At 52.1% G+C, this 114,185-nt stretch carries 118 protein-coding genes and 2 pseudogenes (2 of these 120 cut by a window edge); 41 read left to right on the top strand and 79 right to left on the bottom strand.

The genetic code is table 11. The features are described 5' to 3' along the window. The 10 genes from BUA44_RS01145 to BUA44_RS01090 all read right to left on the bottom strand — a co-directional run. Window positions 1-804 carry the beginning of a hypothetical protein gene (locus tag BUA44_RS01145; RefSeq protein WP_072807731.1) on the bottom strand. Its footprint begins 1,866 nt before the window's first position, so only the first 804 of its 2,670 coding nucleotides appear in the window; it begins with the start codon at window positions 802-804; the stop codon falls past the left edge of the window. Window positions 805-956: 152 nt separating this feature from the next. Continuing rightward, complete coding sequence (locus tag BUA44_RS01135) at window positions 957-3,866, bottom strand: rhamnogalacturonan lyase family protein (RefSeq protein WP_083579412.1); 2,910 nt, start codon at window positions 3,864-3,866, stop codon at window positions 957-959. A gap of 161 nt (window positions 3,867-4,027) precedes the next feature. Continuing rightward, window positions 4,028-6,274, bottom strand: coding sequence for a family 43 glycosylhydrolase (locus BUA44_RS01125; RefSeq protein WP_178348718.1), 2,247 nt, complete (start codon window positions 6,272-6,274; stop codon window positions 4,028-4,030). Window positions 6,275-6,285: 11 nt separating this feature from the next. After that, a complete protein-coding gene (locus BUA44_RS01120) occupies window positions 6,286-7,944 on the bottom strand; it encodes a right-handed parallel beta-helix repeat-containing protein (RefSeq protein WP_083579411.1) in 1,659 nt (552 codons plus the stop codon). A gap of 15 nt (window positions 7,945-7,959) precedes the next feature. Beyond that, complete coding sequence (locus tag BUA44_RS01115) at window positions 7,960-9,780, bottom strand: glycosyl hydrolase 53 family protein (protein ID WP_255370413.1); 1,821 nt, start codon at window positions 9,778-9,780, stop codon at window positions 7,960-7,962. Between the two features lie 268 nt (window positions 9,781-10,048). Continuing rightward, a complete protein-coding gene (locus tag BUA44_RS01110) occupies window positions 10,049-11,707 on the bottom strand; it encodes a family 43 glycosylhydrolase (RefSeq protein ID WP_072807729.1) in 1,659 nt (552 codons plus the stop codon). 35 nt (window positions 11,708-11,742) lie between these two features. Beyond that, window positions 11,743-13,326: a glycoside hydrolase family 43 protein gene (locus tag BUA44_RS01105; RefSeq protein ID WP_072807728.1), complete on the bottom strand. Its 1,584-nt coding sequence runs from the start codon at window positions 13,324-13,326 to the stop codon at window positions 11,743-11,745. A gap of 21 nt (window positions 13,327-13,347) precedes the next feature. Beyond that, window positions 13,348-15,453, bottom strand: coding sequence for a family 43 glycosylhydrolase (locus BUA44_RS01100; protein ID WP_255370412.1), 2,106 nt, complete (start codon window positions 15,451-15,453; stop codon window positions 13,348-13,350). A 186-nt stretch (window positions 15,454-15,639) separates the two neighbouring features. Next, window positions 15,640-17,655, bottom strand: a complete 2,016-nt coding sequence (locus tag BUA44_RS01095) for a LamG domain-containing protein (RefSeq protein ID WP_072807726.1) — start codon at window positions 17,653-17,655, stop codon at window positions 15,640-15,642. Window positions 17,656-17,686: 31 nt separating this feature from the next. Then, complete coding sequence (locus BUA44_RS01090) at window positions 17,687-18,544, bottom strand: TIGR02147 family protein (protein ID WP_072807725.1); 858 nt, start codon at window positions 18,542-18,544, stop codon at window positions 17,687-17,689. A 175-nt stretch (window positions 18,545-18,719) separates the two neighbouring features. On the opposite strand from BUA44_RS01090, the gene BUA44_RS01085 reads away from it, so the two are divergent. Then, window positions 18,720-20,363, top strand: a complete 1,644-nt coding sequence (locus tag BUA44_RS01085; protein ID WP_255370411.1) for an SGNH/GDSL hydrolase family protein — start codon at window positions 18,720-18,722, stop codon at window positions 20,361-20,363. 185 nt (window positions 20,364-20,548) lie between these two features. Here the strand turns inward: BUA44_RS01085 and BUA44_RS15190 are convergent. Then, window positions 20,549-20,668 (bottom strand): annotated as a pseudogene (locus BUA44_RS15190) (ATPase); the annotation flags it as partial. 491 nt (window positions 20,669-21,159) lie between these two features. Here BUA44_RS15190 and BUA44_RS01080 point away from each other — a divergent pair. The 3 genes from BUA44_RS01080 to BUA44_RS01070 are packed head-to-tail and all read left to right on the top strand — an operon-like array spanning window position 21,160 to window position 23,148. Further along, window positions 21,160-21,975: a PDDEXK family nuclease gene (locus BUA44_RS01080; protein WP_072807724.1), complete on the top strand. Its 816-nt coding sequence runs from the start codon at window positions 21,160-21,162 to the stop codon at window positions 21,973-21,975. Window positions 21,976-21,993: 18 nt separating this feature from the next. Then, the gene (locus BUA44_RS01075; protein WP_072807723.1) at window positions 21,994-22,455 is read left to right on the top strand and encodes a hypothetical protein; all 462 of its coding nucleotides are present in this window, start codon (window positions 21,994-21,996) and stop codon (window positions 22,453-22,455) included. Between the two features lie 18 nt (window positions 22,456-22,473). Beyond that, window positions 22,474-23,148 carry a hypothetical protein gene (locus tag BUA44_RS01070; protein WP_143151809.1) on the top strand — a complete coding sequence of 225 codons (675 nt, stop codon included), beginning with the start codon at window positions 22,474-22,476 and terminating at the stop codon, window positions 23,146-23,148. Window positions 23,149-23,160: 12 nt separating this feature from the next. Here BUA44_RS01070 and BUA44_RS15185 read toward each other — a convergent pair whose 3' ends face one another. From BUA44_RS15185 to BUA44_RS00980, 19 genes and pseudogenes are all read right to left on the bottom strand, one after another. After that, on the bottom strand, window positions 23,161-24,195 hold the full coding sequence (locus BUA44_RS15185) for a hypothetical protein (protein ID WP_143151808.1): 1,035 nt from the start codon (window positions 24,193-24,195) through the stop codon (window positions 23,161-23,163). A 9-nt stretch (window positions 24,196-24,204) separates the two neighbouring features. Then, window positions 24,205-25,587: a hypothetical protein gene (locus tag BUA44_RS01060; RefSeq protein ID WP_072807720.1), complete on the bottom strand. Its 1,383-nt coding sequence runs from the start codon at window positions 25,585-25,587 to the stop codon at window positions 24,205-24,207. Then, window positions 25,584-26,171, bottom strand: a complete 588-nt coding sequence (locus BUA44_RS01055) for a putative phage tail protein (RefSeq protein WP_072807719.1) — start codon at window positions 26,169-26,171, stop codon at window positions 25,584-25,586. Before BUA44_RS01055 ends, BUA44_RS01060 begins: the two co-directional genes overlap by 4 nt. Continuing rightward, a complete protein-coding gene (locus BUA44_RS01050; RefSeq protein ID WP_143151807.1) occupies window positions 26,171-27,379 on the bottom strand; it encodes a discoidin domain-containing protein in 1,209 nt (402 codons plus the stop codon). Before BUA44_RS01050 ends, BUA44_RS01055 begins: the two co-directional genes overlap by 1 nt. Continuing rightward, window positions 27,363-27,686 (bottom strand): phage GP46 family protein, encoded by a 324-nt coding sequence (locus tag BUA44_RS01045; RefSeq protein WP_072807717.1) that lies wholly within the window; start codon window positions 27,684-27,686, stop codon window positions 27,363-27,365. The genes BUA44_RS01050 and BUA44_RS01045 overlap by 17 nt, the downstream gene beginning before the upstream one ends. Next, window positions 27,683-28,177: a hypothetical protein gene (locus BUA44_RS01040; protein ID WP_072807716.1), complete on the bottom strand. Its 495-nt coding sequence runs from the start codon at window positions 28,175-28,177 to the stop codon at window positions 27,683-27,685. The genes BUA44_RS01045 and BUA44_RS01040 overlap by 4 nt, the downstream gene beginning before the upstream one ends. Beyond that, window positions 28,178-28,642: a phage baseplate assembly protein gene (locus BUA44_RS01035; RefSeq protein WP_072807715.1), complete on the bottom strand. Its 465-nt coding sequence runs from the start codon at window positions 28,640-28,642 to the stop codon at window positions 28,178-28,180. It abuts the gene before it with no gap. Continuing rightward, window positions 28,639-29,646 carry a phage baseplate assembly protein gene (locus BUA44_RS01030; RefSeq protein WP_072807714.1) on the bottom strand — a complete coding sequence of 336 codons (1,008 nt, stop codon included), beginning with the start codon at window positions 29,644-29,646 and terminating at the stop codon, window positions 28,639-28,641. Before BUA44_RS01030 ends, BUA44_RS01035 begins: the two co-directional genes overlap by 4 nt. Further along, on the bottom strand, window positions 29,636-30,571 hold the full coding sequence (locus BUA44_RS01025; RefSeq protein WP_255370410.1) for a hypothetical protein: 936 nt from the start codon (window positions 30,569-30,571) through the stop codon (window positions 29,636-29,638). Before BUA44_RS01025 ends, BUA44_RS01030 begins: the two co-directional genes overlap by 11 nt. A gap of 81 nt (window positions 30,572-30,652) precedes the next feature. Next, window positions 30,653-30,892: pseudogene (locus BUA44_RS16105) on the bottom strand (DNA circularization N-terminal domain-containing protein); the annotation flags it as partial. A gap of 20 nt (window positions 30,893-30,912) precedes the next feature. Beyond that, a complete protein-coding gene (locus BUA44_RS01020) occupies window positions 30,913-32,904 on the bottom strand; it encodes a phage tail tape measure protein (RefSeq protein ID WP_072807712.1) in 1,992 nt (663 codons plus the stop codon). A gap of 78 nt (window positions 32,905-32,982) precedes the next feature. Beyond that, on the bottom strand, window positions 32,983-33,516 hold the full coding sequence (locus BUA44_RS01015) for a hypothetical protein (protein ID WP_072807711.1): 534 nt from the start codon (window positions 33,514-33,516) through the stop codon (window positions 32,983-32,985). After that, entirely contained in the window at window positions 33,516-33,866 is a 351-nt protein-coding gene (locus BUA44_RS01010; protein ID WP_072807710.1) for a hypothetical protein, read from the bottom strand. The genes BUA44_RS01015 and BUA44_RS01010 overlap by 1 nt, the downstream gene beginning before the upstream one ends. Window positions 33,867-33,876: 10 nt before the next feature. Continuing rightward, window positions 33,877-35,310, bottom strand: a complete 1,434-nt coding sequence (locus tag BUA44_RS01005; protein ID WP_072807709.1) for a phage tail sheath subtilisin-like domain-containing protein — start codon at window positions 35,308-35,310, stop codon at window positions 33,877-33,879. After that, window positions 35,307-35,870: a phage protein Gp37 gene (locus BUA44_RS01000; RefSeq protein ID WP_072807708.1), complete on the bottom strand. Its 564-nt coding sequence runs from the start codon at window positions 35,868-35,870 to the stop codon at window positions 35,307-35,309. Before BUA44_RS01000 ends, BUA44_RS01005 begins: the two co-directional genes overlap by 4 nt. Next, complete coding sequence (locus tag BUA44_RS00995) at window positions 35,867-36,313, bottom strand: gp436 family protein (protein ID WP_072807707.1); 447 nt, start codon at window positions 36,311-36,313, stop codon at window positions 35,867-35,869. Before BUA44_RS00995 ends, BUA44_RS01000 begins: the two co-directional genes overlap by 4 nt. Before the next feature lie 9 nt (window positions 36,314-36,322). Continuing rightward, window positions 36,323-37,402, bottom strand: a complete 1,080-nt coding sequence (locus BUA44_RS00990; protein WP_072807706.1) for a hypothetical protein — start codon at window positions 37,400-37,402, stop codon at window positions 36,323-36,325. Between the two features lie 3 nt (window positions 37,403-37,405). After that, a complete protein-coding gene (locus BUA44_RS00985) occupies window positions 37,406-37,933 on the bottom strand; it encodes a DUF2190 family protein (protein WP_072807705.1) in 528 nt (175 codons plus the stop codon). A 10-nt stretch (window positions 37,934-37,943) separates the two neighbouring features. Then, window positions 37,944-39,233, bottom strand: coding sequence for a hypothetical protein (locus tag BUA44_RS00980; RefSeq protein WP_143151805.1), 1,290 nt, complete (start codon window positions 39,231-39,233; stop codon window positions 37,944-37,946). 96 nt (window positions 39,234-39,329) lie between these two features. Between BUA44_RS00980 and BUA44_RS00975 the strand changes: the two genes are divergently transcribed. The 5 genes from BUA44_RS00975 to BUA44_RS00955 all read left to right on the top strand — a co-directional run bounded on the left by BUA44_RS00975 (window position 39,330) and on the right by BUA44_RS00955 (window position 44,472). Next, the gene (locus BUA44_RS00975) at window positions 39,330-39,563 is read left to right on the top strand and encodes a hypothetical protein (RefSeq protein ID WP_072807703.1); all 234 of its coding nucleotides are present in this window, start codon (window positions 39,330-39,332) and stop codon (window positions 39,561-39,563) included. Then, complete coding sequence (locus BUA44_RS00970) at window positions 39,560-39,967, top strand: terminase gpP N-terminus-related DNA-binding protein (RefSeq protein WP_072807702.1); 408 nt, start codon at window positions 39,560-39,562, stop codon at window positions 39,965-39,967. Before BUA44_RS00975 ends, BUA44_RS00970 begins: the two co-directional genes overlap by 4 nt. Then, complete coding sequence (locus tag BUA44_RS00965) at window positions 39,967-41,373, top strand: terminase large subunit domain-containing protein (RefSeq protein WP_072807701.1); 1,407 nt, start codon at window positions 39,967-39,969, stop codon at window positions 41,371-41,373. Before BUA44_RS00970 ends, BUA44_RS00965 begins: the two co-directional genes overlap by 1 nt. A 131-nt stretch (window positions 41,374-41,504) precedes the next feature. After that, complete coding sequence (locus BUA44_RS00960; protein ID WP_072807700.1) at window positions 41,505-43,010, top strand: DUF935 domain-containing protein; 1,506 nt, start codon at window positions 41,505-41,507, stop codon at window positions 43,008-43,010. Beyond that, entirely contained in the window at window positions 43,003-44,472 is a 1,470-nt protein-coding gene (locus BUA44_RS00955) for a phage head morphogenesis protein (protein ID WP_072807699.1), read from the top strand. Before BUA44_RS00960 ends, BUA44_RS00955 begins: the two co-directional genes overlap by 8 nt. Before the next feature lie 14 nt (window positions 44,473-44,486). Here BUA44_RS00955 and BUA44_RS00950 read toward each other — a convergent pair whose 3' ends face one another. Next, window positions 44,487-44,714 carry a DUF7675 family protein gene (locus BUA44_RS00950; RefSeq protein ID WP_072807698.1) on the bottom strand — a complete coding sequence of 76 codons (228 nt, stop codon included), beginning with the start codon at window positions 44,712-44,714 and terminating at the stop codon, window positions 44,487-44,489. A 50-nt stretch (window positions 44,715-44,764) separates the two neighbouring features. On the opposite strand from BUA44_RS00950, the gene BUA44_RS00945 reads away from it, so the two are divergent. Together BUA44_RS00945 and BUA44_RS00940 are read left to right on the top strand one after the other, a co-directional pair. Next, window positions 44,765-45,295: a phage virion morphogenesis family protein gene (locus BUA44_RS00945; protein WP_072807697.1), complete on the top strand. Its 531-nt coding sequence runs from the start codon at window positions 44,765-44,767 to the stop codon at window positions 45,293-45,295. Next, window positions 45,292-45,546 (top strand): DUF3310 domain-containing protein, encoded by a 255-nt coding sequence (locus BUA44_RS00940; RefSeq protein WP_072807696.1) that lies wholly within the window; start codon window positions 45,292-45,294, stop codon window positions 45,544-45,546. Before BUA44_RS00945 ends, BUA44_RS00940 begins: the two co-directional genes overlap by 4 nt. Before the next feature lie 8 nt (window positions 45,547-45,554). Here the strand turns inward: BUA44_RS00940 and BUA44_RS00935 are convergent, their stop codons facing one another. The 4 genes from BUA44_RS00935 to BUA44_RS00920 form a co-directional block, all read right to left on the bottom strand. After that, complete coding sequence (locus BUA44_RS00935; protein WP_139258813.1) at window positions 45,555-45,863, bottom strand: Mor transcription activator family protein; 309 nt, start codon at window positions 45,861-45,863, stop codon at window positions 45,555-45,557. Between the two features lie 211 nt (window positions 45,864-46,074). Further along, window positions 46,075-46,914 carry a hypothetical protein gene (locus BUA44_RS00930; RefSeq protein WP_072807694.1) on the bottom strand — a complete coding sequence of 280 codons (840 nt, stop codon included), beginning with the start codon at window positions 46,912-46,914 and terminating at the stop codon, window positions 46,075-46,077. 60 nt (window positions 46,915-46,974) lie between these two features. Beyond that, entirely contained in the window at window positions 46,975-47,319 is a 345-nt protein-coding gene (locus BUA44_RS00925; RefSeq protein WP_072807693.1) for a hypothetical protein, read from the bottom strand. Window positions 47,320-47,441: 122 nt separating this feature from the next. Next, window positions 47,442-47,927, bottom strand: coding sequence for a helix-turn-helix transcriptional regulator (locus BUA44_RS00920; RefSeq protein ID WP_072807692.1), 486 nt, complete (start codon window positions 47,925-47,927; stop codon window positions 47,442-47,444). Between the two features lie 125 nt (window positions 47,928-48,052). On the opposite strand from BUA44_RS00920, the gene BUA44_RS15505 reads away from it, so the two are divergent. The 16 genes from BUA44_RS15505 (at window position 48,053) to BUA44_RS00850 (ending at window position 57,766) form a co-directional block, all read left to right on the top strand. Further along, window positions 48,053-48,235: a hypothetical protein gene (locus BUA44_RS15505; protein ID WP_072807691.1), complete on the top strand. Its 183-nt coding sequence runs from the start codon at window positions 48,053-48,055 to the stop codon at window positions 48,233-48,235. Continuing rightward, window positions 48,235-49,038, top strand: a complete 804-nt coding sequence (locus tag BUA44_RS00910; RefSeq protein ID WP_072807690.1) for a BRO-N domain-containing protein — start codon at window positions 48,235-48,237, stop codon at window positions 49,036-49,038. The genes BUA44_RS15505 and BUA44_RS00910 overlap by 1 nt, the downstream gene beginning before the upstream one ends. 45 nt (window positions 49,039-49,083) lie before the next feature. Continuing rightward, window positions 49,084-49,251 (top strand): hypothetical protein, encoded by a 168-nt coding sequence (locus BUA44_RS15500; protein ID WP_158213106.1) that lies wholly within the window; start codon window positions 49,084-49,086, stop codon window positions 49,249-49,251. Then, window positions 49,251-51,200 (top strand): Mu transposase C-terminal domain-containing protein, encoded by a 1,950-nt coding sequence (locus tag BUA44_RS00905; protein ID WP_072807689.1) that lies wholly within the window; start codon window positions 49,251-49,253, stop codon window positions 51,198-51,200. The genes BUA44_RS15500 and BUA44_RS00905 overlap by 1 nt, the downstream gene beginning before the upstream one ends. After that, window positions 51,200-51,382 carry a hypothetical protein gene (locus BUA44_RS00900; RefSeq protein ID WP_072807688.1) on the top strand — a complete coding sequence of 61 codons (183 nt, stop codon included), beginning with the start codon at window positions 51,200-51,202 and terminating at the stop codon, window positions 51,380-51,382. The genes BUA44_RS00905 and BUA44_RS00900 overlap by 1 nt, the downstream gene beginning before the upstream one ends. A 108-nt stretch (window positions 51,383-51,490) precedes the next feature. After that, complete coding sequence (locus tag BUA44_RS00895; protein WP_083579409.1) at window positions 51,491-52,387, top strand: AAA family ATPase; 897 nt, start codon at window positions 51,491-51,493, stop codon at window positions 52,385-52,387. A gap of 6 nt (window positions 52,388-52,393) precedes the next feature. Next, entirely contained in the window at window positions 52,394-52,861 is a 468-nt protein-coding gene (locus BUA44_RS00890; RefSeq protein ID WP_072807687.1) for a regulatory protein GemA, read from the top strand. A gap of 4 nt (window positions 52,862-52,865) precedes the next feature. Beyond that, window positions 52,866-53,519: a DUF3164 family protein gene (locus tag BUA44_RS00885; RefSeq protein ID WP_072807686.1), complete on the top strand. Its 654-nt coding sequence runs from the start codon at window positions 52,866-52,868 to the stop codon at window positions 53,517-53,519. After that, window positions 53,509-53,694 carry a hypothetical protein gene (locus BUA44_RS00880; protein ID WP_072807685.1) on the top strand — a complete coding sequence of 62 codons (186 nt, stop codon included), beginning with the start codon at window positions 53,509-53,511 and terminating at the stop codon, window positions 53,692-53,694. The genes BUA44_RS00885 and BUA44_RS00880 overlap by 11 nt, the downstream gene beginning before the upstream one ends. Then, window positions 53,694-53,837 (top strand): hypothetical protein, encoded by a 144-nt coding sequence (locus tag BUA44_RS15495; RefSeq protein ID WP_173371879.1) that lies wholly within the window; start codon window positions 53,694-53,696, stop codon window positions 53,835-53,837. The genes BUA44_RS00880 and BUA44_RS15495 overlap by 1 nt, the downstream gene beginning before the upstream one ends. Before the next feature lie 192 nt (window positions 53,838-54,029). Next, on the top strand, window positions 54,030-54,176 hold the full coding sequence (locus tag BUA44_RS15490) for a hypothetical protein (protein ID WP_178348717.1): 147 nt from the start codon (window positions 54,030-54,032) through the stop codon (window positions 54,174-54,176). Next, window positions 54,160-54,669, top strand: coding sequence for a DUF1353 domain-containing protein (locus BUA44_RS00875; protein WP_143151804.1), 510 nt, complete (start codon window positions 54,160-54,162; stop codon window positions 54,667-54,669). The genes BUA44_RS15490 and BUA44_RS00875 overlap by 17 nt, the downstream gene beginning before the upstream one ends. Before the next feature lie 121 nt (window positions 54,670-54,790). Further along, a complete protein-coding gene (locus tag BUA44_RS00870) occupies window positions 54,791-55,324 on the top strand; it encodes a peptidoglycan recognition protein family protein (RefSeq protein WP_072807683.1) in 534 nt (177 codons plus the stop codon). An 11-nt stretch (window positions 55,325-55,335) separates the two neighbouring features. Then, window positions 55,336-55,713: an ASCH domain-containing protein gene (locus BUA44_RS00865; RefSeq protein WP_072807682.1), complete on the top strand. Its 378-nt coding sequence runs from the start codon at window positions 55,336-55,338 to the stop codon at window positions 55,711-55,713. Between the two features lie 17 nt (window positions 55,714-55,730). After that, window positions 55,731-56,510 (top strand): DUF3850 domain-containing protein, encoded by a 780-nt coding sequence (locus tag BUA44_RS00860; protein ID WP_178348716.1) that lies wholly within the window; start codon window positions 55,731-55,733, stop codon window positions 56,508-56,510. Window positions 56,511-57,106: 596 nt separating this feature from the next. Further along, a complete protein-coding gene (locus tag BUA44_RS00850; RefSeq protein WP_072807679.1) occupies window positions 57,107-57,766 on the top strand; it encodes a hypothetical protein in 660 nt (219 codons plus the stop codon). A gap of 116 nt (window positions 57,767-57,882) precedes the next feature. On the opposite strand, the gene BUA44_RS00845 is transcribed toward BUA44_RS00850, so the two are convergent. From BUA44_RS00845 to BUA44_RS00835, 3 genes are all read right to left on the bottom strand, one after another. Beyond that, entirely contained in the window at window positions 57,883-60,636 is a 2,754-nt protein-coding gene (locus BUA44_RS00845; protein ID WP_083579408.1) for a TIGR02171 family lipoprotein, read from the bottom strand. A gap of 92 nt (window positions 60,637-60,728) precedes the next feature. Continuing rightward, complete coding sequence (locus BUA44_RS00840; protein WP_072807678.1) at window positions 60,729-61,712, bottom strand: AAA family ATPase; 984 nt, start codon at window positions 61,710-61,712, stop codon at window positions 60,729-60,731. A 134-nt stretch (window positions 61,713-61,846) separates the two neighbouring features. Further along, window positions 61,847-62,488: a hypothetical protein gene (locus BUA44_RS00835; RefSeq protein ID WP_143151803.1), complete on the bottom strand. Its 642-nt coding sequence runs from the start codon at window positions 62,486-62,488 to the stop codon at window positions 61,847-61,849. Window positions 62,489-62,670: 182 nt separating this feature from the next. Between BUA44_RS00835 and BUA44_RS00830 the strand changes: the two genes are divergently transcribed. Continuing rightward, a complete protein-coding gene (locus BUA44_RS00830) occupies window positions 62,671-62,952 on the top strand; it encodes a type II toxin-antitoxin system RelB/DinJ family antitoxin (protein ID WP_072807676.1) in 282 nt (93 codons plus the stop codon). After that, a complete protein-coding gene (locus BUA44_RS00825) occupies window positions 62,946-63,242 on the top strand; it encodes a type II toxin-antitoxin system YafQ family toxin (protein ID WP_072807675.1) in 297 nt (98 codons plus the stop codon). The genes BUA44_RS00830 and BUA44_RS00825 overlap by 7 nt, the downstream gene beginning before the upstream one ends. A gap of 51 nt (window positions 63,243-63,293) precedes the next feature. On the opposite strand, the gene BUA44_RS15485 is transcribed toward BUA44_RS00825, so the two are convergent. From BUA44_RS15485 to BUA44_RS00805, 5 genes are all read right to left on the bottom strand, one after another. Then, window positions 63,294-63,431, bottom strand: a complete 138-nt coding sequence (locus BUA44_RS15485) for a hypothetical protein (protein ID WP_178348715.1) — start codon at window positions 63,429-63,431, stop codon at window positions 63,294-63,296. A gap of 30 nt (window positions 63,432-63,461) precedes the next feature. Next, window positions 63,462-64,136: a hypothetical protein gene (locus tag BUA44_RS00820; RefSeq protein WP_143151802.1), complete on the bottom strand. Its 675-nt coding sequence runs from the start codon at window positions 64,134-64,136 to the stop codon at window positions 63,462-63,464. A gap of 80 nt (window positions 64,137-64,216) precedes the next feature. Then, on the bottom strand, window positions 64,217-64,954 hold the full coding sequence (locus tag BUA44_RS00815; protein ID WP_143151801.1) for a hypothetical protein: 738 nt from the start codon (window positions 64,952-64,954) through the stop codon (window positions 64,217-64,219). A gap of 191 nt (window positions 64,955-65,145) precedes the next feature. Continuing rightward, window positions 65,146-65,487, bottom strand: coding sequence for a TfoX/Sxy family protein (locus tag BUA44_RS00810; protein WP_072807672.1), 342 nt, complete (start codon window positions 65,485-65,487; stop codon window positions 65,146-65,148). Between the two features lie 25 nt (window positions 65,488-65,512). Continuing rightward, window positions 65,513-67,228, bottom strand: a complete 1,716-nt coding sequence (locus BUA44_RS00805; RefSeq protein WP_083579407.1) for an MATE family efflux transporter — start codon at window positions 67,226-67,228, stop codon at window positions 65,513-65,515. Between the two features lie 189 nt (window positions 67,229-67,417). On the opposite strand from BUA44_RS00805, the gene BUA44_RS00800 reads away from it, so the two are divergent. Next, on the top strand, window positions 67,418-68,302 hold the full coding sequence (locus BUA44_RS00800; RefSeq protein WP_072807670.1) for a patatin-like phospholipase family protein: 885 nt from the start codon (window positions 67,418-67,420) through the stop codon (window positions 68,300-68,302). A gap of 69 nt (window positions 68,303-68,371) precedes the next feature. On the opposite strand, the gene BUA44_RS00795 is transcribed toward BUA44_RS00800, so the two are convergent. Both BUA44_RS00795 and BUA44_RS00790 read right to left on the bottom strand, forming a co-directional pair. Then, window positions 68,372-69,133, bottom strand: coding sequence for a DNA alkylation repair protein (locus BUA44_RS00795; protein WP_072807669.1), 762 nt, complete (start codon window positions 69,131-69,133; stop codon window positions 68,372-68,374). A gap of 13 nt (window positions 69,134-69,146) precedes the next feature. Next, entirely contained in the window at window positions 69,147-70,058 is a 912-nt protein-coding gene (locus BUA44_RS00790) for a hypothetical protein (RefSeq protein WP_072807668.1), read from the bottom strand. 38 nt (window positions 70,059-70,096) lie between these two features. On the opposite strand from BUA44_RS00790, the gene BUA44_RS00785 reads away from it, so the two are divergent. From BUA44_RS00785 to BUA44_RS00775, 3 genes are all read left to right on the top strand, one after another. Next, window positions 70,097-71,500 (top strand): TrkH family potassium uptake protein, encoded by a 1,404-nt coding sequence (locus tag BUA44_RS00785; RefSeq protein ID WP_083535391.1) that lies wholly within the window; start codon window positions 70,097-70,099, stop codon window positions 71,498-71,500. A gap of 140 nt (window positions 71,501-71,640) precedes the next feature. Then, window positions 71,641-72,297, top strand: a complete 657-nt coding sequence (locus tag BUA44_RS00780) for a potassium channel family protein (RefSeq protein ID WP_072807667.1) — start codon at window positions 71,641-71,643, stop codon at window positions 72,295-72,297. A 21-nt stretch (window positions 72,298-72,318) separates the two neighbouring features. Beyond that, window positions 72,319-72,720, top strand: coding sequence for a Fur family transcriptional regulator (locus tag BUA44_RS00775; protein ID WP_072807666.1), 402 nt, complete (start codon window positions 72,319-72,321; stop codon window positions 72,718-72,720). A 107-nt stretch (window positions 72,721-72,827) separates the two neighbouring features. Here the strand turns inward: BUA44_RS00775 and BUA44_RS00770 are convergent, their stop codons facing one another. Beyond that, the gene (locus tag BUA44_RS00770) at window positions 72,828-73,409 is read right to left on the bottom strand and encodes a hypothetical protein (RefSeq protein WP_072807665.1); all 582 of its coding nucleotides are present in this window, start codon (window positions 73,407-73,409) and stop codon (window positions 72,828-72,830) included. A gap of 106 nt (window positions 73,410-73,515) precedes the next feature. Here BUA44_RS00770 and aroC point away from each other — a divergent pair, with 106 nt between their 5' ends. The 3 genes from aroC to BUA44_RS00755 all read left to right on the top strand — a co-directional run bounded on the left by aroC (window position 73,516) and on the right by BUA44_RS00755 (window position 77,101). Next, window positions 73,516-74,598, top strand: a complete 1,083-nt coding sequence (gene aroC, locus BUA44_RS00765) for a chorismate synthase (RefSeq protein WP_072807664.1) — start codon at window positions 73,516-73,518, stop codon at window positions 74,596-74,598. A gap of 24 nt (window positions 74,599-74,622) precedes the next feature. Further along, the gene (locus tag BUA44_RS00760; protein WP_072807663.1) at window positions 74,623-75,531 is read left to right on the top strand and encodes a tetraacyldisaccharide 4'-kinase; all 909 of its coding nucleotides are present in this window, start codon (window positions 74,623-74,625) and stop codon (window positions 75,529-75,531) included. A gap of 97 nt (window positions 75,532-75,628) precedes the next feature. Then, window positions 75,629-77,101 (top strand): hypothetical protein, encoded by a 1,473-nt coding sequence (locus BUA44_RS00755; protein ID WP_072807662.1) that lies wholly within the window; start codon window positions 75,629-75,631, stop codon window positions 77,099-77,101. A 27-nt stretch (window positions 77,102-77,128) separates the two neighbouring features. Here the strand turns inward: BUA44_RS00755 and BUA44_RS00750 are convergent, their stop codons facing one another. Then, a complete protein-coding gene (locus BUA44_RS00750) occupies window positions 77,129-77,512 on the bottom strand; it encodes a co-chaperone GroES (RefSeq protein WP_072807661.1) in 384 nt (127 codons plus the stop codon). Between the two features lie 30 nt (window positions 77,513-77,542). Between BUA44_RS00750 and BUA44_RS00745 the strand changes: the two genes are divergently transcribed. Then, a complete protein-coding gene (locus BUA44_RS00745) occupies window positions 77,543-78,478 on the top strand; it encodes a hypothetical protein (protein WP_083579405.1) in 936 nt (311 codons plus the stop codon). Between the two features lie 76 nt (window positions 78,479-78,554). After that, a complete protein-coding gene (locus BUA44_RS00740) occupies window positions 78,555-80,426 on the top strand; it encodes an LTA synthase family protein (RefSeq protein ID WP_143151800.1) in 1,872 nt (623 codons plus the stop codon). A 20-nt stretch (window positions 80,427-80,446) separates the two neighbouring features. Here BUA44_RS00740 and BUA44_RS00735 read toward each other — a convergent pair whose 3' ends face one another. Next, window positions 80,447-81,724: an O-acetylhomoserine aminocarboxypropyltransferase/cysteine synthase family protein gene (locus BUA44_RS00735; protein WP_072807659.1), complete on the bottom strand. Its 1,278-nt coding sequence runs from the start codon at window positions 81,722-81,724 to the stop codon at window positions 80,447-80,449. 183 nt (window positions 81,725-81,907) lie between these two features. Here BUA44_RS00735 and BUA44_RS00730 point away from each other — a divergent pair, with 183 nt between their 5' ends. After that, window positions 81,908-82,822, top strand: coding sequence for a DMT family transporter (locus BUA44_RS00730; RefSeq protein WP_083579432.1), 915 nt, complete (start codon window positions 81,908-81,910; stop codon window positions 82,820-82,822). A gap of 18 nt (window positions 82,823-82,840) precedes the next feature. On the opposite strand, the gene BUA44_RS00725 is transcribed toward BUA44_RS00730, so the two are convergent. From BUA44_RS00725 to BUA44_RS00700, 6 genes are all read right to left on the bottom strand, one after another. Further along, window positions 82,841-83,845, bottom strand: a complete 1,005-nt coding sequence (locus BUA44_RS00725) for an FISUMP domain-containing protein (protein ID WP_072807658.1) — start codon at window positions 83,843-83,845, stop codon at window positions 82,841-82,843. 13 nt (window positions 83,846-83,858) lie between these two features. Continuing rightward, complete coding sequence (locus BUA44_RS00720; protein WP_143151799.1) at window positions 83,859-84,326, bottom strand: hypothetical protein; 468 nt, start codon at window positions 84,324-84,326, stop codon at window positions 83,859-83,861. Window positions 84,327-84,353: 27 nt separating this feature from the next. Continuing rightward, on the bottom strand, window positions 84,354-84,593 hold the full coding sequence (locus tag BUA44_RS00715) for a DUF1653 domain-containing protein (RefSeq protein ID WP_072807656.1): 240 nt from the start codon (window positions 84,591-84,593) through the stop codon (window positions 84,354-84,356). 106 nt (window positions 84,594-84,699) lie between these two features. Beyond that, window positions 84,700-85,572, bottom strand: coding sequence for a patatin-like phospholipase family protein (locus tag BUA44_RS00710; RefSeq protein WP_255370409.1), 873 nt, complete (start codon window positions 85,570-85,572; stop codon window positions 84,700-84,702). Continuing rightward, on the bottom strand, window positions 85,569-86,108 hold the full coding sequence (locus BUA44_RS00705) for an NUDIX hydrolase (RefSeq protein ID WP_072807967.1): 540 nt from the start codon (window positions 86,106-86,108) through the stop codon (window positions 85,569-85,571). The genes BUA44_RS00710 and BUA44_RS00705 overlap by 4 nt, the downstream gene beginning before the upstream one ends. A 20-nt stretch (window positions 86,109-86,128) precedes the next feature. After that, window positions 86,129-86,515 (bottom strand): hypothetical protein, encoded by a 387-nt coding sequence (locus tag BUA44_RS00700; protein WP_178348714.1) that lies wholly within the window; start codon window positions 86,513-86,515, stop codon window positions 86,129-86,131. Window positions 86,516-86,690: 175 nt separating this feature from the next. On the opposite strand from BUA44_RS00700, the gene BUA44_RS00695 reads away from it, so the two are divergent. Next, window positions 86,691-87,818 (top strand): serine hydrolase domain-containing protein, encoded by a 1,128-nt coding sequence (locus tag BUA44_RS00695; protein WP_072807653.1) that lies wholly within the window; start codon window positions 86,691-86,693, stop codon window positions 87,816-87,818. Between the two features lie 323 nt (window positions 87,819-88,141). Here BUA44_RS00695 and BUA44_RS00690 read toward each other — a convergent pair whose 3' ends face one another. The 19 genes from BUA44_RS00690 to BUA44_RS00600 form a co-directional block, all read right to left on the bottom strand. Further along, complete coding sequence (locus BUA44_RS00690) at window positions 88,142-88,615, bottom strand: TraR/DksA family transcriptional regulator (RefSeq protein WP_072807652.1); 474 nt, start codon at window positions 88,613-88,615, stop codon at window positions 88,142-88,144. 79 nt (window positions 88,616-88,694) lie between these two features. Continuing rightward, window positions 88,695-89,612, bottom strand: a complete 918-nt coding sequence (locus BUA44_RS00685; RefSeq protein ID WP_072807651.1) for an MlaD family protein — start codon at window positions 89,610-89,612, stop codon at window positions 88,695-88,697. Between the two features lie 26 nt (window positions 89,613-89,638). Beyond that, window positions 89,639-90,670 carry an HPr(Ser) kinase/phosphatase gene (gene hprK, locus BUA44_RS00680; protein ID WP_072807650.1) on the bottom strand — a complete coding sequence of 344 codons (1,032 nt, stop codon included), beginning with the start codon at window positions 90,668-90,670 and terminating at the stop codon, window positions 89,639-89,641. Between the two features lie 3 nt (window positions 90,671-90,673). Then, window positions 90,674-90,991, bottom strand: a complete 318-nt coding sequence (gene hpf, locus BUA44_RS00675; protein WP_072807649.1) for a ribosome hibernation-promoting factor, HPF/YfiA family — start codon at window positions 90,989-90,991, stop codon at window positions 90,674-90,676. A gap of 176 nt (window positions 90,992-91,167) precedes the next feature. Next, complete coding sequence (rpoN, locus tag BUA44_RS00670; protein WP_072807648.1) at window positions 91,168-92,853, bottom strand: RNA polymerase factor sigma-54; 1,686 nt, start codon at window positions 92,851-92,853, stop codon at window positions 91,168-91,170. A gap of 8 nt (window positions 92,854-92,861) precedes the next feature. After that, window positions 92,862-93,599: an LPS export ABC transporter ATP-binding protein gene (lptB, locus tag BUA44_RS00665; protein ID WP_072807647.1), complete on the bottom strand. Its 738-nt coding sequence runs from the start codon at window positions 93,597-93,599 to the stop codon at window positions 92,862-92,864. After that, window positions 93,596-94,987: an LPS-assembly protein LptD gene (locus tag BUA44_RS00660; RefSeq protein WP_143151797.1), complete on the bottom strand. Its 1,392-nt coding sequence runs from the start codon at window positions 94,985-94,987 to the stop codon at window positions 93,596-93,598. Before BUA44_RS00660 ends, lptB begins: the two co-directional genes overlap by 4 nt. Then, a complete protein-coding gene (gene lptC / locus BUA44_RS14975; RefSeq protein ID WP_255370408.1) occupies window positions 94,984-95,907 on the bottom strand; it encodes an LPS export ABC transporter periplasmic protein LptC in 924 nt (307 codons plus the stop codon). The genes BUA44_RS00660 and lptC overlap by 4 nt, the downstream gene beginning before the upstream one ends. A 183-nt stretch (window positions 95,908-96,090) precedes the next feature. After that, window positions 96,091-96,564 (bottom strand): 2-oxoacid:acceptor oxidoreductase family protein, encoded by a 474-nt coding sequence (locus BUA44_RS00650; protein ID WP_072807646.1) that lies wholly within the window; start codon window positions 96,562-96,564, stop codon window positions 96,091-96,093. Window positions 96,565-96,579: 15 nt separating this feature from the next. Then, window positions 96,580-98,247, bottom strand: a complete 1,668-nt coding sequence (locus BUA44_RS00645; RefSeq protein WP_072807645.1) for a thiamine pyrophosphate-dependent enzyme — start codon at window positions 98,245-98,247, stop codon at window positions 96,580-96,582. A 76-nt stretch (window positions 98,248-98,323) separates the two neighbouring features. Further along, window positions 98,324-98,563, bottom strand: a complete 240-nt coding sequence (locus BUA44_RS16100) for a winged helix-turn-helix domain-containing protein (protein WP_072807644.1) — start codon at window positions 98,561-98,563, stop codon at window positions 98,324-98,326. An 18-nt stretch (window positions 98,564-98,581) separates the two neighbouring features. Further along, window positions 98,582-99,622, bottom strand: a complete 1,041-nt coding sequence (locus tag BUA44_RS00635; protein WP_072807965.1) for a PDDEXK nuclease domain-containing protein — start codon at window positions 99,620-99,622, stop codon at window positions 98,582-98,584. A gap of 373 nt (window positions 99,623-99,995) precedes the next feature. Next, window positions 99,996-100,181, bottom strand: a complete 186-nt coding sequence (locus BUA44_RS15480) for a hypothetical protein (protein ID WP_072807643.1) — start codon at window positions 100,179-100,181, stop codon at window positions 99,996-99,998. 46 nt (window positions 100,182-100,227) lie between these two features. Further along, window positions 100,228-101,289, bottom strand: a complete 1,062-nt coding sequence (locus tag BUA44_RS00625) for a PDDEXK nuclease domain-containing protein (protein ID WP_072807642.1) — start codon at window positions 101,287-101,289, stop codon at window positions 100,228-100,230. Between the two features lie 492 nt (window positions 101,290-101,781). Beyond that, complete coding sequence (locus BUA44_RS16095; protein ID WP_083579402.1) at window positions 101,782-101,997, bottom strand: helix-turn-helix domain-containing protein; 216 nt, start codon at window positions 101,995-101,997, stop codon at window positions 101,782-101,784. Next, entirely contained in the window at window positions 101,966-102,586 is a 621-nt protein-coding gene (locus tag BUA44_RS00615) for an ATP-binding protein (protein WP_072807641.1), read from the bottom strand. Before BUA44_RS00615 ends, BUA44_RS16095 begins: the two co-directional genes overlap by 32 nt. Beyond that, on the bottom strand, window positions 102,567-102,824 hold the full coding sequence (locus BUA44_RS00610) for an AlbA family DNA-binding domain-containing protein (protein ID WP_072807640.1): 258 nt from the start codon (window positions 102,822-102,824) through the stop codon (window positions 102,567-102,569). Before BUA44_RS00610 ends, BUA44_RS00615 begins: the two co-directional genes overlap by 20 nt. A gap of 179 nt (window positions 102,825-103,003) precedes the next feature. Continuing rightward, window positions 103,004-103,588 (bottom strand): hypothetical protein, encoded by a 585-nt coding sequence (locus tag BUA44_RS00605; RefSeq protein ID WP_072807639.1) that lies wholly within the window; start codon window positions 103,586-103,588, stop codon window positions 103,004-103,006. A 134-nt stretch (window positions 103,589-103,722) separates the two neighbouring features. Continuing rightward, window positions 103,723-103,959 (bottom strand): hypothetical protein, encoded by a 237-nt coding sequence (locus BUA44_RS00600; protein ID WP_072807638.1) that lies wholly within the window; start codon window positions 103,957-103,959, stop codon window positions 103,723-103,725. 245 nt (window positions 103,960-104,204) lie between these two features. On the opposite strand from BUA44_RS00600, the gene BUA44_RS00595 reads away from it, so the two are divergent. After that, window positions 104,205-105,119 carry a hypothetical protein gene (locus tag BUA44_RS00595; protein ID WP_072807637.1) on the top strand — a complete coding sequence of 305 codons (915 nt, stop codon included), beginning with the start codon at window positions 104,205-104,207 and terminating at the stop codon, window positions 105,117-105,119. Window positions 105,120-105,264: 145 nt separating this feature from the next. Here BUA44_RS00595 and BUA44_RS00590 read toward each other — a convergent pair whose 3' ends face one another. The 6 genes in view from BUA44_RS00590 to BUA44_RS00565 are tightly spaced (at most 54 nt apart) and all read right to left on the bottom strand, a layout consistent with a single transcriptional unit that may run on beyond the window. After that, on the bottom strand, window positions 105,265-107,196 hold the full coding sequence (locus BUA44_RS00590; protein ID WP_072807636.1) for an LlaJI family restriction endonuclease: 1,932 nt from the start codon (window positions 107,194-107,196) through the stop codon (window positions 105,265-105,267). Next, a complete protein-coding gene (locus BUA44_RS00585) occupies window positions 107,193-109,064 on the bottom strand; it encodes an AAA family ATPase (RefSeq protein ID WP_072807635.1) in 1,872 nt (623 codons plus the stop codon). The genes BUA44_RS00590 and BUA44_RS00585 overlap by 4 nt, the downstream gene beginning before the upstream one ends. A gap of 10 nt (window positions 109,065-109,074) precedes the next feature. Further along, a complete protein-coding gene (locus BUA44_RS00580) occupies window positions 109,075-110,277 on the bottom strand; it encodes a DNA cytosine methyltransferase (RefSeq protein WP_178348712.1) in 1,203 nt (400 codons plus the stop codon). A 54-nt stretch (window positions 110,278-110,331) separates the two neighbouring features. Then, a complete protein-coding gene (locus BUA44_RS00575) occupies window positions 110,332-111,249 on the bottom strand; it encodes a restriction endonuclease (RefSeq protein ID WP_072807633.1) in 918 nt (305 codons plus the stop codon). Window positions 111,250-111,280: 31 nt separating this feature from the next. Further along, window positions 111,281-112,195 carry a response regulator gene (locus tag BUA44_RS00570; protein WP_072807632.1) on the bottom strand — a complete coding sequence of 305 codons (915 nt, stop codon included), beginning with the start codon at window positions 112,193-112,195 and terminating at the stop codon, window positions 111,281-111,283. Further along, window positions 112,188-114,185: the 3' portion of an ATP-binding protein gene (locus tag BUA44_RS00565; RefSeq protein ID WP_072807631.1), read on the bottom strand. 273 nt of this gene lie beyond the right edge of the window; the window shows 1,998 of its 2,271 coding nt (coding positions 274-2,271); its start codon lies off the right edge, out of view — the gene reads right to left on this strand; its stop codon occupies window positions 112,188-112,190. Before BUA44_RS00565 ends, BUA44_RS00570 begins: the two co-directional genes overlap by 8 nt.

Genomic DNA, 114,185 nt, shown 5'->3' with positions numbered 1-114,185 from the left:
CTGGAGCGGAGTCGTACCGCTCACCTTATACGAACTGCCGGATTGTTCACCCATGTAAACCGCAGTGTTCGAGGGCGTTGCCGCAAGCACAGCCGCCGAATCCGTCCCGAAATAGACGCGATGCTTTACGGCCGACTTCGCCGCCGTCCACGAAAGCGTCAGCGTGCCGTTTTCGTGCGGAGCGTGATAATCCAGATCCGCAGGCGAAGGCCCTGTCGCCTGTGCCGCCGCATTGGGCACGTTCAGCTCAAAGCCGTTCAGGGTAACCGTTCCCGTATTCAGCTTTATCGCGGTCGAGGCGCCCGTCCCGCCCACATTAAAAGTCACATAGGCAATCGCCGCCTCGCCTGTCGAGAGCGCACGATTCGTGGGCTTGACCGACGCCTGCTTCGAATTGTTCACGTAGACATCGATGCTGTTGCTTGCTGCCGTCCCATCGACATTGTTCAGGTACAAAAGGAGGCTGTGCGTCCCTGCCGCAAGATTCGAGAAGGTGAGCGTAATCGCCCCGCCACCTTCGACCATCACGCCGTCGCACACAAGGCGCGCATAGCTCGGGGACTGCACCCCGGCCTTGTACCAGTTGGCCTTGAGGTTCGCGCTTCCAGCGACATTCACCTTTACGCCCGAAAGCGTCGTATCTTTCGAAGCGACACCCGAAACCACCCAGGGCACGTAATTCGGTTCCGTAACCTCGCTCGAATTGCGGCCGCTCATGTCAAAATCGACCTTGATGACGGGCGATGCGGCAAAGGCAAGCGCCGCCGAGAGGCCCAATACGCGAATAGAATTCAAACATCCCATACAAAACTCCTTTCTGCCCTCAAAAATACCCTCGGATTTGCTCCGGGGGTAGGGTAAAAGAAATTTCCAGTTGTCCGCGGACTACGGCAGGCACCTGCGGTGCAAAAAAAAACGCCCCGGCTTCCGCCGGGACGTATCGTTTAGTTAGGAAACTACCGTTCGACTCTTACCTGCACCGCATTCTGCATCGTGCGACCATTGAACTTGACACGGACCATGTAAACGCCCTCGGGGAGAGCCCTGATTTCGCGGGACAAGTCAGACGCTCCTGCCGGAACATTTCTTGCAAGGCGCGCCACCTGGTGGCCAGTCATGTCAAAGAAATCCACCTGGGCATACCCCGATTCGCGGGCAATCAGCGTACCATCTGCAAGATTCAGGTGTATTCCGGCAGCAACGCGAATGTTACCAGCAAAGTCGTCTTCTGCGGTGTAATCGCCACGGGTAAGTCCCGTCGTTCCCGAAGAGTCTCCCGCGACTTCAGCGCTCAAGGTGTCTATCGCCGAGAGTTGCGTTGAATCCTCAAAAAGCACCACGCCTTCGACATCAAAACCGATCTGATCGATGTTCGGTGCACCCGCCTCTTCCAGCGATTTCAGATAAAGCACATTCAACCCCTTCTGGAGCGAAACACCCACCGAGACGCTATCCCAGGTATCCCAATCGGCAGTGGGCTTGAACGTCAGCGAACCGACCAGGTCTTCATTCATCTTCACCATAATGCGACGCGTATCCGTTTTGCCGTGGGCGTAGCGCAGCACCATCGTTGCATTCTTGTATTCCTTCGGCGAAACCAGGTGGTAAATGCCGTAGCTATCGAGACTGTTTTCGAAATCGTAGAATCCCGTGCCGCGGAAATTCTCGTGGTTGTCGGCAAAGGCTCCCTTTGCATCGGTCGGTACCGCCGCCTCGATATCGCTCCGAACCATAAGAGGAGCAGGTCCCGATTCCACGACACTCAGGATGGTGAATTTTCCGTTGCGAGTCGCTTCGCCAAAGTCAGCATTCCCGCCTTTCGTCGTAATCGTATAGGTAAACTCGCCCTCGACAACGGGAGTCCCGCTAAAATAGAGCGATGATGTCGTCGCATTCCACACGGCCGTCACGCCTGCCGGGAGCCCGTCAACATTCGCCCCGTCCGCATGCTGGATTGCGAAGGTGAACGGGACAATCGAATCACCCTTCACAATCACCTGGCTCGAACTACCTGCGCCCTGCTTGACAATCGCGGCCGCCTTCGGCGTGTTGTCGCCTATCAGCACGATGTCCGGCTTCGGGAACTTGCCCTTGTTGCCATGCAGCCAAAAACCCAGATGCGGCGGCTGGTTGTAGGCGGTATTCTGCCAGCTCATGCCATTGCGATAAACCGGGTCGTGCGCAAGCGTGTACATGCGATGTTCGGTAGGCGTGGTCGTCGTGTAAATGTAAAGCTTGGAGGCTCCATCGTGCAAGATGACTTCCTCGCGCCAGTCGCCCAGAATGTCACCGCTGAAATTCGGTGTCGCCTTGGTGGTGTTGCAACTGTTGCCCTGCATCTGGAAAAGCGTATTGCTCTGTTGCTTTGCGTGGTCCCACTTGCTGATGGTCGTATTGTCCAACAATTCGTCAAGCAGGTCACCATCCCAGTAGATACGGAAGTTGTAGGCGGGACGCTTGTCGGCCTTCCAGATTTTTCCCTTAGCCGTATAGGTGTTCCAGTTTGCAGCAGACCAGAGCTCATGTCCGCGGCTGTTGGAATCAACGTCGCCCGCGACGCCGCGCCCGTTGTCCCCGGAGCTCGTTTCGCTAAAAAGCAACTTGCCGGTGCGGGCATCGTGCAAATCGTATCCGTAGGGCTTTTCTTCGTGGACCTGCCAAACCTCGAGGCCGTCGTTGTCGGGCTCCAAATCGCCAAAGTGGATTGCATCGCCGTGACCCTTGCCTGTGCGGTACATGAATTTCCCATCGTGGTCAATGGCGCAACTTCCTTCAATGATTTCATCGAAACCGTCGCCATCCACGTCGCCTGCGGAAATGTTGTGATTGCCTTGCCCGTAACATTCCTTGCCGCTCGTCGCCGAATTGTGGTACCAGCGCTGCGTCAGCGATTTTCCGTCCCAGTCGTAGGCCGTGAGCGCCATGCGCGTGTAATAGCCGCGTTGGAAAACCATGCTCGGTTTCTTGCCATCGAGATAGGCATTTGTCGCAAGGAAGCGGTCGACGCGGTTCCCGTAACTGTCGCCCCAGTTCTTTACCGTACCGCGCCCTGGATTATAGGCGACGGTCGCCATTTCAAGTCCCGTTTCGCCGTTGAAAACCGTGAGGTATTCGTCACCGGTCAGAATGTATCCACTCGAATTGCGATAATCGCTGGTATGCGCCGCATTGGCCGCTGCGCCCTTGCTCAAGTACTTTCCGCTGGCATCCTTTGTTCCCGGCGCAGTCTTTACGGCAAGTTCCGCCTTGCCGTCGCCATCGTAGTCACCCACGAGCATCTGCGTGTAGTGCGCCCCCGCACGGATGTTTACGCCCAAATCGATGCGCCAAAGTTTTTTGCCGCTCATCTTGTAACAGTCAATGATGACGTTGCCCGTCTTCCCCTTCTGGGAATTGTCCTTGGAATTGCTCGGATCCCACTTGAGAACCAACTCGAACTCGCCATCTCCATCCACATCGCCCACGGCAATATCGTTGGGACTGTAGGTGTAGTCGCTACCGCCTGCAGGCCTGTCCAGGTTCACTGTCAAGAACTGCTCGCCCCACACGGGTACGGCATCGTCAGATGCAAGTTCCTTGCCGTTTATGACAGCCTTTACGGAATATCTGCTCGAGGTTGTCCCTTTCGCGTCGGTATAGTTGCTCGCCTGTGTCCCGCTGAGGTTCGCGATTTTCTCGCCATCGCGGTACAGGTTAAAGCCCGTCTCGGAGCCCTCGGTCCCAAGGACGCGCCAGCTGAGGAACACGCCCCCGCCGGTCTTAACCGCCACAAGCCCGCGGTTCAGCCATTCCATCTGGCGAGCCGCCTGCGACATGCCCACTCCAAGTGCGAGCGAAAGCCCAAACATCCACAACTTTTTCATCATCCAATCCTTTTTGAATTACAAGCCCCCGCACCACCGGGAACCTGCACCTATAATATATCTCCGGCACTCCAAATAGTACCTTCACCACCACACTTCCGGTTGTCCATAGACAACGGAGACAAAGGAGACAAGTTTCTTCGTGGGCACCTGCGGTACTTTTGTTACTTCGCAAAAACAGGCTGTCGGGCCTTGCGGTTGCCAGCACGCAGGGTATTTACCGTGCGGCCGTTCACGTAGAACCGCTTGCCTGTGCGGGCCTTGGATACTTCTGCAGGGGCAACCTTGCGCAGCACGGTCGTACCGGAGTCTGCACGCACGAACTCTATCTTGTCGATATTCGGGGCACCGTCTTCCGTGAGCGACGCAATTTCCAGGGTGTTTACGCCGGCGGGAATCTTGAGCGACAATTCCGCATCGTTCCATGTGGTCCATCCGCCCGTCGGTTCCAGGTCCAGCTTTTCTACCAGAACCTTGCCGTTTACCGAAATGCTTACGGGGCGGTTCGCGCTCCCGCCGTTCGCGAAAGTCAGCTTGACATTGCGTTCATCGCCTTCGGGCAGGCAAAGCGCAAACGTAATCGAGGAACCCACCGCATTGTCCAGGTTCGCGTAACCCTTGCCCGAAAAACCTTCGTGCTTATCCTCGAAAAGCGTCTGATTGAATACGGTATTTTCCGCCTCATATTTGAGCGAATCCTTGCCCACGAACTTGAACGTGGCACCAAGATTCACGTCCTTGCCGAGACTTGCCACAACGTATTCCTTGTCGAGCCCGCTCGCATCTCCGCTCCAGCCCGCAAATTCCCAGCCGTCCAGAGGGGTCGCGGTAAACGTGACGTTCGAACCCTCGGGAATTTCTGCACCGGCGATATTCTGGGCTATCGTCCCGCCAATTCCGGCATCGAGCGACACCTTGTAGCTCTTGCCCGACTTGATGAGTTCAATATCGTCGACGGCAATCCACTGGCTAGAGGAGCCCGCGGTGCTAAACCCGATGGTTATCTTCCCGTTCGTCACGGTGATGTTTTCCACCGCCTTCTTTGTCCAGTTGCCTGCAGCCGCGGCAATAGACACGTTCTGCTCGCTGCCACCAAAATCCTTCGCGAACATCTTCGCGGAACTCTGCCCGCCACTGCTCTGCACGTAGGCGCTCAGGGTGTACTTCCCGTTGGGTACCGTCAATGTCTGCGTGAGCGTCTTGCTGTCCGTCAGGTAGAGCCCCCAGCGGCCCGTGCGTTTCTTGGATGTGGAATTGATGTTGTTGGCATCGGCCTTGTCCAGTTTCCAGCCCGTCAAGGTCGTCTGGCTCACGCGATCCGCCTCGAATGTCGGATTCAGGCAATAGTTGTTACCCGCGCCCACGCTCCACGAGCCTTCCTTCACGTTGATGTTCCACTCGCTCAGGGAATGGAACACGGGTTTGCCCGTCTCGAAAGAAATAGGCAGCCACTGGTTGTAACCGAGGCCATTCCCGGCAAAATCGCTCCAGCGGTCACCCGCGTTCACCACGAACGAACCCTTCGAACCCTTCACCATGACAAAGAACCCGGTCTGAGTCACGTGACTAAAGTCGTGTTGCGTTCCTTCAAGCACGAACTCTTCGCTGTAGGGGCCCAGGATGTTTGTCGCCGACATGCAATATGTCTGCGAGGTATTCCAGCCATGCAAATCAGAAGAGCAGAAGTAGTAAACGCCATTCTGCTTGAACATGGCATTCCCTTCGCGGCCACCCACACGGCTCTTGTGGATATTCACCGTCCTGGAACCGTCAATAGCCAAGAAATCCGATTCACGGAGCGGTGCTACGTACAAGTTAGTACGGCCTTTCACGTTAGAAGCAATTACGTACGCCTTGCCGTCGTCATCCTGGAAAAGCGTCTGATCGCCGGTATTATTGTTCACAAAAAACGTCATCTCGCTTTCGGGCTGCACGCGCGCAAACTTGAACGGCCCCGTAGGGGAATCGCTGGTGGCAAAATACTCGCCGTATTCCCAGCTCGGGCTTGCCCCCTGGCCCGCGAGCACATACTTCTTGCTCTTCGCATTGTACACGACGCCAATGCGCCCGAACCATCCACCGCCCGCTTCGCTCGGCTTAAGCACGATTCCCTCGAATTTCCAGTTGACCAGGTCCTTCGAGGAATAGCAGGTGACGCCCGCAAATCCGGTATCGTCATTTTTCTTGGTGGGGTTCGCCGCGTATGTAACGGCACCGTTGTACTTGACTCCGTACCAGTAGAACGTATCGCCCACCTGGAGCACGCCTCCACCCTGCGAATAGATAAAGTTGCCGTCCGTATCTTTCCAGAAACGGTCATTTACGATAGTCTGCGCCGTAGCCGTACCGGCAAGGGATGCAACAAGCAATCCCCCGGCAAGCACCGTCTTGAATAAACTCATCTTTTTCATAAACCACCCCGTTATTTTGAATAAGTCCTGATTCTCGATGCCTTGCGGTCACCAGCACGCAGCGCATTCACCGAGCGACCGTTCACGTAGAACAGGTGTCCCGGCTGCTGCATATTCTGCCTGCGTTGCGGAAGCGGGCGCACTAAGGTCGTCGAGTCGCCCGCAGATACTTCCGTTGAATCCTCCGTCGAATCGACCGGCGCAACAGACGTATCGACCGGAACGACAATCGGCGTTACAGCAGTATCCTTCGGCGTGGTATCGACCGGCACTATAACAGGCGACACATAGCCGTATTCGTACGCACCCAAATCCGGAGCCTTGCCCTCGTACTTGAGACCCACATTCACGCCCTTGTCAATCATCTGGCTGTTCTTTGCGAGCTTCAGGAAGTCGATATCCGGAAGGCTACCGTCGGCCTGACGCGGGCCGAAAGCACCGCCGAGAGGCCCGAGTTCCTTGCCCGTCACGGTCATGCTCGGGTCAGACACGCTCACGAAATCCGATTCCTTCGGGGTAATATTCAGGTTCCAGGTATTGTATTCGCCCGCCGCATATTCACCGCCGATGTAGGCCGTCTTGTTCGGGAAGGCAATGTTGTTCTTCATCACGTGAGCCTTGCTGCCCTTGAGCACGACGCCGTCGGTGCGGTTGTCGTTTGCATCCCAGGTACTCGCCCACATGTTGAACGCCGTGCCGTTCATATAGGCCGTATTGTTGAACCAGTCGTTACCACCGCTGCTGTGATTTGCATAGAAACCAGACGCCTTGTTTTTCCAGGCCACGCAGTTGCGGATGGTGTGGCGCACCCCCGTCTTGCTGCTCCCCGCCTTGAAACCGTTGCCGTTGCCATCCTTCGGCTTGCCGGTGCCGTAGTTGCTGTAGCCGTGGCCCATCGCCCAGCTGTTCTCGATAACCACCGGGAATTCCTGGCTAATAAAATCCCAGCCGTCATCGCTGTTCCACCAGGCACGACAACCGATGAACTTCGTAGTATCGCCACCCTGCTGGTAGTGCACGCCAAAGCCGTCGGCATTCTGACCATCTCCCTGGCGCCCGTTCGGGTCGTAGTTGTCGTGACTGTCGCAGTTCAAGAACAAATGTCCGCCGCCGCTTCCCGAGCCCTTCTCGTTCACGAAGAATCCCGAACCGCCGTTGTGGTGGCTATCGATAAGTTCCAAGAAGATATGCTTACTGCGGGACACGTACACGCCCACATTTGATTCGCCCTTCATGGGAACATTCTTGACTTCGAGCCCCTTCAAGTGCAAGTACTGCGCCTGGATAAGGATACCAGAAGTGTACCTTACGTTGTTCGAACCGTTGGCAATCGGCATCTTGCTGAAGTCGATGACCGGCTTTTCGCCCGGGTATGCGAGGTAATGAATGCGCTTGTTGTCGCTTGAACCGCTCTTGGTCAGGTGAATGCCCGCGAACATGTTGTCGTTTTTCACATAGTTCGTGTCCGTATGCAGGTAGATTCCGCCGCGAATCCACACGGTATCGCCCGCGTTCACCACGGAATTCGCCTTGTTGAGGGTCGCAAACGGGCTATCCTTCGTTCCCTTGTTCGTATTCTTGCCAGCGGGGGCCACATAGTAGGTCGCCCCGAAAGTTTCCGCAGCAGCCAAGGCAATCACGGCCGCACACAACACGCGCTTCATTTTCATAAACACCTCATCCCGTTACTTTGAATATATCTTGATTTTCGATGCACGGTTCTTCAATGCACCCGCAGAACGCCCGTTCACCAGGAAGTTCCGGCCACCGTTACGGAGCGTATTGCTACGCACAGGGATCCGCTGGAGCACCGTCGTGCCGCTGTCGCCCACCACCGAGTCGCCGGGATTGACGGGGATTACCGCATTCTTATTCACGAACTCGATACGGTCGATATTCGGGCCGCCATCCTTCGTGAGCGAGGCGATAGTGATGGTGCTTGCACCCGCAGGCAACTTGAGCGTCACCACGCTAGAATCCCACGATTCCCAGGCACCCGTCGATTCGAAGTCCACCGATTCCACCTGCACCTTGCCGTTCACCGCAACACTTACCGGGCGATTTGCCGTAGAGCCGTTCGCAAAGACAATCTTCACGTCCTTATCGCCCTCGTCGGCAGCAACCACGGAAAGCGTCACCGAAGAACCCACCTCGTTATCGAGATTCGCGTAGCCCTTGCCCGAAAAGCCCTCGTGCGTCGACTCGAGAACCGCCTTGTTGAACACGCCGTTTTCCGCCTCGTACTTGAGCGAATCCTTGCCCACGAACTTGAAGGTCGCGCCCAGGTTCACATCCTTGCCGAGACTTGCCACCGTGTATTCCTTGCCGTTACCCGTGTTGTCGCCAGTCCACGCCACGAATTCCCAGCCCTCCTGCGGAACGGCCGTAAAGGTCACCTTGCTCCCTTCGGCAATTTCACCACCCTCGATGCTCTGCGCAATCGAGCCGCCGTAAGCGACCGTCGTCTTCACGTTGTACTTCTTTACGGCCTTGCCGTTCTGCACCCAGTCCGGGAGCGTCGCGTTATATTTTTTCGCGATATCGCGCAGTTCCCTAAGGCGCGCATTCGCCGTGTATTTCTGGCCATCGCGATCAAACATCGGTTTTTTGCTGTAACGGGTCGGCTCCCACACGAAGGTTCCCCAGCCCAGGTCGCCAAATTCATAGAACACCGAGTTCACGAGGGCCGTGCGTTCGCCCGTATATTCGCAGCTCAGCACCGCCTTCTTGTTCTTGACCACGAGCCCGAACATATCGCGCCAATCCTGCCCGTTGTTCGTGGTGCCGTAGGTGGAACCGCAAATGGCATCGTAGTCGATATTCGCGTGAATCTTGCTGTACCAATCCGCGAAGCCCTTCTCGGGGCGCGGCTGTCCATGCTGCATCACAATCTTGATGGAAGGATCCGTCTCGCGCACCGCACGCACGCCCGAATTGATGATATTCGCGAAGTCCGCCGTCTTGCTCAGCGAAACGCCCGCCACCTTCGAGTTGATTTCGTTACCCACCTGCACCATGTCGGGGCGCAGCCCCGCCTTCATGAGCGCATCCATGGTCGTCTTCACGTGGTTATAGGCGAGCTTGCCCATCTCGGCATTGCTCTTGCCCGCCCACGAGGCCGGAACATTCTGGTGGCCGATGGATGCCCACGTGTCGCTCATGTGGAAATCCAGGAAGAATCCCATGTTGTGCGCCTTGATGCGCTTGGCGAGCGCAATGGTATGTTCCAGGTCGCACCAGCACACGTTGGAATTTGCACCGGAGTAACTCTCCTTAGCGTAGCCGATGCACGAATTCACGAAGGTGCGCACGCGGATAAAGTTGATTCCATGATTCTGCAGGATATCAAAGAGGTCCTGCTGCTTGCCGTTATCGTAGTACTTTGCCCCCAAGGACTCGTCTTCGAGCACCCACGAGACATCGACACCCACGATATACGGGCGCGCAAGCGCCGCAACCGCCACGGCACCCAGGACCAGCGCCGTTTTCCTGATGATTTTACCCATTCCAAACATCCTTCACTCCTTTGTTTTTAGTTAATATTTTGTTGTACTATAAGTTGTACTACAATTTTCCATAAATATAACTCTTTTTACTATAAAACGTACTATATTTTTTGAAAAAATTTAAAATCGCCGTTTTCGAGCGAAAAACGGCGATATTTAATGTAGAACAAGCGTTTTCTCACCCGTAAACAAGCCCTAGCGCGATGGCGAGCAGGCTGAGCACCGCAATCTGCTTGACGATGGCGAAATTTTCACGGTCGAACACGCTTCACCTCAGCTCGATTTTCTGGATGCGGCCGCCAAGCCTTACCACGTATGCGCCGGGGGCAAGGTTATTCACCGCGACTTGCGCAGCGTGCCCACGGGCAACGACCATGCCGTGCAGGTTCATCAGGGCGTAATCCGCAGCCTGCGAGAACCGCAACCCATCCACGCGAGAAACCCCGACAATCCGTGCACCGAGATTCCCAGGCGCCGCGACTAACGACATAATTTCTGCGGAACTGCTCGACACGTCCTCGAAGCTGGAACTTTCGGGCGCGACCTCTACGCTGGAAGAACTATATGCAGATTCGTCGCCCATATATTCAAACTTGAACGACTGATTCTGCGTTCCGGTCTGTTTCCACACGACAAGCGGCATTCCCGCCTCCGTAGAGATGTTCAGGACATCGCCCAGGTATTCACTTGCGGTATCCGCGTACAGGCGGTAACCGTCATCCACATTAAAGTTCTCGATGATAATCCTGTTTTCGGCATCGACGGTCTTTGCGGTATCAAGCAGGTTTCCCTTTCCGAACGAAAGATACTTTCCCGTTTCGATATTTCTGAGCGTGTAGGTGTAACCATCGATTCTCTTGAGCGCCCACAGCTGCGATTCACTTTCTTCGGAATCCATCTGGATTACCGCAGAAGCCGCATCTTCGAGACTCAGGCCGCTGTGCCGCGCCTTGATGCGGTAAACGCCATCCCTGATCGGCGCGTGGTCAACCTTCTTTACGCCTGCGTCGGTCATGGTGATGTTCGCGATGGTCGAATCGTTTTCGTAGTAGGCGTAGTCCACACACAGCGCACGACGGAAACTGCCGCCAATCGCACCCGTATGGTAGATATAGTACCACTGGTTACGGAATTCAACAAACGCCTGGTGACTCGTATTGGAATTCTTGTTGTAACCGACAATGACCTTGGAATTGGATACGGGTCCCGTCGGGCTTTTCATGGTCGCCTGGCCAATGCGTTCTTCCCAGCCGTAGGCATACGTCAAAAAGTAGTAGCCGTTCCTTTTATGAACGTACGGAGCCTCGGTAAAACTGGGCGGCGTCACGTTGAACATGTTGCCTTGCAGTTCGACCATGTTTTCCTTGAGCCTGTAGCCCATCACGGCGCCGTTGCCCCAATAAATATAAGCCTGTCCGTCGTCATCGATAAAGACGGTCGGGTCGATATCGTAATTCACGCCGCTATTCGCCGGAGTCATGTCGCTTGTAATGAGTGCCTTGCCGATGGCATCCTTGTACGGGCCTGCCGGATGGTCCGCGACGGCGACGCCAACCGCAAAGTCCCTGCCGTCGTGCACGGTCACATACCAGTAGAACTTGCCGTTACGTTCGATAGTCTGGCTCGCCCAGGCGCTGCCACGCGCCCACTTGAACGACTTGATAGAAAGCACGGCCCCGCGATCCACCCAGGTATCCATATCTCCCGAAGAGAATATGTGCCAGTCGTTCATTATGTAACCTTCGTGACCGGCGGGCGCCTCATCATGCCCCGTGAAGATATACATGGTATCGTTGTAAACGAGCCCTGCGGGGTCTGCCGTGAACATGTTCGTGACAATGGGATTACTTGCAGCAAATGCACCAACGGCAAGCGACAAGCCGACTCCCATAAAGCCGCCCCGAAGGGCGTTTCCCAATCCGTACATCCAAACACTCCTGCTTTTAAGACAAATTACTTCCGCTAGAACATCACCCGATACGGAATCCGCCTGTCAAAACTGCGGCCCTTGAGGTCACGGTAACCCTTGCGAGCTGGCACCTGCATTCCCTGGCGAGTTGCACGCGGAGCAATCGCGGTAGTTCCGCTGCTAGAACTTTCGGGCGCGACTTCGGAACTCGAAGAATTTTCGGCGACAACAGAGCTGGAAGATTCCTCGATGCTAGAAGACGACTCCGGTGCAACTGCCGGCGGGGTCGCCTTCGCGAGTTTCACCTTCTGGTTGTCAGCACCGGTACGCACCCAGATAATCACGGGCATGCCCGAATCCTTCGAGACATTCAGCACGTCGCCCACAAAGTCGCTGTCATAGTCGCCGTACAGGTAGTAGCCCTTTGCGACAGAGGCATTTTCGATGCGGATTTCGCAGGCGGTCGCCGACGTCTTGACGGTATCGAGCAGCGTCTTGGGCGGGCAATAGTAGCGGCCGGTACCGTAATTTCTGAGCGTGTAATGGCGGGCATTTTTCGCGCTGCGTTCCACGGTCCAGAACTGGTTCGCATCCTTTTCGCTTTCGGGGCGCTGCACCACGATTCCGTTTTCTTCGACCAGCGACAAGGCGCTGTGCGAAACGGTCAAGCGATACGTTCCATTCTCCACAAGCGCGTTGTTTACCTTGTCTACACCCGTGGTGGTACGCTTGATTTTCTGGATATTCGCATTCTCGTCATAGTACAGGTAGTCGATATTCACGGAACGACGGTAAGTCCAGCCGCCCGGAGCGTTCGCGCCGTGATACATAAAATACCAGTGACCGAGATACTTGAAAATCGCCTGGTGATTCGTCTCGGAATTGTCGAGCTTGTCATTCAGCACGCCCTTCTGCGTCCACGGGCCATTCAGGCTCGTGGCCATGGAGTAGTTTGTCGTAGAAGGGTAACCCGAGGCGTAACTGAAGTAGTAGTTGCCACGATACTTGTGCATCCAGGGAGCCTCGAAAAAGTCCTTGATCTTGATGTCTTCGGGCGTACTTGCCAGCTCAATCATATTTTCCTTGAGCTTCACGCGGCGGCCCGCGTTCCACGAGCCCCAATACATCCATATATCGTTCCCGTCGTAGAAAATTGCGGGGTCGATATTCAGCGCGACATCGTTCGGGGTGTCGTCGGTCACGAGCGCCTTGCCGATAGCATCCTTCCATGGGCCCGAGGGGTGATCGGCCACCGCGACGCCAATCGCGAAACCTTCGTCACGCACGACAGTCGCATGATGCACTGCCACGTACCAATAGAACTTACCGTTACGGTATTCGCAGTGGCCCGCGAAGGCGTTGCCGCTTGCCCACTTGAAGGTCCGCCACGAAAGTACCGCACCGTAGTCATGGTAGTTTTCCATGTCGTCGGTCACCAGCACGTGCCAGTCGTTCATCAAGAAGAACTTGTTGTTATTCCCCTGAGCGCCCTGCTCGTCGTGGCCCGCAAAAATGAACAGGCTGTCGTTGTGCACGAGCGCCGCGGCATCGGCAGAGTAGAATTTTGTAGTGAGGGGGTTTGCAGCCATCGCAACAGCCGCTACCCCCATCAGCATAGATAAAGCACGTTTAAACATACCCAAACATCCCTTTTTCTGTTAGCGATTCATCACCTTGAAGATGTACTTTCCTTTTGGCAGTCCCTGCAGCGACACTTCAGATTCCATGCGCACCGTCTTTCGAGCCATCAGCTGACCCAGCGGGTTCATCACGATGATTTCGTAATTACCGGGACGATCAAAATGGAAGGTATAGCCAGAAGCATTCGTCGTCATTTTGTAATTGGCTTTCAAAGATTTCGCCTGCGCAATCGCAGTCGTTCCGCTGCTGGAACTTTCCGGCGGAGTCACGCTGGAGCTGGATTCCACCGGAGATTCGCTGGAGCTAGATTCCATCGGAGCCGCGCTAGAACTAGATGACGGCGGTTCGATAGAGGCGGCCTTTCCGAAGCGGATGTTGCCGACCAGCACTTCGCCGCTCATGCCGCTTCCCGTGAGGTAGAAGTCCTTGACGCCCGAAAGCTTCTTGGTGGCAGAGCAGTTCACTTCGGTCCAGGCGCCATTCGCGCAGCTCGAAGGAACAGTGCACTTAGAAAGTTCCGTACCCGAAGCAGAACCTTCGCGAATGCTGAGCGTCCCGCCGCTGCACTGCTGCAGTTCAACCTTGACTTCGGTGCTCCTGATGGAATCCGTCACCACGTTTTCGAAGATGGCGTAACCGCCGTTCTTGACGGCAAGCTTGTCATCGTTCGTGAGGCGCACCTTGATGCCGTTATCGAAGCCGTTGCCCGGAATGGTATCGCGAATCACGCGCAAGAAGTCGATACGGTCAAGTTCCGCAAAATTCTGGTCGGGTTCCACCTCGATAAAGTTGCCACCGCGCTTGAGCGTCGCCGGAATCATCGCCACGGACTTTTCGGGGAAACTGCCCCAGGCGCCCGTCTTCGGGAGCTTCACCGTCTGCGCCTTTCCATTCACCGTTACTTTATGCGTAGCATCATTATCGCCGCCGTTCGCGTAGCGGTAACGCATAATGTAGTCGCCCGCCTGCATAATGTTCATCGGCAAGCGAATCTTGGAACCCTTCGTATTGATGTAGCCCACGTATTCGCCGTTCGAGGCTTCCTTCGTGTAATTGAAGGTCAGGTCATCCGTCGCACCGCGTGTCATAATGCCGTGTTCCGCCTCGGCACTCAGGTAGCGCCCGAGGAAGGGCTGCCCCATTTCGGGCCAGTTGTCGTCGGTAAACACCAGGTCGCGAATGTGGATGTGGTTGTACTTGTCGCCGGTCAGGTCGTAGTAATGATGCACAAAACGGATGCGGTTCAGGTCCTTGAAGGCTTCGCCGCCGCCCGGGCCCACATAACGGCTGTAACGCTGCATCAGGATGGTTCCGCCACCCTTGTTGAGTTCCTTGCCGCTGCGGTCCTTGTAGGTTCCGTTCACCTTGTCGGCGCGGCCCATGGCCGTCTTGTAGGTGGTCTGTTCGATTTCGTTACCTTGTTTACAACATACGTCCCAGGCCGTGAACAAGAAATACTGGCCGCCGTGCTCGATGAGGCTCGGGCCTTCAATACCCGTACCGCCGCGCGTCGCAATCTGGTAGTTCGTCTTGTCATCGCTCGCCTGCTTGCCCGTCTTGGGGTCAAGCTTGATCAAGCGGATACCGCCCGCATTCCACGAACCGTACGTCATCCAGTACTGGCCATCGGGAGTCACCACCACGTCGGCATCAATCGCGTTGTAGTTGTTGCTGTTCGTGGTGCGCGTCACTTCGCCCTGGTCAGTCCAGCCACTTGCCGGATTAGAAAAGTCCAGGTTCGCGTTCGTCGCGACACCGATGGCAGATGTGCGCTGGCCAAAAACGGAGCCGCAGTAGAACACGCCGTACTGGTTATTGAAATGGAACAGGTCCGGAGCCCAGATGCCGTCGGTCTTGCCGCCCACGGCGTTCTTGAGCCACTGCGGGCTATCCCTGAAAATCTGGCCCTTCGAGTTCCACTTGACCATGTCCGTAGAAGTCCACATGGCGAGGTTGTTATTCGTGGACATAAGGATGTAGCCATTCTCGTCCCTGTACACGGAAGGGTCATGGCCCCCTTGGCGCACGTCAGTCGCATACCACGACTGGGCGAACACCCCCTGGCCCGCAAAAGCGAGCGTGAAAATTGCCGCGGACACCACTCCGCGAGAACTCAATCCCATCACACCAAACATATTTATCTCCCTTTTTACTATAAGGTTTACTACTTTAAATATACGCTAGTTTTTATTAAAAGTCAATATTTTTTACGCAATTTCAAACTAAATGATGTAATTTTTACAACACTTTACTTAAAAAAAGTCCACATTTCGCAAAAATACATCCCGAAAGGCGCCTTAAACACCCGTTTATTCCTTTATAACCGCATATTGCAGGGCGTAGAAGAGCCGCATCCAGTTGTTGGACTGCGTACCATCGAAGAAGAATACCTCGTCAACACCGCCGCGAAGCCCGCCGTAGCCGATCGAAGGGTTGAATGCAGCTGCAAAGCCTTCGCCCGAATCGAACTGCCTAGATTCCAGCAGCGTTCCGTCGATGAATGTGGTCACGCTATCGCCGTGAATCTTGAACGAGTAGTTGTGCCACGTGCCGTCGAGCACCCCGTTCGCGCGACCCACGACCGTATTGTAAACGCCCGTGCGCGTATCAAGCCTGAGGTTCACCGCACCCGATGCTCCGCGCTTCTGCAGGGTGAAGCCCACGCTGTCCTTCTTGGCCGAGATAATCTGCGCGTACTCGCTCACCTGCATGGAATCGATATTGAACCAGATGGAGAGCCCCATGTAGTAGCCGTCTTCGGAGAAGGGCTTGAAATCGGGAATGTAAAACCATTTGTCGGTAGAATCCACCCAGCGGGAACGGCCCAGAAGATCCTTCTTATCTTTGAACCTAGCGTAAGCGGAATCGGAAATTTCTGCATCGGAGAAATGGTTTCTGTAGGTACCCAACTGTAATTGCAGATTGTTATCTTCAACACACTTATCTATAATTCTGAATTTGAGTTTCCCCGTTCTAGATAATTTCATCGCAGGAGCCTTGCCCCAATACAACACGCTATCGGCATAATAATCACGTTCGCTCGCTTCCAGCTTGATAAGGTTATCTTCCGCATCAAGCAAGCAAGGATTGTCAAGCGATGCCGGCAAGAATATCGGGAACGGGATATCAACAAAAATTTCGTCCGTCTTGGCCAAGTCTTCAAATCCTTCGGGCAAGGCTACGTCCACACTGTCAAGGCTGCCTACATAAGAACTCGATATGAATATTGGCGTTTCAGATAAATTCCACTGTCTAGAATCTTCCGCAAAACCGTTGGATAACCCGCGTTCATTCGACACCCTTCTAATACTCAACTGGTTGTAGAATCCTCCCGGCACGTTTTTTACTTTCACTACGCCCTTTAAAACATCCTCAGCCGATACGACCTTCGTTGCAAAATAATTGGTTTCGTGAAGCGTATCGCCATTCAGTTCCCTTTCGGAACGCATCATCGAAAGGGTATCACCTTCGGCCATTTCGAAAGATTCTATAAAGAAGTAAAATTGGGCATCGCCTTCACGCACAGGAGTAATGTCAATGGCAATGGGCCTCGCACCGTCAGAATCGATATAGTAGGATTTTCCCTCTTCGATATAGAACGAAAGTTTATGTTTCTTGGTTTCGCCGTTCGGCGACGTCACCAGCAAGGAATCATAGTGGCCGTAAGGTATAAACGCAAGCAAGGCGCTCCCGGAAGCCACAGTTACCGAATCCATCACCAAGTTGGTCCAGTCATAATACTCAAAATGCGACACCACCAGCGTATCTTCAAACACGCCCCAATTTTCCGTCCCATACAGTTTCAGGGAATCACCCGTCTTTATATTGAAATCAGAAATAGACATATATACAAAGTCGGACAAGCCCGTCCAAGCCGACATTTCAACTACCGAAATTTCCTTCACGCCATCCACGTTGACCATATAGGTTTCGCCGTCCTCGACATCAACGTCCACAACATACGAGCGCTCACCATACAGTCCGTAAATAGTCACGGAATCGTATTTCCCTACGGGAACGCTATCCATGTCAAACATTCCCGAAAGTACCGCAGAAGAATCCACCACCTTACGGTAGTCACTTTCGTACACAAAGACCGTATCGCCCACGGTATCGCGATTAGCAAAGGCAAGCGAAACGGTATCTCCAGCAGAGAGATCCCACAGTTCCGGAGCAACACATATGCGAGCGACGCCCTTGTTGCCCGTATTCGTTTCAATCAAAATCCCCGCGGAATCCGTAGAAGACGTATTGCTGCAGCCCGCAAAGAAGGCGAGCACGCACACCGCGACAAAAGCGAACGCGAGTCGCCTCGAACCAATCATATTCCTAAAGCATCCCATAATTCCTCCCTCCCTACGCCTCGCCCGCACCGGACGGTTTATTGTTTTCGCGGATATTGCTGAACACGTGCAGGTTCACATGTTCCACGACGGTCGGCGTCTCGTTATCGGCCATCACGATCTGGCGCACCTGCGCCTTGAACTTTTCGGCAGCCTTCTCGACCTTCGCCTGCGCGGATTTCGACACCGCGAACGTAAACGTGGTCATGTCGCGGGATTCGCTCCCTTCGGATTCCAGCGCCTGCTTCGAGAGTTCCAGGCACTGCTTCTGGAACTGGAGCACCATCTGACTCTTGCTCTGCTGCACCGTGGCAAGGCTATCCTTCGTCGGCTTCCAAAACCCGCGTTCGTCCTTGCGTACGAGCGACATCTTTTTCATGAGTTCGAGGCTCGCCTTCAGGCGTTTCTCGGATACAGGCGGGAAAATCTTCGCCGCGAGTTCCGACACGTCGTCGCCAACATCCATCACCTCGAGAATCGCGTAGACAGTACTATTATACCAGTTGCCAAAGAACTCGTAGCTGTCCGGGTCCACAATCGCCTGCGGGTTCTTGTTCAGGCGCATCATGGCATCGAACGCCGCCTCGCGCACCTGGGCCGTCTTCCCCTGGTCGAAATCGACCATCGCCTCGAAATACCTCGCCTCGTTCCCCTTGAGCCCGATAACGTTTATAAAGCGCTCGCGCATGTTGTCGGTCACGCGCTTGCCCTGCACCACGTCGTTGAAATAGCTGCGGGTATTGGGGAGCCCCAGCAAGTTGCAGAACTCGGTACGCGAAAACGAAGGCTCCGCCGCCTGACGGCGCTCCTGGTATTCTGCCAGGAACTTGCGGAACTTGGTAAACTCGAAAATGTTTACGAAGGTATTCATGATATTAAATATACATAAAAATGTAGTACATGGTATAGTAAAAAACAAAAATATATGCTATTTACCCAATTTTTTTTCTAAAATTTGAGAATTATTCAATTTTTTCTTGCTTTTTTAAAAATATTATAGTACATTTTGTAGTACAGGCACAAACGCGTGTAAAAGGGATGTTATTATGGATTACAAAACTGAAATCAAGGGCTACGACACCCTTGTCAAAACAGCCACGATGGTGACTGTCGCAGCGCTTCTGGCCGCATTCTCCATGGCAGAAGCCGCCGAAAACTACAAGTTCGACTTTGTCGAGGGCCCGGTTGCCGCGGGCTACACGCAGGTCAAGGCAAGCACCAAGTACAGCGACTCGCAGGGCTACGGCTTCGAAAGCGGGACGGTTTCTTCGGTAGACCGCCTGTGGGACGACGACCTCACCACGGATTTCCTGACGGCGAAAGGCGACATGGTTTTCTCGGTGGCGCTCCCGCAAGGCAATTACGAGGTGACGTTCATTCTCGGTGACGGTGAGAACGAAAGCGAAACCACCGTATGGGCAGAAAACCGCAAGCTCATGCTCGACCGCATCACCCTCGCCGGCGGCGTGTTCAGCAGGCAGACCGTTTCGCTCAGGCGCATGGAAACAAGAAGCATGGACGGCTCGGTGACCATGAGCATCAAGGACCGCGAAAAGGATTACCGCACCTGGGACAAAAAACTCACCTTCGTCATCAGCGGCAAGGCGCCCGCCGTCGCAGGAATCGAAATCAAGCGTAACGACAACGTGACCACACTCTGGCTCTGCGGGAATTCCACCGTGGTTGACCAGATAACGGCTCCGTGGGCGGGCTGGGGCCAGATGGCCCCGGGATTTTTCAAATCCAGCCTTGCCATCGCGAACTACGCCGAATCGGGCCTTACCGCAAGCGGGTTCTACAGTATGAAGCGTCTCGCAAAGATTCTCTCCGAGGTCAAGAAGGGCGACTTCGTGACCGTGCAGTTCGCGCATAACGACCAGAAGAATCAAAACGACGTGAACAACTACGAAGCGACACTCACCAAGTACGCAAACGAAATCAAGGCGAAGGGCGCTACCCCGCTGTTCGTGACATCCACCGCAAGGCAGAACGAGACCGACCCGAAAACAGCCGTGGGCGGGCTTCCCGAACGCATGCGCGCCCTCGGGAAAAAGCTCGGCGTCATCGTACTCGACCTGAACCAGCATAGCATCACGCTCGGCAAGGCGCTCGGAGGCAACAAGGAAAAAATGTACATGTACACCGCAAGCGACAAGACGCACTTCTGCGAATACGGCGCCTACGAACTCGCCCGCGCGAACATCGAAGAAATCAAGGCGAAGGTACCCGAACTCGCCAAGCACCTGCGCGACGATCATGAAGCGTTCGATTCCAGCAAGCCCGACCCTCTTGACATCCTCACACAGGCAAAAGCGCCTATCACAGAGGGCGGGCTTGTCCAGGTGGAACCGGAGTCCAGCAGTTCCGAAGAAACGGATTCTTCTTCAAGCGCAGAAATCGCCGGTCCGGAATCGTCCAGCGCAGAAGGAACCGAGGGCATCACCGCCGCCGAATCCATGATGCAAAGCAACGCCATCAGCGGGCGAATCGAAGGTAGCACGCTCCTTCTTGAGGGCATCGACGGCGGCGCGCACGACATCAGCATCTTCGACATGCAAGGCCACCGCATCGCGGAATTCCTCGCCATGCAGGGGAACGAACTCCACATCACCCTGCGTCAAGGCGCCTACCTCGTCAAAGTCTCACAAGGCAACAGGATCCTCGGGATATTCAAGGCCGTAAGGCGATAACTCTCTCGCAACAGTACACCTCCAAAAAATCCCCGGCCACCTCGGCTGGGGATTTTAGACTTTAAGGGAGATGGCCGCGACTACGGCACTTCACACGACCGCAACGCTCTACCGCAATTGACATGCCTCCGGTCTGAGCGTTGCTCTCGCTTCCACGACTCGTTAATACGAGTCGTTCCAGCTCACTACGGAACCTCAACAGAATCCAGAATCTTCTGCACGACGGTCTCGGCGGAGACTTCTTCCGCTTCGGCCTCGTAGCTCAGGATAATGCGGTGGCGGAGCACTTCCATGGCGACGGCCTGCGGAAAACCGCCTATAGGCTGCAAAATAACGCCCGCAAGCCTCGGAGAAGCCGTCTAGGAGCGGGAAAAACGCATCTATTTACATACTAAAACACCAAAAAAGTTCAATTAGTATGCAATCCGTAATCAGCATTCACAGACCTTACATACCAATTTTCCCGAAGCAATGTTTTAGTATGTAAAAAACAGCCAAAACACAGACAAACTAAGCAAAAATTACCCTAATTTCGTCATCCGCGACCGCATTTGGGACACTTTTCGCTCTTTCGCAACCTTTTTTACATACCAACCACCACTATTTACGTCTTTGGTATGTAAGCCCCCACAAAACAGACGTTCAAAAGTCAAAAAAAATGCTATCCAACTGCCGCCTAAAGCATCAACTTGTTTTTTTGCCACACACTTTGTATATTATGAACACATAAGCGTTGATATTGTCCGTTAAAACGGCGTATCAGCGCTTTTTTGTTTCACAGAAAAAAGGAACGGAAATGGCAGACCAACTCATTCAAATCGCCAACGAGCGGATTCAGCAACTGATCGCACTGAAGGCTAAACTCCCCAAGGGAAAGCAACCCACAGGAAGATTGCGAGTCATAACCAACCATGACCGGTCGCAATACTATCTCGTAGACAAAGGCAGCAACTCTAACGGAAAATACCTCCCCCGCAAGGAACGACGCAGGGCGGCGGCAATCGCGCAACGCGATTACAACGCGGCTGTTGCAAGCATCATCGGCAGGCAAATCATCGCGCTCAACAACCTGACGGAGAATTACCATCCCGAAGAAATCGACACCGCGTTCACGGGGCTACACCCCGGCCGCCGCCCCCTTGTGACGCCCGTGCGCGAGCCCGACGAGGATTTCATCGCTGCATGGCAGCACCTCCCCTACACCGGCAAGCCCTTCGAAATCAACGCCCCCGAATTCTTCACATGCACGGGCGTGCGCGTCCGCTCAAAATCCGAAGTCATCATCGCGGACGCGCTCAATCGCGCAGGCATCCCCTTCCGCTACGAATTCCCCGCAAGCATTAAGGGCTGGGGCACGCTCTACCCCGATTTCACCTGCCTGCGCCCCAGCTCCCGCGAAGAAATCATCTGGGAGCACTTCGGCCTGATGGGCGACCCGGACTACACCGAAAACGCCGTGCAGAAAATCTCCCGATACGCCGCAAGCGGATACATCCTCGGCAAGAACCTCATCGCAACATTCGAAAGCGGCAACACCCCTCTCTCCGTCAAGCAGGTGCAGGCATACATCAAGACGATTTTCGAACAGGACGCCCACCGCCAACAGAATTAAACTATTATTCTTTTTGAGATGAAATCGGTGCTGAAAACAATCCTCTTTCTGGCATGCTTCATAAATGCCGAGCCTGCACTGCATTTTGGCGGATTCAAATGCGACATATCGTCGGACCCTTCCCTGCAGAAGAAAATACAGGCGATAGACGATTCCCTGTATGCCCGTTGGAGCAAAGGCGAATTTATCATCCCGGAAATAGCAGACCTTTGCGGCTGCACTTGTGCAGGCAATATCGAGCATTGCTGCTACGACGACGCCATCTCCATTACGTCCGCTCACGATATCGGCGAAAAATTCTGGCTCTTTGACTATTGCGGAATCGAGGATTCCACTGCAACGTTATCCAACAAACTAAGTACCGGACCAGCATATACCATTCTCGTCCCCAAAACGGCCCTTTGGAAAAAGATAAAGGATTTCAAGAAACACGCCCATAAAATCCAAAAAGATTGCTTGAAACTCCGCAAAAAGAAGTAATCCGAAAAGCGAGGTAACATGAAAAAGTTGCTTATCCTAGCCACAACTTGCGCCATGGCATCTGCCGTATTCGCGCAGAACGCAAAATCCGCAGGCATCACCGATACCGACGTAAAGAGTTGGGCCAAGAACTACAAGCAAATTCAGAACGAGTTCAGCGATGCAGGCATCTCCCTCGACGAAGCGGGCTTCTCGCGCGACAACATCGCAACCACAAGCAAGCAGGACAAGGCGAAGGCCGAAACTATCCTGCAGAAGTACGGTATCGCGGCACCGAACCGCCTGAACAAACTTGCAATGATAAACCAGTGCGCATCGCTTGTCATAGCCGAAGCGAACATCGATGCGAACACGATGGCGACACTCAAGCAGATGGGAGTTGACCCATTCGCCGAACTAAAGCAGAACACCAACCAGAAAGACTGCAAGGTCGTGAAGGCGAACGAAAAGGCAGTCATCGCCGCGACGAACGGGATAGACGATTCCGCGGACAATGCAACTGCAGCTAGCACAACTGCGGGCGCCGCACAAGCAGGTGGCTCGCCCTCCACAAATGCTTCCGCAATCAACGCCGGAAATTCCAACGGCATACCTAAAGACTACGCAGAAAGCATTGTCGCGCAGATGCGCGCAAGCGACTATAACGGCGCGGTTGTTGTGAGACAAAAAATCGCCTTTCATGAGACAAAATGAAAGGCGATTTTTTTAACTATTTGGAACAACGCTGTTCAATTGTTCCCATCCATCTTGATTGCTGTTGATTTTATAGAATTTAATACCATAAGGACTTATAGTCACTTTGCGAGTTTCAGAACCAGTAAGAGTGGCTGATGAACTATACATGGATAATCCACCAGAACTATCCTGAATTTCGCCATCTATATTAAAATCTGCTTGGATAGCAACTTTTTCAATCCACGAAGAACCCGTAGTGCTTCCTCTTCTTTCAGACAAAACCCGACCGTTTTCAAGTTCAACCCATTCTGCATTATCTACATATGAATGACCAACACGCAAACATCCTGTATTGGTATCATATCGAATGGTTTGGTAATTATAGGTCGAATTCCCCTTTATTTGGAATGTAACAACGCCATCAGTGCCCACATGCACATCAAAAAAAGCGCTATTTTCGTTGTTTTGAGCAGTTACGGATTTGCCTATGACTTCATCGCCACTTACTTCGTCTTCGAAAGTACCACTTCGGCTAGTTAAAGAACCGTCGCATTCAATGTCTCCTCCAACTGAGATATTATTGGCTGTTTTAATAGCATTGAAGAAGGCTTCAGCGCCCTGTAAAGGGATTTCAAAGGCTTTGCACCACCAAGTATGAGCCAGACTGATGTATTGCGTTATAAGCAACAACGCGGCCCCTTTATGACAAGTATAAGAGTTCCCGCAATAGGACAAAGTTACATCATTGCTGTTTCCTATAGGCATATAGAGTAAAAAACCGCTTGCAGCATGCCCGCTTACAGAACAATTTGTTGGGTAAGAAGATTCTGTAGGCGAGACACTTGTTTTGTGTAAAATTACAGAGTTCTTGTCCCAATCACCTAAATCAATAGTAATGGATGCGCCAAAACCCGAAAATGTTCTTACTTGGTTCATTTCAGAGTGTTCCGGGGGAAGCGGCAATCCACCTACTTCATCTGTACTTCTGTCAAAAGATGGATTTTGCAGAGCATTCAGGAACTCTGGAGTGATGATATCACCAGTTTTAAAGACCTTTTTGTTCATTTTTGACCTCTATATTTGATAAGTGTTTCCCTGGTTATCCCAAAGTTTTAAGTAGCAACCGTTCTCGGCAACCACTGTTTCGTTGTTCGAGTTCCCCAAGTTGGAGCAATCCTCAACAAGCAATAAGTCTCTTGTAGGAATACTGGGCGTTGCCGAACTGTATTGAATAAGCCATTCCTGGTTCCGGTTGCTACCATTGCCTATGGCCGGGAACCAATATGTTTCACCCGCAGTAAGGTGAATGGACCCCGAATTCTTTTCGTATTTGTGCACATAGAAGTTACCTTCTTTAGTGCTGTCATTGTCGCCAACAGTACAAGAGGTGTCAGAAGAATCGCTTACCGGCGTCAGTTGGCTATCAAGAACAAGAGCGCCATAGTGATTGGGCTGAGAACCATGATAATCCAAAAATTGCCAGGCAACGATGTCAACATCGGCTGCTGGAACAACTTTCTGGAAAACCATGCCTGAAGAAGACAGGGTTAGCGCTTGGGCTACAGATTGGATCCGTTTAGAATTGGATACGGCATAGTTAGAGAGTTCGGTAAATGGGCCTGTAGCAACGGGTGTGGAAGCCGATTCTATGGCAATATTCGATATTGCGGCAAATAAACGAGAGCGATTTTCTCCATTAGGATTGATGACAGAATAGGTGTTTTTTATTGATTCTGCCGTTACATCCTGCAAATTGTCTGCATACCAACCAAGAAGCGGTATGGTATTCATGTTTTCGGAATAAGTGTTCCCTGCGATTTTGACGCTGTTTGCATCCGTAAAAACCACCAAATAGTATAATTTATTGGATTTAAGCTGTAGCGTACTTCCTTCAGGCACGGAAGCAACATACTTGATTGGTGCGACATGCAAGCCTGTAGTAGAAACGAGCGACGCCACATTGTCAGTGTTGGCTACCCAATGAATTGTATTGTCTGCCAAGTCGTAGCGGTACAAGGCAAATATCAATTTCGAAACAGAGCCGGTCTGATTCGTCGCAAACATGATTTTTGAATCAGTATCGTTGATTTCCTGATCCATGCCAGGGCTAAAAAGGGTTGCTTTGGCAAACAAGGTACCATTTCCTTGAATAGCGATACCCGTTTGGACTGCGCCAAGGTCAAGTGTATAGACGATTTTACTCTTGATGGTATCCACGGCTTCTTCGACTTCTTCGGTTACGGTATGTTCGATTTCCTCGATATTAACTTTCAGTGGATTTTCGGGAGTTCCGTCACCTTCTAACGATTCATCATGACTAGGAAGCAATTCACCAATGGGCAAGGTGAAATTCTCCTGTCCGGCAAATCCGGCCAAAGATGCATTTGCGGCCAAGGCCTGAGCCAAGGTTTTTGTTCCCATTTGAGACATTTTTTTGTCTAAGGTTTCTTCGTTCATGTTTCGTTCTCCAGGAGAAGTTGATGTCCGTTTTCAAGAAGCAGGGCTCCGCCATCTTCGAGCAACAAGCGACCTGCAGGTGGCTGTTGGAATTTCCATTTAATTTGAGTAAACGGGATTTTCTGAGCTTCCAATGTCTGTATCAATTTGGTACAAGAAGATTTCAGTCTATCACATTTAACCGTCCAGGTGTATTGTTCATCCTGGTCGTATACTTCAAAGCCTGCTCGGCCAAGGCCCGCACGGAGCATCCTGGGCGGTTTTACAATATCGATATCGAAACCGATTGCCGCTGCAAGCGCCTTGTAATGACGTTCCGCAATGCCTGAATCCCTGTTGATAGCCTCTAAAAGGGCTTGGCGGCGAACTTCCAAGGAGCCGGAATGGCCTAATTCATAAAGGTTTTCCCACCGTTCGAGAGTCGTTATTGCTGAACCAGGAAAGATTTCACGGTAGACGGCATCGGCGCTTTCCAGGGCTCGGTCAAGTTCCTTGGCGACGGCATATTCCTCCGCGTCCATCTGGAGCGGATAGAGCTGCGTGAGAGCTCTATAGTGCGGGCTTTCGAAGGGATTCTCAACCATTACTGCACCACCAGGTCACCAAGGACGAATTTTTCAGTGGAATACGAGTCAATAGCATCTGTTTCAACCTGATATTCCCCACCATTTTTCGATACTTCGATAGTAGTCGCATTCTCGCCACCATTTTTGATTGCGTATACAACAATTTGTGAAGGAATAAAGAGATCTCCTGGTTCTAAATCGGCGAAATATTTATTGACATCTTCCCGGAAACCGTCTTCGTCCAATTGTTGCAGTTTTCGCACCGTAACACGTAGAGAAAGAGTTATTTCTACAGGAACATTGACCCAAATTTCACGCGGGGCAACGGGGCCTTCGTATTCGCACTTTGCCCGGACCGCCTCGCAACAGCGCATCGAAAGTGAACTCGGACCCATCAGCATGAGAACCGTTCCCACGCCATAGTAGTTCTTGAGGCATCGGGATGATGTCGGGGCCTCATTTGAGTCACTAGGCACATAAATTTCGACGCCGAAACACTTGACGGTATTCAAAGCTTCGGTTTGCCAGCTTTCGAGCGCTTCGATTTCTTCGAGTTCAACCTTGACATAGCGGGTAGAAACAGAATCGAAGGTGGCCATAGCCCACCAGTAAGCGGCATCGACCTTGCCCTGCTTGGTCCAGGTCTGGGCGTCGTCGGACGTATAAATTCCAAAAGTAGCCGGTCGTTTGGTAATGAAACCAAGACCAATTCCAAAGATTTCCTTCGAATCGCCCAAATCAATCACGACATTCTTTTCAGTGTCGCTGGATCCGCAAGTAAAGGCGATGTTTTCGCGGTCATGCGGTTTGACAGCGTTGGCCGCGTTCAGGTCGGGCATGTTGCCGTAAATCATCGAGGATTCGAGCCCGATAGCCTTGCCGGTAGAAGACGCTTCCAAGGCCCAGCGTTCGTAATCACTAGGCTTGCCGCCGCTCTTCGGGTTGCGAAGATACGACAGGATGAACGTCAAAAGCTCGCTTGCGGTCAGGTTGCTGTAGTCCAGCCCACGATCGTTCGCCCACTGTTCCAGGCTTTCCTGGTTCATCGTGGTCGGAAAAATCTGGTCAAGGGTCCAGTCCATCTGCTTGTAGAGGCCCCAGATGGCAGACGCAGCAGTCGCGAATCGGATATAGGTTTCCGTGCCCTGGCTAATTTTGATAGTCGGGTTGTAGTTTTTCGCATCGACAATCATACGCTGTAAGATTTGATCAACTGTTACGGACATCGCCGACCTCCACAAAACGCTTAAATTCAATCACATCGCCATTGTATGCGACACATACCACATGCACCAGGAGCTTGTCGGAATCGGCATAGGTTGCCGTCGATTCCACGCTTCTAAGGTGCTTATAGTCCAGCATCCACTTTAGTGCCTCGGTGGCATAAGTTTCGGCTTTGCTCCTGGTGTTTTCGGATGCCACTTCACGGGCAAGTTCTTTGAAACGGTGGCCAAATTCAGGTTTCTTGTAAAATGAACCTTTTGCCACGGTAAGCGAAAGCTGAACTTCTTCTTTAATCTGATCTGTAGTCATTGTAAGGTCTCCGGGAATGGTGACGGGCTGGGTGGTGTCGTGGGCATGGTTTCAGTGACCGTGCAGACGGCGGTCTTCAAGACGGTTTCAATGTCGCCGAAAAGCTTCTTGTATGGCTTTTCAACTTCTTTAGTTGTAACGCAGGCCATTATGACCGCTAGAACAGCCGCCTGGACTGCTGTAAAAGTCGGAATGACTGACACGACGGCTACGCCACCGTGGGACGGGATTCCAGGCTTAGGCAGCCCCTGCCAATAGGCACAGAGCCTGGCGGCCATATTGGCGGGTGTCCCGCTGGACGGGTCGAGCACCGAGAAGGCGCTTTCAAGTAGTGATTTGTCGCCACCAGCTGACAGGTCTGCACCGAGGATAACGCCGCCCTTGGCGTAGTCGTCGTAGGCCTTGGCAAGCTGCGGGGCCACGCTTGTCTTGCCGTCGGCAGACTTGACAATCCGGGAAAATTCGGAATCGAGAGTGTCCAGGTCAAGCATTTAGGCCCCCGTATCCTGCGGCACAGGCGTTGCTGTTGGTGCACCAAGGTTGCCCACGTGAGTATGCTGGTTGAAGGTATCGCGAAGTTTTGAGAGATTTCCGATCTTATCCTTAACTTCGCCATTGACTCGCACGTCGCCATCGATATCAAGACCGCCATCCGCCTTGATGGCTATGGTGCCGTTATTCTTGAGGATGATGTAGTGGGCCTTGTCGCTGTAAAGCGCCGTTTCGCCTTCCTTTACGGCGGGGCGGTCCTTGCCGTCGCTTGCAACAGCAATGACCACATTGCCAAACTGCAAGAAAAGGCAACGCTCTCCGGCCTTGGGAATGCTGATAAAGCCAAAATGCTGCATCATCTGACGGCCTTCAAATTCGATACCGTTAGCCTTGCCGCTGATACTGCGGAGCTTGCCTGCCACATCCTTGCAGCTGGTAACCAAACTGGTGAAAAATTTCATCATAACGAGCCTCCGGGCTGTAATTCAAGGCGGGTGCGTTTGCCCTCACTCCTGGAGAGCGTGAACGTGCGGCGTTTAATCAGATACGAGTCAACAGCGCCGTTGTAATGGTCCTCTACGTCGCAAAAGGCGTTGATTGTCCAGGGAATACCGTTTTGCGAGTGCCCGGACATCGTGTATTCGAGCTGGATTGCGGATGCCTTTTCCGTTGCCAGCTGAAGTTCTGCGGTTTTCTTGGCAGGGCCCTCATTCTCGTTCCAGTTTACCACAAGAGGGCGATAGAACGGGAAATCGTCATTTTTGACCGAGGCGGCTACATACTTGATGTCGCTATCGTCCTGGCTTTCGCCGATAACCTTGATAAGCGAGTGCTGACCGTTCAATGTTTCGGTGACAGACCCCTCGATATAGTCCATTTCCTCGCCATTTTCAAAGGCATGGATTCTGAAATCGGCCTTGCCACGTTCAACAGGCTTGTCAAAGACCAGTGAGCCGTCAGGAGATGCCCAGAATAGAAAACCGAGCGAATTGGCCGCTTTCTTCAGGACATCAAAGACGCTATCTCCCGGAGAAAGCTCGACGAATTTGCGCTTGATTTTATCCTTATCTGACCCGGAGTTGAAAACGAAATCTTTCCTGGAGAGAAACGGCAGGTCCTTCACAAGCCGTTCTGCCAGCTGGGGAAGCGTCCTTGGCAAAGTTCCAAACTTTGTCACGCTGGAGTCGGCTAGCACCGACGCCACCGATCGCCCCTCGATTTCCATCTTGGGCCCGCTGCGAGAAAGGGAACGGCGCACGGTATCGATAATCCCCGCCATGACGCACTTGCGGTTCACAAAGATTTGACACAGGTTGCCGCGGTTCATATCGTACTTAGAATCGCATTCGAACGAGAATGAGCCTTCCGGGGAATAGAGGTCCGCATCGATCGTGTAGCTCACGAACTTGTCCACCCGAGCTCTCCCTTTGGCATTCGCCACAAGCACGACGACTTCATCATTCTGCATAGACAAGCACCTCGCCTTTCATGAACGTGGGATTCTTGGCGTTATTCAATGCGCAAAGGCGCTCAGCCGCCTTATAATTCAGCTTGTTGTCCAGGGCAATCTTGTGGAGCGGTGTTTCGTGGGTCACGTTGATTGTCTTGGTGGTCATGTATTCCAGCTTGATACGAAGCACCGCATCCGACAGCGTCGCCGCCATTTTCTTGAGCCTGTAGGGGCTTACAGCCTGCGGAAGAACCTGTTGGATGAACTCCCTTGCCAAGGCTAACGTATCCTCAAGTTCATCGGGGGAAAGCAGATACGGTTCGCTTTCCGAAGCCAGTTCGCGGCCTTCGGCATCGTCAATGGCGACTCGTTCAGCCGCAATAGATTCGCCCATCTTTTTCTCATCATCGGATATTTGCTTGGCGGTCTCCGTAGCGACAGTAGCGGCAGCAAGGGTTGCAAATGCAGCCCGAACGCTTGCGGGGGCACCATAAAGAGCCGCCAACATCGATGAGGCGTTGGTGACCAAGGTGGCGGTAGATGCCCTGGATTTGCCCTTGTTGGAACCGGCCTTTCTGGCAAGTGTCACGAAAGAATCGCAGCATTCTTGGATAGCTTTTGTCAAGGTTCCTGACAGCGAGTCCATATAATCGATGGTCGTATTGATTGCATCGACAGGGGCCTTTATGGATTCAATTGTTCCCAGGAGTTGCCCCATGGCCTTGTTTGTCGCTTCGCCAAAGCTGCGGGCAGCATCGCCTAATGAGCCCCAAACATCGATAAGCGACCAGTCCGAAGAACCGGGAATATCGGGAACGCCGGTCTGTTGCATCGATACGGCGACACTCTCCTGGACTTCCAAATTGAGAGTCTGTGTTTCTTCGAAATTGGCGTCATACGGGTCCGTATAGCACTGGATATCGTCCTGAACATGCGCTACCACAAAATCAAATGTAAATGCGGCATATCTCTTGCGACGGTCATTACTGAATGATACGTTCTTGGGGTAGCCTGTAACTGCGCCATGCTTGGGATGTACCAGCAAGACTGGCGCTTTGAAAATCGATAGGAACCAATTTCTCAGCTCGGTATAATTTCTGTCATACTCGTCATTGATCAAAACACCAGAGAACTTGAGCGTTTCAGGATCAACGCCCATGTCTTCGAGATCGGCTCCGTTCTTGTAAGGGTATTTAGTTTCGGCTATAGCGTGAGAGATTTCGTCGCCAATCGACTCTAGTCGAAGTTTCCATGGGCCAAGCATTGGAATTTTTTCTTCTGCCATTATGCCCCCCATCCCGGTGTCGTTTTTCGTCCGCTGACTTTGGGCGGCTTACCCTTGTCGGTTTCGACGACAGCCTTGCCGTTGGAATCCACATTGATAATGATGTTTTGGTTCAAAGCCTGCATGTATTCCTGGGGCGACATCATTTTATCGCCCTTTTGAGCCGCGACAGCATTCTTCGTCAGCTGATTGTATAGCCGTAAATCGCCATAAAGCTTGTCAAGTTTCTTTTGTGACGGCAAGAAGCTGTTTTCTTCCTTTTGGATTTCGAGAAGGGTGTCCCCATGCTTCTTGCTCCACCTTGCTGCTTCAGGCCCATACCGTTTTTCGAATTCTGTCTGGTTACGGTCCACCATGGCCCGGCTGTTGGCCTCGACATCGGCAACGACATTTCGCCATTCCATGAAAGCCTGGCCAAAGTTGTAGATTTGATTCATGGCCCAGCCTGTGGCAGCCGTCATCAATGTGCCGCCAATGACACTGCTCCCGAACTTGTTCAGCCCCGCACGTGCGGTGGAAAGGCCCTGGCGGAATCTGCCGACCTCTTTTGTGGTCGATTCCATAGCCTGGGCCGCCTTCTGGGTAGCAGGCTGATACATAGGCGCATCATCGTCCATGTAGTCAGAACCACCGCCAAAACCGCTGCGCATATTGACTACGAATACCTTTTGGACAGATGCATCCAAAGCGGAAACGCCCGTCCCTGCGGCAGATGCCCCTGCGCCGCCATTCTTGCTCCAGATACCCTTGATATCCCTGGCAAGTCCGGCCACATCCTTCACGAGACCGCCAATTTTGACCATTCCCAAGGCAGCAGCCGCAACGGCCATCATCTTGAAGCCCGCCGTAACTATTCCCTGGTGGCGGGATAGAAAGCCTAGAGCGGTCGTCAGCTGTTCAACAGGCCCTGTAAGGTTCGTGTCTGCAAATTGCAGGGCGACTGCCTTCATCTTGTCTACATTGCTGTTGAAATCATTAGCGGTTTTTTGAAAGCGTTCATCCAACACTTTCGTATTGGCCATACCCTCTTGGCCGCTTTTCGTAATTGTTTCGACTGTTTTCCACCCATTCTTGTATTCGGAAATAATGGGTTGCAAGGCCTTGATAGAGGATGCTCCGAATAATTTTCCCAACTTCTGCAAATCGCCATCAGTTTTTTCCATCAGCTGGCGCATGATGAAATCAAAGTCGTTAAATTCCTTGTTCTTGTCAAAAACGTGGACCCCGATTTTATTCAGGTCCTTTGCCTTTGAAACAAGTTCGCTGAAAAGCGTCGATACAGATGTGGTGAGCTCCGCTTCACTCTTAATCTGGGCATTCATGACCTGCAAATAAGCACCAAAACTAGCGAACTGGTCTGCCGTTTTGATGCCGTGAGTCGAAGTAGCCGCGAGCAGGGCCTTACCTTCAGCTGCGAACTTTTGCAGGGTGTATGACCCTTGGTCGCCCTGGATAATAAGGGAATTGAAGAATTTCGCAACTTCATCGGCCGTCAAGCCCATGGTCACTTTTAACGAAGAAGCAACATTTGCCAGGTCTTCTACAGACGCCCCGGAAGCCTTGGCCGCCTTTGCCAGGATTCCGCCCATATCTTCGGCAAAATCGAACTGGCCTGTAATTTCGCCAATCTTTGAAACACCGTTCAGGATTTCATTGGCGGCGACACCTGTCTCGATTGCCGTCTTATGCAGCGATTCGCGGAACACCTTCGTGTCCGCGTCGCTTTTCTTTGCCGCAAAGCCGTAATACATGAGCGATTCGGAAAGGTCGCCCACGTTCTTGACGGCCATGCCAAGGCCACCCCCAAGGACCAGCGAATTGAACGGAGTCACCAGGCTGTCGGCAAGGCCCCGCATGGATCCGCCGACACGTGCAATGGTCGCCCGTGCCTTCGTCCCGAAAGAAGAGACAGCAGTCGATGACTGGCGCAGGCCATTCTGGAGACCTGTAGCATCCGCACCGATTCGCAATGTGACTTCGTTATTCGCCAATTGTCTGCCATCCTTTATCTTTTTCGTTGGGTTCCAAAAGCCCCTTCATCGCAAAGACAAGGAGCCACTGGGCGTCAGTTATGCTTGCAACCGGGCAACCAAAGTACGCACTAGCTTCCAGGCCGTATTCAAGCTTACGACTTTCAATTGAACCTGGTCCGGCGTTTTTTTTAGCGTTTCGATGAGCGTCTCGATACTTTCGTCCGAAACTTCGTCAAGGCTCGGGTCGCATTCCTCGGCAAATGCATTGTATTCGTCGCAGAGTTTCTTCAGTTCGTCGGGGGTACAGAACGAACGCAGGTGCTCCGCAGAGCGGAAAATGCGTTTTCCCGTATCGACGTTGTAGAAAGCCCGCCACATACCGTGAGCAGCCTCCTGTTCACGGTAGTCGGTAACATTGTGCATTGCGATATCAATGCCGTCGTGCTTGAACTCCAGCTGGTTATCGACTTTAGCCTTGCGGGTTTCGGAAAGCGTCAGCAGGCGGATTTCAATCTTGATGTCCGGCCTGCCCGGCCAACTCACGACACGCTTGACATCGTGGGACGCCTTGATGCGGGCAATGAGTTCGTCGGGTTCGTCGTCGCGAATGGCTTTTTCGAGTTCCGTCATTAGCTTACCTTGCGAGCGCGGGCATAGAAGTCGAGCTGGGTTTCCTTGGCGGTCTTGCCGTCAATGTCACCCGGAGTCTGTTTCAGGAGACGGCAACCGGTGAACACCACCTTCTTGCCGCCCTTGTACTGCACGACAACAGTGGCGTCGCTGGTTCCGGTCCAATCCCGGTCGGCACCACTATCGGGCACAACGGTAAGCTGGAAACCATAGTTGGGCGGTACTTCCACCACATCTACGCCATCGGCGAGTTCCACGGTCTGGGCTTCTTCGATTTCGTTCTCCTTGAACTGCTTGAAGCCCGTAATCTTGTCGCCGTTAAGGACAACTGTAACTTGGGAAATCTTCATGGTTCACTCCTTAGTTGAGGTAAAGGTCGATGGTGGAATAAATCTGGTTCAGGCCAGGCACGACAGGAGCCGGAATCTGGCAGAGCATACGGCCCGGTTCATCCTTCGATTCCTCGGTGATGAACTGGTCTGCATACTGGTCAATGAAACGCAGAATCTGCACCCCTTCAAGGCTCTTTGCCACGGCGATGTTGTCTTCGTTCAGGGCATCGGGCAACAGCTCGTGGATGACCTTGTTCTTGTACTTCACCTTGTGCATGGCGAGAATGGAGTCTCGGAAATAGTCGAGCGCGGCGATGACACCCGTATCGATGAGCTTGGTGAAGCGGACGCCGTCCTTGGTGCTGCGAGTAGTCACGGCACGGACAATGCAAAGTTCGCTGTCGGTTTCCACCAGAGGAATCACTCCGCCATAAAGCAGGGCGTCCTGTTCTTCGCCGCTCCACTTGTCGGCGATATCCGGGAGACCGATGCCAGGGATCGGGAGCCCGTTCATGGGCTTGTTGGGCTGGGAATTGCTGGCAAAGATGGCGGCAAGACCTGCGGCAATTTCCCAGGTAGTGGCGGGAATGGCGTTCTTGACTGCGGCAATGTGCAGGCGTTCGCAGTTGAAGTCGGTTGCAAGGGAAATGGCGTCGCCGGCCCCGCCAACGATTGTAGCCACAATGCCACGCTGGCCACGCTGTTCAAGCGGTTCGGCAGCCTGCATCAAGTGCGTCTTCAAGAGGGTCAAATTGGGCGCATCGGCCGTAGGGAGCACAATCAGGTGGAAACGTTCCGGGAAGGCTGCTGCAAGGGCGCTTTTCACGTCAATTTCGCCAGTTCCCGCAGTAAGAATCGGGTCTGCTGCAGTGATGTCGGTGGACACGACCTCGACCGAGACGTTCACGCCACCCTTGGCGGCAGAAATGTAGGCACCGTTCGCCTTGGCGGTAAGGGTCACGACACCTTCCGCAGCTTCTGCGGTAAACGGTGCGGTAGCTTCGGCATTCAAAGCGGTGGCAATGTCTTCAGCAACCTTGGCTGCTGTTTCGCCGATTTTCACGCCGACATTGACCTTCTTGCCGTTATAGACGACACGGACAAGGCCGCCAACGGTTGCAGCGGTTGCGCCGCTGGGGTTGGAAAGCGTGATGGTCCAGGTGGCGGGGGTTCCCGCAGTAGCCTTGTGGCGCACCAAGGTAATCTGGGCGTACTTCCAGGCATTCTTTGCGGCCCTGTACATCTGGTGGAGTACCGAACCGGCCCCGGCGAGAGCGAGGACCTCGCTTTCGTTGTAGACCGCCGTGGGCTTCGCCACTGCAAGGGTGCCGCCTTCGGCAATGTCGCCGACCAGAAGCACCTTCTGGATGTTCGCCGGGAGTCCGTTCGGGCCGGCAAAGTAGTTGTATTCCGAGTAGGAGCCCGGAATCATGGTTTCCGGGATGTTGTTGGTCAGTGTCATGGTGTTTCTCCGTTATCAAAGTTCACTTTGGATGTAGCGAGTTCCTCGTGCGGTTCCTCTTCGCTCTTGAAGGAACTCCAGATAGAAAGCAGGTTGCGGTAGCTTGCCTCTTCTGTTTCAGGCGTCAGCGTGTACGCCGTTTCAAATTCGATTTCAGCAACAAGCAGTGTTGCCGCAAGATGTTCAGGTGTGGTAACGTCCTTCCAGTTCTTGACCTTCAGCGGGTCAATTTCAAGCCCAAGATCGTTGCCCTGCAGTTTCCAGACTACGTGCTTGACGCAGGGGTGCAAAATGCGGCGGCGTTCCTTTTCTTTCGCCACATTCTTGACGACCAGGGTAACGATAATCTTGGATGTCACCTTAAGATTGTCAGTAGCGTCTTCTGTTTCGTAATCGCCCGACATGACCGCAACAGACATTCCCGGGCGAGAAAGAGTCGTGATTCCCGCCTGGATATCGATGGCCTTGAACCAGAACGAATCCCTTTCCCTGGCGGGGGTCTTGTCGTTTTCACCGCAAAAAAGAACTGATATTCTCTCTTCGATATCGAAATCGGTCATAAGGACCTCATGGATTCAAGCGAGAAAATGGCAGGCCCGCCATCCAGCTTTGAAGATACCTTGAAGCTGGATTCATCGACAGGGCCTATTTCGTCAATCCCTATGGAAACTTCACCGTCGGCGATTCGCTTCAAGAGGGCTATGGCGTTATTGTAGCGGAGCTTCATCCCTTCGGTGATGTTCATCTCCGTCAGGCGCTCGTAAAGGTTGTAAATCGTCAGGTCAACGCAAATCATGCGAAGCACTCTCGGAATACGCGGGAGCGGCAACCTGAAACGCTTGCCTATATAGGCGTCAATCAGGGTAGAACTTTCCTCGATGGCCTTGACCACGATGTTCTCCTTGATTTCACCGTCGGCATTTGGCGTGAGGTCGTCGGTGACCTCCACCAAACGCGCGTCAGGCACGTGCCCCCGTATATCGTCGAGAGTGCAGTAGTTCATCAGCTTTCCTTAGGCGTCCTTGAGAACGTCCTTGAGGAGAATGCCAGCACCAGGAGCGGTTACCAGTTCAGCCTGGTAGAAACCAGCCTTCACGATTTCGCCGCCCTTGAGACCAATATTCTTGTCTTCGATGACTTCCACGTAGCGTTCGCCGACCTGGGCAGTCATACCCCAGGCAAGACCTTCCTTCAAGTCGGAAAGTTCTTCCTGGTAGTGTGCGAAGATGTTTTCGCCCCAGCAAGAGGTGAGATCGGGCTTCTTCGGGTTCTTGCGGGTGTTCACGCGGGCCTGACCGACGATGATGCGGTCAACCTCGAAGAGGTCGGCAATCTGTTCGCGGGTGGCGACGCCGGAGCCGTTGTTGGTAGGCCAGATGGCGTTAATCACGGACTTGTCGGTACGCAGCTTGTAGAACACCTTGGAACTCATGCCAAGCACGTTCGGACGCACAAGGGCGGATTCCATCATGTCCATAATCAGCTCGAAGATGTTGGAACCTTCGGCACCGATCTTTTCAGAAGCAGAAAGGGTCTTGACCTGCGAGGATTCATAGTTGGCTGCATCCTGAACGATTTTCGCGATGCGGATTTCCCTGTCCAGGAGAATACGGTCAATCAGGTTTTCGATGGTCTTGTTGACGAAGCGGTCCTTGTTCTTCACCTGGTCAAGGTCTTCGTAGGGAACGGGAGTCTGCAAGCCGTAAGCCTTGGCAAGCCCCGGAATCTCTTCACCGCCAAAATACACGACATTCGGAGCGGACATTCGGCCCACTTGGGTATCCTGGGCACCAAATGCGTCGCCCATGTTCCTGCGGAAATACTTGAATGCGAGTTCGTTACCGTCAAGCTGCTTGATTGGCATCACCTCATCGGCAATCAGGCGACCGTTCTTGAATGCGGTCACAAGGCCGGTCTGCTGTTCGCCAATGGGCAGGATGGTGGCAAAACTTGCGCCTGCGCTACCAAAGCTCAGCGAATCGACGATGAACTGCGGAACGCCGCAGGCGGTAAGCGCGTCGCCACCTGCAAAGGCGCAGACGGTAAGCGCAAAGGTGATGAGGAAAAGAGCGATCTTGGTCATTTTCTTCATGGGTTATGCTCCTTCGTTGGAAGATTCGTTTTCGTTGCCGTTGGTGTCGCCACCTTCAGTTCCACTGGTTTCAGGCTCAGTGGGTTCGGTGGGCGTTTCGCCACCTTCGGTGTTTGCCGGGGCGTCGTTGTCGCCAGCGGGAGTGTCATCGCCAGTGGAAGGCGTTTCGTCGCCAGTGGATGCCGTCGCAGCAGAACCGGCGCAGTCCACCTTGATGCGGACCACATCGCCTTCGGTGCCCGAATCAAGGGCCACGATGCCGGACGCACCTTCGGCAGGAATGCCACGGCCTTCGGCATCGGAGGAGAGTGCCTGGCCGTAGGTCACGTCGGCACCAAGTTCCACATGGCCGATACCGTCGTGCTGCACATCGACGCGGTTGCCTTCCTTGACATCCACATCCATGGACACGCCAAGCACGGCATCGCCGGAACCTGCAAGTTTAACATTGCCTTGGGCTTCGCCAGCCTTGACGAAGCGGAAAGCGGGGACGGCGGTTTCCGCCGTAAAGTTGAGGATATTGCCCTTCATCAGGTACTCCTTATTGATTGTAACATTCTTCCGCAGCTTCGGCGAAACTGAGCTTGCGCCCCTTTGCCAGCTGTTCATCGTGATACTTGCTGATGCGTACCGCCGCAGACTCCGAGCTAGGAGCCGCCGCGGGCGCAAATTCACCGAACTGGACAATCTTCGGTAAGGATTTTACCGTGTCGCCCAGAACCTGCATCGGGTTCATTCGTTCGTCGCCTTCGCCAAAGCAGCCTTCGCCATCAACAGGCAAGGCCTGCATAGCGCCAAAGACCTTCATGAAGCAATCCTTCATCGCCTGGTTGCAACGGCCTTCGGCAATAGCATTGTCTAAAGTCTCAGAGAACGCCGCACCGGCTTTTTGGCGCTGCGCCGCAAGCTTGTCGTCCTTGAGAGCCTCGTTTTCAGCCTTGAGTGCGGCATTCTCTTCGCTCAACCGCGTCGCCTCGCTTGAATTACCTTCCGGGATAGATTCGGTCGGTTCGTTACGAGGGGGCGTTGTAGGCTGAGGATTCTGATTCCCGTTCTCCAGCGAATCAGAACCGTCGGTATTCGGTTCACCGAAAGAAGCTGTAGATTCCGCCGGCTTTTCCACAACAGGCTTCGGCTGTTGCGGGAAGTCCTTTGCGTCCTTCAAGACGCTTTCGATTTCTTCGATGTCCTTGATGGCGTATTCCGGGAAAACCTTGTCGGCAGCCTCAATGCCATCCTTTTCGATAAGCTGTTCGCGCTGGCTGCGGAACATACGTCCAATGCCGCTCAGCTTGTACACAAGCGTTTCAAAGACACTGCGAGGCACCAGGCGGTCCCATGCGAAAGGCTCTGCAAAGACGCACACGTCCTGCTCTGTAACGCCCTTGTCGGCTTCAGCAAACATTCCTTCACCGAAACACAGCGGGGCCATACCCTTCATAGCAGGGCCAACCGCACCGAGAGCGCCCAGATGCCGCAAGCCTTTTTTCAAGTTGCTGTAAATGGCTGCGGAAAGATACTTGAAGCCGCCCTTCTTCACTTCTTCGGCAAAGTCCGGGTTCACATCGTCGAGCTTCACTTTCAGCACATTGTCTTCCACCTTGGAATCGACAATCGAGGCTACACGCGGATCGTCGAGTTTCGGGTGGCCCTTGACCATCGGCGGCTGGTAACCGGCGTCAAGCTGGTTGTGGATACCTTCGTTGAGGTCGTTCAAGTCCGATTCGCTGAACTCGTGTTCCTTGCCTGCCATGTCGGTCACCTTGCCGACCTTGAAGGCTTCGACCCACGGTTCCTTCAGATCAATCGATTTCAAAACTTTCTTGTTCATGGCACCAAATTTACCCGATTGATAGCGAACGAGGACATGACATTGTCATGCCCTATGTCAGAGCCTATTGGGTAACTTTGCGAGGAGGTATATACCATGGATAAAACTTTCTGGAAAGAAGCATTGAAACAGTTCGGCATCGGCGTCATTTTCGCGCTGATGCTTGTCATCTTCTACACGAACGAAAACGCCAAGTGGGAAAAGAACGCCGCCAATGACCAGGTGCGCTGGGAAGCGGTCCTGAAACAGTACAGCGACGACCAGAAAAGGGCGCTTGACGCGATACGGGCCTGTTGCATGGAATCGCACACGACAGGGAGGCAACCGTGAGCAAGTCCGAACTCAAGCCCAAGGCGAAAGAATTTTACACCATTCACCAGATGAGCCTAGCTGACATTAGCCGCCGGCTCAACATCTCCACGCGCACCCTTCAGAACTGGAAATCTGAAGAACACTGGGACGAAGCACGTGCCGAAATCAGCGGCAGCGAAAAGAACTTTCACGCGCAGCTGTTCGAGCTGGGTGAAGTCATTGCCCGTAAAATCAAGCAAGACGAACTGGACGGCGTAAAGGTTGCCGCAGAACGATACACCGTACTCCAGCGAATCATAGACACCGCCGAACACGCCCGCAAGTACGAGGCCGTGGCACCCAAGAAAAACAAGTCCGAGCTTTCCCCGGAAGAACGTGCCAAGAAGGCGCTTGAAGAAATCAAGAAACACCTGGGTGTATAATGGCTGCTCTTCAAGAATTCTTTTTTCCTTATCAGAAACGGTGGCTAGCCGACAAGTCGAAAGTCAAGATTTTCGAGAAGTCCCGCCGTATCGGCGGCACGTGGGTCCAAAGCTTCGAAGACGTGCAGGACTGTATCGAGCAGCCCGGGCTCAAGGTCTTTTTCAGCTCAGCGGACATGACCGCAGCAGCTGAATACATCGACTATTGCGAATCGTGGATTCAGAAGCTCAACGCCATCGCCAAGGCCCTCGCCGAAATCAACTCCGAAGACATCGAGGACTGCGAATTTGCCGACGAGGACAAGGGAATCAAGAGCAAGATTATCGAGTTCAACAACGGTTCGAAAATCTACGTGCTCTCCAGCAACCCCAAGGCGTTTCGCTCCAAGGGCGGTAAAATCGTGTGGGACGAAGCCGCCCACCACGAAAACGACCAGAAGATGTGGGCAGCCGCGAAGCCTGCCGCCATGTGGGGCTATCCCATACGCATCTTGTCAACCCACAACGGCGTAAACAGTCTGTTCTACAAGCTCATCGAGAAATGCAAAAAAGGTGAACTTGACTACAGCGTGCACACCGTGCCAATCCAGCTCGCAGTAGAGGAAGGCGTTGCCGACCGCATCTGCGGTCGCAAACTCTCCAGGAAAGAACGCGAAGAATGGCTGGAGCAGGAACACAAAGGCTGCCTTACCGAAGCAATATGGCAAGAGGAATACTGCTGCAACCCGCAGGACGAATCCAAGGCCATGATCAGCTATGACCTGATTCACAGCTGCGAGCGCCTGGGAGTGCTCGGGCTCGAAAAGGCCAAAGGCCCGCTCTACCTGGGTTGCGACGTGGCCCGCCACCGTCACCTTTACGTCATCTACGTGTTCGAAGACATTGGCGACCGCCTAATTTGCCGCGCAGTAGAAGCCTATCAGAACAAGAAATGGAGTTACCTTGAACAGAAACTCTACAAGTTCCTGAAACTCCCGAACCTTGTCCGCGGCTGTATCGACCGCACCGGATGCGGCGACCAGTTCACCGAACGGGCCCAGGACAAGTTCGGCACGGTCAAGGTCGAGGGCGTCCTTTTCTCCAACACGGTAAAGGCCGACCTTGCCATCAATCTTTTGCAGGCGTTTGAAGACCAGAAGATTATCATCGAGAAATGCCCGAAGTTCCCGGGCATCGACACCAAAATCGAGGACGAACAGGCCGAAAGCATCCACGCCGTCCGTAAAATTGTCACAAGTGCCGGGAACGTGCGCTACGATGCCGCAAGCACCGAGCAGGGCCACGGCGACTTCTTCTGGGGAGCGGCTTTGGCATACCATGCGAAAAACGCAAGTGACGCGGGTCCGGTATTCATCCAGACCGCAAATCCGTTCAAAGGGGAAAGCATGAATTTTAACGGTTTCTGACAATCGCACAGAAAGGCCCTTTTTAGCCCGTTTTTGTTTTGGACTAGTAAACGGTCATCCGATTTTAGAAAATCAAAATTCAACGAATTTGAACGGCCATTCAACGAGATTAGAAATACACCGAGGACTGCATGAGCAAAAAAAGGAAAAAACAGACCGAAAACACCCAGAACGGCGGTGAAAAACTCCGCCTGGCGACTGAAGTGGCCACCCGGGCGGCAGCGACTTTTGTCACGGGCGAAGATTACCTGCCCAACCCCGACCCTATCCTCAAGGCGCAGGGTGGAAACATCAAGGTCTACCGAAACTTCGTGGACGGGCACCTCGATGCCGTCAAGAGCAAGCGTTTCGCTTCCATCACCAGTCGCACCTGGACCATCGACGGTAGCAAGGGCGACCCCAAGAAAGCGAAGATGCTTGAAGAATACTTCTGGAACCTGGAACTGCGCAACACCATTTCGCAGATGCTCCAGGCCATCGGCTTCGGTTTCGCCGTCCACGAAATCGTGTGGGATTCTGTATCCACGGCCTACGGAACGCTCATTCTGCCTGTCGCCATCAAGGACCGCCCGCAGGAATGGTTCCGCTTCGATGACGAAGGCAGGCTGCTATTCCAGAACAAGTTTAACGCGAAGGTTCCCGTACCCGACCGCAAGTTCATTGTGACCCGCAACCGCCCCACGGCCACCAATCCCTATGGCGAGCCTGTCTATGCCCGTTGCTTCTGGCCCATGGCCTTCAAGAAGGGCGGTCTCAAGTTCTGGATGATATTCGTCGAAAAATACGGCAAGCCCAAGGCCGTCGGGAAGATTCCTCCGGGAGCGACCGACAAGGAACAGAACACCTTCCTCAGGATGCTTTCGGGGCTTGTGCGCGACGCCGTGGCGGTCATCCCGCAGACAGGTTCCGTGGAACTCCTGGAAACCAAGATGAGCGGCACCAACCCCCACAGCGAAATCGTGGCTTGGGCGGATTCCGAAATCAGCAAGGCGTGGCTTGGCGAGACCCTAACCACCGAACAGACGAACTCGGGCGGCACCCAGGCCATGGCTACCGTGCATAACGACGTGCGCCTGGACTTGGCACTTGACGATGCCGCTATGATTGAATCCAGCTTCAATCAGCTCATCCGCTGGATATACGAAATCAACTGGCCTGGCGAAAAGGTCATACCGTGGATGAACATCATTCTCCCGGAAGACATGCAGCAGGCACGCCTTGAACGCGACGCAAAGCTCTCGCAGCTGGGAGTCAAGTTCAATGCCCAGTACATCAGCGACATCTACGGAATCGACGAGAAGTATTTCGAGATGACCGAAGTTCAGCAAGGCGGCATGTTTGCCGAAGGCCCCGAAAAGAAGGGCAAGGTCAGAAAGACCGCCCACGAACTCCGAAACCAGGTGAACGCATTCACCGAACACCTAGAAGACGAATGCGAAAAGGTCGATATCCTGGCACCCATCAGGGAACTGGTGGAAAACGCAAAGAGCCTCGAAGAAGTCCGCGACAAACTGGGCGGTTGCTACGGCGAAATGCCCATGGACAAAATCGCCGACGAAATGGAACAGGCGTTCCTTGCCGCAGACCTTGCAGGCCGTTTCTCCATCCTGAAAAAGGCGGGAATCGTCAATGGCTAAGGAACTCGGATTCAAGCAGGGCGCCTACAGGGAAGCCGTCGATTACTTCAAGAAGAAAATCAACATTCCTACAAAACGCTGGAACAGCCTCAAGGGTGCAATGCACACCCGGGCGTTCACCGTTGCCGGCGCAATGCGTGCCGACATCCTGCTCGATTTCCGAAACGCGGTTGACAGGGCCATCGAAAAGGGAGACTCCCTGCAAGACTTCCGCGACAACTTCTACAAGATTGCAAGCAAGTGGCGGGCGGCAGACCCCAGCTTTGACGCGAAGATGGAAAAGCCGAAATACGGTGCGTGGCGTTCCAAGGTCATTTACCAGACGAACATGCTCACCGCATCGGCGGCAGCCCAGGAGCGACAGGCAAGGGCCATGCCCGACGTGTTTACCCACGCCAAGTACGTGTGCATGATGCTCCCCGGTAGCCGCGAGGAACACAAGGCCTGGAACGGCACCGTGCTCCCTGTAAATGACCCCTGGTGGGAAAAGCACAGCCCGCCCAACGGCTTTGGCTGTCTTTGCGAAAAGGAGTTCATCAGCAAATACGAAATGGACCGTGGCGACGAGAAGGTGACCAGGGCACCGACCGCCGCAAACGACACCAGGAACATCGGCGAGAACTGGGATTACAGTATCGGCGACGCCGATGCCGAAAACCAGCGGCTCAAGGAATTCACGCAAGAGAAAGAAGAAAAGCTGTTCAGAAATTATCCGGAAGCAAGGAAGGCCGCAAGCGAAGCTGACGCAAAAACCGAAAAGCAGAATACGACTACAGAACCTGAATTAGACCTTAGCAAGATTAAGACGGTAAAGGCGAAACCGCTGAGCCGTGCCGAAGCTGTACGAGAAAGACGAGCTGAACGAATTGAGCGAAACAAGGAATTCAAGCAGATAATTCAAAGTGCCAGGGAAAAAGGCATAAAGTTTATTGAAGCAAAAAAATTAAGAAAACCGCTAACGGAAGAACAGATAATCAACAAGCTAGGGAAAAAAGACCCAACGCCTGGAGCCTGTTCTTCTCAGGCTTTAGCTTATATTGCTAACAAGTTTGGATTCGATGTCAAAGATTACAGAGGAAGGCGGAGCCGCACCTTTTTTGGAGATGACTCTGTTATCAAAAGTTTTACTAAATCTGGTGGTTTTGCGGCCACAGGCAACAATGGTTTCGAGAACGCTGAAACTTTGTTAAAGCATGTTGAGTCGGGAAAAGAATACTACTTCAGAAGCGGCGAACATGCTGCAATTATTCGCAAAAAGAACAATACATTCGAATTTTTAGAGTTGCAAGGCAAAAAGAAAGCTGACGGATTCCTTATACTAGATCAGTCTGTTTTAAAAGAACGATTTGGAACGAACATCAGCAAAACAGAATGGTTCGACTATTTGATAGATATTGAAAAATTAAAAGACTCCCCAAAATTTAGGGAGTTAATAGGATTCTTCAACACGAAAGGAATGTAAAAGCGATGTTTCTTTTAGCCACCCAGCAAATTTTTCCAATAAGGATTTTCCTTGTCAAACAAGGCTTTTTCCTCCTTGGTAAAATTCTTGGGATAGTCACCAAAAAGAAACAAGATTTTTTTCTTGTCAAAGGAAACTGCTTGAAGACCAGTGCAACCAATGTAGCGAACACGCCATATTTTATCACTTTCGTTGTTCTTATAGAACTCAATCTTTCTTGTTTCTTTGTCAACCGTGATCATGATTAACCTCGCTCTCTAATATACCATTTTACCCAAGGAATTGCAACCCCATGGCAGATTTTATCAACGCAGACGTAAAAATCGATAAATTCAACGAAATTATCGATATTGCGAAGCGGACGGCAAGCGACTTGAAGCCCGCCATGGCGGCTATCGGCAACCTTGTGACAAAGAGCGTCAAGCAAAACTTTCGCGAAGGTGGCCGACCCGTCCGGTGGCCCAGCTCGAAAAAGCCCAAGGGAAAGACTTTGGTTGGCACCGGGGCGCTCATGAAGGGAATCCACTACGAGCTTGACGGCGACGGCAACGCCGTCACCGTAATGACCGGTCCCCAAAAATATGCCCATATCCACCAGTTCGGCGGCTCAATCCCCGCGCACGACATCAAGGCCAAGAACCGCAGGGCGCTCCGTTTCACAGTGGGCGGCACGGTATTCTACCGCAAGAGCGCCCACCACCCGGGCGCAAACATCCCCGCCCGCCCCTACATGCTTCTCCAGGAAGAGGACGAAACCAAGATCAAGGATATCCTGGCAAACAGAATCGTCGATGAAATGAAAAAGAAAGGAGGTCTCAAATGACAAAACCCGCACCCAAAACAAACAAGCCCAAACGCGCCTACTACAACGAAATGCCCGTGGAGACAATCAAGATTATCCACGCCATCGTGAAGCGCGAAGAACTCCCGCGTGAAGCCGCCTACGACATCGGCACCGCCGTCAAGTATCAATGCCGCGCAGGACTCAAGCCCGACAACGACTGGAAAGACGATATCCGCAAGGCCGAAAACTATCTGCACCACGCAAGAACCGGCGAATGGATGAAGGAATAAAGTGTATGCTAGAACAGGCTCAGCTGCCCTTTGTTTTCAGGCTTCTTTTCAACCACGTTCATGTACCTGTAGATCGTGCGCTCGCTGACTCCGGTTTCAAACGCAAGCTGGTGAACTGGCTTGTCGAAGTTGTCGCGCATATAGCGGCGCACTGCTGTTGGGTTCATCCTGGCTGGGCAGGCTACATGGTTGCCCGCGAACTTCTTCCAGATACGTTTGGCAATGTCGAGCCCGAGGGTGTTTGCCACCCACTTCAGGTCGTCATTCGGAAGGTCGTCGATTGTCAGGGAATCCCAGAAGCTCATTCTGTATCCCAAATATAATCAAAATGCGCGAAAAAAACAACAACATAAAAAAGGAAATGAAAAATGATCAATGTTCCTGGAATAGTCGAGACGGTATTGATGTCAAGCAGCAAGGATGACGCACGACATCCAGTTCGTATAACATTGAATGATGTCAAGAACTTCTACAGAAAATGTAATTGGCCGCTAGTTGTATGCGATGCAATCGCCTTCATCTATCCGTTTATGGTACTTGGAATCGCCCTGGTTTTGAAGTGGATTCTCCTCTCTTGATTTTCCTAAACTCATCAAATCTTTTATTCATTTCGAATACAACTTCATCTATGCTTTTGCAAATGTCAATAGTGAATTTCTTCTCAAGATTACTAAAGGCTATAGAAGACTTTATGTTGTTCAGTCCGTCAATGACCATAATGGCTAGCGAGTCATACCCTTCGGCGAACTGTATAGAATACACCGTTTTTTTCAATTCCGGCAAGAACAAATTTTTAACAAACTTGGCTGTCGCTTCATCAGGTTTCATCATGATTTTATCCATAAGTCGAATCATTTTCGTAGCCGCAGTCACTGCATCTTTTTCAATTCTTATAAGCAAAAAATCATCAATCACCTGTTGCATCCACAAACGCGAGCTTTCATCTTTCAAAGATTTCAAATCCTCTTTTTGCTTGCCAATCAGCTTTTCAAATTCTGTCTTCGATTTTTCAGCAGCAAGACTCGCGGCTTCGTTGGCGGCAATGCTGGAAGCGTCTTTAGCCTTTTTCTCTGCAATTTGTGCAAAATCCTGTTTGAGCTTATCAACCGCTATATCGACTTTCTTGTCCCACAATTTATTCAACACGAACGCAAGTATTCCTGAGCCCAAACCGATGATGGCGACTATGGCCATGAACGCCCAGCTGTAGAACGCTTGCGAATCACGGAGAACTTGCGGAGTGAAAGAAGAATCCAGTACAACCTTGACCGTATCGAAGGAGACTGTATGAACAGTATCAAATACGGATGTATGCACGGTGTCGTAGATGACGTGGTGGATGGTGTCGATGACGGTCGTGGTGGGCATAATAATTCCTTGAAAAAGAAGGTGCCGCCCCGCAGGTGCAGGGCGGACTCCATCGGTTATTTAGGTTCCCTGGCTGCAAATTTTATTGCAGGCATCCAGAAGACGGCGAAGCTCCGTCGTTTGATCCTGAACATCTGCAATTTGCGGCGTCAATCCACCGTACAGAGCTGTAAGCTGACCAATCGCCATTCGCATTGCGGTGTCGGCGCAAGCACCGGGACCATAACTAACGAACCAACACTGGTCTTCAGACAGTTTGTACTTGGACTTTTCCGACTGATAGTAAACTACAGCGATTCCGTTTGGAATGACCGGAGTTCCATCAGGATAGGCAAAAGCCGGGGAGTTGCTTACGGCAGAGATGTAGAATACATCGTTTGCCGAGAACCAGACACGCTTTTTCATATGCGTTTCCTTTTTTTAAAGCCAATTGACATTATTGGCTGGAGCGGCAGCTTTCGGCCCCGCCCAAACCATAAATTATATCATTCTGCCAAAACGCGGAATCAACTCGATAATGTTCCCGATTACGCGGTGGCTTGGGCGGGGGGTGTTTCGGGTTCGGCGGTGGCTTGGGTGGTGGCGGCGTGGCGGGAGCTCAGGGCGAGGGCGACGACCTGGTTGAAGAGGCGGGAGAGTTCCTCGACGGTGGGCGTGGCGGTGCCGTTCTCCCAGGCGGTGAACGTGGCGGGGCTTACCCCCACGAGCTGGGCGAGGCGGCTTGCGGGCGTGTTCGACAGCTCGATGGCTCCGTTTACGTCTACATCAACATTTGTTGATTTCTTGTTAGAATCAACGATTGTTGCTTCATCTACGCTTATTGAACCCTTTTTTAGAAAAATTAGGTCATACCCGCAAGCATCGCACAACTTTTTAGCCACGTCAAGTTGCGGGCTACGGGAGCCGTTTAGGTAATTGGCAAGGGCTGCCGTGGTTATTCCTGCGTGAGCAGCGACTTCCTTCTGGGTTTTACCCGATTCTTCAATTTTTTGACGGAGAAAAGTAGAGTACATAGAAAAAAAATCAACAAATGTTTATAAAACCTCTTGACAATCAACAAATGTTTATATACATTTGTTGATGTAGTGGTAATAATACCACCACAAAACAATCTACTAAAAACAAGGATACTTGCCAAATGGCCAACGACTTCACCGTGACTAAAATCGCATGGGGCAAGGCAGCCGCCAAGGTCTCCGAAATCGTCGGAAAGCCCTACAGTGCCCAGTATATAAGGGATGTAGCCACGGGCTACCGCACCAACAAACAACTCGCTCCCATCCTCAAGGACCTGGGGCTCACCACCAAAGGAGTAGCATAATGATCAAGAAAATTTTCGACGAGGAACCCGAAAATGCCGAGACCTGCTCTAACGAATCGTTAGACCAGCTCCCCGAAAAAGAACCCGAAATCCAGGGCGAAGGTGATACCGACTTCGACCGTGAAGTCCGTGGCGAGACCCTGCCCGCCGTCAAGGAAGAACCGCCCAAGGCAGAAGAGCTCGACCCGACCACCGCGACCGCGCTCAAGCTGCGCTACCGTATCTTCAACGGAGCCGATATCCGTATGGTGCAGGACGAGAACAAGGAAGTGTGGTTCGTCGCCGACGACGTGTGCAAGGTTCTCGGCTACAAGAACACCAAGGCGGCAATCGCCGCCCACTGCGACAAGGTGACCGACTCGAAGGACATGGTGGAAGGCGAAACCGAACTCTGCAAGAAGATCACGGTCAAGGACGCCAACGGACAAGGCCGTGCTATGATCGCCATCAACGAACCCGACCTCTACCGTCTCATCATGCGTAGCCGCATGCCCGACGCCCGCAAGTTCGAGAAGTGGGTCGTCGAAGACGTGCTCCCGACCATCCGCAAGACGGGCAAGTACGCCGTGCGCCGCAAAATCGACTACGCGGCGGCCACCGACGCCACGACGGTCGCCCCTGCCGAAGAGTCCGTGCAGTGCGAACTGTTCCCCAACATGATGCCGTCGATGACCTTCCCGAAGCCCTTGACCGAAAAAATCAACGCCGCGAAGCTCAAGCTCTACAACGAGGGCCACACGTTCCCCAACAACAAGGAGTTCGTGAAGTTCCTCATCACCCGCGCACTCGACCAGCTGGAATAGCCGACCAAGCACGCCCTTAAACTTCCACTCACAAGGAGATCCACAATGACTACGAGCATCCCTCTTCACACCATCGTTCCCGTATCGCTCAACCGAAACTGCGACATCTGCGGCAAGGAAGCACGCATCACCGTGAACCAGGACCACTTCTGCGGCGAATGCATGCGCACCAAGCGCGTCCGTGCATTCTACATCGGAAGGGCTAGCCGCTAATGAAACCGATCTGGATTAGTTCAACGAAGGCAGCGGAGCTTCTCGGGATATCCGACAGGCAGGTTCGCCGTAGCGTCTCCATGTGGAACTACCGCTGGAGCGAAAAGGACGGGCGCAAGGTTCTCGAAATCGATGTCCGCAGCCTTCCCGCCGAGGCCTCGAACCGCTATGTCCAGGAGACCCTGCCCGAAGCCCCCGAAGTCGCCACCCGCGCAGAGGACGTGGAGACGGTCATCAGAAGCTATGACCGCGCCACCGACCGCGCAAAGAAGAACTTCGACAAGTGGACTCTCATTTTGCTCAAGTGCGAAGGCATCACGGGCACAAAGGAACTCGGGCGTTTCGTGGACGAGTGGAACAAGGCCCACCCCGAAATGAAGACGAGCATCAAGAGCATCTACCGCCAGCGCGCCTCGGTCGAGGACGGCGGCAAGATTTCGCTCATCAACCACCGCGAGACCATGCGCTCCACCGTGACCGACACGATGTTCGACGACTTCAAGACCGCCTACCTTACCGCAAACAAGCTGAGCGCGTTTTCCAGCTGGATGATTGCGTTCGGCAAGGCGAAGGAACGCGGCGAATGCAAGGGCGAAGACGATTTCCCGAGCAAGTCGGCATTCGTGCGCAGGCTCAAGAGCGAGTTCGCCCCCGATGTCATCTACTTTGCCCGCGAAGGCAAGAAGAAGTTCTACGATAACAAGGGCTACCACCTCGACCGTGACTACTCCGACCTCAAGGCGGGGCAGGTATGGGTGGGCGATACCCGCACGTGGGACGTGTTCGTCAAGGTGCAGGGGCAAGAAAAGCCCGCCACCTGCTACATCACGCTCTTCATGGACTTCAAGACTTACATGCCCATGGGCTGGTGTCTGCACCACGATGCCCCGGGCACCGAGAACACCCTGCGTGCCATGCGCAACGGCATCGAACGCTACGGTCTTCCGGAAGAAATCTACGTGGACAACGGTCGAGAATACCGTAACCGCGACTTCTCCGGCCAAAGCCGTGGTCACCAGATTGTGGAAGACGAGCAGTATGCCGAATCCATGGCAAGCCGCCTCGGCATCAAGATGCACTTCGCCATAGTCCGCAACGCCCGCGCAAAAATCATTGAACGCAACTTCTTGATCATTAAAAACGGCTTTGACAGGCTGTTCAACAGCTTCAAGGGCGGCACCGTGGTCGAGAAGCCGGAGCCCCTGAAGGGCGTGCTCAAGCGTGGCGACTTCGCCACCTGGGAAGAGTTCTACGACATGGCGCAGGACTACATGCAGAACGTGTTCCCCGGACTCCCTTGCCAGGGAAAGCACCACAACGGCATGACCCGCCGCGAGCTTTGGAACGCAGAAATCGTGAAGCGCGAACCGATGCGCAGGGTGAGCCGCGAGACTCTCTCCATGCTCGTAAGTCGCACGGTGAAGGGCCGCATCATGCACATGGGTTTCCACCTGGCACAGCTCGATTCCTGGTACTGGGCCGAATGGATGCCGGTATGGAAGGGCCGCGAGGTCACCTTCCGCTACGACCCCGACGACATGCGCACCGCCTGGTGCTACGACCAGAACAAGAAGCTCATCGGCGAATGCACCCTGCAGAGCGCCGTGGGCGCCATGGTCAAGGACGACGATGCAGTGGGCAAGCAACTGATTGCCGAAGGGGTCGCCCGCAAGCGCCACGAAGAAAAGATGCTCAAGGAAATCTGCCCCGACATGACGAAGGAACAGGCCGAAGAGTATATCAGCGCGATGCGCACCGCCGTGGGCCCGCAGGACATCTTCGTGCCGCAAGGCCCCACGCACCTCACGCGCCACGACCGCGACTCCGAACAGCTCAAGGCAGAAAAGAAGGTGGGCAACGCCGACTTCTACAACATCGTCGATGGCGAAGTGGAAGAAAAGCCGAGTACCGACCTATGGGATGAACTCTTGACAGGCGAGGCGATGTAATGGACTCCGAACAGCTCTTGAAAATCTACCGTGCGGTCGCAGGCCCCGTTGCCGAAAACAACGTGGACAAGGCGCTGATGATCATCAGACGCGCCGGACGGTTCCCGGACGATGTGGACCGGCACGAGATACGCACCTGGTACCGCATCAAGGAACGCCTGGTAAAGGCGGGACTCCTCTAGAACTTAGCCGATGGGGGCAGGCTCACTTTGCCGCAACACAACACAAGATCTCCCTGAAACCGCCCCCGGAGGCAACCCTTTTAACCCAGCAACCATAAAGGATAGAATATGGACGCAATCATCAAGCAACTCAAGGACTACATGTCCCGCACCGGGGCATCGCAGACCAAGGTGGCGAACGCCATGGGCATAAGCCCCGCAACGCTCAGCTACTTCATCAAGGGCACCTACACGGGCGACATCGACGCCATCTGCGAGAAGGTGAAGGACTTCCTGGAAATCGAGGCGCAGCGCGACACCATCAAGCAGAGCGAAGGCATCGTGCAGACCAAGTGCTTCAAGACCATCCACAAGTTTTGCTCTCTCGTGCTCAGCCACCAGATTTGCGGCATGCTCACGGGTGACGCGGGCTGCGGCAAGACCACCGCTCTGAAGGCATTCGCGAAGGCCCACCCGAGCGTCATCCTTATCGAGGCAGACCACGGCTACACCGCCAAGGCTCTCTTCGACGAGCTCTGCGCAGAACTCGGTCTCGACGAACGCGGTAGCCTGCACGAAAAGCTCGTGCGCGTCGTGAACAAGCTGAACGACTCGGGCCGTCTGGTCATCATCGACGAGGCCGAGCACCTGCCCTACCGTGCGCTCGAACTCATCCGCCGCGTCCACGACAAGGCGGGCGTGGGAATCGCCCTTTGCGGCATGCCCAGGCTCGAAAAGAACGTGCAGGGCGACAAGAACCACTACGCCCAGCTGAACAGCCGCATCAGCGCACCGTGCCGTGCAAAGCTCCTGGACAATGCCGACGTGAAGGCGTTCATCGAGAGCCGGTTTCCAAAGTACGAAGGCAACTGCATCGAACGCGCCGCCCAGATCTGCCGCCGCAACTTCCGCCTGCTCTCGCACCTTGTAATGTGGAGCAAGGAACTCATGCGCAACAACGACCGCGACACGCTCGACAACGAAATCCTCGAAAGCGCATCCCAGATGCTCGTAGTGGCAAGGTAGGGCAAGATGACTACTCCAGCCGACAAGAGGGCCGAACAGTACAGGCAAATCCACGGCCTTGTGCGCCTGCTCGGGATGAACGACGAAGCTTACCGCGACATGCTGCGCGACCGCTACCAGGTCGAAAGCTCCAAGCAGCTCTCGACACAGCAGCGCGGCTCGCTCATCAAGAGCCTGCGCGAACAGGTCCACGGCAAGGCCCAGAAGTTCAACGAGCTCTCCGGCAGGGCCAAGCACAAGGCAAGCCCCGCACAGCTCCGGGCAATCGAGGCGATGTGGGCGCAAGTCAGCCGCGCAGAGACTTCCGAAGACCGCCGCAAGGCCCTGAACGCCTTCTGCAAGCGGCTCACCGGCGTGGAAGTGGTCACCTGGATCTGCAAGGACGACGCGAAGGTGCTCATCAAGGCGATACACGCCATGGGGGCGCAGAGCCCCGAAGAATTTAACCGAAACAAGAACACTAACCAGAGGTAACCCTATGGCAAAGAAAGACAAAGACGGGAACTGGCTCGACGACCGTGGCCGCCCCGTGCCCGAACAGTACATTCCCGCTATCGACAAGAAGCGCGACAAGCTGGTGGAAGCAACCTTCAAGAAGGTCGTGAAGCTCGCCGAAAAGATAGCGGAAACCAAGGTCGAAATCGTCGGGAGCATCGACAAGTATCTCGACGAAATCGCAAAGGAAAACCGTGTCCGCGAGAACTGGAAGGGAAACATCCTCCTCCAGAATTTCGACAAGTCGCTTGTCATCGAGCGCCGAATCGACGACCACATCGGCTTCGACGAAAAACTCCATATGGTGAAGACCATCGTGGACAAGTGGCTCCACGACCGTCTTGACGGTATCGACGAGAACCTGGGAAAGGTCATCACGCAGGCGTTCAATGTCGATAAGCAGGGCCGCGTGAACACCGCCATGCTCATGAAGCTTTTGCACCTCGAAATCGAGGATTCCGAATGGAAGAAGGCCATGCGCATGCTGAAAGAGTCGATCATCGTCAAGTCCTCCAAGCAGTCTATCAACTTCAAGCGCAAGGTGAAGAAGGACTCCGGCGAAGTGTGGGAAACCATCGTGCTCAACTTCAACGACATCGTAGCAACAGCCAAGAAGGAAAAGAAAGATGCCGAATAGCGAAACCTACAGGACACTCGACCTTTTCCGCGACCAGCTCGAACTCGAAGCCGACTTCCAGTTCGGCTACGCGGTCGTGCTCAGGCAGAACCACGGCAAGCCGCTCCTCCGTGGCGTGGGTTCCACCCCGCACAAGGCGGTGGAAGACCTTGCCGAAAAGTGGGAGAAGGGCTAGTGACGAAGGCTCAGATCTTCCCGTTCATCCTCATTCTCCTCGACCTTGCCGCGGCAGTCGCCTACGGTGTCGTCGATGGAGATATCCGCAAGGTCATCTACTGGGTGTCCGCTGCGGTACTCTCGATTACCGTCACGTTTTAAGCCATTGTCGTGGCGGTAGTCCCCGGGCGGTTGCGGTTGGCCACGTCGGAGGAGTTGTGAAGCCTTCGGCGGCGGGGTTCGAGCCCCCGCACCGTCCCTAAACTCGGCAAAGCTGACCAATAAGCAGCAAACGACGCCTGCGGGTGCAACCGCGAAGCATCCGCAGGCAACCCCTTTTACAACAGAGGCCAAATGAAAGACACCCGAATATACAACGAATACGTGACCTGCAGCTGGTGCGGTCACAAGAAATACTGCAAGCTCGAAGACCGCAAGTGGGTCTGCAAGGCCTGCGACACCACCCACCCCCAAGGAGTTGACCGTGAACATCGCGTATAGGCCGCAAGTCCCCACCTGGAAAAGGAGCCTGAAGAACCAGGAACTCTACGAAATCGTGAACAAGCTCCGCATCGAAATCCAGTGCGACTGCATTCCGGGAACCCTGGTGTATGAAATCATGGCGGGCTACATGACCGACTTCAGGAGCGGCCCTTCCGTCGTGAACCCGTTCATTCCTAAAATAGGCGACATCCTTCTTGCGCTCGCATGGCTCATCCACGATGTCAACTACCACGGTTTCCTCTCGAAGAAACTTGCCGACCGGCTCCTACGCGAAATGCTGGAACACGCAGGCATGGGCACCGTCAAGCGCAACGCCGTCTATTACGCGGTCAAGTTCTTTGCCGGTTCCCACTACAACACGCTCGACGAAGACCAGGGCGACATCTACAACCACAACAAGACCCTCGTGAAGATGCAGTGGCTCGACAACAAGGGCTTCATGCTTAAGCGATTCAACGGCAGGGCCATCACGGCAAACGCATTCAGATGATTACCCGAAAAGGCATACTCAAGGTCATCCAGACCACGGCAAAGGCGGCCTACTGCGTCGCCTTTGTCGCACTCACTATAACCGTACTCTACATGGTAGCCTCATCACTATAGGAGTCAAAATGAACAGTCCGCTAGTATCCCACACCGAGATAAGCCCGAACAGGACTACACCCCGAAACCACAAGATCGACACCATCACCATCCACTGCACCGCAGGTCACATCAACGTGCGGGCGCTCGGCAAGCTGTTCGCAGCCAAGGCCCGTAAGGCCTCTGCCAATTACGGCATCGATGATCAGGGCCACATCGCGCTCTATGTCGAGGAATCCGACCGCAGCTGGTGTAGCAGTAACGCCGTCAATGACCACCGTGCAGTCACCATCGAAGTGTCGAGCGATGAAAAAGCACCTTACCGTGTGACCGATGCGGCATTCTCAAGCCTCATCTACCTGGTCGCTGACATCTGCAAGCGTAACGGCATCACCAAGCTCCGCTGGCACAACGAAAAGGCCCTGGTCGGCCAAGAGGACAGCGACGGCGAACTCATCCAGAACATGACGCTGCACAAGTGGTTCAAGAACAAGGCTTGCCCGGGCAAGTACCTGGAAGAACGCATGTTCGAAATCGCCGCCAAGGTGAATGCCCTGCTGTAAAGGAGTAAAAGATGAAAGAAATCCTGATGAGCATCCACCACAAGTGGGCGGAACTGATCTACAGCGGCGAAAAGACGCTGGAACTTCGCAAGACCGCCCCGAAAGCATTGGACGGCGACGGTTTGAAGGTTTACCTCTACGACACCGACCTTAAAAGTATCACAGGCGTCATATACGTGAATTTTTGCCACGAAATCACCGAAATAACGCCCAAAATTGTCGAAAATTCGTGCGTTTCTCTCGATGAAATCGAGAAATACAAGGCAAAAGGCAGGGGTAAGCTCTACGGTTGGGAGATTTGCGGCGTCGATGAATACGGTCCCGATTGGCTCTATCCCGAAGATTTGCACATCAAAAGGGCCCCGCAAAGCTGGCAATTCGTGAGGTAAACGCTATGGAATACGTCTTGAAAATCAGAAAAAGGAACTTTGAATCGCTCATGAACGGCGACTTGACCTTCGTCATCCACAAGGTTGACAGGCTCTACTGCGTCGGCGACCGTCTGGTGCTCTTCGAAACCGAAGGCGGCAATGAAACAGGCCGGAGTCTGACCGTGCGTATCACCTTTATCATGCATGCAGAAGATGCCGTGGGAATCAAGGATGACTACTGCGTCGTGTCCGTCAAGCGCTCCGGGAAGAACACCCGCACAAACGTGGGCAACCGTCCTGCAAGCGAAGACGAAGCCGTAGAGTACGCCGCGAAGCTCGGCAAGTCCGCAGACTGCGCAAGGCGCTTCTACAACTACTATTCGATGACCGGCTGGAAGATGAAATCCGGGCTCCCGCTCTCTGACTGGCATGCCGCGCTCAGGAACTGGAAGGACTTCCAGGGCTCACAGAAGACCCCTGAACAGGCTGAAACCGACAACCAGCTCGAACTCCTGCTCCCCATGCTGCTCAAGAAAACGGCTGAACTCGCCAAGCAGAAAGAAAAGCTCGTTTTCCACGATCCGCACATCGGCACCGTCCTCCAGTTCTACGGCTTCGACCGCTTCGATTATAACTTCAACGTTTTCGAAGTCCACGAAATGGTCAAGAAATACGCCACCAGCAGGAAACTCGGCACGGGATGCCCGCAGATGCGCTCCCCGAACCCCTACGGCAAAGGAACGCTCCAAGTGCCAACCATCGAAGAATTCGCCGCCATATTCCAGAAGAAAAAAGGTGAAAAAACCGAAGGCTAGATTTGTATATTGGAGGTAATATGCCCGAAAATCAAAGAGAAAAACAAAGAGATTGCATCCATACAATAGCACTAAATATCTGTAATTACCATGGCTATAAATATGGTGATTGCCTAAAATGTCCTCTCTACGATGAATACGAAGAAGATATCTGCTACGACGACCAAAATTTCGACTTAGACAAGTTTGAAGAGTGGCTCTTAAAACGCATATCCATTCAACAAAAGTAATTCCCACCACCCGCAAAAATTTAAGGCAGGATCTAAAATCCTGCCTCTTTTTTTGTCTCACAAAAAGCGACAAACCACAAAAACATGTCCGCACCAAATGTCCGCACCCCAATTTTCAATAAAAATTCAAAACGCCTTTAACGGCTTAAAAACGCCAATTCACAAAAAAAATGTCTCACGAAAAGTGAAACATCTTTTTCCGCAAAATGAAGAAACCGCGAAAATAGTGAAAAAACGGCAAAATCAAAAAACACTCATTTTTCGGGTTAAATGAGAAAAGAAAACCCAATAAAATCAAGGGCTCCAGCCACATTCACTGATTCATTTCTTTTCTCATTACTTCCGCTTTGGCATAGCGACCCCAGTATGACCGACGAAGACGCCGAAATAATGGCTCAGACAATGAGAAAGCAGCCCAGCTACGCGATGCAGCAAGCCCAGTGGGATTCGCAACAGCGCGCGGTTGCAGACGAAGCACAGAAGAGCGCACAGGCGGCCGATGCAGAATACAAGCAAATCGAAGAAACGGCAGTCAAGTTCCGGAACGCCATTGAGGAATTCAGCAAGAGCAAGGGCGACTGCGGGCTCATCTACAAGAAGATGGACAAGGCAAGCGCAGCAAAGTACGTAAAGAAGGCTCCACAGGAATGGGAAACGCTCATGATTCGGGTAGATTCCGACGTTCTCGCATTCATCGGCGTCAAGGACAGGAAAAAAGTTGAGTTGACCTTCGACTGGGAAGAACCCAAAATCACAAAGACTGCAATCGGCGGCACCGGCTACGCCGCATCCAATGTCGAAACAACGGAAACAAGCAAGAGCATTCCCATCACCATCACCAATATCGAACTGTACGAGACATCCGACAAGAGCAGCACGGCAAGGGAATATGTCATCTCGACAAAGGAAGGCAAGGTCATTCACCTCTGGCAGAAATGGGACAACGAAAAGGTGACAAGCAGCGTCAACTTCAACGGACTGAAGAATGCCTCTAGTTGGAGCTGGAGTGAAACCGGCGGGAACTAAAAAAGAAAACTATACAAGGATCCTGCGCAACATTCCCTGGCTATTGAACTGGATCGAGATACTCGCGTTCATCATCACGAGAAAACGCATTGGCGACAGAATCGCCAAGACAGATGTCATCGCGAAATAACATTTAGCAGCGAATCTAATCGGACAGACAATTGTTTCGCGCCAGCAACACTCAGATGGTCGCAATCGTTCGTCATTGCATCCGTGTAGTCATGTGCTCCGAATTTATTCTCGTCCATCAAGACGAAATGAGGATACACATTCGCTAACGAATCAAAATACGCAGCCACTTTCATCGCAAGGCTTCTACTAACTCCATGCCGTCCATAACTTCCCGTATTAGCATATTCCGGAGATTGCGGGAAAATCAACCCAACTATTTTAAACCCTTTGTCCTGCGTACTATCAATAAAAGCAGTCAAGCTGTCAATACTTTTCATAAAACGTCGGTACTCACCCTCTCGCATAATCGAGTCCCGATCAATTATAGGTTCATCCCCCCAACCATGTGATTCCTTCTTAAGCAATCCGCGCGTACTAACATAGAGCAACGAATCTTCGCTCGTATATGGGACATTCGCATCAACAACCCGCACAAAGTTTTCTGGCACTCCATCCTTCCAGAAGTTATGGTTCTTATCATAAAAGTATCCCGATGCTTGCCCTAATGCAGTTTGATTTCTGGCATTCAATGACTGATTCATCAAATCATACGATATTTCGAATATTAAATATTTCAAATTCCTTGTATGCGGCACGAAATAGTTTTCCACCAAATAGAGACCAGCCCATATATCTCCGCCTGGATATCCAAAATTAAGCGCCTGTTTCGAAATATATGCGGGATCAAATCCACTTTCCGTGCGAGAACTACCTACAGCAATCACCTCCAAGGAATCATGCATATCCCAGAACATCCGCATTTTCAGCCCTACAGTTCTTAAGCCACCCTGATAAATAGGGTCCCAATACATGCCGGCACTGTCCAAGTCAAAATAGCCATCACCGAAAGGAACTTCCGGCATCACCCATAAATTTGGATGCCATAACTCCTCGCCCTCAACCAAATCCACCACGCTAGAATCAAGAACATTCACTAGTACAAGTTTTACGTGTTCACCTTTTGCATTAACTAGCGCAGTCACCACCCAATTATCACGATTGACCCATTCCGGATGGTCAAACGAATATCCTTTCGGTGCTGGAATTGCATGTATCAACTTTCCGGTACTATCAACAACTAGTAGCCGTTCGTGTACACCATACTTCTCGTTAGCAAACGCCCTTCCCACATCACCGCCAAAATCAAGAAAAAGCGTTTGATTATTTCCATCCTTCGAAAGCGACGCATTACACGCCTGCGCACCACCATACCAGATTTCATCCTTACCATTTCTATGCACACGAAGGCGGCGCGCACCTGAAACAGCATAGCGGTCAGCCAGTGACACACCCCCGTGATAGGCACCCACCAAAATTTTCTCCGGTTTCCCGAACTGCTCATTTGAAAAAGGAACCATCCATGTTCCACTCGCAAAAAAATCAGCGTCATTGCTATTGTCACCGGCATTATCAACATAAACGATAGAGGTATCTCCATATTCACTTACATACCAACGAGGAATTGCCGCATTCTCCACGTCAAGTTTGATAAGCCGACCGGCCGCATTCAGGCTCCTCACATATACCGAAGACGGGCCACCGACACCTTCCATCCCCGTACAAAAAGCGACCTTATTGCCATCTGGAGAAATTTCCGGATGATAAACGGGCACACTATCAGGAATCTCAACAACACCAGGCATTCCTCCATAAAAATCCACATACGCCAAATTACCCGACTTATCGTTCCTAAACGCAAGTTTCGAATGGACGGTTCCCATTTTTTGACGAATATCCGAAGAAAATGTTTTCAATGTCACTGGATTCAAAGCGACATCACCACCAGCATCCAGCCAAGTGGCATGCGGAATTTTTCCAAAAGCAAGACGAAAGCCCATATACGACGAAAAAGCCGAAGCCTGCACCGGATAGACATCCTTCCTGCCACCTAAGTCCATGTTGTTCGCCGACTGATACACAGAACCTCCCTTTACCACCTTCTCAAGCAAGATGTTCCCCGCTAGCGCTCCCATGCTGCTCGCGATAGTCGCATCAACAATATCGCCAGCCCAGTCATTTGTCAGTTCAAGCACGTTTCCTGCCAGGTCACAAAAGCCTAGCGAATCCGGGAAAGCGCAAGGCGCATGAATCTCGTAATTCGAATTCGACGAATTCCAACTATACTGCCAAGGATTCCACGACAGCGATGCAGCCATCACCCATTCCGCCTCCGTTGGCAAGCGGAAACCATCCACATCCGTACGAACCGCAAGGCCCTCCAGATTCACGAAATGTGAACTCGAGTTAAATAATTGCCGGTGATAGGTATAAACTGTATCATAACCAAGCGATTTACTGTAGGCATTTGCAAAAAGCACGGCATCATAATATGTCACATTAGTCACTGGCAAGTCGTCTTGCGCACAATCCAAAACGAAATACCAATCTTCTTCCCTAGCGACAGCATCAAATTCTCCACACGTCACTTCGTGAATTCCAAGCGAATAATCATAATCCAATTTTACCCGCATCCGGCCATCGCCCAACAGGACATATGCCCCGTTAGGCGCGACACGCATCATTCCCGGCCTAAGGGAATCGACCGATATCACAGGCACCTTGACCGAGTCAACTGCCAGGATGCCCACATTTTCGCTGGAATCCTCCACACATTCCATCTGGGAATTCGAGCACGCCCCCAAAAGCGCCAAAGCGAGAATGGCGCAGTACTGCATAAATAGGGGCAGCCAAGGTTTCATGATTTTTAAAATAGAAAAAGAACGCCCCGATAAGAGACGTTCTTTTTTCAAATGATTTCTGCGCGGGTTTAATGCACCAAAGATGGCTACGACTACGGCACTTCGACGCTGTCGAGAATCTTCTGCACCACGGTCTCGGCAGAAACTTCTTCCGCTTCGGCCTCGTAGCTCAGGATAATGCGGTGGCGGAGCACTTCCATGGCGACGGCCTTCACGTCTTCGGGCGTCACGTAGGCGCGGCCCTGGATAAACGCATGGGCCTTCGATGCCTGGGCAAGGCCGATAGAGGCACGCGGAGAGGCGCCCACTTCCACAAAGCCCACCAGGTCACTGCGCTTGATGCTGCCCGGATCGCGGGTGGCAAGCACCAGGTTCACGATGTATTCGCGCACGCGTTCGTCCACGTACACCTGCTTCACCAGCTGACGGGCGGCGAGGATATCTTCCTTCGTGGCGACAGCCTGCGGCTGGCGCAGCCCCGCACCGGCAACGGCGTCGAGAATCTTCATTTCGTCGGCCTTGTTCGGGTAGCTGACCTTCACCTTCAACAGGAAACGGTCCACCTGGGCTTCCGGCAGCGGATACGTACCTTCCTGCTCGATGGGGTTCTGCGTGGCAAGCACCAGGAACGGTTCGTCCAGCTTGAACGTCTCGTCTCCGATGGTGATGTGGCGTTCCTGCATCGCTTCGAGAAGCGCGCTCTGCACCTTCGAAGGAGCACGGTTGATTTCATCGGCCAGCACCAGGTTCGTAAACAGCGGGCCCTTGCGGGTCTCGAACTTCGCTTCCTTCGCGTTGTAAATCGTGGTACCCAGCAAGTCGGCCGGCAACAGGTCGGGCGTGAACTGGATGCGCTTGAAATCCAGCGACACGGCATCGGCAAAAGCCTTCACCGCAGTCGTCTTGGCAAGGCCCGGCAAGCCCTCTAGCAGCACGTGACCATCGGCCAGAATACCCGTCAAAATGCTTTCGACCAGAGCCTTCTGGCCAATCACCGTCCCTTCCACTTCACGCAGCAAATTCATGCAAAAAGCACTCTGCTGGCGCACCTTTTCCGAAAGTTCCTGAATATCCATTGTTTTACCTCTGTGAGCAAATTACAAATTTTTCGGATTTTAAGATACAAAATTCCACGGAGAAAAGCAAATAGGGGATTAAGTTGGCATAACTTAGAGCTTAGAACTTAGACATTTTGCCCTTTTTTAAAAGCCTAGCCATCAGAATCAAAGCCATAATTTACCATAAAATAAAAGCGATTTCTCGGTTCATCAAATTCCCGTCCATATCGCAACTCTACCGAGAAAGCCTTATACGCCAAATAAATTCCGGTACCAAACTCATGATAAAAACCCGTAGCCGGAGAACCTAAACCAGCTTCATTCTTATCTACACCGTGGGCATTACGCGAAATGTGTTCACTTAGCCCCACTCTAAGATTTTTACTTACAGGATATTCTTCGATTAACATCAATCCGCCGTAAATAGGGACTTGCTTGTCAACCACTAAAACAGACATACCGAACCAGCCTTGAACGCCTACGTATTCCCATCGGGAACCAGCAAGGCCGCTTATCGAATAAAGATTTTCCGAATAAAGTCCCAGAACCAAATGGCTGTATCTAAACAAAAGAGAAACATCTAAATCACCAAAGAGTTCTACATCAGAATAGTCACTCTGCAACCGATTCTTGCCTCGATGGAGGTCACCGATTTTAGCGGTCCCTCCAACAACAATATCACCTTCGTCTTCTTTCACATTCATAAACTGTGCCGCAGAAGGCGGATGACTTGAGCACCCCGCAAGCAGCAGGGCACACACCATCAACACAATCCATAAAATTCCGCGAGCCATTATCTATAAAATAGAATATCTAGGCAAAAACCGAATTCATTCCATCCAACAATTTGCAGGCTTTATCAAATAAAATAGAGCCAAACAATGTCAAAACAGTTAAATACACACATAAAACATTGACTTTTTTGTGATTTTTATGTATATTTCACATAGAATCCACCCACTTAAAAGAGGGCACAATGGCAAATCTGACGATTACACTGGACGACGACGACAAAAAGGGCATCGCCGATTTTTGCGAAAAGGTGGGAATGACCATCTCGGGGCTATACAACGTATTTACCAAGCAGGTTCTACGCGAAGGAAGAATCCCTTTTGAAATTTCCATCAACCGTCCGAATCGGGATACCATCAAGGCGATGGAAGAGTCCGATGAAATTTATGCGAAATACCAGAAGAACCCCTCGAAGATGAAGACGTATACGGTCAACGAAGCCATTCGGGAGATGAAATCTTGGTAGAGAAAGGACCTAGATACAAAATCCTATGGACATCACAATACAAGAAAGATGTCAAGCGAGCAAAGAAACGAAATTACGATATGGAGGAATTATACGCCGTTATTTCAAAGCTCGCAAATGACGCCCCTCTTGAAGACAAGTATCGGGATCATGCTCTTGGAGGAAATTGGTCCGGGCATAGAGAACTTCACATCAAGCCGGATTGGCTCTTGGTTTACCGTAAACAAGACGATGTATTGATATTGGAACTTGTCCGCACAGGAACGCACTCGGACCTGTTTGACAAATAAAATCACACCGCGGCCGGCGCTCACCCCGTTGATAAGCACATCCGTCGGAACTTATTTCTTCTTCGCTTTCGCAGCAGGCACTTCCGGGAGCATCGCATCAAGAAACTCCAGCCCAAGTACGGCATAACCCTGCTCGCCTTCGCTGCAATCCCCGAAGCGTGCGTCAAGAACTGCTTTTCGTAAAAGCATAAAAAGGGGCACCCCCTAACACCCCCGTGGCTACTTGCTGTAATTCCATTCCTCTAAGAAAATGGCATAGTTCAACTGAAAATAAAAGCGGTTGTTCGACGCCCCGATTTCTCTTCCATAGCGAAATTCCGCCGAAAAACCTTTATACACAACATAAGCACCGGCACCAAATTCTGGATATACCTCAGGATACAAAGTATTGATAGAGCAACACCCCGGATCATCGACAACCATATACGAATTGCGGGATACATGCTCACTTATTCCCACTTTGAAATTTTTAGATACAGGATACTGTTCCACAAGCATCACTCCACCCACATGATACATTCTCGACGATGCCCCATCGCGGCGCTCATCGATTGCAATTCCGTACCACCCCTGAACCCCAAAATACCGGGATCGGCCACCCATAATGGTTCTGTAAGTATAATCTTCTAAATCCAGCGCCACTACCGCATATGGAAAGGCAAAAGACAGCGCTAAATCCGTATTCCAATACCCTTCTTCATAAGATACCGATTCATCGTCCCGCCCAGGAATTTTCCTGTTATCTAAATCCCCTGTTCTTACCGCTCCGCCAGCAACGAAATTAATTCCATTCCTCACATTCATAAACTGCGCCGCAGAAGGCGGATGGTTCGAGCACCCCACAAACAGCAGGGCGCACACCGTCAACACAATCCATAAAATTCCGCGAGCCATTATCTATAAAATAGAATATCTAGGCAAAAACCGAATTCATTCCATCCAACAATTTGCAAGCTTCATCAAACAAAACGGACTTACAAATACAGTCCGAATCGGACGTCGCACTTGACGCCGGCAAAATCGGCGTAGTTCATCCACACGGCGCAACCGGCGCTCACCCCGTTAATCAGCACGTCCTCGTCTTCGATGATATTCTTGTGGCTCTGCAATGTATGCTCGTAGCGCACGCCCACTGAATAATGGTACAAGGGCTCAACACGATCCTCGCTATCGAACGGCCTATAAGATGTCACGCCCATGCCGATTTCAGGCGCAATTTTCCAGATGCCGTTCACGTCGATTGGCGGCCTGTAGAATAATTCCCCATTGAGAAAGTACATCGACGCATTCGCTCCCCCGCCCGCCATTGCGTAAAACTCACCAAACCGAAAAACCAAACCGACAACAAGATCCAGTCCGAACATCACCTCCCTATCTTCGGCGACAAACGGGGCCGCCAAGGACAATCCCAAATAATGGTCCTTGTAGTTCCGGTTTTTCTCGTTCCACTTTTTCCTGTTCTCCTTGAGTGTGCGCTCCCTCTCCCGTTCTCTCGCCTCGCCTGCACCTTTCTCGTCTGCCGCCTTTCTCCGCTGGCATTCCGTATCGTCCTTGTCGCAAGAAGTCGCCCAATCAGCAAGGCCCAAAATCACCTCCAGAACGGTCGGCTTTTCATCTTCGCTATATGATTTTGAAGAACCCGCCCACGCCGGAAAAACAAGCATGCACACGCATACCAGAATCATCCACAAATTGTGTTTAGGCGAGAACATAACTAACCCCCATATTCATGAAGATATATTAACGCGCTTGAAAATGAGCGTAGGTTATCAGCAAATTCCGTGCGTTCGTCGGGATTATAGATCCCCGCCTTGGTTCGGCGACGCTCACCACAGGTCGCGGGGATGACAAGTAAAGCGACGGGAATGACATTCTATCGACTCTTCGAGCCTCCAGAATAACATCACTTCTTCTTTGATGGCTTTGCGGCGGGCAGTTCGGGCAGCATCGCGTCCAGAAGCTTCGCCAAAAACTTGCTATCGGCAATCTGTTCGTTGGTCACACGGAGCATGGGCTTTGCACCTTCGTAGGGCAGTTGCTTCTTTGCGCCGGGGAGCATCGCCACAGCCGCCGGCATGGGCTTCACCAGCAAGCGGTCATCGTAAATCCCGCCGAAGATTTTTCCGTCGGCATAGAGGATGTACTCGCCCATCATCTTGCGGGTCGTCACGCGGAAGCCACCTTCAAGCAGCTTTCCATTGAACTGCTCCAAAACATGGTCACGTAACTTCTCTGAACTCGGCATGGTTACAATACAACAATTAGTTTGACTAGCGGTCGAACCGGAAAACGTGCCGGTTGTAGTTCGACGTAAGCAGGTACTGCTTTTCGCGCTGGACCGTCATGAACATGTTCACCAGGTAGGCGCGCAGACCCGTCACCGACTGTTCCAAATCGGTAAGGTCCATAATCTTGCCGTCGTCCTTGATAACAAGCACAAAGTCCTTTTCGCGCAAAAGCACGGCAAATTCGACAAACACGCGGCGGCCGGCATTACGTTCATAAACGCTCATGCCCATCTCCTCGAGCAACAGCATCGCCTTCACGACACTCATCTCGTTCACCGACTTGCGCTTGAGCAGTTCCCCCACGCTGTCGCGGTAGGCAATCAGGTTTTCCGGTGTCAGGAGCATGTCGTGCATGTGCCAGTAATCCGCAACCGTGAGGTGTTCGAGCAACAGCGGGAATCGCGCCCTGCCATAAATCAGCACCTGTACGCCCGCGCATAGCCCCATCGCCAAGAAGGGAGCCGCACCAAAGCCCAGCCACACGTATTCGCCGCCCCACAGCGCACCCGCACCCATCACGCATACGACAGGGCTCAGGAACATCACGAAGAGAATGAATATGAAGGAGAGCACAGGCTTTTCGTGTACGTGGAACGCCGCGTAGATTTTCACCAGAGCAAGCGGGCATAGGCCTACGGCACACGCGCGTATCGCAAAGGCCATTTCGCCGGCAAGTTCCTCGGAACGGATATGGAACACGTGCGTGAGCAGCGGGGCACAAAACAGGAGAATCGCGGTCGCAAGCAGGCTCTCCTTGAGCACCGTCCAGTTCACGAAGCGCATCACCTGGAGCACTCCACGGTCATTATCTTCGCCACGATAGATGTTTATGAGCGGTTCTGCCGCCATCCATATGCCGTTAAACACGACGCTCAGTTCCACGATTTCGTAAACAACCGAAAGCACCGTAATGCGGTCACTGCCGAAATTTGCAACAAAGTAAAGGTTCATGAGGCCAGCGAACAGCGCAAAGAAAAAGAACTCGCACGCCTCCGCGATGCTGAACCGGATTACCGACATGGAATCGCGTATGTTAAAGTGCCACACGAACCGGAGCGAATTGTTCTTGCGGGCAAAGTGCGTACAAAGTACTATGATGCTGAGCATCACCGACAGGAGCGTACCGAGGGCAATCCCGGACATTCCCATGAACCGACAGAATATGCACGAAAGTACGAGGTTGCCGAGCAGGAGCGCGGCATACGAGGCCTTGCAGGTTCCCGTGTCGCCGTCCACGTAGACCATCTCCTGCAACGTATTGTTTAGCGGGATAATGAAGGCGAGCCCCAGGAACCAGCCGTAGAACTCGTTCACGTAGTTGAGCAGTTCGGGTTCAACCTCCATGACGCCGAACATGATTCCCTTGCCTGCAGAAAACAGCACGACCATGAACACGCCGACAATAAACGAGAGAATAAGGCTCTGGCCAAAAAAGCGGTCAGCCTTCTCCTTGTTCATGCGCCCCAGCTCGATGGAATAGCACACGAGGCTCCCCACCATCACGACGGCGCTCATGAAGAATATGAACGAGAATAGCGGAGTGAAGAACGAGATTGCAGCAAGTGCGGTATCGCCCAGAAACTGCGCCGCGACCACCTTGTCGATGAACACGTTCACGAATTCAGCACAGACGGATACCGATGCCGTAAAGAGCATCGACCTGAACCGGCGACCGCTAAATGATTCCCTGATACGCATTTCAGCAGAAAATATAGATATTCCGGACCACCCGACCCAAGCCTAAAACCGGAACGACCTCGCCTTCTACCCCAAAAAGTGACCAAAATGTAGAAAATCTTTTACCAAGAAACAATGTTCCGGCCAGATAAAAATAATTATTTTATACGCCATTCAAAGAACAACGTTATCTACAACAGGAGTAATAGAATGAAACTCGGCATCTCTATCACCGGCGGCGGGGCGCTCGGAATCGGGCCTCTCCAGTTTATGCGCCGCCTCGAAGCGGATCTCGGCAAGAAACTCGCAAGCGTCGGCGATGCCTTTGCGGGCACATCTACCGGTTCCATCGTAGCCACCGGCCTTGCAAACGGGATGACCGCAGAAACGCTCTACAACCTGTACAAGGATAACCTTCCCAAGATTTTCAAGAAGGTCAGCTCGACCCGCATATTGTCGAAGAGCTACTACCGCTACGACAATTCGTACCTGAAGAAGATGCTTCAGGAAAACTTCAAGAAGCACATGTACGAATTCAAGAAGCCCGTCTACATTCCCGCAACATTCCTGAACGGCAAGAGCGTGGAAAAGGTATGGGGCAAGGACGACGGCGATACGCCGCAGTGGTTCGCCGTGCTCTCGAGCTGTTCTGCGCCCACGTACTTCAACACCGTGAGCCGCGAATGGAAGGGCAATACCGAAACCTACTGCGATGGCGGCATGTGGGCGAACGACCCCGTCATGGTTCTCGAATCCGCACTGGTCAGGTACAAGGCCTACAAGGACAACCTGCGCATCATCTCGTTCAACACGGGAATGGACCACCCGCCTGCAGAACTCACGGACAAGAGCATCATCGGCTGGGGCAAGTATATTCTCGACGAATGGGTGGCACGCACGGGCAACTCCGGCAAGTTCATGGCGAAGGCGAACCTCGGCAAGGACAACGTGATGCGTCTCGCGCCCAAGGTAACGAAGCCGTACGAGATGGACAACATGAAGATTATCGACGAAGTTTCGGATATCTGGGACAAGTACTACGACGAAGTCGGCAAGGATGTCGTCAAGTTCATTACCGAAACGCCGGAAAAATAACAAGAACTTACACCTCAACACACAATTTGGGGCAGCCCCTCGGCTGTCCCAAATTTCTTTTGCCCGAAACTACTTCAGGGCGCGCAGTATCTTTTTCTGCTCGTCGGTAATGCGGTAGCTCTCGCAGGCCTTCTGGATAGTCTTCGCGTGAATCCAGGGCGAAAGCCTGCGGTTCTTAATATAGGGGAAGGTCGCGTTCCACTGCTTGGCGAGCGCGGTCGCGAAGTACCAGGCGATTACCATCTGCACATAGTAGCGGTCGGTGGCACGAACCTTACCGCCCGCGGCGCCGGTATCGGAATCGTCGAACAGGTTCTCGTCAATCGCGGCGACCATTTCCAGGTGCTTCTTGTCGAAACGTTCGTCCAAGAAAAAGTTCATCAGCATGTTCACGCCGAAGCGCACCGTGTAAGGCTCGCGCGACTTGAGCCACGCCTTGATGCGGGCCAAAAAACGAGCCTCGTCCCTGAGCAGCGCCTTCGGAGACTTGCCGTCGCAAACCGCCCAGTTGTCTATGTACGGCAAAAACTGCTCGATACGGCGCAGGCACTCGTCCGTATCCTTGATGCGCTCGACCACAAGGAGGTGTACCTGGTTTTCTTCGAAATACTTGTGCGGGAGCTTGTCCAGGAAGCGCGCGACATCGGCCGGCACGGTTTTTGCAGCCGCGGAACCAGCCGCCGCGAACTCCTTCGCGATCTTCCTCATCGTGGGCACGCGCACGCCGATAATCGTCTTCTTGTCGATATTCGGCAGGAGCGACGCGTGAAAGTCGCGGTACTTCAGGTCCTGTTCGGCCAAGAGGCGCTTTACAAGTTCGGCGTAGGTCATGGAATAAATATAATTATTCCGGATTCGAATCCTTCGTCTTGATTCTCGCGCTCAAATAACTGAGCACCAGGTTCTGCCACACCACGTAGCACGTGGGGGCGAGCGCCACCACGGGGCCCGCGTACAAAGTAGAAATCCAGATGACGAGAGTCGTGTTCTTCTGCCCCATGCTCTGCGCGCTTTCAATCGGGCGGCGGTTCCTTTCGACATACCACCCGAGGGCATAAAGCAGTATGCAGAGCAAGAGCGAAATCCCTGCCATCATCGGGAGCTTGCCGCTATTCCACAGGTCCCAGAATCCCATCTCGCGTATGTCGTAACTTGCCTTCGCGAGGATTACGAATACCGAGAAAGTCCACACGAACATCGTGTATTTCTGGAATTTCGCCGCACGGTCGGCAAGTTCCGGGTAAAAAGCGCGGAGCCCGAGCGCGAACGCCAGCGGGATACTGATGATGGGCTGGATGGTGTTGAAAATCTTCATCGAGATTTCGCTCAGGCTCGCATCGGCGCCGGTAAGGTACCCGAAAACAATCGGGATGGAGAAGCACGCGATGAGGTTTCCGCTCAGGAATATCTTGAGGGCGAGCGACGCCGAACCGCCGAGCATCTTGGCCATCGCGGGGGCGGCATTTGCAGGCGGGCAGAGCGCGATGATGGCCCCACCGAGCAGCACCTCGCGCGGGAGGTCGAACAGTTTCACGATTCCGGCAAGGGCGGCGACAAGCAGGAGGCTAACCACGAGCGCCCGGATTTCAATCTTGAAGGTATAGCCGTGCGTCTGCGGGGGAATTTTCGTCACGAAGGTCAGGAACATCATGGTGCCGATCAAAAACGGCATCATGGGCGAAAGCACATGCGCCTGCGGAATCAGAATCCCGAGGAGAATCGCTACAGGCATCAGAATGGCACGCAGGTTCTTCATAACGCGCCCAAATCTAGAAAATTGCTAAATTTCGCACCATGCTTCGTTCCAAGTATCAAGCATTCGCCGATACGACGTCCGAGAACGTCTTCAAGCCGAAGAGGCAGGCCAACCCGATTACCCTGGTGGTTCTCGGCTACCTGATGCTCATAACCGTGGGCGCGGTGCTCCTGCGCCTGCCGGTCTCGACACGCGAACCCATTGACTTCCTCCAGGCGCTCTTCACGGCCACATCCGCAGTGTGCGTGACCGGCCTTTCCGTCATCGACATCAGCAGCACCTTCTCGACATTCGGCAACTGGGTGCTCATCGTCCTCATGCAGCTGGGCGGCCTCGGTATCATGACCGTATCTACCGTGCTCATATTGCTTGCAGGCATGCATCCGGGCTTTAACCACCAGTCAGTGCTGCTCGCCGACTTCACGCAGGAGGGCAACGTCGATGCCAAGCGCATCCTCATGGCCGTCCTCCCCTTCACGTTCATACTGGAAGCCATCGGCGGCGTACTCTACTTTACGCAGTTTGGCGACATGGAACTCTCCGACCGCATCTTCTGCTCGCTGTTCCAAGCGGTAAGTTCGTTCTGTAACGTCGGTTTCACGCTGTTCCCCGACTCACTCGTGCGGTTCCAGCTGAACCCGGTCATGAACATCACCACCTGCATACTCGCGCTGGCCGGCGCCTTCGGGTTCCTCGCCATCACCGAACTGCAGTACGCCTTCGACTTCAAGGAACGCAAGTTCCGCAAGATATCGCTCCATACCCGCGTCGCCACGTTCTGCACGTTCGTCATCATTGGGGTAAGCATCGTCGCCTTCATGATAACCGAATGGGGCAACACGCTCAACGGCCTAAGCTTTTTCGATAAGCTCCAGACGACGTTCTTCATGGCCTTCACGAGCCGTACTGCGGGCCTCAACACCGTAGACACCCCGGCACTGTGCGCCTCCTCGCTGTTCTTCTTCGCCATCATCATGTTCATCGGGGCAAACCCCGGAAGCTGCGGTGGCGGCATCAAGGTCACCACGGCGGCGGTCATCGGGCTGCTCGGGTTCAACCGCCTGCTCGGGCGCGAAAAGACCCAGGTCATGAATCGCACCATTCCCGAAACCACGGTCGACAAGGCCGTGCGAATCTTCGTGGTGGCAATCGTGGTCATCGCGCTCGCGACGATGGTCCTCCTCATTACCGAAATCCCGGCGGGTACCGGGTTCAACGAGAACGGCTCCCCCTTCCTCAAGATTCTCTTCGAGGTCATCAGCGCCTACAGCACCTGCGGGCTCTCGATGGGGCTTACCGGCGAACTTTCCACCGTGGGCCAAATTGTAATCTGCTGCGTGATGTTTATCGGCCGTATGGGTCCGCTTTTCCTGATTTCCGCGGTCGCGGGCAGGGTGCAGAACACCACCTGGTACGCCGAAGAAGACATCATGGTAGGCTAAGCGGCGTAGCCGCATGTGAAATGTGTAATGTGTAGTGTGTAATGTAGAATGTGGAATGATTGCTTTATAATTTCTCATTTCACACCCCACACTTCACACTTTTTCTCCCGTCTCTCGTCTAAAAATCTATCTTTCAGCCCATGGCATCTAAACAGTACATCATCATCGGCCTCGGAAACTCGGCTATCTTTTTGGCGCGTCACCTGACGAGCCTCGGGCACGACGTGCTCGTGGTCGACAACCACCCCGAGAAGGTGCAGGACATCTCGAGCATCGTATCTCAGGCGATGGTCGCCGACTCTACCCGCAAAAAGCAACTCGCGAGCATCCCGCTCCAGAAGGCGGACTGCGTTATCGTCTGTATCGGCGAGAACCTCGAGGCGAGCCTGCTTACCGTACTGAACCTGAAAGAACTCGGCGTGAAGCACATCATCGCGAAGTCGAGTAGCGCCGCACACTCGAGCATTCTCGAGAAACTCGGCGTCTCCGACATCTTCCACCCGGAACGCGACAGCGCCATCGCGCTTGCCGAGCGCCTGAACCGCCCGAACATGCTCGACTTCCTCCCGTTCATGGAAGGCTTCAGCATCGTCGAGGTGGTATGCCCCAAGGACTTCATCGGAAAGACGCTCAAGGACCTGAACATCACCCACAAGTACGGCGTGCAGGTCATCGCCATCCGCGACCCGCAGGAACCGACCCCCAAGATCGGTAACCTCGCCGACATCGTGCTGCAAGAGGACGACGTTCTCTTCCTCATCGGCCCGAACGAGGCGGTGGACAAGTTCAAGAGCTAGGCCACCGCAGGGGAGCAGGCAGTGAGTTCTTCGGCAGTCACCTTACAGGAACACAGGATTCGCCCGTCGGCACAGCGGGTGCAAATCCTCGACTACATCAAGAGCGTACACAGCCACCCCTCGGTCGACACCATCTACAAGGCGCTGCTGCCCGAAAACCCCGGACTCTCGCGCACCACCGTGTACAACACGCTCGAACTCTTCGCGAAGCACGGGCTCATCCTCTCGCTCGATTTCGGGGAAGGCTACCTGAGATACGACGGCGAAATCAAGCCGCAAACGCACTTCAAGTGCGAAAAGTGCGGTGCGGTGAGCGACATCTTCACCATTCCCGAGAACTGCGAGAAGATGCTCCCCAAGGGATCCTCCCTGAGCGCCGTCTCGCTGTACCTGTACGGGAAGTGCGCCGCCTGCAACAAGTAAATCCAAGGCCCGAGCGGCGCTTACATTACTTTATATAAAACAAAAACAGGCTTCCGGGAAGGAAGCCTAACTTGTTTTGTATCTTAGACTTAGGGTGGAGGTCCGAGCTAGAATACCGGGGCCGCGGAAGCCTTTTCCTTCTTCGGCTTGCCGCCGGCAGTTTCCTTCATGAGCGTGCGGTGTTCCACATAGCCGAGCACGAAGTACTTGCCGCCCTTCTTGATGACTGCGGTGAAGGCGTTCAGCAACTTGACGCCGTACCACTCCTGGTAGTTGTTGCGGCCATCGACCAGGTTCGTCTCGTTGACCGTAGGCGCCTGGGCGGGCTTGCCGTACTTGAGCGTAAACTGGTCCGACATGTATTCGGCGGCCTCGATAGCCTTGAACTTGCGGGATTCTTCCACCTTGCCGGTACGGATCTCGAAGGCATAGAACTTGTCGTTGCCGTTAAAAATGAAGGACACCTGGACCGGCAGTTCCCCGAACCTGAACATCGGAAGCACGACGCGTTCACCGGCACCCATCTGGCCGTAGGGCTCGTAGCCCATCTTCATGACTTCTTCGATGACAGTTTCACGGGAAGCACCGAACGGAATCCCTGCGAACTCCAATTCGTTATTGCGCTGGGCGAACACTTCCATGGAAAGTGCGAGGACCAGCAACAGCAATATGTTTCCAAACTTAGACACTAGGATATCTCCTAAAACCTATGTAAAAGATAATAAACTTTGAGCCCGTAGCGAGTCCAAATGTGACCAAAAATGTTTTTTTTGCGCATTATCTATATTTTGGGGCATGTCTAGCACTTTTGGCAAAATTTTTTCCGTTACCACATGGGGCGAATCCCACGGACAGGCAGTCGGTGCCGTCCTGGACGGCTGCCCCGCAGGCCTCCCCCTTTGCGAAGCCGACATCCAGGCGTTCCTGGACCGCAGGCGACCCGGACAGGGCAAGCTGACCACCGCCCGCGACGAGAAGGACCAGGTCCGCATCCTGAGCGGTGTCTTCGAGGGCAAGACGACCGGCACCCCGATATCGTTCGCGGTGTTCAACGAGGACCAGAGAAGCGGAGACTATTCCGAAATCGCCAAGTGGTACAGGCCGGGGCACGCAGACCTCTGCTACGACCTCAAGTACGGGTTCCGCGACTACCGCGGGGGCGGACGCAGTTCCGCACGCGAGACCATCGGTCGCGTATGTGCGGGAGCGGTGGCCCAGAAGTTTTTGGCCCAGGTGGCAGGCACGGAGTTCCTCGCCTGGGTGGATTCCGTAGGCACGATTGAATGCGGCAAATTCGATACCGGCACGCTCACGCGCGAAAAGATAGAGGCATCCCCGGTACGCTGCCCGGTAGAAACGTTCAGCGAGAAGATGGAACAGGAAATCCTCGCCGCGAAGAAGGACGGGGACAGTGTAGGCGGCACGGTGAAACTGCTCGTGAGGAACGTACCCGCGACGCTCGGCGAACCCGTGTTCGACAGGCTCGACGCACTGCTTGCGCAGGCGATGCTCAGCATCCCGGCATGCAAGGGATTCGAGATCGGGAGCGGCTTTGCCGGAACGAGAATGCGCGGCAGCGAGCACAACGACGAGATTTACTTTGAAGACGGCAAGTTCCGCACACGCACGAACAATGCGGGCGGCTGCGTGGGCGGAATCAGCAACGGCGCCGATATCGAATGCAGGCTCGCGTTCAAGCCGACGGCGACGATTTCGCAGTCGCAGAAGACGGCCAGCAGGGATGGCGAAAACGGCGAACTCGCCGCCAAGGGCCGGCACGACCCTTGCGTCGCCGTACGCGCTCCCGTAATTGTCGAGAGCATGGCCGCGCTCGTGCTTGCAGACCTGTACCTGCAGCAGAAGCGCAACTGCCTGTAATCTGAGGACAGGAGGGCAGCGCCCATGCTTTTTCGCCTGATACTCCTCGCCCTTGCAGGCATCTACTACATTGCGTACAAAGTGCATCACCGCTTTTGCCTACGGCAGGGCAGCCCCCTCGGGCATGCGCGCCTGATTGTCGTCGGGAGCTTCCTTGCGGGCGGCGCGGGCAAGACCCCGTTTGTCGCATGGCTCGCGCAGTTTATTTCCGAGAACGATGCCGCAGGCAATGACGGCAACAGTTCTGCCGCGGGTAAAGAAGGCGCCGCGCCCCGAATCGCCATCCTGTGCCACGACCGCGCGCAAGACGAAGCCGCAATGCTCCGGCAGAAATTCGCGGGCATGCCGCAGGTACACGTAATCGCGACCCCTAACCGCTACCGCACCGCACACGCGCTCGATAGCGATTACGACTTCATCATCTGCGACGACGGGTTCGAGGACTCGCGGCTTTCGGGCGCCATCACCATCCGGCTAGACCGCGCAGGCACCCCGCAGCGGATTGCGGACCTCGTGCCCGCCGGCAAGAACCGCAGCCTCCCCCGCGACCACGAAGAGCCCGCAGTCACCCTCGGGCAAGGCGACATCCGGTTCCGTATCGGGCGCATCGCCAACGCGGGCAACGAGCCCTGCCCCGCGGGCCCCGTCGCCATCTGCGGCATAGGCGACCCGGAGCGTTTCCGGCAAGACCTCGCCTCCTATGGCATTGAACCCGCGGGTTTCATCGCCCGCCCCGACCACGACCGCCGTTTTGAACAAACTATCATGAAGTTCCTGGCCCAGGGGGCATCGCTCGTGATGACAGAAAAGGACTTCGCGCGGCTCCCCGAAAAGTGGCGCCTGCACCCGAACGTGTTTGTCGCCTACCAGGAAATCGAGGTTTCCGCCCCCGCGGCGGAAGCCATTAGGGCCTATTGCGGGCTCGGCGCCTAAGCCGGGCACATTCTACAGGAATCTTATTTTTATATTATTTGGCAGATTGCCGCGGCCACCGGCCCCGCATCAACATAATGACTAAAAGGGATTGAAAATGGCTTTGAAACAGCGCATTACCGAACTGATGGAACAGCTTTCCGTAGGGATTCCGGAACGCGAGTACTGCATCCAGCTCGCATTCCTCACCATGATTATCGGCGAACCGTTCTACATCTACGGCCGTTCCGGCTCGGGCAAGGGAATTATCCTCGACAGGCTAATCGCCGCCTTCAAGGACGCCAAGGCGCTTAAGGTAGGCCGCCGCCAGCAAGAAGTCCCCTCCAAATTAAACGCCTACGACATCATCGTGTTCAAGAGCTACGACCCGAGCAACGAGAACATCAGGAACTGGGTACAGATTGCGCTGCAGGACCGCGACCGCATCCCGCTCATCGTTTCCGGCGACATACGCCCCGAGGTGGCCCTTACCCGCGGCGACATCATCGACAAGCTCGCCCTTACCGTATCGTTGCCCGACAGCATTTCCCCGCAAAGCCTGTGCCAGCTGCTGACCGCACAGAACGACGTGACAGAGACAAACATCAATCCCGACCTCACCATTACCCGGGATGAATTCGGCAAGTGGGGGCAGGATATCCAGAAGGTCGTATTCTCGCAGAACTCCCTCACCATGATCGGCAAGCTTGCGGAACTCTGCGACAAGAACAACATCTACGTATCCGTCAAGAAGTGGCTCGTACTGAGCAAGATAGCGAAGGCATCCGCATTCTTCAACGACCGTAGCGAAACGAGCCTCATGGACACGTTCTTCCTGGGCACAAACATCTGGGGCCGCACGATTACCAACAACGTAATTATCGAAGGTTTCAAGAACATCGCGGTAGAAATCCTCCTGAAGGATATCCCCGAGATTCTCGGCGAACAATACGATACCGAAGACCTGATGAAGCGCATCAAGCGGAACCTGTTCACCAGCAACAACACGTACGACACCCGCGAATTCGCGGGCGAAACATGCGTCACATACAAGGTAACCATTGCCGGCGAATCCACCCCGCTGTACGTGCCCGTCCGCTATATCGAAACCGAAGAGGACTTCAACCCCTATAACGAACTGCGCAAGGTCGAGACCCGCGTGCGCTGCAACTTCCACGGCACCACGAACTGCAGCATCGCCATCGATTCCTCGGTAAAGGGAATCGGGCTGCGTACCAATGCCGTAAGGTCCAACAACAACGTGACCTTCAAGGGCGGCAAGTTCGAAGACTACGCAACGCTCCCGACGTACATCCTCAAGGAAAACGACCCCGATATCATCGCCCAGAAGAAGGCAGAAATCGAGGAAATCCGAAAGGAAATCAACGAGACGATGGAAAAGGAATCGAAGAACCTCATCCGCCTGCGCGACGTCTACCGCGACCTGAAAAAACACAGGAACGAACTGTTCTGCAACCAGAAACTGTTCGACGAGATCCTGAACCAGATCAAGGACATCTTCGAATCCGCCTCCGGCATTATCACGAAAATCAAGGAAGCGCACGAGCTGCTTGTGAGCAAGGGCGCATAGGTTTTCTACAAACCCGAATGCTGAAAACTAGAGGTTGTCGATACTGTCGGGAATCTCGTTACGGAGCACGAGCAGAATCGCGTTCTGCCCCACGATAACGTACTTCTCGCCGTTTATCTCTATCTCGGTTCCGCTTGCGTGCAGGTACAGGGCCTCGTCGCCCTCGTGCACCTGCAGGGGCACGTAGTTCACCTGCTCGTTGTTCTCGCCGGTAAAGATGGAATCCGGGTCGCGGTTTGCAGGAATCGGGTAACCCGGGCCAACGCGCATCACGAGCCCCGCATGCACGGCATCGTGGTCCTTTACACTCGGCGGCAGGTACAGCCCGCTGCCCGTACGGTTCGACGCTTCGAGAGGCTTTATCAATACGCGGTCGCCAATTACGGCAACATTTTTCAAAGAATCCATCATAGGCACAAAAATAGAATTTATATTACACGTGTGGTATTTATAGCGCTCGTAATCCTCTGGCTTATCATAGCCGCATGCATCGTGCTGCTCTTCTTGCGCACGCAGAAAGGTATGCGCATGTTCCGCGTTCTCTGGCGCAGCAACAAGGTCCGCATCGCCGTCGCGATACCGCCCTTGTGCATCCTCGCCATCGCGCTCGCATTCGTGTACCAGCGCTCCGGCGAAGAGGCACCCGCGCTCGAGACCGACACGCTGTTTACGGACTACTCCCGCGGAATCATCATCGGCATGCGCGACCAGGGCGCCATCACCATCGATACTGCCTGCAACCTCGACCAGGCGCAACCCGAACTCGCCTACATGATGCCCGCCCTCGTCGCCGTCTACAAGGACGTGGTCAAGAAGCCCACCACCGCAAGGCTCGTGCGGCTCGACGACACGCTCACGCTATCGTTCGACGGCTACAAACAGTTCAGGAACCGCACCATAAACATCCTCAAGGGCGTAAAGAAGAAACTCGGGCCCCGCTACACGATGGGCATGCAGAGTATCGGCGAAAGCCACCAGCTGACAATTACGTACAAGGGAACGCAGTGGAACAACGAGCAACTCTGCGCGCTGCCTGCCATGGAGGCAAGCATCCGCGAGAAGGTGGACCCCGCCGTGCTCATGTCGCTCATGCGTCACATTTCCGATTTCGACTTCAATTACGAGAGCGCGAACCGCCGCAGGGGCCTGCTCGCGCTCGATTCCGGCGAAGGGCTGGCACAGATTTACCTCGGGGCAAAGAGACTCCGCGCCGCGCTTGATTCCGCACAAAATAACGAGGACGCCATCGCCACGTTCTACCCGGAACGCGACCTGCAAGGGGTCGGCGTTGAATGGCGCAAGAGCCCGCTCAAGAGCGGGTGGGTCAAGGAAGTGCTGAACGACGTGCCGTACTACAAGGCAAACGGGATAAAATAAATTGCTCCGCGCCTACCTTACACACCGCAACACCGGAATCGCACTAGGCACAATCGCTTTTTTGACCTTCACGGCGATGGGCTATATCGTGGCAGGCATCCCCTTCGGCATCGCCTTTGCCCTCATCGGCTGCAAAAAATTCGAAACGACCCCGCAAAAGAACACTACCTACACCTTCATCTGGTTTTTCATAGCCTGCTTCCTTTCTACCCAGGTCTCGCAGAGTTTTGCCGACACGCACATCGGGCTCGTCATTATTGCGCACTGGAGGAACTTTATAGCAGAACTCCTGATGCTTGCTACATTCCCGCTGCTCCTGCTGGCCATCACGCTAAAGCCGAGACTTTCATTTGCCGTAGGCATCATTCCGTTTTTGCTCCTTTCCCTTGCGAACTACTACATTTTCAAATTCCGCGGGAACGAGTTCACCCCCATGGATTTCTTGGCCATCGGGATTGCAAAAAACGTCGCTGGCAACTACAATTTCGGCTGGACATTCAACCCCACCTGCGGGCTGTTCTCGTACCTGCTTATTTTGCACATGGGCTTCTGCCTCAAGCCCGCACAATTCAACAAGCGAAAGCTTGTACGCATTGTTTCTGCCATCTTGTGTGTGGCGGCGGCAGGCATTTCCATCGCGAGGCTCCCCTCCGTCTACGTGATGAGCTGGGAAAAGATGGGCTCGACCCACAACGGGTTCCTGGTCAACTTCTTCGCGCAGATTGTCACCACCCTCAAGCAGGTTCCGGAAGGGTATTCCTACGAGATAACAGAAAAAATCGCCGAGCGCTACGCCGCACATCCCACCGACTCTGCCGCCGGCACAGTTCCCGCTAGCACAACTTCCGCCGACTCTACACGCGCCGACTCCACTGCGGAGCGCCCCTCCATCATCGTCATCATGGACGAAGCCTATGCCGACATCAGCACATTGAACCCGGAATTCGGCGACACGCTTTTCTACAAGACGCTCCACAAGAACGCCGTCAAAGGGCTCGCGCTTTCGTCCGTCTATGGCGGCGGCACGGCCAACTCCGAATACGAATTCCTGACGGGCAATTCCATGGCGTTCTTCAACCACGGCATATCCGTCTACCAGATGTACATAAAGGCGCCCGCCTACTCCATGGCCACCTACCTCAGGGGGCTCGGCTACGAGACCATCGCCACGCACCCGTTCCATAGGCAGGGCTGGTCCAGAGAAACCATCTGGCCGCTTCTCGGTTTCGAAACTACCACCTTCCTGGAAGATTACCCGCAAAAGAAAATGCTCCGCGGCTACGTGAGCGACCAGGAGATGTTCGAATACATCATCGACAAATTCAAGCACAAGAAAAAGCCGTTGTTCCTTTACGGCGTCACCATGCAGAACCACAGCGGCTACATTCCCGACGGGAAAAGCCAAAAGCTCCAGGTCTCGCTAAAGCAATACCCAGGATACCCCGACGCAGAACTCTACACAGGCCTCATCCGCGAATCCGACAAGGCGCTAAAATACCTGCTGCACTATTTTGAACAAGTTAAAGAGAAAGTCGTCATTGTATTCTATGGCGACCACTTCCCGGGGCTAAACAAACATTTCTACATAGACCTCTACGGCAAAAATTTCGCAACCCTGAAGGACCGTCAAAAGTTGTACAAAGTACCCTTCTTCGTGTGGACAAACTACGAATCAAAATCCGTAGACGTACCCCTGACAAGCCTCAACTACCTGGGCAACTATGTGTACAAGGTCGCAGGCATTGGGCTACCCGCCTACAACAGGTTCCTGAGCGACATGCAGCAGCAAATCCCCGCCATGAACTCCTGGGGATTCTATTCCACAGAACACCACAAGTTCCTCAACTACAACTACGCCAGCGGCAAAGAAAAAGAAATGCTGCAAGAATATAGATTCCTGCAGCACAATTCCATCTTCGACAACAAGCGGAACAAAGTGTTCTTTTAGGCGCTTATGCGCCGTTTGAATTACACCTTGTCGAGGGCCTGCGTGAGGTCCGCGATGATGTCTTCGACGTTCTCGATGCCCACGCTGAAGCGGATCAGGTCAGGCGCGACGCCTGCTTCGATGAGCTGTTCGTCGCTGAGCTGGCGGTGCGTGTGGCTTGCCGGATGCAGCACGCAGCTGCGGGCGTCGGCCACGTGGGTCACGATGCAAATCATCTTGAGGTTGTCCATGAACTGGATGCTCTTTTCACGGCCACCCTTGATACCGAAGGTGAGAACGCCGCACGGGAGCCCGCCCTTGAACTGCTTCTTCGCGAGTTCGTGGTACTTGTTGCCCTCGAGGCCCGCGTAGTCCACCCAGGCCACCTTCGGGTGGTTCTGCAGGAACTTTGCGCAGGCGAGAGCGTTCTCGCAGTGGCGCGGCATGCGCAGGTGAAGCGTTTCAAGGCCAACGTTCAGGAGGAACGCGTTCTGCGGAGCCTGGATGCTGCCGAGGTCGCGCATGAGCTGGGCCGTAGCCTTCGTGATGAAGGCGCCCTTGCCGAAAGCCTTCGTGTAGGCAAGGCCGTGGTAGCTCGGGTCCGGTTCGGTTAAGCCCTTGAACTTGTCGTGATGGGCTTCCCAGTCAAAGTTTCCGCTATCCACGATGCAGCCACCCACAGCCATCGCATGACCGTCCATGTACTTGGTGGTGGAATGCGTCACGATGTCAACGCCGAATTCGATCGGGCGGCAGAGAATCGGAGTCGGGAACGTGTTGTCCACAATCATCGGCACGCCGTGCTTGTGGGCGATGTCGGCGAAGCGCTTGAGGTCCAAAATCTTGCCGGCCGGGTTAGCCACCGTTTCGCCGAAGAAGCACTTGGTGTTCGGGCGGAAGGCCTTCTCGATTTCCTCGTCGCTAGCGTCCTGGTCAACGAACGTGCATTCGATGCCGAGCTTCTTCATGGTAACGCTGAAGAGGTTGCTCGTACCGCCGTAGATGGCGCTGGTGCTGATGAAGTGGTCGCCCGCCTCGCAGATGTTGAACACGGCAAAGAAGTTCGCCGCCTGACCGGAACTCGTGAGCATGGCAGCCACACCGCCTTCCATGGCCGCAATCTTGGATGCCACGGCATCGTTGGTCGGGTTCTGCAGGCGCGTGTAGAAGTAGCCGCTGGCCTTCAGGTCGAACAGGTCGGCCATCGCGTTGCTGGACTCGTACTTGAAAGTGGTGCTCTGGTAGATGGGGAGGACGCGCGGTTCGCCGTTTTTCGGCTGCCAGCCGCCCTGTACGCACAAAGTTTCGATCTTGGACATTTTTGCCTCTTGTTTAATTACGCATTCAAATATAGATAGTCATCGACCCGGGGTCGCCAAACCTATTTGTTATGTAGGTAAATATAGAAAAAGACTATACCTTGTCAATGCGTTTATGCAAATATTTGCATAAATTTAAAATCGACCGACGGTTAAGCATCCCTTTTTCTATCTTTGGCATCGATGACACCCGCGCGCAACAACATGGCCCTCTGGCATATCCTCGCCATCGCGACGATTGCGTTCTGGGGCACGAGTTTCGTAAGCACGAAGGTGCTCCTGAATCACGGCTTTACCGCAGTACAGATTTTTACGCTGCGGTTCGCAGTCACCTACCTTATCTTGCTCGCGGCATCCCACAAGAAGTTCCGCTGCCAAAACTGGAAGCACGAAATCATCCTGTTCATCTGCGGTATCACGGGCTGTACGCTCTACTTCTGGGCCGAGAACACGGCGCTCTCGCTTTCGCCCAGCAGCAACGTCTCGCTCATCGTCTGCACGAACCCGCTGCTCACCATGATTTTCGGGGGCATCCTGTACAAGGCGGAGCGCCTCGGCAAGCGGCAGGTTGTCGGGTGCCTGATTACGTTTGTCGGGATGGTGCTCGTGGTGCTGAACGGCAAGTTCATCCTGAAGCTTTCGCCCGTAGGCGACATGCTCGCGTTCACCTCGTCCGTCATGTGGGCCATCTATTCGCTGGTCGTGCGCCAGTTCAACGGCGTGTATTCTACTTTGTTCATAACCCGCAAGATGTTCTTTTACGGGGCGCTCATGTCGCTGCCCGCGCTATTCTTCGAGGCAGGTGGCGATATCCACAAAACGTTCGATATCCCGTGGCAAAATTTCGCGGAACCGGTCGTATCGTTCAACTTCGTCTGCCTCACGGTTTTCTCGTCGCTGCTCGGCTACCTCGCATGGAACAAGGTGCTGAAGCAGCTCGGCACGGTGCTCGCGAGCAACTACATCTACGCCATCCCGCTCGTCACCATCATTACGGCGGTCATCGCCCTCGGGGAACGCATCACGCCTGTCGCCATCGCGGGTGCGGTAGCGATTGTCGCGGGCATGGTCATGGCCGAGATGAAACGCGGTTCCTAGTCCGCGGTTCCTGATTTACTAGTCCTTGACGCAACGCACGGCGTAGGCGAAGTACCCGCGCTGCATGGATTCCTTCTCCATGTCGTACTGATTCGAGAGTATCCAGGCGTAGTGATTCATGTTGTCTTCGCCCCAGAAATAGGCCTTGGTGCCCTCGCCGTCGCATTCGCCCGTCTTGGCGCGGTAACCTGCCGGGAGAGCGGAGAACCCGCTTGCGTTCGTGGCTGTTACGTTGTCTCCAAAAATCGTATTTTCCCACTCGCCCACGGCGCGCAGGGAGCCGTTGTTGTCGCCGAACTCGCTCTTCGCCGTAGTGGTCAGGTCGCGCCAGTCGCTTGCGGTGGGGAGGCGCCAACCCTCGGGGCACACGGCCGTCGCGGCGTATTCCTGGTAGAGGCGGCCATACTTTTCGCAGTTCGCGGGAATACCGTCGTAGCAGAAGCTGGAATCGATGGAACCTGTGGCAGTAGCACTGTTGTCAAAGTTCAGGTTCTCGGCCATCCAGGTCTTGCCGCCGATAACGACAGTCTTGTAGTTCTTGCCGTCGCGGGAATCAGTGAGCGTGCCGTATTCCACAAGGGAACCGCTACTGGACCCTTCGACAGGCTCAGGGATCTTTGAGGAACTGCTCGACTGCGGTGTGACGGAAGAGGCATCGCCGCAGGGCGCCATGTCGGTCTCGATAAGCGCATCGCCTACGCACTTGTAGAGAATCTGCAAGTCGTAATCGTATATCGTCATGGTGTTCGGGCACGTAATATTCTTGCGTTCCATGTTGCGTACGGTAATGCTTGCCATGCCATCCTTGAAGCATTCCTTCGCGGCAGAACTTGCGGGCGCCGCGGCACTGCTGCTGGACACACTTGTCTCGTCATCGCTCGACATCGGTGTGACATCGGAAGGGCCCAGGGACTCGCTGGAACCCGGCTCGGGCGAAGGTCCGCTGGAACTGTCGTCGCATGCGACAAGCGCAATCCCGAAAGCAAGTGCCGCAGTGGCTGTAGAAAACTTCTTGAGATTCATTTGTTTCTCCTTCTTATTTTACAGTCCTGATAGCCTTTCTTGGGGCTATCGTGAAAATAATTTTTTTATCGTCCTTTTTCAATTCTTCCATAAAATCTGGAGGTATATTACCAAAAAAGAAGCCATGCCGAAGGTATATATTATAATTAGTCATTGTCGCATACAGCTCGTTTAGTTTATATGTATAATTCTTCGTCTTCACCATCGTACCATCCACAAACTCATTATTCACACTCATTTTATCTAGTCGGAAGCCGGAGTCATACAAGAACCCTACAACATCACCACCATAGCCTATCAAATACACGGAAGTCCCTTCGTGGCGAAGAACTATACCATCGTACTTTTTTTCGTATTTTACCTGGCACCCCTTCTGGCAAACTTCTATCCGTTCACCCTTGTAATAGAACGAATACAAATCCGACTGTTCTGCATGGGCAAACAGGCCGAATAACAAGATGAAAAAAATTTCCTTCTTCAAACTATACATTTCTCAAATCGGAGGCAATCAAATTTCCGTAAAGCGGTCCATCTCGACGCCATCGGGGAGCATCACGCGGCTCTCGAAATCCTTGCGGGAGCGCACCCAGAGCGTTCCCTTCGGGTGGTCGGGAGTCTCGTACTCGCTGCGGTACACTACGACGGGTTCAACCGTTTCGCAGTCAAGGGCATCGGCGGTAACGACCGTATAGATCATCGTATCTTTCTTGTAATGGCGGTACCTGCGACCGGCAATTGCTTTAGACATAGGTTCTTCTCGACTAGATTCTTCGACTCCGTTTCACTCCTACCCAAAGGGCATAACTCAACTTGAGAACTAAAGTTCTTAGTTTCGTATAGCTCAGAATGACACGTCATTTACTCTCTAAGAAATTCAACAGCTTTGGCATGAGGGCGGTCATGTCCTTCACGCCCAAATCGTAGAGGCGCGCGAGCTTGGACTTGTCCTTCTCGAGGCGCGAGATATCGAAACTTTCGCTCGGGCGGATACGGAACGCAGTCCCGCGATTGCACCATTCATCGAGCGTTTTCAGGCACTCGTTATAGCGTATGTGGCGCGTCCTTACCGCCTCGATAAACTTCGGGTACTTGCGGTAGATGATTTTGAACAAAGGAACAAGCGAGTTCGGTTTCTTCACGTAACCCTCGGGCTGCGTCACGATGACGATCAGCTTTTCAAATCCCTTCTTCGCCATGATTTCGAACGGGATGCTGTCGGCGACACCGCCATCCAAGAGCTTCATGCCATCGACATTTACGATGTGGCTCATCAGCGGGAGCGATGCCGACGCACGGATCCTGTCCATGCCTTCGGGCGTGTCGAGGTCGCGGGTCAGCAGGTAAGCCGCCTCGCCCGTTTCCAGGTTCGATGCCGCCGCATAGAACTCGGACTCGGTCGCATTCTCGCGGAACTTCTCGAAATCGAACGGGTCAATAACGTAGGGAATCTGCCTGTAGCAGTAATCGACCTCAAAGAATTCGCCAGTGCGGATGAGGTTCCCCCAGCCCATGTAGCGCTTGCTCGCCGAATGGACGACATCGATGCGCCTGTTTCTTTCGCGCTGTTCCGAAAGGTAGCTGCAAAGGTGCGTGGCACCCGCGGACGTCCCAGCATAGCCACCGAACTTGAGCCCGTTATCGTGCATCACGTCGAGCACGCCCGAAAGGTAGGCGCCACGCATTCCGCCGCCTTCAAGCACGAGGGCCGCATTCCTGTACATCGTCATTTTGCATTCTCCATGAGCCACTGGTAATCCTTCGGGTGATCCACGAACTTTTCGGGGTGCAGCTTGCGCTTCGCGAAAAATTCATCGCGCGTCATCCAGACAAAATCGTCGACTTCACCGGGTTGCGGCACGAGGGATGCAGCCTCCTCGTCGGTGAGGGTAGTCCTGTAAACGTCGTAGTATTCGTTGTCCAGGTAGCTGCCGCCGTTGAGCACACTTTCGTGTGTCGCCTCGAATAAATATTCGAGGTCGCGCGAACTTTTTCGCACGCCCAGTTCCTCGCGCAGTTCGCGCACGGCGGCGTTCACGCTGGTATCACCCGCAGAGATATGCCCCGCGCAGCTCGTGTCCAGAAGTCCGGGGTTATTTTCCTTCACGCGGGCCCGCAACTGGAAAAGAATTTTCCCTTCGCGGTTGAACGCCCAAATATGTACCGTGCGGTGCCACAGGCCTTCCGCATGCACGCGCGTGCGCCCGCAGGAATAACCCGCGGGGGTGCCGTCGGCGTTCAGGATGTCGATTTGCTCTTCTTGCATAAAAGACAAGATAATAAAAACTATCTGGCAGCAGAATCCTCGCGACCATCGATATCGGGGTCTATTTCCACGATTACGTGTATCGCTTCCCCTTCCCATTCTTCGGGGCATGCGTTGTCTTCACGCTTGGATACGGACATCATCTTGGCTAAAGTCGACTTTTCTTCCCAATAGCCGTAAAACAAGGTGCCGTAAATATCATCCCCTCTCTTGAGGTCGAAGGTATGCTGGCAGGGGGTTCCCTTGCTATGGACATAGACACACCTATCGGTATTACGGCAAACGATACTGTTATCCACATAAAAATCGTATACCCCGCCATCTTCCGCTACGATGATGATGTCCTGGGTGTCTTTCTTAACGTTCAGCAATATGGCGCAACCGGTGAGGTTAAGCACGGCCGCCAAAAGGACAAACATAAAAAACGGTTTCGTAATAAGCTGTTTCATAATAAACTCGCATCGCTTTTTCTTGTAAAATAAGTTCTTAACGAGCAAAACGAGCGTCGCCAATCGCCCCAAAAAGCAGCCTGTCGGACAAAACAGTATCAGGGCCATCCACGGGTTTGCTATAATTCCAGCCATGGCGTTCAACGAAAGCAATATCGAAAGGCTCCTTTCACAGGGGGAATCCGCCGGGGTGTTCCACAAGGCGGTCGCGGGATTCATTCTGCCCGACGGCACCACGCGCACGGTCGCGCTCAATACGCCCGCAGATACGGTTTTCGACATCGCTAGCCTCACGAAGGTCTGCCCCACGTCGACACTCGCCCTCTGCTACATTCTGGAGGGCAAGTTGCACCTTGACGACCGGGTAATAGACTACATCCCCGAATTGCAGACAAACTACCGCGAGGATATCTGCGTATTCCACCTGCTGACGCACAGCCTGGATTACCGCGTGCCGATGAAGACCTTGCGCACGCTCCCGCCCGAAGGTATCCTGAACGCCCTATTTACATACAAGTTTGCAAAGGCGCCCGGAGCGGATTTCAACTACGGGAACCCGGCCAGCGTGCTGCTCGGGATTATACTGCAGCGTCTTACGGGCAAGGACCTGCAACAGCAGGGCCGCGAGCGGTTCTTCGAGCCGCTCGACATGACGCGCAGCGGCTGGGACCCGCTGACCCGCGAGTGGAATGCGATTCCTCGCGAAGAAATTGCCCCGACGGAAATATGCGAGTTCCGCGGGCGCGAGATTTGCGGGGAGATTCACGACGAGAGCGCGTGGGTATTGCGCAAGCTTTTCCCGGTAGGGAGCGCCGGCATGTTCAGCTGCGTGCCCGACCTGCTCAAGTTCGTGCATATGGTCATGAACGACGGGATTGCAGCCGGCGCGAACGGGAGCGAGATCCGCGTCGCACCCGCGGGCATATTGAAAATGGTAAGCGAGAACGCGTTTACTCGGGAAGGTGCCGCACAGTTTTTGCCGGCGGGCAATTCTACTGCGGGAGATTCGCCGGCAGGTGCTGCGAACGGCGCCTGCACAGCCCTCGGCTGGGAACTTGCCCAGGGCAAGTTCATGGGGTCGCGCGTGTCGCCCCATGCGTTCGGGAAGACCGGGTTCACCGGGGCGAGCATCGTCGCCGACCCCATCGCCGGCGCCGCAGTCGTGCTTCTCAGTGACTTCACGTACCCGCACCGCGAGGCAAGCGCCGACCGCATTCACGCCTTCCGCGCATCACTTGCCGACGCGTTTTTTGGATTTTAGCAGACCTGTGGCAATCAAAAGTGCGATTTGGTCTGCCGTTTTACGGATAAATTAAACAAATTCGGGCTGCAAAAGAGGCAATTTCTCCTATTTCGCCCCCGTCTGGCCCTATTTTGCCTCCCCGAACGCCTTTTTTGAGGCCTTTCTTTACACACAAACTATAAAAAAGCAGACTAAACGTGCGCCTTCCACCCATTTGGTCTGCTTTTTTCCAAAAATCCGCTATAAACATAGATCCCCGGCCGGAGCCGGGGATGACAGTGGACGCCCTTGCCCCTGCGGGCTTCGGCGTGACGATGAAAAAAATGCGGGCCGCATTCGCATTAGCGGCCGGCGGCTCTCTTCTGCATCTCCTTGCGCTGCGCTTCGGCGAAGAGTCGGGCCATTTCCATACGGTTGTTTTCCTGTTCCTTCTTCTTCGTCTCTTCCTTGCAGTTCACGCACTTGGTGGCAGTCGGCACGGCCATGAGGCGGGCCTTCGGGATAAGCTTCTTGCAGACCTTGCACACGCCAAACGTGCCGTCGTGAATGCGCTTCAACGCCTCTTCGAGGTACACGAGGTACTTGCCTTCGCGGGCCGCGAGCGAGAACGTGGTTTCGAGCGTATTGTAGTCCGTCGCGGAGTCGGCGCTGTCGGAATCGCTACCGTCGCCCGCCTGGTTCTTCTGGCCCTGGAACGAACTTGCCCTTTCAGAATCGCTCTGAGCCGTCACCAGCTGGCGACGTTTCTCGATGAGCATCTCCTCGAAGAACTTCAGATCGGCATCACTCATTTTAGCGGGTTTCTTTTCACTCATGGCACGCTCCTTTCATAGGGTCCGTTAAACACATTATATGCGGAAAATATCTTTTTTTTTACAAAGTGGAACATTTTTTTTAAAAAATATCCACATTTAACTTCAAACCGCTCTTTTTTATATCGGAAGTCAGCTTGTCGATGTCAACCGAAATCTTGTCTAATTCCTTAACCAACTTTCCCTTGCCCGTAGCGACCAGGCCGGCCGTATTGTCGGTCTTGTCCAGCCTTGCCGACACCGCGTCAAGTTCTTCCTTGGTGGCCTTCACCTGGGCCAGCACGCTATCTACGTGGGCAAGCATGGCAGAACCCTTCTCGACAGATACCGCCCCCTTGGAGGCAGCATCGTCAATCACGCCACGGACCTTCTGGAGCGTGGACTCGGCCTTGTCGAGCACGGCCTGCGCGTCGTTGCGCGTCTCCGTAACCAGGTTCTCTCCCGCACGCACCAGGTTCTTGCCCTTCTTCACGATTCGTTCCATCTTCTTGCCCGACGTACCGATCGTAAGCGAATCCTTGAGTGCCACCACCATCTGCCTCATCGTGTCGAGGTCGGCAATCGCGTTCAGGAACACCATCCCGACACCTGCAATGCCGTCGTCGTAGGCGCCCAGCACGGTATCGCCGTCTGCAATCCAGTCATCGTCATCCGCAGTCAAGATGTTCATTTCGCGTTCGCCCATAAGGCCCGCGTTGATGAGCCTGAACTCGGAATGCCTGGAAATCTTCGCATCGGCAAGCACTTCCACCTTCACGAACACGGCATCGTCGGTCAGTTCCACCTTCAGGATCTGGCCCTTCGCGATACCGCGAACCACCACGCGGTTACCCGGCGAGAGCGTACCGACTTCCTGGTAGCTCACCACAAAGCTGTAGCGCGCGTGGTACGGGCTCGAGGGGTGGTAGAAGTACCATCCAAAAACACACGCCGACACCAATATCATGAACACGATAAAAGGGAACAGGTTTGCCTTGATTGTCTTCAGGAGCTGGTTCATCGGCGGGAAAGATAGCATTTATAAGGTTATTCGTAGAGCGACCAGTGCTCGATGTCCATTTCTTGCAGGCCATCGGTGTACTCGCCCTTCGCTTTCGCCTTGATTTTCTTCATCAGGTCCTCGTTGAAGTCGCGGGCCACGTCCTGGCCGTTCATCTTCATGAGCGAGTTCATCGCGATAACCTCGGAAATCACGGTGAGGTTCTTGCCCGGCGCCACGGGGAGTACAATCTTCGGGATATGGACCCCCATCACGACCTCCTCCTGCTCGTTGAGGCCCGTGCGTTCGTACCGCACGTCGCGCTGCCACGGCTGGAGTTCAACGATCACCTCGATTTTCTTCACCTTGCGGATAGCGTGAATGCCGAACATGGAGCGGACATCGAGAATGCCCACGCCGCGAATTTCCATGTGGTGGCGTATCAGCGGGTCAGGGCGCCCGGTAATCGCGTTCCCCACGTGACTGATGTGTACAACGTCGTCTGCAACCATGCGGTGCCCGCTTTCCACGAGTTCGAGCACGCATTCCGACTTGCCCACGTTGCTATCGCCAATAAAGAGCATGCCGATGCCATACACGTCCACGAGACTCCCGTGGATAATGGAGTGCGGCGCAAAGAATTCCTCGAGAATTCTCTGGGCAACCTTGTTGAACTCGTAGGTATGCAGCGTGGTCGAGAACAGCGGGATATGCAGCTTGGAGCACATCTCCTTGAGTTCGGCATGCGGCATCTGCGCGTGGGTCACCACCCACATCGGGGCACGGAAAACGGAGAGGTTCTCGAACACCTTCTTGCGGCCCTCGGGCCCGAGGCTTTCGAGGTAGTTCCATTCCGTATGGCCCACCACCTGAATCTGCTTGGAGCTGTAGACCTTCGTGTAGCCCGCCATCGCAAGCCCGGGGCGGTGGATACCGCTTTCGGCAATGTTCGTGTCGAGGTCGCCTTCCGGGGAATGGAGCGCGAGCTGCAGGTCCTTTCCGAAATGTGCAAAAAAGTCCCGCACCGAGAGTTTTTCCCGGTGCAGGATCTTGATGTCTTTCAACCTGGATTCAGACACGGCTTACGTCAGGTTGGAAACGGGTTGTGCGCGGTGGTCGTTCTGCTTGTCGTTCGCCTTCTTCAGCTGGACCTTCACGCGTTCGAGCGCCACGTCTACCGCCTTGCCCATGTTGTCTTCGTCGGCAGAGCCCACGACCACGGAACCGGTAATGTTCACGGTGATTTCGCAGTGGCGCTGGTGTTCGACTTCGTGGTCAAGGATTACGGAAGCATTCGTGATGTTAGGGTAGAACTTGGCCAACTTGTCCATTTCTTCCTGAATACGGTCCTGGAGACCTGCAGATGCGTTGAAGTGACGAGCAGAAAACTGAATATCCATATTGATACCTCCGTAAGTAAAGATGGCATTTTTTGCAAGGCCGTTCGCCTCGCATCTAGAGTATATACATCTTTTTTTCCGAAAAAACCAAGTAAATGAAAGTTTTTTTACGAATAATTAATCCGAATTGGAATATAAGGGCCCCAAAATGGCGAAATTTGCCCCAAAAAGGCTTTTTAGAGCAGCTTTCGCTGGCGGGCGGGGAGTATCTTGAGGCGTTCCTCGCGGTATTTTGCCACCGTGCGGCGCGCCACCTGGATGCCCTGGGCAGCCAGGGCGTCGGCGATGGCCTGGTCCGAGAGGGGCTTTTTCTTGTTCTCGCCGTCCACCAGGTCCTTGATGGCCTCGAGGATCCGGGCCGAGCCGACGACATCCTCGTCACCCTCTTCCCCGGCGTTCACGGCCGGGCCCAGCGGAGCATCTTCGGCGGCAGGCTGCACGCCCGCGCGCTTGCCCTGCTGGCGCACGCCCGAGGTAAAGAAGTCCTTGAGCTCGAATATCCCGAAGGGGGTCTCCACGTACTTGCCGTTAGTCACGCGGCTAATCGTCGAAAGGTCGCGTTTCACCTCGCTCGCGATATCTTGCAGCACCATCGGCTTTAAAAATGCAGGGCCGTTCTTGAAGAATGCAGGCTGCCGCTTCACGATAGCCCTCATCACGAGTTCCATGGTAGAGAACCTGTTGTTCGCCGCACTGATAAACTCTTCCGCCTTGCGCTTGTTGTTCAGGATGTACTCGCGCGTTTCCTTGTCGAGCTTGGAACCGTCGGTGAGCATGTCGGCATACAGCTTGTTCACGTGAAGGCGCTTGACCTTCTTCCAAGAATCCTGCGTGCATTCCACCTCGAACTTGCCACCCTTGCGTTCCACGCGCAGGTCCACCTGCTTTATCTGCGTGGGTGCGTTGGAGATGAGCCTGCCCGGGTGCGGCGTAAGCTTCGAAATATACCGGACAGCCTTCAGCACTTCATCTACCGGCACGGAGAGCGCCTTCGCAATCTTCGGGTAGCGCAGTTCCATCAGGTCGTCGAAATGTTCCTTCAGTATACGGAGAGTGAGTTCCGGGAAGCCCTCGACGTACTGCGCCTGGATAATGAAGGATTCCTGCATCCCGCGGGCTCCGATACCGCGGGGAGTGAACCCCTGCAGCACGTGGAAAGCCTCCGCCACGGGCATGCTCGCGCTTTCCAGCGGAATCTCGTCGCGGATTACGCGTTCCATCTCGACAATAAACTTGTCCTCGCCCCTATCGGCGGCCATCTTCATCATCACTTCGTCGGGTGCACCCTGCAAAAAACCGTCCTCGTCGAGGCTATCGATAAGGTACTGCACCAGCGTGCGGAAATGTTCCTCGGAGCAGCCCTCGTCCTTGAGTTGCTCCACCAATAGCGAATTGCCGTTCCAGTCGCGCAACTGGTCGCGCAAATTATCTTGCAGGCTCTTGTCGCGGTCCTTCTGCGGGCGGTCCCACTCGTCCGAGGCATCCTTGGAAGGCGCGTTTAAATCCTTGAACGGAGCGTCCTCGTCATAGGACCCGTCAGTCAAGCGGCGCTCCATGTCGGTATCGATAACGTTGTCCGAAATGTCGTAATCGTGGTCGGCGGTATCCTCAAGATTTCCGCTCTCGAAATCCATCTCGCGAATTTCACCGTCGTCGCCCGAATCGTCCGCACTCTCTTCGGCACCCGTATCCTCGGGCACCTCATCGTCCATTTCAAGGAGCGGGTTTGCCGAAAGTTCCTCGTTGATGGCGATATCCAGTTCCTGCGAAGTCTTCTGCAGAATAGCAGCCGCCTGCAACATCTGCGGCGAGATGTTCTGCTCGAGTCGCTGGGACTGTCCTATTTGCATGCCTAAGTTCATCAAAACTCCTAGTCCAGGCGGAAACTGTCGCCCAGGTATATACGGCGCGCTTCCGGGTCGTTCGCCAGGTATTCGGACGAACCCTCGGTCAGCACCTGGCTCTTGTACATAATGTAGGCACGGTCGGTAATGGAAAGCGTCTCGCGCACGTTATGGTCGGTAATGAGGATGCCCATGCCGCGGTCCTTGAGCCCCGAAATGATGGACTGGATGTCGGCAACGGCAATCGGGTCGATACCCGCGAAAGGTTCATCGAGCAACAGGAAGGAGGGGTCGCTCGCGAGCGCACGCGCAATCTCGAGGCGGCGGCGTTCGCCACCCGAGCAGCTCATGGATTTCGTCTTGCGGATATGCGTAATCTTGAATTCCTCGAGCAGCTGTTCCAGGCGCATCTTGCGCTCGCGGCGCTTGAGGCCCTGCGTCTCGAGAATTGCCATTATGTTGTCTTCAACGGAGAGCTTGCGGAATATGGAAGCCTCTTGCGGGAGGTAGCCCACCCCGAGGCGCGCGCGCTTGTACATGGGCTTGTCCGTCATCTCGATATCGTCGAGGAATATGTGGCCCGAATCGGGGCGCACCATGCCCACAATCATGTAGAAGGAAGTTGTCTTGCCGGCACCGTTGGGCCCGAGAAGCCCGACGATTTCGCCCTGCGAAACGCTGATGGACACGTCGCTCACCACCTGGCGACCGCCGTAGACCTTGCGGAGTTTGTCCGTACGGATTGTACTTACCAAGCTTTTCATGGAGATTCTTCCTCCTTCCTTTTGCTTTCCTTCGCGCGTTTTATCATCTTGTTCATCGAGGGCCTGAGCGCGTTCGGCTTGCGGCGCTCCTTCTTATCGTTACCGGCGCGGGTTTTTGTCAAGCCGGTCGTATCGGAGACGCCGGCAGCCGCAAGCGAATCCCTGAGTGCCTTTTCCTTCGCGGCCTTCTCGCGCTGTTCCTTTTCGAGGTCCACGTAGCGCCCGCTCGCGATGGTACTGCGGCCCAGCAGCCTGAGCGTCTTTACCGCATTCTTGAGCGGGTCGAACACGATGTTGATGGTATCGCCCGCGGCCTCGTTCTTGCCCGAGACCGTGCGGTCCTTCTTCACGTAGAAGTAGGTGCTCTGCGCCTTGCCCGAAACGACGGCGTGGTCCATCTTGCCCTTCTTGAAATACATGTCGAGGCGGTTCCCGTCCATCAGGTTCCTGTAGTCGGGCAGGTCCGTCTCGTAAAAGAACCCCTTCGCGTTCAGGTTCACGTACAGGCGCTCAATCTTGTTGTCCTTGAACTCGCAGAACAGCGTATCGCCGAACGCTTCCGTCACGTTGCCAGGCGCGTTCTTCTTCGGGTTTTCCTTCGAGATGCCGTGTGCGTTCCTTATCACGAGTGCCGAGGTGAGGGTCTTCTTGTTCTCGTCTATCGTGAGGTAGATGGAATCGCCCGTGAGGTGGTAGTTCTTCATATCGAACGTAGGGTGGCCCTTCAGCGAAAGCCAGCTGTTCGCGCGGTCAAAATAGCCCGTATCGCAAGTGACCACCATGTCGCTCTGCGTCACCTTCACGTTCTTGTACGCCTCGGCAAAGGAGGCCTTCTTGTTGTAGATAATCTTGTTCGCCTCGATGGTGAGCGTGTCCGTACCGCCGTCCTTGCGCTTTTCGTACTGGTACAGCTTGGGCTTCTGCGGCATCGTGAGGATTTCGTTCTCGCGGTCGTATTCCAAAAAGTCACCCGTAAACCTGTACGAGCTTGCGGAGTCGCCCGCAATTACATCGCCCATCGCGGTGGCAAGGCTCTGCTTTTTGCGGTACATGCCGCTCTTCGCCTGGATAAAGCCCGAGGGGTGCGTGAACAAAAAACCGCCGTCGCAGTTCACAACTTCCGCATCCTTGTTCCAGGTGGCGCGCTGGGTACGGAACTGCACGCTATCGTGCACAAAGAACACGCGGCCTTCCAGCAACAAGGAACCCCGCTTGCGCGCGACGGCGAGGTTATCCGCGTGCTTCATGATAAGCGGGGACGACTGCGCGAACGCACCTACCGGGAGGAGCAATGCAAGCGCAAGCAGGATGGCGAAAACCCGCAGGCAGACCCGCGGGTAACGGCGCCCCCGCAGTTCAAGACAACGTTGTCCAAATGCCTGCATCATTCGCGCCTCTTTGCCCGCGGGCGCGTTCCCCCATTCGGGTCTGCGGCAGATTCTTCTTGAGGTGCAGGCATCGCGGCAGTATCTTCCGTAATTCTCTCGGAAACACCCCGGCGTACAATCGACTTGAAGCGGCCTTTCTGCCTGGTGGACGCGGAATCCGCGGGCTGAGCGGCCGGAGCCTTGCCCGGCGCATTCTTTACCGGCGCAGCATTTGCAGGCGCAGCCTTTACCGGAGCAGGTTGTGGCGGAGCGACTTTCGCGGGCTGTGGCGGCGCAGCTTTAGCGACCGGAGCCGGGTGCGCCACGGCAGGCGCCGCCGTAGAATCGGGCTTCTTCTCGAGTTCTTCCGCCTGCTTCTTGTCCTCTTCCTTCATGCGCTTCGCCGCATCCTGGAAAATACCCGTCACGTTCGAAAGAATGCGCCAGTTGTCCATACGGGCGTCGCTCTCGAATCCCTTGCCCTGCAGCACGTCGCCATCCTCGGAAACCACGCGCACGTAACTGTCGGTGCGCACCATGTTGTCGCGCTTGTTCCACAAGAGCGAATCCGCACGCACCGACGCCCCCTTCGGGGTCAGCGCGTACACGTGCCCGTAGGCATACACGTAGGTAAAGTGCATATCCATGCGGCCCGAGTCCGCACGCAAGAAGGCAACGCGTTCGCCCACGGAATCGTAGATATCTACGAGCACCGGACGCATGAACACCACCTCCTTGTCGGACCAGCGTTCCAAATACGCGGTCTTCAATTTCCACGAGAGAACGTCCTTGTCGTAGCAGTCCAAAAGCGTCGTGTCGGTAAACAGCATCTGCGGACGGTCCACGTGAATCCACGGCTTTTCTTCTTCGATTTCTTCGCAGCCCATGAACAGGGCCACGCACAGCGCCACAGGCACAACGGCATAACGCGGTCCGGGCATACACCGAGAACCGCGGTACAGCGCACATTTCAGCGCGCGCAGTATATACTGCAAAAACCGTGCCATTTATGCACAAAGTACAAATATTTAAGGGCCCGGATTGGTGTTTCCGGACCCTCAAAGGCCTAAATCAGGCATAGATCCTATCGGGTTCTGCGAACCCTCCAGGATGACAGTTAGCGATTAGCCTTCGCGGCCAAGCATGAACGCCTTCTTGTTGCCTTCGTGGAACTTTTCGGCGAAGAGCTTGTTCAGGGCGACCGTCCACTGGTCCACCGTGAAGTCGAAATGCTTGCTGAGCTTGCCGAGCATCGCGACGTTCAGGGCCTTCACGTTCTCGAGCTTCGAGACATCGATGTCCGCCGGAGTGAGGAGCACGCCGCCCTGCTTGAGGAAGGCCTCGTTCACCACGACCTGCGTCTCGTCGAATACCACCAGGTAGTCGGCCTCGCCCGTCGGGATCATCGGGGACTGCACCTCTTCGCCCTTCGCAAAGCGGACGTCGCTTGCGATGGAACCGCCGCGCTGGCTCATGCCGTGCACTTCGGCCTTCTTCACGTCGTAACCCTGTTCGAACACGAGTTCCGCCATCACGTCGCTCGCCTTGATAACGCCTGTGCCACCGAGGCCGGCAAATTTCACGTTAACTACGCTCATACAAATTAATCTCCGTTAAAAGTTGCCGTTCTTCTTTGCAGCGGCTTCGGACTCGGCGAGAGCCTTTTCCGCCTTTTCCTTGTTGGCCTTGTCCCAGGCGAGGATGCTCTTGAGAGCGAGGATGCAGGGGCTCTTCGCCACGATAAGCGTGAGCTCGTCCTTCTCGAGCGCTTCCTTCACGAGTTCCTTGAACTTCTCGGGTTCCTTGACCTGGTTCACTTCGTACACGTTGTCAAAGCCGGCAGTCTTCGCGATGGCGCCGTAGTCCAGCTTGTAGGCCGGGCTATGGTCGAGGTGACGGCCCGTACCCGGGTGTTCCTGCTGGCCCGTCATGGCGGTGATGCTGTTGTCGAGAATGATGACCACATGGCCGGTGTCGGGGCGGTTGTAGCCCGCTTCCACGAGGCCAGTGATGCCGCTGTGCACGAAGGTGGAGTCGCCAATCACGGAGACGACCTTCTTGGCCTGTTCGCGCGGGAGCACGTTACGCAGGCCAATGCCCATGCCGATAGCGGCGCCCATGTCAATCATGTAGTCCATCGCGCTGATGGGCGGGAGGGCTGCCAGCGTGTAGCAGCCGATGTCGCCGGAGACGATGCAGTCGAGTTCCTTGAGAACCGCGAAAGAGCTGCGGTGCGGGCAGCCCGGGCAGAGCATAGGCGGCTTGCCCTTCACCGGAACCGGGTCCGGATTCTTGTCGCCCGCGATAATGCGGCGCACGCGGTTCACGTCAAGTTCGCCGAAGCGGAAAATCGGGTCGTACTTGCTTTCGCACTGGATGCCCGCGGCCTTGATGTTCTCGGCGAGCCACGGGTCGTTCTCTTCGATCACGAGCAGGCGCTTGCCCTCGAATTTCTTCGCAAAATCCTTGATGAGCTGCATCGGCAGCGGGTAGGTCATGCCGAGCTTGAGGATGCTTGCTTCCGGGGCGGCTTCACGCACGTGGTGGTAGCTGATGCCGCTCGTGATAATGCCCATGTCGGCGCTGCGCATTTCCACCTTGTTCGGGCCTTCGGCCACGTTCCAAGCTTCCATCTCGTCCATCTTGGCACGGAGCTTGCGGCCCGCGGGCTTAGAGAAGCCGGGCACCATCACGTGCTGGGCGATGTTACGTTCGAAGTTCGGCACCATCGCCGGAAGTTCTTCCTTCGGCACGACGATGGACTTGGAGTGGTCCACGCGGGTCGTCATGCGAAGGATTACCGGAATCTTGAACTTTTCGCTCGTCTGCATGGCGATGCGGAAGAAGTCGTAGGCTTCCTGCGAGTTGCTGGGCTCGAACATCGGGCAAACAGACGCCTTCGCATGGTTACGCGTGTCCTGTTCGTTCTGGGAACTGCCCTGGCCCGGGTCATCGGCAACAATCCACACCATGCCGCCATCTACGCCCGTGTAGGTCGCGGTGTAGAGTACGTCGCTTGCCACGTTGAGGCCCACCATCTTCATGGTGACCACGCTGCGGGCATGGCCAAAGGCTGCACCCAGGGCCACTTCGGCGGCGACCTTCTCGTTCGGGGCCCACTGGGCATACCCGCCGAGTTCAGAATAGTCCTCGAGGATTTCGGTAGAGGGGGTACCCGGGTAACCCGCGGCAAACTGCACGTTGCAGTGGCGCATGGAAAGCGAGATGGCCTCGTTTCCCGAAATCAGCATCTTTTTCGCATTCGGATCAAAAGCTGGCATAGCGTTCCTTTTCTTGTGTCAAATGGTTCTTAAGGCACGGCCTTAAACACACGGAAATATAGAAAAATGGCCGGGATTATTTATCATGCACCTCCCAATGGCCTCCACGATCCCCGCCGATGCGAGCAATGCGCCCAGACTTTGTGAGATTTCTCAATTGCCATTTTACGCCGTCAGCAGTTATTCCACAAATTTCTGATAACTCCAACCTAGTCACATTAGGATTATTTGATATCGCATCAAGTATTTTCTGGGTAGTTTTCTGGGTAGTTTTTTTGGGTAGTTTTTTGGGGTAGGATTGGGTAGTTTTTTTCAATGCGTAATAGAAGGATTTTCAACGTCCTCCTTTGTTTGGTTGGGCAGTTCTTTTTTTCGCGAGTTCCTTGGCCTCGTTGATTTCACCGACCAATTGCTCGGTGGTGGGCAGATACAACTTATACTCACTAGCGAGGATAGTTTTGTTGCCTTCGGGCAAAGTCATTTTCACAGCAGAATCGTTTTTGCCCGCGCACAAAAGAATGCCGATGGTCGGGTTCTCTTCAGGCAATTTCTCGACTCGGTCGTGGTAATTCACGTACATCTGGAGTTGGCCTATATCCTGATGCGTGATTTTGCCCGTCTTGATTTCAATAATCACAAAACAGCGAAGCAGCCTGTTGTAAAGAACGAGGTCGATGAAGAATTCATCGTCTTCGAGCATAATCCGCTTCTGCCGTGCAACAAAGGAAAAACCCTTACCCAGTTCGAGAAGAAAATCCGTAATATGCGAAATAATCGCACCTTCCAAATCGGTTTCATAAAAGGCCGAATTCATTTTCAACCCAACAAATTCCAATATCATCGGATCCTTGATGACCTCTTGCGGAGTTTCAGGGATGCGCTCCTTGCGAGCGACCGCCAGCACGGATTCCTTGTCGTTACTGAGCAAAAGGCGTTCGTATAGTTGGCTGTTGATTTGGCGTTCGAGTTCGCGTTTAGTCCATGCGTTATTTACCGATTCGTGTTGATAATATTCCCTTTTATCTTTATCATGTATAGCCAGAAGAAGCTTGTATTGGGACCAGTTTAATTGCGAACACACTGTATTCGCAATTGGATAGGTAATGAAAAATTGGCGGCAAAATTCCAATTGACGCTTAGAAAAACCGCTCCCATATTCCGCTTCCAGCTTTTCAGCAAGCGATTTCACGATATACGCCCCGTAATCGGCACGCTTCTTACCATGCTGTTCTTCTTCGAAAATCCGACGGCCAAGATTCCAATACATCTGGACACGACAGAAATCAACACTCCTGACCGCATTCTTTCGCGCATTTTCGATGATTTGCTTGGCATCTTGGATCAGCTTCGTAGAGATAACTTCTTTTGACTTCATTATAGCCTCCATGAGGTCGCAATTTGCGACCGGTTACTTCCCGCTCCGGGCTGCGGCAATTTAAAATGGAAAACAGCCGTTCAAAGCGGGAACTACACCTACACTGTAGGCGCAATTAGGGTTTCTTTATGTTTTGGGATGCTCTTGCGGTGCTGTTGGCGAGGGTCTTCCTCGGCGTTACCTGGCGCGGCTTTCGCCACACACTCGAGCAGGTCGTGTTCCTGCCAGCTATCCAACAACATCAACAAGAAGGTTGATGAACCCCACCGCGGATGCACGTACGGGCCGCAAGGCCTATGCCGACTGTCGCAGGGATTGTCGTAATACGGGGATAAATATACAAAGAGACCAGCAGGAAGTCAACGCCTGCGCGTTACTTCCCGCTCCTGGCTGCAGCGATCTCAGCGTTGATTTCGTCGAGCGTCATGCCTGCGGAACCTGCCTTCTCGGCATCGGCGGAAAGCTGTTGCATATTGTGCAATGCCTGCCTGCGCAATTCCAAGAAGGCATTCCATCCAGTATTATCTTTCTTGTTCTCTTCTTCTGATTTTTTCTTCATCGTATTTCTCCATTAGTTGCTTGAAGGGCGCATCTTCACAATACTCTTATCTTGCATTTTCAAATTCATTTACCCATTCCTTGACCTTCGCCTGCAATAGTTTCTTGTCCGGCAGGTACAGCTCATAGGCGGAGGCGTAAATATTCGCATCTTCGGGCAAAGTCAACTTCACAAGGGTATCCTTCTTCTCCTTGCAAAGCAGAATGCCGATAGTCGGCTTTTCAAAATCCTGCTTTACATAGCGGTCGTAATAGTTTACGTACATCTGCATTTGGCCCAAGTCCTGGTGCGTCAACTTATCGACCTTCAAGTCAACGAGCACATAGCACTGCAGCAGACGATTGTACAAGACCAAGTCCACATAGTAGTTGTCCTCGTCAAAGGAGAAACGCTTCTGACGCGCTTCGAACAGGAATCCTTTCCCCAATTCAAGCAGGAAATCTTGCAATTTACCGATGATAGCAGATTCCAGTTTCGATTCCGAATACGAAGCGTCCGGCTTCAAGCCAACAAATTCAAGCGTCACCGGATTCTTGATGATATCCTCCGGTTTTTCCACCACGTTGCCAACCCGCGACAGGCGGGCGACCTGTTCCTTGTCCCAGCTCAGTGCAAGACGTTCGTACAAGCTTGAACCATACTGCCGCTGCAACTCGCGAACAGACCAGTTCCCGGAAGTGGCCTCAATTTCGTAAAAGCGCCGCTCATCGGCATTCTTGATGCGCATGAGAACCAGGTAATGGGACCACGAAAGGGTAAAATCGGGCAAAACTTCAGATTGGGGCAACACTGTTGCCCCAATTTGCTGGGGACAATAAATACGATAAAAGAAGCGACAACGCTTGAGCGTATCAACGGTCCACCCACTTTCATAGGTTGATAACAATCGTTCTGACAACTTCGATAGAATCTGCTTGCCATATTCCGCTCGATACTTACCTTTTTGCTCATCTTCTACGATTAATCGCCCAATCTGGTATTTCGTGTAGACTTCGGCAACATTCATTGCCGCAGCCACACGCACGCGGGCCTGCTCAATCAAGTTCGAGACCTTGTTGAACAGTGATTCCACCGCTTTTGCAGGGACGTTCTCTTTATTTTTAGTCATATAGTCTCCATGTGGTCACAATTTGTGACCGGTTCCATCCCGCTCCGGGCTGCGGCAATTTCTGCATTTTTTCAATTCGCCCGCCGTCGGCGGTCGATTTTAACGGAGAATTACCGTTCAAAGCGAGAATTGCGCCTACACTGCGGACGCAATCAAGGTTTGTTTATGTTTGATTTGGGATGCTCTTGCGATGCTGTTGGCGGGGGCTTTCCCCGGCGTTACTTGGCATGGCTTCCGCCACACACTCGAGCAGGCTGTTTCTCCTGCCAGCTATCCAACAACATCAACAAGAAGGTTGATGAACCCCACCGCGGATGCACGTACGGGCCGCAAGGCCTATGCCGACTGTCGCAGGGATTGTCGTAATACGGGGATAAATATACAAAGAGGTTTGAGAAAAGTCAACGCCCGCGCTATTCTTCGACGGCTTTCCATCCGCGATTTTTGCGAAGGTCTTCGCCTTCCCATATTTCATGGGGCCACACTTGGATTTTATTTCTCAACAATTTCCCAATGGCCATTCTTGCGAGCACCGACTCTACGGATAAGGCCAAGTTCCTGGAGTTTTTTCAAGTTCTCACGAACAGTATCGCGGTGCTTATTTGTTAACGACGCTAAATCATCATAAGTATAATTGTTGTTTTCTTTAACCAAATCCAATAGAACTTGTTGCGTCTTATTTATAGGCGGATTTATAGGCGGATTCACCCCCCCCTATATTCCATTTACTAGCAAGTTCCTTATACTGGTCGCTTGCACGGCATTCAACCGTAAGCCCGCCAAATTCGGCCTTTGGCTTAGGGAGCTTGGAATCAGTTTCTTCGCAAGCCAATTCAATGTTGTAATAGCCGCGTCCCCAGCTTTCCACATAGCCGCTCTTAAAAAACACATTGGCGATATTGGGGTTACGCGGTTTAGAAACATGCTTTTTGAAAAGGTCCTTCACCTTCACTTCTTCCGGCATGTTGCCCGGATTCCACATCCAGATACGGTCAGAATAAATCTTGATTTGGATAGGAGTCGTTTCAGTGTAATCCTTATGGACGACGGCGTTCAACAACAATTCCCTGAAAGCGTCGGGCGGGAAAAAGAACCGCTCCTGGCGATTGATTCCCTCGTAACTCACCAACGCCTTCATGTATTTCGTGAAAATCAAGTCCATCGCCCGCTCGACCTGAATCAAAAGCGGTCCATGGATTTCGTCTTGATACAAAATATCCGCTTCGGTCGCGAAAAAACCAATCTTTATGTACGCTCCCGTAACCCAGCTTTCCGGGTCAGGATAGAAACACATCATGGCCGCCCGTGTCATTTAGCGCTCCGTGATCCAACTCCTTCGTCGAAATTCCGGGAACAGAAACGGAATCCCAAGTGCGCCCCTGCATGAACAAAGCATAGCCTTTATCGTCAACGCCGACAAAAAGCGACCCGCCTTCGGTATTTGCGAATGCGCAAATCCATTTCAGGTATTCATCTTGCCAAGACTGTTTAAATTCAGCGTATTGACATTCTTTAACCAAAACTTTCGTAGCCATGCAGCCTCCATGTAGCCGCGTTCGCGGCTAGTTGATGTTAGAGGCGTCCCCTTATTCCTGCACCGAGGTCAAAAATTTTGACCTCGATAAAATCGGAATAAAAAAAACGCGACTCTCCATTTGACAGAGAACCACGTGCAGCTTTAATGTACCTAATATCTAAAAAGTTGGCAAGGGGCCTAAGAAAATTTTACAAGTGCGTCAACCACACCCAATTCAGTGACTTTGTTTTGCTGCAGGCTTTCATCGTCCCATTTCTGGGAATTACCGTTATCCCAAATTTCATGGGGCCACACTTGGAATATTTCGCACTTTTCGTCTTTAACAATTTGACGAATTTTTTCGTAATCTTTATCCAAGGCGCCTTCCAGCGAAGCGTTCACGGCACTTTGCTCCAGCGCGAGTATCAGGCAATGAGGCGTTCCCGCAGGCTGGAACACGCGGCCCACTAGCGCACGGAAATGGCGGTTGCGCTTACCCCACATATCATCTTCGTTGGGCTCAACGATATCCTTTGTTTCGCCTTTCTTCGAAAAATACGGATCGCCGTACTGATCGTCGTTTTCGTACTTTGGGACAAATCCGCGGATAAAGAAGTTCGGCGTGACGCTGTAGCCTTCTGTCACCGAGTCCCTGTAGCGAACTCCTTGATGGACACCCGAACTATAGCATTCGTCATTGCCATCGACAAAATCGGGAGAGAAAAAGTCTTGGACATTGTTCTTGGCGTAGGTGTACTGCTTTGCAACCGACTGGCCGAGCACCTCGTTTTCTTCTTTATAATACTTGCTTTCGCCAATGTGCCAAATGCTTTCGCTCCCGTCGGCGAATATCAGCGACTTTTCCTTGTACAGGTGGTCGATTATCTTGCCGTCTTCGTTTTTCTTCTGCGGTCGTCCTAATCAAAAAATTTCTTCTTGTTCACCAGCTCCATGTAGATTGGCGAATCGCCCTGAATAAAGGGCGTCTTTTTTGCTTTAGTCCGCTGCCAGTTAATCCGGTTGTTTCCGCTACGCTTGTTCTTGGCGACATAGACGAACAGGTTCTGGTTTTTCTTGTAGACCAGTTCCATGCTGCTCATGACATCGAGCAGAGTCGCATAGCGGGCATCGCCCCTGAACTTGGAATGTTCCATGTGGTCCGGGGAACGGACGCTAGTTGGGCGTTCCCCGCGCACGCGCGGGTCGGGCTATATTCTAGGGGCAATCGCCCGCGCTTACGCTTGCCGCTCGCCTCCTAGAACCAAGCCTCGCTATGCGAGTCTTGTCCCCAAGGGGTCACTATCCCTAACGCAGCCTTTCTTTTTGAGTAAATACAATTTCATACGAATATAATTTATTCAAGAATTTTCTATTTTTCCCACATAAAAAAGGAATTTCTATGTCGGTTGCTTTCGCACAAAAAAGAATAGATTTTATCAACAAATGGCCAAAATCAGATTTATTTCCTAAAGAAATAGAGTATAAAAAGAAATGTGACGATTTTACAGATATAGGAAAGTTATTTACACCATTTACATTATGGTATTCTGATGACGAAGAGTACAATAAAGCCATTAGCAGTATTATAGATGCATTAGAAACCATGCCTTACAAACCAGATAAAGCGTTTTTCTACATATTTATTGGCTTTGAGAATTATTCAGAGCAGTTATTCTCCTCCACAAACATTACCAAGCGATTAAAGGATTTTATCGACGAAGTTGATCAAGATGCAAATAGAAACAGCGACTTAAATGATATAATAAAACATCTTTGTTCAGCCATTCCCATACAATTGAATATCTATTTTATTGACAGAATCGTTACTGAACCAAAAGTCAAACAAAGAATTACTGAAAATCAACGTAATAATCTTATATCGGATCAATACGATTTAGTGGAAGCTATACTTCGCAAATATCCTGATTTAAACTCATCAAATGTAGTCTCAAAAAGAAATGCTGCATGCTTGTTCAAAAAAATTTTCAACCAACAAAGCGTTTGCGTTGATAATTACAATTGTTCTCCGTCGCGCAAACTTCTATTATACTTCTTATTCCTAGGAATACTATACTCTTTAAGAAATGACAATGCACACGGCTCATCATTTTCTTCTACAAAAAGTAGTAAGACTACATTTAAGCGTTATGCAATGAATCATTTTGCATACTTAGCCACTTATACATTTTTAATTTATCTCCTCATAAAAAAAGGCGATTCAGCATTGTTCTCAAACCGTATTAAATTATTAAAAGACAATGTTGAAGAAAATGTAAAAGAAATGAAGCGCTTTTTCGGCTCAAACCTAAAGTAATTTTTCCAATAAAAAAGAAAGGTTTCGCTGCAAAGAAGCCTTTCTTTCATAAAAGACGATGTGCCCTTTAATAAGTTTGGATCGCCCTTCACTTATAATTCTTGGTGCGGAATCTAACCGTATTCTTGTTCAGCTTATTTCTGTATCAAAAAAAATAATTAATCACATCAATCACTTTCGGGGAGTGTGCGTTTGTTGCATCATTTCCCTTATACGCGTTGATGGATTCCTTTAACTCGCTTACACTAATAGAATCGTCAATTTTATAATTGCAGATTTCTACAACGATATAGTCTTCAGCGGAATGTGCGCTGCCAGAAAATCCAACTTTTCCCAATTCAACCTTCAATTTTTCAGCATCCATTACAGAGATGTTTTTCGAAATATCCCCTCGAATAATTCGACCGTCATCTGTATAGCCGATAAATTTTTGGCAATGTTTCAAATCGGGATGGATTGGATATTTGAACCCGTCTTTTGTTCTGTAGAAATAAAATAAAAAAGATTCTGGTTTTAACAATGCATCGGCAATAAAGTCAAAATAAGGTTGCTTTAAATAACCGACCATAGTCAGCTGATTGTCAACATTTTCTTTTGACTTTCTTTGCAAAGTCTGTGAAGTATCGAGTATTCCAGAGAAAACGTCTTGGAATTGAACTTCGCTTCTAACTTTATTGAGTTCGTCCTTGCAGGATTTTCCTTTTATATACGCGTTCCATACAAAAGACGGCCTTAAAAACAGCAGATACAACGGAACAAGAGTTTCAACGCCCCAATCCATCATTGTCACATGCCCGCGAAGCTTTATGTTTTCCGTTTCATATAAATCAGATAGCATGGGGAACAAGAACGCGTTAAAGACGGTGCAATGGTATTGACTGAAAATGTAATCAAGGAAAGCTTTATGATAGACAAACTGCTTTACAACATCTTGAACACCAGGATTTCCACTAATTTTATTATTGGTTATACGAGGTAAATAGTATTTTCCGTCCAGAATGTAAAAGAGTTCTGAGCCGTCAGAATATGTGTGTCTTGTGACTATGTCAGGAATCAAAGTGTCGGCTTTATTGTCGGTTTCACCATCCAATTCCCACAAAGGCTTTGGAATATGCTTTTTCAATGCTTCATACTCATTCCCAAATATCTGTCCGCAGGCTTTTTCCCAAACCAGGTTCATGCAATTTGTCCCATAGAGGCTATAAGAGTTCTCTTGCGAACTTGTTCCGGATGTGGCGACAAATGTGTAAAGCGTTTTTAAAAGATTCTGCTTTCTTGTGATATATTGGTTTGCGATTTCTCGTTCCAGACGGTAGAGAATATAATCCGTGTCGCCAAAGTCCTTCAAATCTAATTCACTTAGAAGAACCTCCGGCATATCAAAGAAATCCAATATCGTCAATTCCTTAAGATATTTGGAGCATTGAGTAACGATACATTCATGCAGACGCTTGAAATAATCAAAATCGTCATTTTGCGATGATCGAGTTTTCAGTTCCAGATAATAAGGGCGATTATCTTTTATATAGGCAAAAGTTTCATTAATTGTCCGGTCCCAATCGATTTCACCATCGCCATTGGTTTCTATGATTTCTTGAATGTTCGTATAGACTCCGTTCTCGAAGTAATCCTGCAAAATGTGCAACGACAAAGCCAATTTGTTATACTCGCCGTTATCGTCCCTATTATGCAAATGAACCAATTCGCCTTTAGAATCGTATTTGCGAATAGCTTTAATTGCCAACTTCAATTCTTCGAGAATCTTTTCTTTATCGGAATATGTAGTATATTTAGGGTAGCAGAAGACTACTTTATCTTTTACAGCGACAATGCCAACAAAGTCAAACTTGTAGCTTGCTCCTGAAACTTCTTCTGCAGAATCCGCTATGACAAGGTCATCGTTGGTCAAATCCGCGAAATCAAGACTGTCTTTCTTGACAATTTTCACAATCCCGTATTTACGGAGCGTATTTATGTAGGCTTTAACATTTTCAGGAGTACATCCCAAACGGTCCCTAATCTCATTTAGGGAGTACCGCTTCAATTCTTGAAATAGGGATGGTTTTACTTCTGTCATTTCTTGAAGTTAAAAATGCCTTGGCCGATTTCGTCAAACTTTTTGCATATATCCGAGAAACGCAACTTGCCAACAGCATTTTCATCAAAAAGGTCGCCAGGACGCATTTTTACGGCATCTTCAAAAAGATACATCAGCACCTTGCTCTTGAAGGCTTTGACAAATTCATCGGCTTTTTCTTCTTTTTTGCCTTCGACCAACTTCAACTTTTCTTCTGAAATAAAATAGGGACCAAGCAACTTGTCTTCATTGATTTTCATTTCTGTCAATTTGTCATTGATAGAATGGCGAAGACCGTTCCACTTCACCCATTCATGAGAACCATCTTCTTTCTTTTGAAGTGGAACATCATAATCCTTAATTCCATCTTCATTTTCATCAATTCCAATATACTCGAATTCCCAACGACGCTTGAAGGCAGTGTCCATCGGGAACACGCCTTGGTCAGCACTATTCATTGTCGCCCAGATGTACATGTTGGAAGGAATTCTCAATTCTTCACAATCATCAATTCCGTTATCCTTTAAATATTTCTTGACATCTTCACTAGCAGCAATGGGATATTCACTAACGCCATTTTTTCGGTCAAGAAGCTGAAAAACATCTCCAAAAACAGCGGCAACATTAGCACGATTAATTTCTTCAATGATTAAAAGAAAATTGTCATCTAAACCAGCCTGTTTCGCTTTCATCGCTTGAACATATACTCGCATAAATGGACCAGGAATGTATTCGTATCTTATAACGGTATTATCGTTTCTATCTTGGATTGGCTTATACGTTCCAACAAATTGAGCGTAGCTATAATTAGGATGGAATGTAACTCGTTCATATCGATGCGTTACTTTTTCTTCTGTGTCGTCTTCAAAATAATTCGCTGATTGAGCCCCGTTCCAAATCCAAGATGCCTGCGAACTTGTTTTGCTTAGATTTAAATCATTAATGATGTCGCCGGTACTTTTCCCATAAAAATATTCTGAATACTTAAGTCCAATAGCTGCAGAACCCGCCTGCATTAAAAAATGTTCGTTTTTTAATGCTTCCAGTTGATTTTTTATGATATCATCGATTTTTTCAGCATCATATTCAGGGAGCTTGCTGAAAAAATCAACAACCCTAATGCCTTGATTAATTGCATATGCGCCATCATAGGTTATTTTAAACTTTTGAACTAAGGATTTCGGATTTTCTTTTTTTAAAGTAGGCGAGTATTTAAAACCAATTGCAAACAAAGATGCCGCTGTTTTGTCTGATTTTTGGATTTCTTCACTTATTTTTTGCCACACATCTTTTGGAGAGATGTCTACAATTGCCCCAAAACGATTCTCCGCTTCTTTATCGATAATAAAAGTTTTCCCTGTTCCTGGTGCACCAAAAACAATACGGTTATAAGGTAGATCTAATCGCATTTTTGAATTGGAGAACATTTCCTGCAATAAGGAATGTTCAGTTGTAAAACTTGAAAAATCTATCTTAACAACTTCAGATGCCAATTTATCAATATTCTCAACAGTTAAAGGCATCTCTCCATCTTTATATTCACCTTCAGAAACCCATACTAACAATTTATTTAAGGTTTCAAAAAAAGGTCGTGTTTGTGATTTGAAAAGTGATTTTGCCAGATTATCAGAAAGATAATCTCCTGCCTTTCTCCATTCATCTTCGTTATATTTTGAAGTAAACGATTCTAAATGAGCTTTTATATCATTAAGCGAGGAAAGTAAGGAATTTATGGGCAAAGAGAAATCTTTTACATCTTCTCTTTTCCCGCTATTACTTAAGATAAATACCCCTTTCGTAGGCTGGATGGAAAGCCTATACTTTGTTTGGGAATCCAAACTGCTTAAAAATGTTTGTAACGGCTCCATAATTTTCCCTCTACTTGGATAAAATTTGATTTACAATTTGTTCAGCGACTTTATCCACTAAAGGAACGGCGACACTATTGCCAAACTGCTGGTAGGCGCTACTCGTGGATAACGGCAATTTAAAATTTCTAGGAAAACCTTGAAGATTTGCCGCTTCGCGGGGTGTTAGTTTTCGAGGTTTTTTCTCTTTCTGTGAAATGAGTATTTCATGTCCATCCTTATAATAACGTCTCAACAAAGCACTTGTATAGGAAGAGTCGGCATTGAAAACGCTGTATGAGAAACCGTTCCCTTTTTCCTCATTTCTTTTTTTTCTTCGCTCAAAGCCTTCCCATAATTTGTCGGAAATTGTGTATTTTTCTAAATTCCCACGTTCCAGAATTTGTCCAACACGCGTTTTCTCATGGGTAGGCTTTGGATAATCAAATTTTTCCAAATTCAAATCTGCTCGCCATAGAACTATATAAATACGTGGTCTATTTTGCGGAATTCCAAAATCCTTAGGATTAAAAACAAGCTTTGTCGCATCCTTTTTTAAATTGGCTATCGGACCATTTTCGATGGTTTCCTGAGAAATATTGCACACATATCCCATACCTGTAATTGTTTGCAAGATAACTTTTAGAGTTCGCCCTTCATCATTGCTTATAAGCCCCCGAACATTTTCGAGAAAAACAGCCTTTGGACGCTTTTCTTTTAAGATTTCTGCAATATGATAGAATAACGTTCCACGAGTGTCTTCGATGCCTTTGCGTAATCCAATATTGCTAAAAGGTTGACATGGAAAGCCCGCACACAATACATCGAAATTATCTGGGATTTGAGCTTTTATTTCAGGCTTCGTAATGTCCCCAAAAGGAACTTCTCCGTAATTGTTAAAATAAGTCTGTTTCGCAGCCTTGTCCCATTCAGAAGAAAAAACGCATTTTCCACCATGAGCTTGCATTGCTAAACGAAAACCACCTATTCCAGCAAACAAATCAATAAATGTGAAATTGGGGTTGTCTTGTGGCTGAAAAGGAAAATCTAATTCATTATAAAATTTTTCTGCTTGCTTTAATTTGCCCTCTTCAAAACCGTACTCGTTTACAAGTACCTTCTTTTTCATCGTTTTTTTCTTACCATTATTCATCATTAAATAATGAGTAAGTATGGCTGCATTTTCCTCATAACCATTCTGAGGTAGGAATGCATCAAATTCTTCAAGATTCATATTCATCAAAGTCATTAGTAATTTCTTGATAAAAAATCAACAGCCAGTTAATTTTCACTCTTCAAAATAGTCCGAGTCAATTCGCTTGACATCGTAGGTTTTCTTGGTGCTTACGCCGACATTGAACTCAATCATGAACCGAGTGAGTTCCTGCCCGTTGATAAGCACAATTTTCTTGCTCAATTTTTCGACATAGTTGCGGGCTTCTTTGCTGTAATCGCTTGTGGTGATAAAGACGCCCTTTGTCGCCTTTTGTTCATCCAATGCGCCCGCGAACTGTTGAATTTGCGGCTTGCCAACGGTGATGTCCGCCTTGTAGCGTTTCGCCTGGATGTATATTTTGTCCAGGCCCAACTTGTCCTCGTAAATGATGCCGTCTATTCCGTCGTCATGAACATAGGGTGTCACCTTTGTGGAATCGTCGAACGATCCGCCATAACCCATCTTTTTCAACAAGTCGACAACGAGAGTCTCAAAGAATCTCGGAGTCTGTTCCATGACCTTCTGCAGCAAATCCTCCGCCAAGTCGCGGTTGATGTTGTCGAAGGCCTGTTCTAGCAATTCGGTCGGCGTCATGTCTTGGGATTCGTTTTCGACCGGAACAGGACTCGGACTGACGGGTTCTCCCATAGTGGAGCCGGTAGCATATTTCGAAAATTCCGGATATGCCATCAAGTCTTTTTTAGAAAGTGTCTTGTGCTTTTGCAGATATTCCTTGCCGCGTTCGGTAATGTGATATACGCCCTTTTGCGGAAGGTCCACAAAAAGTGCCCGACGCAGATATTGACGTACCCAATTTATCCGGTCGTTCACCTGAGTGTTGGTCCCGCTCTTTGTCTTGAGAGCGCAATCAGCCTCCGTCAAGCCGAAGTGGGCGATCAGCGCATCACGCATTTCTTTAGAAGACAAATCGCGGTCCTTGATTTGAACCAAGAACGGATAAAGGAACTCTTCAAACTTAGGTACGGACATGGACTAACCTACGAATTTTGAATAAATCACCTTAAATTCCATCATTTAGAAGAAAATTGATTTTATTTTGAAAGCCTTCTTCTAATTCATTGATGTTTTTTCTCATCATACGATGGAAGTCTTGATTTATTGTATATTCCTTGCCTGCGACTTTCACTACATCTCCATTTTTTACATGTCCAAGTTTGTTTCTAAAATATCCTAATTTAGACATATAATAATTTAAAATGTTTTTTGCTTCTTTGTTGTTGGTTGTTTTTGCATACTCTGCAAATATTGTTAGGCGATTATACATGCCAAGAAAGTCGTTGTTTGCGATCGAGACATTTAGTTTGCCATCTTCAAAATCGGCAACCTTCTGTTTAATTTCTTTTTGGTTGTGTTGTAATATTTTTTTGTCTAAAATAGAATCTAAAATTTGTTTCTTTCTTTCCTTCGCACTATCATACAATTTTGTCAAGAGTTTTTCTGCTTGTTCTTCAAAATCACTTGTTGCCTCCAAAACCATTCCACGCAAATTAACAATGTCTTCCGATCGCTGAACGATTTTCGATATAAGTCGATCCACTTTTTCCAGAAAAAGGCTTCGATCTCGTTTTGATAAATATACGCCATCTATTTCTGGAACCATCTCTCTAAAGGACTCTATCATTTCATCATATTGAGATGAATAAAACAAGATATCAGTCAATATCAAATTTTTTCGAATATTTTCAATTATTTTATCGCCATTGGGGCTTCCTTTGGGCAATTTATAGTCCATCAAAATCAAATCATAATTATTTGATTTCAATGAATCTAAATTTAAATTTTTACCCGTTTTTTTTCGTTCGACACAATTAGTTGAAAGAGAGTGGCTCTCAATAAATTCAATAACCTTTCTTGACGCGGCTTTATACCAATCATCATTATCTTCGATCCATAAAATTTTGAATTGATTATTCATGTTTCAACCTTATGTCTATTTTAAATCCTTTCTTGTATTTTACATCAATGGAGACTGAGCCGTCCATCTCTTCAACAAGGTCATGCACTTGTGGCAAACCCATTCCGAATCCTTTTTTTCGTGAGTTTGCAGAAAAGCCGCGCTTGAACAAATCAGCAGCATTTAGCTTTGCGTCTAAGCCCAGTCCATCATCAACAAAAGACACCAGAACAAACTTTTTCTCGTTACTGAATATGATATCAATTTTACTAGCTTCGTTTTTCTGGGAGTTGCTGATAATATTGTCAATAATAATGCCCAACGATGATGGATTGAATTGGCAATTGCTTAATTCTCCATTTTGTTTTAAGTGAAGCGGCATTCTCAAATAATTCATCTTTTCGGAATACTGTTTTACATAGTCATAGACATTCCCTATAGTTTGGTTTTCCAAAGAAATGTTCCCATGGAACGCCAAATCAGCAATCTTTTGGATTTTCGCGTTTACCTGAAAAACGTCAACAAGGATATCGTATGTTTCGTTAGAAATTTTCTCTTTTTTGAGCAAATCCATACAGTCCGCTAAATTACCTTTGTTTGCATCTGCTAATGTATAGATGGAATGCATGCCATTTAGAAGATTTTCAGCATTTTGGTCGTTCGCATTCTCCAAGAAAAAGACCTGTTTCTCGCGGGCTTCGTTTTCGCGTTTTAATCTATCAAGTTCTTGAGACTTTTCAGAGTTTTCTTGTTCAAGCTCTTCATTCACCTGCAGAATCGTCTTGGCTTTTTTCGCCAACATGCGAAACTCTTCATTTTCCGATTTTTTTGCATATTTTTCAAGACGTTCAACTATCGAATACAGATTTTTTGATTGTTCATTATTTTTTGAGAATAACTTTTTGTTGTAGTTTATTTCTACAATATCATTAGGATTAGCATTTGTTATAAACTGAGATATTATTTGGGCGTTAATCTCTTCTGGAGAAATTACATGATTGTCACGATTCTTTAATGGTTCTCCCCAAGCAATCAAATTGACCACATATTTTTCCAACACTGTTAAGATTTTTTTTATAAAAAAATCCTCTAGTTTTTCTACAGCTGGAGTTTTTATAAAACCATGCGCTCTGCTAGACGTTTCCATAAAGTCAACATCATTGCCTATTATAGAAATTCGCCCCATCAATTCGCGAGAGCCTAAAAAACGATTATAACCTTGAGATTTTCTTCGATCTATACCAAAAAAATCCAGTCCTGGTTCTCCGTATGGATTTACACGAAAGCCATTTTTATAAATAAAAACGGAGCCATAATCTCTTGGTCTAACCCCTCCCATCTGTTTTGTGAAAGCAGCTTTTGCAACGCTATTCAAATAGAAAATCGACGCATGGATATCTCTAAGTTCTGAATAATCCCTATTTTTTTCTTTTAAAGTGAAAACTTCAACTCCACGATCCGACAACTTTGTAGAGATCGTCTTCCCCTTTTCATCTATATCAACAGTAATGCTTGTTGTCTTTATGTCTATTTGTTCCAAAATGTCATTTTTTACAATTCCATTAACCGTATCACGCCAAATATTCACTCCCTCTTGTCCTCGTACTTTATCGTCGTTTTCTTTTTCATTGGGGACAATCAGTTCGATAGAAAAATTTTTTTCATCACTATTAAAATCGGGACTTATCAACTTCATCAAATAACGTTTGAGAGAAAGCAGATCGTTTCTATTCCATTCTTCTCTAAGATTCGATACCAACAACATGGTTCCATGTTTTTTTTGCAGAATGGATTCTTTCTCTGTATGATAAAGAACAGGTATGTTTACAAATTCATTTTTGTCATCTACCTCAAACTTATTCCAATCAATATCAACGACATGCGTCTCTGCTTCGTTCTTTTTTTTAGAGAAAAGCTTTAGTTCCGATCCCAGACGATCACAAGAGAAACGGCCTATTCCTTTGGCACCCGCAAAATGACGCGTCATTTTGTCAACATATGATTCAGAACG

This window comes from Fibrobacter sp. UWR3 (genome assembly GCF_900143055.1).
Classification (GTDB): Bacteria; Fibrobacterota; Fibrobacteria; order Fibrobacterales; family Fibrobacteraceae; genus Fibrobacter.
This window is presented reverse-complemented; position numbering and strand designations above follow the sequence as displayed.

Coding starts and splice junctions, on each gene's coding strand:
- BUA44_RS01080 (WP_072807724.1), top strand. CDS start 21,160: ATGGCAGACCAACTCATTCAAATCGCCAACGAGCGGATTCAGCAACTG.
- BUA44_RS15500 (WP_158213106.1), top strand. CDS start 49,084: ATGACTACGAGCATCCCTCTTCACACCATCGTTCCCGTATCGCTCAAC.
- BUA44_RS00790 (WP_072807668.1), bottom strand. CDS start 70,058: ATGAAGAACCTGCGTGCCATTCTGATGCCTGTAGCGATTCTCCTCGGG.
- BUA44_RS00710 (WP_255370409.1), bottom strand. CDS start 85,572: ATGACGATGTACAGGAATGCGGCCCTCGTGCTTGAAGGCGGCGGAATG.
- BUA44_RS00780 (WP_072807667.1), top strand. CDS start 71,641: ATGGCATCTAAACAGTACATCATCATCGGCCTCGGAAACTCGGCTATC.
- BUA44_RS00830 (WP_072807676.1), top strand. CDS start 62,671: ATGGCAAATCTGACGATTACACTGGACGACGACGACAAAAAGGGCATC.
- BUA44_RS00865 (WP_072807682.1), top strand. CDS start 55,336: ATGAAAGAAATCCTGATGAGCATCCACCACAAGTGGGCGGAACTGATC.
- BUA44_RS01105 (WP_072807728.1), bottom strand. CDS start 13,326: ATGTTTAAACGTGCTTTATCTATGCTGATGGGGGTAGCGGCTGTTGCG.
- BUA44_RS00990 (WP_072807706.1), bottom strand. CDS start 37,402: ATGAAGAAAATGACCAAGATCGCTCTTTTCCTCATCACCTTTGCGCTT.
- BUA44_RS00685 (WP_072807651.1), bottom strand. CDS start 89,612: ATGAACCAGCTCCTGAAGACAATCAAGGCAAACCTGTTCCCTTTTATC.
- BUA44_RS00735 (WP_072807659.1), bottom strand. CDS start 81,724: ATGTCCAAGATCGAAACTTTGTGCGTACAGGGCGGCTGGCAGCCGAAA.
- BUA44_RS01060 (WP_072807720.1), bottom strand. CDS start 25,587: ATGAACGAAGAAACCTTAGACAAAAAAATGTCTCAAATGGGAACAAAA.
- BUA44_RS00840 (WP_072807678.1), bottom strand. CDS start 61,712: ATGGATATTCAGGAACTTTCGGAAAAGGTGCGCCAGCAGAGTGCTTTT.
- BUA44_RS00965 (WP_072807701.1), top strand. CDS start 39,967: ATGGCTGCTCTTCAAGAATTCTTTTTTCCTTATCAGAAACGGTGGCTA.
- BUA44_RS00760 (WP_072807663.1), top strand. CDS start 74,623: ATGCTTTTTCGCCTGATACTCCTCGCCCTTGCAGGCATCTACTACATT.
- BUA44_RS00755 (WP_072807662.1), top strand. CDS start 75,629: ATGGCTTTGAAACAGCGCATTACCGAACTGATGGAACAGCTTTCCGTA.
- BUA44_RS15480 (WP_072807643.1), bottom strand. CDS start 100,181: ATGAAGAAAAAATCAGAAGAAGAGAACAAGAAAGATAATACTGGATGG.
- BUA44_RS00635 (WP_072807965.1), bottom strand. CDS start 99,622: ATGAAGTCAAAAGAAGTTATCTCTACGAAGCTGATCCAAGATGCCAAG.
- BUA44_RS00595 (WP_072807637.1), top strand. CDS start 104,205: ATGTCGGTTGCTTTCGCACAAAAAAGAATAGATTTTATCAACAAATGG.
- BUA44_RS00615 (WP_072807641.1), bottom strand. CDS start 102,586: ATGATGTGTTTCTATCCTGACCCGGAAAGCTGGGTTACGGGAGCGTAC.
- BUA44_RS00610 (WP_072807640.1), bottom strand. CDS start 102,824: ATGGCTACGAAAGTTTTGGTTAAAGAATGTCAATACGCTGAATTTAAA.
- BUA44_RS01015 (WP_072807711.1), bottom strand. CDS start 33,516: ATGACGGAACTCGAAAAAGCCATTCGCGACGACGAACCCGACGAACTC.
- BUA44_RS00570 (WP_072807632.1), bottom strand. CDS start 112,195: ATGAATAATCAATTCAAAATTTTATGGATCGAAGATAATGATGATTGG.
- BUA44_RS01120 (WP_083579411.1), bottom strand. CDS start 7,944: ATGAAAATGAAGCGCGTGTTGTGTGCGGCCGTGATTGCCTTGGCTGCT.
- BUA44_RS00715 (WP_072807656.1), bottom strand. CDS start 84,593: ATGTCTAAAGCAATTGCCGGTCGCAGGTACCGCCATTACAAGAAAGAT.
- BUA44_RS01050 (WP_143151807.1), bottom strand. CDS start 27,379: ATGTCCGTAACAGTTGATCAAATCTTACAGCGTATGATTGTCGATGCG.
- BUA44_RS00660 (WP_143151797.1), bottom strand. CDS start 94,987: ATGATGCAGGCATTTGGACAACGTTGTCTTGAACTGCGGGGGCGCCGT.
- BUA44_RS00850 (WP_072807679.1), top strand. CDS start 57,107: ATGACCGACGAAGACGCCGAAATAATGGCTCAGACAATGAGAAAGCAG.
- BUA44_RS15490 (WP_178348717.1), top strand. CDS start 54,030: ATGAAAGACACCCGAATATACAACGAATACGTGACCTGCAGCTGGTGC.
- BUA44_RS00885 (WP_072807686.1), top strand. CDS start 52,866: ATGGCAAAGAAAGACAAAGACGGGAACTGGCTCGACGACCGTGGCCGC.
- BUA44_RS00795 (WP_072807669.1), bottom strand. CDS start 69,133: ATGACCTACGCCGAACTTGTAAAGCGCCTCTTGGCCGAACAGGACCTG.
- BUA44_RS15505 (WP_072807691.1), top strand. CDS start 48,053: ATGGCCAACGACTTCACCGTGACTAAAATCGCATGGGGCAAGGCAGCC.
- BUA44_RS01070 (WP_143151809.1), top strand. CDS start 22,474: ATGAAAAAGTTGCTTATCCTAGCCACAACTTGCGCCATGGCATCTGCC.
- BUA44_RS00585 (WP_072807635.1), bottom strand. CDS start 109,064: ATGGAGCCGTTACAAACATTTTTAAGCAGTTTGGATTCCCAAACAAAG.
- BUA44_RS01045 (WP_072807717.1), bottom strand. CDS start 27,686: ATGACTACAGATCAGATTAAAGAAGAAGTTCAGCTTTCGCTTACCGTG.
- BUA44_RS01110 (WP_072807729.1), bottom strand. CDS start 11,707: ATGTACGGATTGGGAAACGCCCTTCGGGGCGGCTTTATGGGAGTCGGC.
- rpoN (WP_072807648.1), bottom strand. CDS start 92,853: ATGAACTTAGGCATGCAAATAGGACAGTCCCAGCGACTCGAGCAGAAC.
- BUA44_RS01055 (WP_072807719.1), bottom strand. CDS start 26,171: ATGGTTGAGAATCCCTTCGAAAGCCCGCACTATAGAGCTCTCACGCAG.
- BUA44_RS01010 (WP_072807710.1), bottom strand. CDS start 33,866: ATGAAGATTTCCCAAGTTACAGTTGTCCTTAACGGCGACAAGATTACG.
- BUA44_RS15485 (WP_178348715.1), bottom strand. CDS start 63,431: ATGCTTTTACGAAAAGCAGTTCTTGACGCACGCTTCGGGGATTGCAGC.
- BUA44_RS00870 (WP_072807683.1), top strand. CDS start 54,791: ATGAACAGTCCGCTAGTATCCCACACCGAGATAAGCCCGAACAGGACT.
- BUA44_RS00955 (WP_072807699.1), top strand. CDS start 43,003: ATGGCTAAGGAACTCGGATTCAAGCAGGGCGCCTACAGGGAAGCCGTC.
- BUA44_RS00800 (WP_072807670.1), top strand. CDS start 67,418: ATGAAACTCGGCATCTCTATCACCGGCGGCGGGGCGCTCGGAATCGGG.
- BUA44_RS00600 (WP_072807638.1), bottom strand. CDS start 103,959: ATGGAACATTCCAAGTTCAGGGGCGATGCCCGCTATGCGACTCTGCTC.
- BUA44_RS00910 (WP_072807690.1), top strand. CDS start 48,235: ATGATCAAGAAAATTTTCGACGAGGAACCCGAAAATGCCGAGACCTGC.
- BUA44_RS00880 (WP_072807685.1), top strand. CDS start 53,509: ATGCCGAATAGCGAAACCTACAGGACACTCGACCTTTTCCGCGACCAG.
- BUA44_RS00810 (WP_072807672.1), bottom strand. CDS start 65,487: ATGCCGAGTTCAGAGAAGTTACGTGACCATGTTTTGGAGCAGTTCAAT.
- BUA44_RS01085 (WP_255370411.1), top strand. CDS start 18,720: ATGGATTACAAAACTGAAATCAAGGGCTACGACACCCTTGTCAAAACA.
- BUA44_RS00645 (WP_072807645.1), bottom strand. CDS start 98,247: ATGCCAGCTTTTGATCCGAATGCGAAAAAGATGCTGATTTCGGGAAAC.
- BUA44_RS00650 (WP_072807646.1), bottom strand. CDS start 96,564: ATGAGCGTAGTTAACGTGAAATTTGCCGGCCTCGGTGGCACAGGCGTT.
- BUA44_RS15185 (WP_143151808.1), bottom strand. CDS start 24,195: ATGAACAAAAAGGTCTTTAAAACTGGTGATATCATCACTCCAGAGTTC.
- BUA44_RS00895 (WP_083579409.1), top strand. CDS start 51,491: ATGGACGCAATCATCAAGCAACTCAAGGACTACATGTCCCGCACCGGG.
- BUA44_RS00815 (WP_143151801.1), bottom strand. CDS start 64,954: ATGTTCTCGCCTAAACACAATTTGTGGATGATTCTGGTATGCGTGTGC.
- BUA44_RS01040 (WP_072807716.1), bottom strand. CDS start 28,177: ATGCTTGACCTGGACACTCTCGATTCCGAATTTTCCCGGATTGTCAAG.
- BUA44_RS00750 (WP_072807661.1), bottom strand. CDS start 77,512: ATGATGGATTCTTTGAAAAATGTTGCCGTAATTGGCGACCGCGTATTG.
- BUA44_RS00925 (WP_072807693.1), bottom strand. CDS start 47,319: ATGAAAAAGCGTGTCTGGTTCTCGGCAAACGATGTATTCTACATCTCT.
- BUA44_RS00995 (WP_072807707.1), bottom strand. CDS start 36,313: ATGAACTACTGCACTCTCGACGATATACGGGGGCACGTGCCTGACGCG.
- BUA44_RS00705 (WP_072807967.1), bottom strand. CDS start 86,108: ATGCAAGAAGAGCAAATCGACATCCTGAACGCCGACGGCACCCCCGCG.
- BUA44_RS00785 (WP_083535391.1), top strand. CDS start 70,097: ATGCTTCGTTCCAAGTATCAAGCATTCGCCGATACGACGTCCGAGAAC.
- lptB (WP_072807647.1), bottom strand. CDS start 93,599: ATGAAAAGCTTGGTAAGTACAATCCGTACGGACAAACTCCGCAAGGTC.
- hpf (WP_072807649.1), bottom strand. CDS start 90,991: ATGGATATTCAGTTTTCTGCTCGTCACTTCAACGCATCTGCAGGTCTC.
- BUA44_RS01125 (WP_178348718.1), bottom strand. CDS start 6,274: ATGAAAAAGATGAGTTTATTCAAGACGGTGCTTGCCGGGGGATTGCTT.
- BUA44_RS00805 (WP_083579407.1), bottom strand. CDS start 67,228: ATGCGTATCAGGGAATCATTTAGCGGTCGCCGGTTCAGGTCGATGCTC.
- BUA44_RS00890 (WP_072807687.1), top strand. CDS start 52,394: ATGACTACTCCAGCCGACAAGAGGGCCGAACAGTACAGGCAAATCCAC.
- BUA44_RS00900 (WP_072807688.1), top strand. CDS start 51,200: ATGGACTCCGAACAGCTCTTGAAAATCTACCGTGCGGTCGCAGGCCCC.
- BUA44_RS00580 (WP_178348712.1), bottom strand. CDS start 110,277: ATGAATCTTGAAGAATTTGATGCATTCCTACCTCAGAATGGTTATGAG.
- BUA44_RS00930 (WP_072807694.1), bottom strand. CDS start 46,914: ATGCCCACCACGACCGTCATCGACACCATCCACCACGTCATCTACGAC.
- BUA44_RS01075 (WP_072807723.1), top strand. CDS start 21,994: ATGAAATCGGTGCTGAAAACAATCCTCTTTCTGGCATGCTTCATAAAT.
- BUA44_RS00575 (WP_072807633.1), bottom strand. CDS start 111,249: ATGTCCGTACCTAAGTTTGAAGAGTTCCTTTATCCGTTCTTGGTTCAA.
- BUA44_RS01090 (WP_072807725.1), bottom strand. CDS start 18,544: ATGAATACCTTCGTAAACATTTTCGAGTTTACCAAGTTCCGCAAGTTC.
- aroC (WP_072807664.1), top strand. CDS start 73,516: ATGTCTAGCACTTTTGGCAAAATTTTTTCCGTTACCACATGGGGCGAA.
- BUA44_RS00690 (WP_072807652.1), bottom strand. CDS start 88,615: ATGAGTGAAAAGAAACCCGCTAAAATGAGTGATGCCGATCTGAAGTTC.
- BUA44_RS01030 (WP_072807714.1), bottom strand. CDS start 29,646: ATGCAGAATGATGAAGTCGTCGTGCTTGTGGCGAATGCCAAAGGGAGA.
- BUA44_RS00845 (WP_083579408.1), bottom strand. CDS start 60,636: ATGAAACCTTGGCTGCCCCTATTTATGCAGTACTGCGCCATTCTCGCT.
- BUA44_RS00835 (WP_143151803.1), bottom strand. CDS start 62,488: ATGGCTCGCGGAATTTTATGGATTGTGTTGATGGTGTGTGCCCTGCTG.
- BUA44_RS00985 (WP_072807705.1), bottom strand. CDS start 37,933: ATGAAGGGCAATATCCTCAACTTTACGGCGGAAACCGCCGTCCCCGCT.
- BUA44_RS00725 (WP_072807658.1), bottom strand. CDS start 83,845: ATGAATCTCAAGAAGTTTTCTACAGCCACTGCGGCACTTGCTTTCGGG.
- BUA44_RS00590 (WP_072807636.1), bottom strand. CDS start 107,196: ATGACAGAAGTAAAACCATCCCTATTTCAAGAATTGAAGCGGTACTCC.
- BUA44_RS01000 (WP_072807708.1), bottom strand. CDS start 35,870: ATGACCGATTTCGATATCGAAGAGAGAATATCAGTTCTTTTTTGCGGT.
- BUA44_RS01005 (WP_072807709.1), bottom strand. CDS start 35,310: ATGACACTGACCAACAACATCCCGGAAACCATGATTCCGGGCTCCTAC.
- BUA44_RS01035 (WP_072807715.1), bottom strand. CDS start 28,642: ATGATGAAATTTTTCACCAGTTTGGTTACCAGCTGCAAGGATGTGGCA.
- BUA44_RS00740 (WP_143151800.1), top strand. CDS start 78,555: ATGGGCTATATCGTGGCAGGCATCCCCTTCGGCATCGCCTTTGCCCTC.
- BUA44_RS00940 (WP_072807696.1), top strand. CDS start 45,292: ATGACAAAACCCGCACCCAAAACAAACAAGCCCAAACGCGCCTACTAC.
- BUA44_RS00950 (WP_072807698.1), bottom strand. CDS start 44,714: ATGATCACGGTTGACAAAGAAACAAGAAAGATTGAGTTCTATAAGAAC.
- BUA44_RS01115 (WP_255370413.1), bottom strand. CDS start 9,780: ATGGGTAAAATCATCAGGAAAACGGCGCTGGTCCTGGGTGCCGTGGCG.
- BUA44_RS00920 (WP_072807692.1), bottom strand. CDS start 47,927: ATGTACTCTACTTTTCTCCGTCAAAAAATTGAAGAATCGGGTAAAACC.
- lptC (WP_255370408.1), bottom strand. CDS start 95,907: ATGCCCGGACCGCGTTATGCCGTTGTGCCTGTGGCGCTGTGCGTGGCC.
- BUA44_RS00980 (WP_143151805.1), bottom strand. CDS start 39,233: ATGAACAAGAAAGTTTTGAAATCGATTGATCTGAAGGAACCGTGGGTC.
- BUA44_RS00820 (WP_143151802.1), bottom strand. CDS start 64,136: ATGGCTCGCGGAATTTTATGGATTGTGTTGACGGTGTGCGCCCTGCTG.
- BUA44_RS01135 (WP_083579412.1), bottom strand. CDS start 3,866: ATGATGAAAAAGTTGTGGATGTTTGGGCTTTCGCTCGCACTTGGAGTG.
- BUA44_RS00730 (WP_083579432.1), top strand. CDS start 81,908: ATGACACCCGCGCGCAACAACATGGCCCTCTGGCATATCCTCGCCATC.
- BUA44_RS00695 (WP_072807653.1), top strand. CDS start 86,691: ATGGCGTTCAACGAAAGCAATATCGAAAGGCTCCTTTCACAGGGGGAA.
- BUA44_RS00960 (WP_072807700.1), top strand. CDS start 41,505: ATGAGCAAAAAAAGGAAAAAACAGACCGAAAACACCCAGAACGGCGGT.
- BUA44_RS01095 (WP_072807726.1), bottom strand. CDS start 17,655: ATGATTGGTTCGAGGCGACTCGCGTTCGCTTTTGTCGCGGTGTGCGTG.
- BUA44_RS00945 (WP_072807697.1), top strand. CDS start 44,765: ATGGCAGATTTTATCAACGCAGACGTAAAAATCGATAAATTCAACGAA.
- BUA44_RS00625 (WP_072807642.1), bottom strand. CDS start 101,289: ATGACTAAAAATAAAGAGAACGTCCCTGCAAAAGCGGTGGAATCACTG.
- BUA44_RS00975 (WP_072807703.1), top strand. CDS start 39,330: ATGGATAAAACTTTCTGGAAAGAAGCATTGAAACAGTTCGGCATCGGC.
- BUA44_RS00905 (WP_072807689.1), top strand. CDS start 49,251: ATGAAACCGATCTGGATTAGTTCAACGAAGGCAGCGGAGCTTCTCGGG.
- BUA44_RS01100 (WP_255370412.1), bottom strand. CDS start 15,453: ATGGGATTGAGTTCTCGCGGAGTGGTGTCCGCGGCAATTTTCACGCTC.